Origin of the sequence: Arenibacter lacus (assembly GCF_008711145.1) — a bacterium.
GTDB lineage: Bacteria > Bacteroidota > Bacteroidia > Flavobacteriales > Flavobacteriaceae > Arenibacter > Arenibacter amylolyticus.
The window spans coordinates 1-115,343 of the sequence record NZ_VVIN01000001.1 but is presented as its reverse complement, the minus strand read 5'-3'; the positions used below and the strand labels follow the sequence as shown (position 1 = coordinate 115,343).

General features: G+C 40.0%; 99 protein-coding genes, 2 tRNA genes, 1 other RNA gene and 2 pseudogenes (1 of these 104 running past the window's edge). 50 read left to right on the top strand and 54 right to left on the bottom strand.

The genetic code is table 11. From position 1 onward, the window contains the following. The 5 genes from F1E73_RS00515 to yidC form a co-directional block, all read left to right on the top strand. Positions 1–658: the end of a LysM peptidoglycan-binding domain-containing protein gene (locus F1E73_RS00515; protein WP_223883315.1), read on the top strand. 1,523 nt of this gene lie to the left of the window's left edge; the window shows 658 of its 2,181 coding nt (coding positions 1,524–2,181); the start codon falls outside the window, past its left edge; its stop codon occupies positions 656–658. Positions 659–660: 2 nt separating this feature from the next. After that, a complete protein-coding gene (locus tag F1E73_RS00510; protein WP_086477219.1) occupies positions 661–1,065 on the top strand; it encodes an OsmC family protein in 405 nt (134 codons plus the stop codon). A gap of 64 nt (positions 1,066–1,129) precedes the next feature. Then, positions 1,130–1,366 (top strand): DUF3820 family protein, encoded by a 237-nt coding sequence (locus tag F1E73_RS00505; RefSeq protein ID WP_086477220.1) that lies wholly within the window; start codon positions 1,130–1,132, stop codon positions 1,364–1,366. Positions 1,367–1,426: 60 nt separating this feature from the next. Continuing rightward, positions 1,427–3,049: a CTP synthase gene (locus F1E73_RS00500; protein WP_086477221.1), complete on the top strand. Its 1,623-nt coding sequence runs from the start codon at positions 1,427–1,429 to the stop codon at positions 3,047–3,049. A 118-nt stretch (positions 3,050–3,167) separates the two neighbouring features. Further along, positions 3,168–5,024, top strand: a complete 1,857-nt coding sequence (gene yidC, locus F1E73_RS00495; protein ID WP_086477222.1) for a membrane protein insertase YidC — start codon at positions 3,168–3,170, stop codon at positions 5,022–5,024. Between the two features lie 167 nt (positions 5,025–5,191). On the opposite strand, the gene F1E73_RS00490 is transcribed toward yidC, so the two are convergent. Beyond that, positions 5,192–6,727, bottom strand: coding sequence for a fasciclin domain-containing protein (locus tag F1E73_RS00490; protein ID WP_150450830.1), 1,536 nt, complete (start codon positions 6,725–6,727; stop codon positions 5,192–5,194). A 287-nt stretch (positions 6,728–7,014) separates the two neighbouring features. Between F1E73_RS00490 and mnmA the strand changes: the two genes are divergently transcribed. Together mnmA and F1E73_RS00480 are read left to right on the top strand one after the other, a co-directional pair. Continuing rightward, entirely contained in the window at positions 7,015–8,205 is a 1,191-nt protein-coding gene (gene mnmA / locus F1E73_RS00485; RefSeq protein WP_086477224.1) for a tRNA 2-thiouridine(34) synthase MnmA, read from the top strand. A 112-nt stretch (positions 8,206–8,317) separates the two neighbouring features. Continuing rightward, complete coding sequence (locus F1E73_RS00480; protein ID WP_150450829.1) at positions 8,318–9,259, top strand: NAD(P)H-dependent flavin oxidoreductase; 942 nt, start codon at positions 8,318–8,320, stop codon at positions 9,257–9,259. Positions 9,260–9,282: 23 nt separating this feature from the next. Here F1E73_RS00480 and F1E73_RS00475 read toward each other — a convergent pair whose 3' ends face one another. The 10 genes from F1E73_RS00475 to F1E73_RS00430 form a co-directional block, all read right to left on the bottom strand. Then, complete coding sequence (locus F1E73_RS00475; protein WP_150450828.1) at positions 9,283–9,798, bottom strand: DinB family protein; 516 nt, start codon at positions 9,796–9,798, stop codon at positions 9,283–9,285. Positions 9,799–9,800: 2 nt separating this feature from the next. After that, positions 9,801–10,040 carry a hypothetical protein gene (locus F1E73_RS00470; protein WP_086477227.1) on the bottom strand — a complete coding sequence of 80 codons (240 nt, stop codon included), beginning with the start codon at positions 10,038–10,040 and terminating at the stop codon, positions 9,801–9,803. A gap of 194 nt (positions 10,041–10,234) precedes the next feature. Continuing rightward, a complete protein-coding gene (locus F1E73_RS00465; RefSeq protein WP_086477228.1) occupies positions 10,235–10,891 on the bottom strand; it encodes an SCO family protein in 657 nt (218 codons plus the stop codon). 50 nt (positions 10,892–10,941) lie between these two features. Next, positions 10,942–12,687, bottom strand: a complete 1,746-nt coding sequence (locus tag F1E73_RS00460) for a tetratricopeptide repeat protein (protein ID WP_150450827.1) — start codon at positions 12,685–12,687, stop codon at positions 10,942–10,944. Positions 12,688–13,207: 520 nt separating this feature from the next. Then, entirely contained in the window at positions 13,208–14,542 is a 1,335-nt protein-coding gene (locus F1E73_RS00455; RefSeq protein WP_150450826.1) for a DUF58 domain-containing protein, read from the bottom strand. Between the two features lie 35 nt (positions 14,543–14,577). Next, complete coding sequence (locus tag F1E73_RS00450) at positions 14,578–15,582, bottom strand: AAA family ATPase (RefSeq protein ID WP_086477231.1); 1,005 nt, start codon at positions 15,580–15,582, stop codon at positions 14,578–14,580. Between the two features lie 2 nt (positions 15,583–15,584). Further along, a complete protein-coding gene (locus F1E73_RS00445) occupies positions 15,585–16,796 on the bottom strand; it encodes a DUF4350 domain-containing protein (RefSeq protein ID WP_150450825.1) in 1,212 nt (403 codons plus the stop codon). Then, a complete protein-coding gene (locus F1E73_RS00440; protein ID WP_150450824.1) occupies positions 16,789–17,517 on the bottom strand; it encodes a DUF4129 domain-containing protein in 729 nt (242 codons plus the stop codon). Before F1E73_RS00440 ends, F1E73_RS00445 begins: the two co-directional genes overlap by 8 nt. Next, positions 17,514–18,455, bottom strand: coding sequence for an Asp23/Gls24 family envelope stress response protein (locus tag F1E73_RS00435; protein WP_150450823.1), 942 nt, complete (start codon positions 18,453–18,455; stop codon positions 17,514–17,516). The genes F1E73_RS00440 and F1E73_RS00435 overlap by 4 nt, the downstream gene beginning before the upstream one ends. After that, positions 18,421–19,404 carry a stage II sporulation protein M gene (locus F1E73_RS00430; RefSeq protein WP_086477235.1) on the bottom strand — a complete coding sequence of 328 codons (984 nt, stop codon included), beginning with the start codon at positions 19,402–19,404 and terminating at the stop codon, positions 18,421–18,423. Before F1E73_RS00430 ends, F1E73_RS00435 begins: the two co-directional genes overlap by 35 nt. Before the next feature lie 38 nt (positions 19,405–19,442). Between F1E73_RS00430 and F1E73_RS00425 the strand changes: the two genes are divergently transcribed. After that, the gene (locus F1E73_RS00425; protein WP_086477236.1) at positions 19,443–20,168 is read left to right on the top strand and encodes an RDD family protein; all 726 of its coding nucleotides are present in this window, start codon (positions 19,443–19,445) and stop codon (positions 20,166–20,168) included. A 2-nt stretch (positions 20,169–20,170) separates the two neighbouring features. After that, complete coding sequence (locus tag F1E73_RS00420) at positions 20,171–20,791, top strand: trimeric intracellular cation channel family protein (RefSeq protein ID WP_394334930.1); 621 nt, start codon at positions 20,171–20,173, stop codon at positions 20,789–20,791. Between the two features lie 46 nt (positions 20,792–20,837). Here the strand turns inward: F1E73_RS00420 and F1E73_RS00415 are convergent, their stop codons facing one another. Beyond that, positions 20,838–21,590: a peptidylprolyl isomerase gene (locus F1E73_RS00415; RefSeq protein ID WP_086477237.1), complete on the bottom strand. Its 753-nt coding sequence runs from the start codon at positions 21,588–21,590 to the stop codon at positions 20,838–20,840. A gap of 85 nt (positions 21,591–21,675) precedes the next feature. Between F1E73_RS00415 and F1E73_RS00410 the strand changes: the two genes are divergently transcribed. Next, positions 21,676–22,317, top strand: a complete 642-nt coding sequence (locus F1E73_RS00410; RefSeq protein WP_086477318.1) for an NUDIX hydrolase — start codon at positions 21,676–21,678, stop codon at positions 22,315–22,317. Positions 22,318–22,356: 39 nt separating this feature from the next. Further along, positions 22,357–23,160 (top strand): lysophospholipid acyltransferase family protein, encoded by an 804-nt coding sequence (locus F1E73_RS00405; protein WP_086477238.1) that lies wholly within the window; start codon positions 22,357–22,359, stop codon positions 23,158–23,160. Here F1E73_RS00405 and F1E73_RS00400 read toward each other — a convergent pair. Continuing rightward, complete coding sequence (locus F1E73_RS00400) at positions 23,157–23,801, bottom strand: hypothetical protein (RefSeq protein WP_086477319.1); 645 nt, start codon at positions 23,799–23,801, stop codon at positions 23,157–23,159. The two genes, F1E73_RS00405 and F1E73_RS00400, sit on opposite strands and share 4 nt — an antisense overlap. Before the next feature lie 5 nt (positions 23,802–23,806). Beyond that, positions 23,807–24,301 (bottom strand): RNA polymerase sigma factor, encoded by a 495-nt coding sequence (locus F1E73_RS00395; RefSeq protein ID WP_086477239.1) that lies wholly within the window; start codon positions 24,299–24,301, stop codon positions 23,807–23,809. 446 nt (positions 24,302–24,747) lie between these two features. On the opposite strand from F1E73_RS00395, the gene F1E73_RS00390 reads away from it, so the two are divergent. Then, on the top strand, positions 24,748–26,067 hold the full coding sequence (locus F1E73_RS00390; protein ID WP_150450822.1) for an NAD(P)/FAD-dependent oxidoreductase: 1,320 nt from the start codon (positions 24,748–24,750) through the stop codon (positions 26,065–26,067). A 41-nt stretch (positions 26,068–26,108) separates the two neighbouring features. On the opposite strand, the gene xerD is transcribed toward F1E73_RS00390, so the two are convergent. Next, on the bottom strand, positions 26,109–27,029 hold the full coding sequence (gene xerD, locus F1E73_RS00385; protein WP_086477242.1) for a site-specific tyrosine recombinase XerD: 921 nt from the start codon (positions 27,027–27,029) through the stop codon (positions 26,109–26,111). A 153-nt stretch (positions 27,030–27,182) separates the two neighbouring features. On the opposite strand from xerD, the gene F1E73_RS00380 reads away from it, so the two are divergent. Together F1E73_RS00380 and aroQ are read left to right on the top strand one after the other, a co-directional pair. Next, positions 27,183–27,689, top strand: coding sequence for a hypothetical protein (locus F1E73_RS00380; RefSeq protein WP_150450821.1), 507 nt, complete (start codon positions 27,183–27,185; stop codon positions 27,687–27,689). Positions 27,690–27,772: 83 nt separating this feature from the next. Continuing rightward, positions 27,773–28,195 carry a type II 3-dehydroquinate dehydratase gene (gene aroQ / locus F1E73_RS00375; protein WP_150450820.1) on the top strand — a complete coding sequence of 141 codons (423 nt, stop codon included), beginning with the start codon at positions 27,773–27,775 and terminating at the stop codon, positions 28,193–28,195. Between the two features lie 766 nt (positions 28,196–28,961). On the opposite strand, the gene F1E73_RS00370 is transcribed toward aroQ, so the two are convergent. The 4 genes from F1E73_RS00370 to F1E73_RS00355 form a co-directional block, all read right to left on the bottom strand. Beyond that, the gene (locus tag F1E73_RS00370) at positions 28,962–29,252 is read right to left on the bottom strand and encodes a DUF3817 domain-containing protein (RefSeq protein WP_086477245.1); all 291 of its coding nucleotides are present in this window, start codon (positions 29,250–29,252) and stop codon (positions 28,962–28,964) included. A 119-nt stretch (positions 29,253–29,371) separates the two neighbouring features. Continuing rightward, positions 29,372–30,763, bottom strand: a complete 1,392-nt coding sequence (gene lpdA / locus F1E73_RS00365) for a dihydrolipoyl dehydrogenase (RefSeq protein ID WP_086477246.1) — start codon at positions 30,761–30,763, stop codon at positions 29,372–29,374. 263 nt (positions 30,764–31,026) lie between these two features. After that, a complete protein-coding gene (gene msrB, locus F1E73_RS00360; RefSeq protein ID WP_086477247.1) occupies positions 31,027–31,524 on the bottom strand; it encodes a peptide-methionine (R)-S-oxide reductase MsrB in 498 nt (165 codons plus the stop codon). 158 nt (positions 31,525–31,682) lie between these two features. Then, positions 31,683–32,249 carry a collagen-like protein gene (locus tag F1E73_RS00355; RefSeq protein ID WP_086477248.1) on the bottom strand — a complete coding sequence of 189 codons (567 nt, stop codon included), beginning with the start codon at positions 32,247–32,249 and terminating at the stop codon, positions 31,683–31,685. 177 nt (positions 32,250–32,426) lie between these two features. Here F1E73_RS00355 and glgB point away from each other — a divergent pair, with 177 nt between their 5' ends. The 4 genes from glgB to F1E73_RS00335 all read left to right on the top strand — a co-directional run bounded on the left by glgB (position 32,427) and on the right by F1E73_RS00335 (position 39,069). Then, entirely contained in the window at positions 32,427–34,325 is a 1,899-nt protein-coding gene (gene glgB, locus F1E73_RS00350; RefSeq protein ID WP_086477249.1) for a 1,4-alpha-glucan branching protein GlgB, read from the top strand. Between the two features lie 95 nt (positions 34,326–34,420). Then, a complete protein-coding gene (locus F1E73_RS00345) occupies positions 34,421–36,820 on the top strand; it encodes a glycoside hydrolase family 31 protein (protein ID WP_150450819.1) in 2,400 nt (799 codons plus the stop codon). 38 nt (positions 36,821–36,858) lie between these two features. Beyond that, positions 36,859–37,665, top strand: a complete 807-nt coding sequence (locus tag F1E73_RS00340; protein WP_086477251.1) for a M48 family metallopeptidase — start codon at positions 36,859–36,861, stop codon at positions 37,663–37,665. 75 nt (positions 37,666–37,740) lie between these two features. Beyond that, positions 37,741–39,069 carry an MFS transporter gene (locus F1E73_RS00335; protein ID WP_086477320.1) on the top strand — a complete coding sequence of 443 codons (1,329 nt, stop codon included), beginning with the start codon at positions 37,741–37,743 and terminating at the stop codon, positions 39,067–39,069. A gap of 40 nt (positions 39,070–39,109) precedes the next feature. Here the strand turns inward: F1E73_RS00335 and F1E73_RS00330 are convergent, their stop codons facing one another. Genes F1E73_RS00330 through F1E73_RS00320 form a run of 3 tightly spaced genes read right to left on the bottom strand, consistent with a single transcriptional unit; the run spans position 39,110 to position 41,299 of the window. After that, positions 39,110–40,204 carry a DUF4097 family beta strand repeat-containing protein gene (locus tag F1E73_RS00330; protein ID WP_150450818.1) on the bottom strand — a complete coding sequence of 365 codons (1,095 nt, stop codon included), beginning with the start codon at positions 40,202–40,204 and terminating at the stop codon, positions 39,110–39,112. Further along, on the bottom strand, positions 40,185–40,748 hold the full coding sequence (locus tag F1E73_RS00325; protein ID WP_086477253.1) for a hypothetical protein: 564 nt from the start codon (positions 40,746–40,748) through the stop codon (positions 40,185–40,187). The genes F1E73_RS00330 and F1E73_RS00325 overlap by 20 nt, the downstream gene beginning before the upstream one ends. Beyond that, complete coding sequence (locus F1E73_RS00320; protein ID WP_150450817.1) at positions 40,745–41,299, bottom strand: RNA polymerase sigma factor; 555 nt, start codon at positions 41,297–41,299, stop codon at positions 40,745–40,747. The genes F1E73_RS00325 and F1E73_RS00320 overlap by 4 nt, the downstream gene beginning before the upstream one ends. 221 nt (positions 41,300–41,520) lie before the next feature. On the opposite strand from F1E73_RS00320, the gene lon reads away from it, so the two are divergent. Together lon and cmk are read left to right on the top strand one after the other, a co-directional pair. Beyond that, entirely contained in the window at positions 41,521–43,971 is a 2,451-nt protein-coding gene (gene lon, locus F1E73_RS00315) for an endopeptidase La (RefSeq protein WP_150450816.1), read from the top strand. Between the two features lie 189 nt (positions 43,972–44,160). Further along, positions 44,161–44,859, top strand: coding sequence for a (d)CMP kinase (gene cmk, locus F1E73_RS00310; protein ID WP_150450815.1), 699 nt, complete (start codon positions 44,161–44,163; stop codon positions 44,857–44,859). Between the two features lie 90 nt (positions 44,860–44,949). On the opposite strand, the gene F1E73_RS00305 is transcribed toward cmk, so the two are convergent. Further along, positions 44,950–45,327 carry a LysM peptidoglycan-binding domain-containing protein gene (locus F1E73_RS00305; protein WP_086477257.1) on the bottom strand — a complete coding sequence of 126 codons (378 nt, stop codon included), beginning with the start codon at positions 45,325–45,327 and terminating at the stop codon, positions 44,950–44,952. A 267-nt stretch (positions 45,328–45,594) separates the two neighbouring features. Here F1E73_RS00305 and rpsA point away from each other — a divergent pair, with 267 nt between their 5' ends. From rpsA to ppk1, 8 genes are all read left to right on the top strand, one after another. Then, the gene (rpsA, locus tag F1E73_RS00300) at positions 45,595–47,436 is read left to right on the top strand and encodes a 30S ribosomal protein S1 (RefSeq protein WP_086477258.1); all 1,842 of its coding nucleotides are present in this window, start codon (positions 45,595–45,597) and stop codon (positions 47,434–47,436) included. A 217-nt stretch (positions 47,437–47,653) separates the two neighbouring features. Then, positions 47,654–48,193 carry a bifunctional pyr operon transcriptional regulator/uracil phosphoribosyltransferase PyrR gene (gene pyrR, locus F1E73_RS00295; protein ID WP_086477259.1) on the top strand — a complete coding sequence of 180 codons (540 nt, stop codon included), beginning with the start codon at positions 47,654–47,656 and terminating at the stop codon, positions 48,191–48,193. A gap of 4 nt (positions 48,194–48,197) precedes the next feature. Continuing rightward, the gene (locus tag F1E73_RS00290) at positions 48,198–49,124 is read left to right on the top strand and encodes an aspartate carbamoyltransferase catalytic subunit (protein WP_086477260.1); all 927 of its coding nucleotides are present in this window, start codon (positions 48,198–48,200) and stop codon (positions 49,122–49,124) included. 7 nt (positions 49,125–49,131) lie between these two features. Next, positions 49,132–49,464: a ribonuclease Z gene (locus tag F1E73_RS00285; protein ID WP_086477261.1), complete on the top strand. Its 333-nt coding sequence runs from the start codon at positions 49,132–49,134 to the stop codon at positions 49,462–49,464. Between the two features lie 361 nt (positions 49,465–49,825). Beyond that, positions 49,826–50,731, top strand: a complete 906-nt coding sequence (locus F1E73_RS00280; RefSeq protein WP_150450814.1) for a ribonuclease Z — start codon at positions 49,826–49,828, stop codon at positions 50,729–50,731. Positions 50,732–50,984: 253 nt separating this feature from the next. Beyond that, on the top strand, positions 50,985–51,632 hold the full coding sequence (pdxH, locus tag F1E73_RS00275; RefSeq protein WP_086477263.1) for a pyridoxamine 5'-phosphate oxidase: 648 nt from the start codon (positions 50,985–50,987) through the stop codon (positions 51,630–51,632). Between the two features lie 63 nt (positions 51,633–51,695). Beyond that, positions 51,696–52,184 (top strand): SixA phosphatase family protein, encoded by a 489-nt coding sequence (locus F1E73_RS00270; RefSeq protein ID WP_150450813.1) that lies wholly within the window; start codon positions 51,696–51,698, stop codon positions 52,182–52,184. Next, positions 52,181–54,259, top strand: coding sequence for a polyphosphate kinase 1 (gene ppk1 / locus F1E73_RS00265; RefSeq protein WP_086477265.1), 2,079 nt, complete (start codon positions 52,181–52,183; stop codon positions 54,257–54,259). Before F1E73_RS00270 ends, ppk1 begins: the two co-directional genes overlap by 4 nt. Positions 54,260–54,369: 110 nt before the next feature. Here ppk1 and miaE read toward each other — a convergent pair whose 3' ends face one another. Next, positions 54,370–54,951, bottom strand: coding sequence for a tRNA-(ms[2]io[6]A)-hydroxylase (gene miaE / locus F1E73_RS00260; RefSeq protein ID WP_086477321.1), 582 nt, complete (start codon positions 54,949–54,951; stop codon positions 54,370–54,372). 175 nt (positions 54,952–55,126) lie between these two features. Between miaE and F1E73_RS00255 the strand changes: the two genes are divergently transcribed. After that, positions 55,127–55,984 (top strand): EboA domain-containing protein, encoded by an 858-nt coding sequence (locus tag F1E73_RS00255; RefSeq protein WP_086477266.1) that lies wholly within the window; start codon positions 55,127–55,129, stop codon positions 55,982–55,984. A gap of 47 nt (positions 55,985–56,031) precedes the next feature. On the opposite strand, the gene F1E73_RS00250 is transcribed toward F1E73_RS00255, so the two are convergent. Beyond that, positions 56,032–56,799 carry a 3-keto-disaccharide hydrolase gene (locus F1E73_RS00250; RefSeq protein WP_150450812.1) on the bottom strand — a complete coding sequence of 256 codons (768 nt, stop codon included), beginning with the start codon at positions 56,797–56,799 and terminating at the stop codon, positions 56,032–56,034. Between the two features lie 613 nt (positions 56,800–57,412). Here F1E73_RS00250 and F1E73_RS00245 point away from each other — a divergent pair. The 6 genes from F1E73_RS00245 to F1E73_RS00220 all read left to right on the top strand — a co-directional run bounded on the left by F1E73_RS00245 (position 57,413) and on the right by F1E73_RS00220 (position 63,457). Continuing rightward, on the top strand, positions 57,413–58,321 hold the full coding sequence (locus F1E73_RS00245; RefSeq protein ID WP_086477268.1) for a TatD family hydrolase: 909 nt from the start codon (positions 57,413–57,415) through the stop codon (positions 58,319–58,321). Then, a complete protein-coding gene (gene eboC, locus F1E73_RS00240) occupies positions 58,321–59,214 on the top strand; it encodes a UbiA-like protein EboC (protein ID WP_150450811.1) in 894 nt (297 codons plus the stop codon). Before F1E73_RS00245 ends, eboC begins: the two co-directional genes overlap by 1 nt. 11 nt (positions 59,215–59,225) lie before the next feature. Further along, complete coding sequence (locus tag F1E73_RS00235; RefSeq protein WP_086477270.1) at positions 59,226–60,401, top strand: 3-dehydroquinate synthase; 1,176 nt, start codon at positions 59,226–59,228, stop codon at positions 60,399–60,401. Beyond that, the gene (gene eboE, locus F1E73_RS00230; RefSeq protein WP_150450810.1) at positions 60,401–61,594 is read left to right on the top strand and encodes a metabolite traffic protein EboE; all 1,194 of its coding nucleotides are present in this window, start codon (positions 60,401–60,403) and stop codon (positions 61,592–61,594) included. Before F1E73_RS00235 ends, eboE begins: the two co-directional genes overlap by 1 nt. A gap of 2 nt (positions 61,595–61,596) precedes the next feature. Further along, positions 61,597–62,973, top strand: a complete 1,377-nt coding sequence (locus F1E73_RS00225) for an alkaline phosphatase family protein (RefSeq protein ID WP_150450809.1) — start codon at positions 61,597–61,599, stop codon at positions 62,971–62,973. A gap of 136 nt (positions 62,974–63,109) precedes the next feature. Continuing rightward, the gene (locus F1E73_RS00220; RefSeq protein WP_086477273.1) at positions 63,110–63,457 is read left to right on the top strand and encodes a transmembrane 220 family protein; all 348 of its coding nucleotides are present in this window, start codon (positions 63,110–63,112) and stop codon (positions 63,455–63,457) included. Positions 63,458–63,459: 2 nt separating this feature from the next. Here F1E73_RS00220 and F1E73_RS18100 read toward each other — a convergent pair. Next, positions 63,460–65,278 (bottom strand): annotated as a pseudogene (locus tag F1E73_RS18100) (DNA polymerase III subunit gamma/tau). Between the two features lie 134 nt (positions 65,279–65,412). Here F1E73_RS18100 and rnpB point away from each other — a divergent pair. Continuing rightward, positions 65,413–65,733: RNase P RNA component class A (gene rnpB, locus F1E73_RS00210), an RNA gene on the top strand. 61 nt (positions 65,734–65,794) lie between these two features. On the opposite strand, the gene F1E73_RS00205 is transcribed toward rnpB, so the two are convergent. The 3 genes from F1E73_RS00205 to F1E73_RS00195 are packed head-to-tail and all read right to left on the bottom strand — an operon-like array spanning position 65,795 to position 67,814. Further along, complete coding sequence (locus tag F1E73_RS00205) at positions 65,795–66,346, bottom strand: RsmD family RNA methyltransferase (protein WP_086477275.1); 552 nt, start codon at positions 66,344–66,346, stop codon at positions 65,795–65,797. Between the two features lie 3 nt (positions 66,347–66,349). Next, a complete protein-coding gene (locus tag F1E73_RS00200; RefSeq protein ID WP_150450808.1) occupies positions 66,350–67,186 on the bottom strand; it encodes a DUF3822 family protein in 837 nt (278 codons plus the stop codon). Then, the gene (locus F1E73_RS00195) at positions 67,164–67,814 is read right to left on the bottom strand and encodes a hypothetical protein (protein WP_086477277.1); all 651 of its coding nucleotides are present in this window, start codon (positions 67,812–67,814) and stop codon (positions 67,164–67,166) included. The genes F1E73_RS00200 and F1E73_RS00195 overlap by 23 nt, the downstream gene beginning before the upstream one ends. A 101-nt stretch (positions 67,815–67,915) precedes the next feature. Between F1E73_RS00195 and F1E73_RS00190 the strand changes: the two genes are divergently transcribed. Genes F1E73_RS00190 through F1E73_RS00165 form a run of 6 tightly spaced genes read left to right on the top strand, consistent with a single transcriptional unit; the run spans position 67,916 to position 73,097 of the window. Continuing rightward, the gene (locus F1E73_RS00190) at positions 67,916–69,352 is read left to right on the top strand and encodes an ATP-dependent DNA helicase (protein ID WP_086477278.1); all 1,437 of its coding nucleotides are present in this window, start codon (positions 67,916–67,918) and stop codon (positions 69,350–69,352) included. 29 nt (positions 69,353–69,381) lie between these two features. Next, a complete protein-coding gene (locus tag F1E73_RS00185) occupies positions 69,382–69,948 on the top strand; it encodes a DUF4126 domain-containing protein (RefSeq protein ID WP_086477279.1) in 567 nt (188 codons plus the stop codon). Positions 69,949–69,980: 32 nt separating this feature from the next. Continuing rightward, on the top strand, positions 69,981–70,694 hold the full coding sequence (kdsB, locus tag F1E73_RS00180) for a 3-deoxy-manno-octulosonate cytidylyltransferase (RefSeq protein ID WP_176328492.1): 714 nt from the start codon (positions 69,981–69,983) through the stop codon (positions 70,692–70,694). Continuing rightward, a complete protein-coding gene (locus F1E73_RS00175; RefSeq protein ID WP_150450807.1) occupies positions 70,685–71,407 on the top strand; it encodes an HAD family hydrolase in 723 nt (240 codons plus the stop codon). Before kdsB ends, F1E73_RS00175 begins: the two co-directional genes overlap by 10 nt. Then, positions 71,391–72,512 carry an iron-containing alcohol dehydrogenase family protein gene (locus tag F1E73_RS00170; RefSeq protein WP_086477282.1) on the top strand — a complete coding sequence of 374 codons (1,122 nt, stop codon included), beginning with the start codon at positions 71,391–71,393 and terminating at the stop codon, positions 72,510–72,512. Before F1E73_RS00175 ends, F1E73_RS00170 begins: the two co-directional genes overlap by 17 nt. Before the next feature lie 45 nt (positions 72,513–72,557). Then, a complete protein-coding gene (locus F1E73_RS00165; protein WP_150450806.1) occupies positions 72,558–73,097 on the top strand; it encodes a 1-acyl-sn-glycerol-3-phosphate acyltransferase in 540 nt (179 codons plus the stop codon). Between the two features lie 15 nt (positions 73,098–73,112). Here F1E73_RS00165 and F1E73_RS00160 read toward each other — a convergent pair whose 3' ends face one another. The 7 genes from F1E73_RS00160 to thrA all read right to left on the bottom strand — a co-directional run bounded on the left by F1E73_RS00160 (position 73,113) and on the right by thrA (position 81,146). Further along, positions 73,113–73,823, bottom strand: coding sequence for a YebC/PmpR family DNA-binding transcriptional regulator (locus F1E73_RS00160; RefSeq protein WP_086477284.1), 711 nt, complete (start codon positions 73,821–73,823; stop codon positions 73,113–73,115). Between the two features lie 67 nt (positions 73,824–73,890). Beyond that, positions 73,891–74,178: a 4a-hydroxytetrahydrobiopterin dehydratase gene (locus F1E73_RS00155; protein WP_086477285.1), complete on the bottom strand. Its 288-nt coding sequence runs from the start codon at positions 74,176–74,178 to the stop codon at positions 73,891–73,893. A gap of 48 nt (positions 74,179–74,226) precedes the next feature. Then, positions 74,227–75,045, bottom strand: a complete 819-nt coding sequence (locus tag F1E73_RS00150; protein ID WP_150450805.1) for a sugar nucleotide-binding protein — start codon at positions 75,043–75,045, stop codon at positions 74,227–74,229. Between the two features lie 42 nt (positions 75,046–75,087). Further along, positions 75,088–76,173, bottom strand: a complete 1,086-nt coding sequence (gcvT, locus tag F1E73_RS00145) for a glycine cleavage system aminomethyltransferase GcvT (protein WP_150450804.1) — start codon at positions 76,171–76,173, stop codon at positions 75,088–75,090. 174 nt (positions 76,174–76,347) lie between these two features. Next, positions 76,348–77,643, bottom strand: coding sequence for a threonine synthase (gene thrC, locus F1E73_RS00140; RefSeq protein ID WP_150450803.1), 1,296 nt, complete (start codon positions 77,641–77,643; stop codon positions 76,348–76,350). A gap of 51 nt (positions 77,644–77,694) precedes the next feature. Next, positions 77,695–78,621, bottom strand: coding sequence for a homoserine kinase (locus F1E73_RS00135; RefSeq protein ID WP_086477289.1), 927 nt, complete (start codon positions 78,619–78,621; stop codon positions 77,695–77,697). 80 nt (positions 78,622–78,701) lie between these two features. Further along, positions 78,702–81,146, bottom strand: coding sequence for a bifunctional aspartate kinase/homoserine dehydrogenase I (thrA, locus tag F1E73_RS00130; protein WP_150450802.1), 2,445 nt, complete (start codon positions 81,144–81,146; stop codon positions 78,702–78,704). Between the two features lie 32 nt (positions 81,147–81,178). Between thrA and F1E73_RS17530 the strand changes: the two genes are divergently transcribed. Next, complete coding sequence (locus tag F1E73_RS17530) at positions 81,179–81,337, top strand: hypothetical protein (protein ID WP_191088970.1); 159 nt, start codon at positions 81,179–81,181, stop codon at positions 81,335–81,337. 75 nt (positions 81,338–81,412) lie between these two features. Beyond that, positions 81,413–82,951, top strand: a complete 1,539-nt coding sequence (locus F1E73_RS00125; protein ID WP_150450801.1) for an NAD(P)H-hydrate dehydratase — start codon at positions 81,413–81,415, stop codon at positions 82,949–82,951. Positions 82,952–82,985: 34 nt separating this feature from the next. Here the strand turns inward: F1E73_RS00125 and F1E73_RS00120 are convergent, their stop codons facing one another. Further along, positions 82,986–83,384, bottom strand: a complete 399-nt coding sequence (locus F1E73_RS00120; protein WP_086477292.1) for an STAS/SEC14 domain-containing protein — start codon at positions 83,382–83,384, stop codon at positions 82,986–82,988. Positions 83,385–83,894: 510 nt separating this feature from the next. Next, positions 83,895–86,441 (bottom strand): ATP-dependent Clp protease ATP-binding subunit, encoded by a 2,547-nt coding sequence (locus F1E73_RS00115; protein ID WP_086477293.1) that lies wholly within the window; start codon positions 86,439–86,441, stop codon positions 83,895–83,897. A 254-nt stretch (positions 86,442–86,695) separates the two neighbouring features. Here F1E73_RS00115 and gyrA point away from each other — a divergent pair, with 254 nt between their 5' ends. Both gyrA and F1E73_RS00105 read left to right on the top strand, forming a co-directional pair. Then, positions 86,696–89,224 carry a DNA gyrase subunit A gene (gyrA, locus tag F1E73_RS00110; protein ID WP_086477294.1) on the top strand — a complete coding sequence of 843 codons (2,529 nt, stop codon included), beginning with the start codon at positions 86,696–86,698 and terminating at the stop codon, positions 89,222–89,224. 31 nt (positions 89,225–89,255) lie between these two features. Then, positions 89,256–90,518, top strand: coding sequence for a tetratricopeptide repeat protein (locus F1E73_RS00105; protein ID WP_086477295.1), 1,263 nt, complete (start codon positions 89,256–89,258; stop codon positions 90,516–90,518). Positions 90,519–90,585: 67 nt separating this feature from the next. On the opposite strand, the gene F1E73_RS00100 is transcribed toward F1E73_RS00105, so the two are convergent. Together F1E73_RS00100 and F1E73_RS00095 are read right to left on the bottom strand one after the other, a co-directional pair. After that, the gene (locus F1E73_RS00100; RefSeq protein ID WP_150450800.1) at positions 90,586–91,338 is read right to left on the bottom strand and encodes a C40 family peptidase; all 753 of its coding nucleotides are present in this window, start codon (positions 91,336–91,338) and stop codon (positions 90,586–90,588) included. 22 nt (positions 91,339–91,360) lie between these two features. Next, the gene (locus F1E73_RS00095) at positions 91,361–92,536 is read right to left on the bottom strand and encodes an acetyl-CoA C-acyltransferase (protein WP_150450799.1); all 1,176 of its coding nucleotides are present in this window, start codon (positions 92,534–92,536) and stop codon (positions 91,361–91,363) included. A gap of 328 nt (positions 92,537–92,864) precedes the next feature. Here F1E73_RS00095 and F1E73_RS00090 point away from each other — a divergent pair, with 328 nt between their 5' ends. The 3 genes from F1E73_RS00090 (at position 92,865) to F1E73_RS00080 (ending at position 95,210) form a co-directional block, all read left to right on the top strand. Beyond that, positions 92,865–94,925, top strand: coding sequence for an HD family phosphohydrolase (locus F1E73_RS00090; protein ID WP_150450798.1), 2,061 nt, complete (start codon positions 92,865–92,867; stop codon positions 94,923–94,925). A 95-nt stretch (positions 94,926–95,020) separates the two neighbouring features. Further along, positions 95,021–95,104: transfer RNA gene (locus F1E73_RS00085), tRNA-Ser, on the top strand. 31 nt (positions 95,105–95,135) lie between these two features. Further along, a tRNA-Pro gene (locus F1E73_RS00080) sits at positions 95,136–95,210 on the top strand. 216 nt (positions 95,211–95,426) lie between these two features. Here the strand turns inward: F1E73_RS00080 and F1E73_RS00075 are convergent. The 10 genes from F1E73_RS00075 to F1E73_RS00030 form a co-directional block, all read right to left on the bottom strand. After that, on the bottom strand, positions 95,427–98,561 hold the full coding sequence (locus F1E73_RS00075) for an efflux RND transporter permease subunit (protein WP_150450797.1): 3,135 nt from the start codon (positions 98,559–98,561) through the stop codon (positions 95,427–95,429). A 33-nt stretch (positions 98,562–98,594) separates the two neighbouring features. Beyond that, positions 98,595–100,109 (bottom strand): TolC family protein, encoded by a 1,515-nt coding sequence (locus F1E73_RS00070; protein ID WP_086477300.1) that lies wholly within the window; start codon positions 100,107–100,109, stop codon positions 98,595–98,597. Continuing rightward, positions 100,096–103,179 carry an efflux RND transporter permease subunit gene (locus F1E73_RS00065; protein ID WP_150450796.1) on the bottom strand — a complete coding sequence of 1,028 codons (3,084 nt, stop codon included), beginning with the start codon at positions 103,177–103,179 and terminating at the stop codon, positions 100,096–100,098. The genes F1E73_RS00070 and F1E73_RS00065 overlap by 14 nt, the downstream gene beginning before the upstream one ends. A 35-nt stretch (positions 103,180–103,214) precedes the next feature. After that, positions 103,215–104,336 (bottom strand): efflux RND transporter periplasmic adaptor subunit, encoded by a 1,122-nt coding sequence (locus F1E73_RS00060; RefSeq protein ID WP_150450795.1) that lies wholly within the window; start codon positions 104,334–104,336, stop codon positions 103,215–103,217. Between the two features lie 38 nt (positions 104,337–104,374). Continuing rightward, a complete protein-coding gene (gene lepB / locus F1E73_RS18095; protein ID WP_191088969.1) occupies positions 104,375–104,626 on the bottom strand; it encodes a signal peptidase I in 252 nt (83 codons plus the stop codon). After that, a complete protein-coding gene (gene lepB / locus F1E73_RS00050) occupies positions 104,613–105,533 on the bottom strand; it encodes a signal peptidase I (RefSeq protein WP_150450793.1) in 921 nt (306 codons plus the stop codon). The genes lepB (F1E73_RS18095) and lepB (F1E73_RS00050) overlap by 14 nt, the downstream gene beginning before the upstream one ends. Positions 105,534–105,682: 149 nt before the next feature. Beyond that, positions 105,683–106,324, bottom strand: a complete 642-nt coding sequence (locus tag F1E73_RS00045) for a hypothetical protein (protein ID WP_086477304.1) — start codon at positions 106,322–106,324, stop codon at positions 105,683–105,685. A gap of 11 nt (positions 106,325–106,335) precedes the next feature. Further along, positions 106,336–107,481 carry a 6-bladed beta-propeller gene (locus F1E73_RS00040; RefSeq protein WP_223883312.1) on the bottom strand — a complete coding sequence of 382 codons (1,146 nt, stop codon included), beginning with the start codon at positions 107,479–107,481 and terminating at the stop codon, positions 106,336–106,338. Positions 107,482–107,841: 360 nt separating this feature from the next. After that, positions 107,842–108,051 (bottom strand): hypothetical protein, encoded by a 210-nt coding sequence (locus F1E73_RS00035; protein ID WP_150450791.1) that lies wholly within the window; start codon positions 108,049–108,051, stop codon positions 107,842–107,844. Between the two features lie 162 nt (positions 108,052–108,213). Continuing rightward, a complete protein-coding gene (locus F1E73_RS00030) occupies positions 108,214–108,507 on the bottom strand; it encodes a hypothetical protein (RefSeq protein WP_086478557.1) in 294 nt (97 codons plus the stop codon). A 1,281-nt stretch (positions 108,508–109,788) separates the two neighbouring features. On the opposite strand from F1E73_RS00030, the pseudogene F1E73_RS00025 reads away from it, so the two are divergent. Further along, positions 109,789–110,951 (top strand): annotated as a pseudogene (locus F1E73_RS00025) (IS3 family transposase). Between the two features lie 462 nt (positions 110,952–111,413). Here F1E73_RS00025 and F1E73_RS00020 read toward each other — a convergent pair. The 4 genes from F1E73_RS00020 to F1E73_RS00005 all read right to left on the bottom strand — a co-directional run. Beyond that, positions 111,414–112,577 carry a 6-bladed beta-propeller gene (locus F1E73_RS00020; protein ID WP_086478559.1) on the bottom strand — a complete coding sequence of 388 codons (1,164 nt, stop codon included), beginning with the start codon at positions 112,575–112,577 and terminating at the stop codon, positions 111,414–111,416. Between the two features lie 104 nt (positions 112,578–112,681). Beyond that, positions 112,682–113,032, bottom strand: coding sequence for a hypothetical protein (locus tag F1E73_RS00015; RefSeq protein ID WP_150450790.1), 351 nt, complete (start codon positions 113,030–113,032; stop codon positions 112,682–112,684). A 167-nt stretch (positions 113,033–113,199) separates the two neighbouring features. After that, positions 113,200–114,183: a glycosyltransferase family 2 protein gene (locus F1E73_RS00010; protein ID WP_086478571.1), complete on the bottom strand. Its 984-nt coding sequence runs from the start codon at positions 114,181–114,183 to the stop codon at positions 113,200–113,202. Further along, a partial coding sequence (locus F1E73_RS00005; protein WP_223883311.1) for a hypothetical protein occupies positions 114,173–115,343 on the bottom strand: 1,171 nt, incomplete at its 5' end. The genes F1E73_RS00010 and F1E73_RS00005, both read right to left, overlap by 11 nt.

The window sequence follows — 115,343 nt, the reverse complement described above, 5'->3', positions numbered from 1 at the left end:
AATGCAGGATCAGCTATTGGATTATGTTTCCAATAATAGAACGGATCAAAAGATTATAGTTATCGCCGATTCACAAAATAAGAATACTGAGGCCACTTTACTTAGAAAGTTTCCTGGGGCTACTACGCTGACCTTAAAGGAAGATAGAACTTTAAATATCGATCAGATTTCCGCTTCCCTATCGGATAAAACCGAAAACTTTGTTTTCTTGGAAACAAATCAAGCCAATGTGGTGCACCATGTGGCATCCTTGCTGAATTCCTTTATAAGTGATAAGGTAACGATCAGGCTATTTACTACTAATAAAAATGTAGCATTCGACAATGAGGTAGTGTCCTACTCACATATGTCTAATTTAAGGTTTACCTATCCTTCCGCATCCCGGGAAGTGGGGAACAATTCATTTACTAGGGCCTACAGGGCTAAGTTTGGAGCAGAACCGGATATGTATGCGGTTAGAGGTTTTGATATTGCCTACGACCTTTTATTGAAATTAGCCTATAAAAACAATTTGATGGATGCCTCCAAACTTATAGGAGGTACGGAATATACGGGTAATAAGTTTGATTACGTTCAGAAAATCAACTCCGGGTATTTTAATAATGCCGCTTATATTATGGGATTCCAGGATATGAAAGTGGTAGAAATAACAGAATAAATATGACTTCCAAAGTAACCTATTTAGGAGATTTAAGAACAAATTGTGAGCACCTGCTATCGGGTAATAAATTTGTTACCGATGCGCCCTTGGATAACCATGGACTTGGGCAGGCTTTTTCGCCTACGGATACCATAGCTACCGGCTTGGCAAGTTGTATGTTTTCCGTAATGGGGATAAAAGCAAGAGACCTAGAGGTAAATCTTATAGATTCCGTTGCGGAAGTAACCAAATTTATGGAAGCAGACCCTAGGCGGATTGTAAGGATAGATGTGAACTTTAATTTGCCCAAAGATATTTCCGATAAAAACAGGAAAATATTGGAGCATACTGCCCGGACCTGCCCGGTTCACTATAGCCTTCATCCAGATATTGTTAGGAATATTTCCTTTAATTGGGTGCTCTAAATACTTATTTAATCACATTTTCTTTAAGGGGAAACCTCCATGCGCTTTAATTGCATTGCCAGTTATGAATCTAGTTCCAGATAAAAAACATTTAATAGAATTGGCGCATTACCGCATGCCTTTTGGGAAATTTAAAGGAAGGTATCTAGTAGACCTGCCAGAACCCTATTTGGTATGGTTTCAACAAAGTGGTTTTCCCGGGGGAAAGTTAGGAGATCTGCTAAAATCCATGCTGGAAATTAAAATAAACGGATTGGAAGGGTTAATTCGCAAAATTCAAAAAGATTTTCCACGGTATTAACTATAAATTGTGATTGCAATTCGTATTTTTGCTCGCGTTAAGAATTCAACCTAACGCTTCATGTCACAAACGAAATATATTTTTGTAACCGGTGGGGTTACTTCATCCCTAGGGAAAGGGATTATAGCGGCCTCTCTTGCCAAATTATTGCAGGCAAGAGGTTATAGAACAACGATCCAAAAACTAGATCCATATATTAATGTAGACCCTGGTACCTTAAACCCCTATGAGCATGGGGAGTGTTATGTGACCGATGATGGTGCAGAAACCGATTTGGATCTGGGGCATTATGAAAGATTCCTTAATGTACGTACTTCACAAGCAAACAACGTTACCACAGGAAGAATCTATCAAAGTGTGATAGAGAAAGAAAGAAGAGGTGAATTCCTTGGTAAAACCGTTCAGGTGGTGCCGCATATTACCAATGAAATTAAAGAAAGAATCCAACTATTAGGTAAAAACGGCGATTACGATATCGTGATTACCGAAATAGGGGGTACTGTAGGGGATATAGAATCCTTACCCTATATAGAATCTGTACGTCAGTTGCTATGGGAATTGGGGGATAATAACGCCATTGTGATCCATCTAACCTTAGTACCATATTTATCTGCGGCTGGCGAGTTAAAGACGAAGCCTACCCAGCACTCTGTTAAGACTTTAATGGAAAGTGGGATCAAGGCCGATATTTTGGTGTGTAGAACAGAGCACGAGATCTCCGACGATATCAAGGAGAAATTGGCGTTGTTCTGTAATGTAAAACCAGAAGCGGTAATACAATCCATAGACGCCTCTACCATCTACGATGTGCCCATTTTAATGCAGGAAGAAGGCTTGGATACGGTTACCCTTAAGAAGTTAAACCTAACGGATGATGTAGTTCCCGATCTTACCCATTGGAACCAATTCTTGGAATGGCATAAAAATCCAAAGAACGAGGTTACTGTAGGCTTGGTTGGTAAGTATGTAGAATTACAGGACTCTTATAAGTCCATCCTAGAATCCTTTACTCATGCGGGTTCTGTGAACCATGTGAAGGTAAAAGTGAAGTCTATCCATTCCGAGCATTTAAAAGGGAAGGCATTAGAGAAAAAGTTAACCGGATTGGATGCTATTTTGGTGGCACCTGGTTTTGGTGAACGCGGTATAGAAGGTAAAATAAAGGCCGTCCAATTTGCACGTGAAAACAAGATTCCATTTTTGGGCATTTGCCTAGGAATGCAAATGGCGGTGATAGAATACGCTAGAAACGTTCTTAAATTGGAACAAGCCAATTCTACTGAGATGGATGTCAATACCCCAGATCCAGTAATCAGTATTATGGAAGAGCAGAAGAACATAGAGAACAAGGGAGGAACCATGCGATTGGGATCTTGGGATTGTGAACTTGTGGATGGAAGCTTGGCACAAAATATTTACGGGGGGGCTAAGGTTATTTCCGAACGCCATAGACACCGCTACGAGTTTAATAACCAGTACAAGGAGGAGTTAGAGTCGGCAGGATTAGTAGCCAGCGGTATTAATAAGGAAACCGGATTGGTAGAAATTGTAGAGGCACCCTCCCATCCATGGTTTGTTGGTGTACAATACCATCCCGAGTACAAAAGTACAGTGGCAAATCCGCATCCTTTGTTTGTGGCCTTCATCAAGGCAGCACTAAAACATCAGGAAGAGCAAGCATAAGCAGCCGTCCAGTAAACTTGCAATTCGGAATTGGACTTTTATTACAAACTAAAAACCTCGCGCTAATTCGACACAGGTGTTCGGATTGGGCAAAAGATCAAGTAAAATAATACGTTAGATGGAAGAGAATAAATTGGATTTAAACACCATTATCGGCTTTGTGCTGATATTTGGAATCCTTGTTTTTATGTTTTGGCAAAACCAACCTACCCCAGAAGAGTTGGAAGCGCAAAAAGCCAAACAAGAACAAATAGAGGCTGCCAAAACGGTACCGGCCGAGGCTAATAATACGGTACCTGTAGAGGCAATTCCGGTAAATGCCAACGATTCAATTGCTGTTGCCAATTATAAAAATGCCATGGGTGCGTTTGGATATACCACCCCCAACGAGGGAACTACCGTTTTGGAAAACGACTTGCTTTATTTGGAAATAAGCAATAGAGGTGGACAGATCGTAGAGGCAAGAATGAAGGAATTTGTTACTTACGATTCTATTCCTGTTTATCTGATAAAGGATAATAATTCTAGTTTTGGACTTTCCTTTTCTACCTCAGATAATAGGGTGCTAAATTCTAAAGACCTCTATTTTGAACCATCCTTATCTACTTCCGGAGATTTACAGGTATTGTCCATGAAGGCCAAGGTATCTGCAGATAAGTACTTGGAGTATAGGTATGAGATGAAACCAGAAGAGTATTTAGTCGGATTCCAAGTGCGTTCACAAGGGCTTAACGGGATAATAAACAGTAATAATCCCATTAATTTAGATTGGAGATTAAAGGGGATACGACACTCTAAAAGTGTACAGTACGAGAATAGGTATACCAGACTTACCTACAACCATAGTAAAGGTAAAATAAGTAAACTCTCCGAAGGAAGTACGGACGAAGAATTGGAAAATGATGTGAAGTGGTTGTCGTACAGACAACATTTCTTTAGTTCCATTTTGGCTAATCCCAACAATTTTGAATCGGCTAAATTGCAGTCGGTTAATTTAGTGGAGGAAGAAAGTCCTAGCCAAGGTTTTACCAAGGAATTTGCAGCAGAAATACCCTTAAAATTAGAAGCTGGGGAGCTAGCCTATAATTTAAATTGGTATTACGGACCTACAGATGTAAAGGTTTTGGCACAGTACAAGGAGTTGGGCCTTGAAGATTCTATTCCCTTTGGATGGGGAATCTTTGGATGGATTAACCGATATATGTTTACCCCCATATATACTTTCTTAAGTTCGTTTTTACCTTATGGAATTGCGATTGTGGTTATGACCATTCTTGTGAGATTGGCCATGTCACCAGTAACCTATAAGTCCTATTTGTCCCAGGCTAAGATGAAGGTGTTAAAGCCAGAAATTACCGAGCTTAATGAGAAGCACAAGGACAATCCTATGAAGAAGCAGCAAGAAACCATGAAGCTTTACAGTAAAGCAGGGGTGAGTCCTATGAGTGGTTGTGTGCCTGCATTGTTGCAGATGCCTATATTTTACGCACTGTTTATGTTCTTCCCTACTTCCTTTGCCATGAGGCAAAAGTCTTTCTTGTGGGCAGAAGATCTTTCGTCCTATGATGCCATAGCTCAATTGCCATTCACTATACCGTTTTACGGGGATCACGTAAGTTTGTTCCCAATTTTGGCCTCCCTTGCGATCTTCTTTTATATGATGATGACTACTGGTCAGAACATGCAGACCCAGCCGGGAATGCCAAATATGAAGTTCATTCTTTATCTGTCGCCCTTAATGATGTTGTTCTTCTTTAACAACTATGCTAGTGGACTGAGTTTGTACTACTTTGTTTCTAACTTAATTACCATTTTGATCATGTTAGTAATTAGGAAGTTTATTTTGGATGAGGATAAGATCCATGCCCAGATTCAAGAGAACAAAAAGAAACCAAAAAAGGAAAGCAAGTTCCAACGAAAAATGAGGGAAATGATGGAGCAGGCCGAGGAACAGAAGAAATTAGGGAAGAAATAACAATTTCACCCTTATAAGAATAAGCTCCCAAGATTCGATATAAAATCGAGCCTTGGGAGCTTTTTGTTTGTTGAGCTTTGTGACTTAAAGTAGCTATCTCATGGAGGCGTTATGGACTATAGGCGTTAACATAATCGTTTGGTACTCCCTATGCATTATCACAGCTATTATAAGCTAGCCGCAAAATCTACTGCAGCTTGAGGTAGTAATACCTTATCAATTAAGTGTACTACGCCGTTAGAAGCTTTAATATCCACAGCAGTTATATTGGTATTGCTCTCCGAGGCATCTCCGATTACAAAAGTTTCTCCAGAGGCAATTACTTCAATACTATTTTCTGCATAGGCGGTAGCAACCATTCCCGCTGTTAAATCGGAAGCCATTATTTCACTAGGAATTACATGGAATAATAGGATGTCTCTTAATAAATCCTTTTCTGCCTGCGTATCAAAGTCGGCCAAACTGTTATAGTTGTCCCCAAGCGCTGCCAATAGGGCAACAAAGGCATCGTTGGAAGGAGCAAATACCGTGAAGGGACCATCTCCTTGCAATATAGCTACTAATCCAGCGTCTGCCTGTTGCAAGGCGCCAACCAAAAGACTTAGATCGTCTGTAGCTACAGCCAGCTCAACAATGTTCTTGGCCGTAAGGGAGGTAACAAAATCTATCGCTGCTTGTGGCAAAAGTACCTTATCTATTGTATGGGCTACCCCGTTGGATGCCATAATATCGGTTGTACCGATAGTAGCGTTCGTATCTGAGGCATCACCAATTACGAAGGCATCTCCAGAGGCGATAATTTCTATGTTATTATCTGGGTAGGCCGTAGCTACCATTCCAGCGGCTAAATCCGCTGCTAACACTTTTGCGGGAATGACATGGTATAAAAGAATGTTTTTCAATAACATAAGCTCTTCCTCTGTATCAAAATCGTCCAGGCTATTGTAGTTATCTCCTAGGGCATCCAAAAGAGCTGCGAAAGCATCATTAGTTGGTGCTAATACGGTAAAAGGACCTTCTGCGCCTAATGTTGCTTGTAAATCTACCTTAATTACAGCATCTTTTAAGACTGATAAGCTTTCTGTGGCAACAACAATATCTACCAGTGAGTTGCTTTTGTTAAGTTCGTCTAATACAGCCTGTGGTAGTAGTACTTTGTCTATGATATGAACGATACCGTTACTAGCCATAACGTTGGCTGAGGTAACATTTGCTTCTGTGTTAGTAGCATCCATTAGGGAAACTCCACTGTCTAAATTAACAGTGAGTGATTCATCCTGTACCGTTGTTAGCTCCTGACCATTAACTAAGTCTGTAGATTTAGCGCTAACTCCCGAAATAACGTGGTACGTTAAGATGGCGGCAAGCAGGTTCTTCTTTTCGTCCGTGTCAAAATCCTCTAGGGAATCGTAATTGTCCAAACTTGCAAACAAATCCGCAAATGCGGTATTGGTTGGGGCAAAGACTGTAAAAGACCCATCGCCACTTAAAGTAGCCACTAGATTATTATCAGCACTTTCATCTGCGGTCTGCAACGCGGCAACCAAATTGCTTAGAGCATCCGCACTTAGTGCAGTTTCAACAATGTTTTTACTGGGGATTTCTTCTTTCATATTGTCATCATCGTCATCGTTGCAGGATAAAATAAATAAAGATAATAGCATCAGGAAAGCCAATTTTTGAAAATTAATAAGTGTTTTCATAATAGTATGTTTAAAATGTTAAAAGCAAAACTGTTTAATGTTGGAACAATAAGTTTAAACAAAACTAGAAAAAAACAATGAATTTAGCACTATGCTTTTATTTTGTTTATACTTTTCATATAAAAGTTTAACATATTCAGGAGTTTTTCTATGCTTTAAATTGCAAAATCATAATTAAAAAGGAGTTTTAACAGCTGTTTTAGCAATACGGTTTTGGGAAATCATTAAAAAAATATTCTGGGCCACCCAATTTCCAATTTTGTATTTTTGCACTATAATTCGATGTAATGAAAAAGGTAGTTGTAGGACTTTCAGGTGGGGTAGATTCCAGTGTAACCGCATATCTATTAAAAGAGCAAGGGTATGAGGTGATTGGTCTTTTTATGAAAAACTGGCACGATGATTCAGTGACTATATCCAATGAATGTCCTTGGTTAGAGGATAGTAACGATGCCCTTATAGTGGCCGAAAAACTCGGAATTCCTTTCCAGACGGTAGATTTAAGTGCTGAGTACAAGGAGCGTATTGTGGACTATATGTTCCACGAATATAAAATGGGTAGAACCCCAAATCCCGACGTACTCTGCAATAGAGAGATAAAGTTTGATGTCTTTATGAAGATTGCTATGAAATTAGGAGCAGACTATGTGGCAACTGGGCATTACTGTAGAAAGGGAACCCTTACCAATCCAGACGGTACGGAAACCTATCAGTTATTGGCGGGGGTTGATGCCAACAAGGATCAATCTTATTTTCTGTGTCAATTATCCCAAGAACAACTATCAAAGACCTTATTTCCTATTGGGGAGTTATTAAAATCCGAGGTAAGGCAAATTGCGTCGGAGAATGAATTGATTACTGCCGATAAAAAAGATTCGCAAGGCCTTTGTTTTATTGGAAAAGTACGGTTGCCAGAATTTCTACAGCAAAAGTTAAGTCCCAAAAAAGGAGTAATTGTAGAGGTGCCTTCCGCATTGCCACAACTTCATAGCGAAATCCCAGAATTTGATTCTAAATTGGAGGAGCTTTCTTTCCATTCCCAAAAACCGGTCTATCAAATTACCGATGGTAAGGTGGTTGGGGAGCATCAAGGGGCGCACTATTTTACCAAGGGACAGCGAAAGGGACTGAATGTAGGAGGGACCAAGGAGCCCTTGTTTGTATTGGAGACCGATGTGGAGGAAAACGTGATCTATACCGGACAGGGGAAAAGTCATCCTGGCTTATATAGAAAGACCCTCTTTGTAAATTTAGATGAATTGCATTGGGTGCGCTCCGATATGGCATTGGAGGTAGATCAAACCATGGAAGTAATGGCAAGAATACGCTACCGCCAACCCTTGCAAAAAGCAACCTTGTACCGAGTTGATGCGGGCATGTATGTAGATTTCGAGGAAAAACAATCCGCTATGACAGAGGGCCAGTTTGTGGCTTGGTATATTGGAGAAGAATTAGTAGGTTCGGGGGTAATATCTTAATGAACCATAAGTTCTTCCTACAAAGAGGGGGAGAATAGTGGTTATCATTTAATAAGATCTGATTTTATAATTTAAATTCGGTACTATTTTCCTTCTAAAAGTAGGACAATCCATGCAGAACAGAATTACCTCACTTTTTAATATTACATACCCCATAATTCAGGCTGGAATGGTCTGGGCAAGTGGTTGGCGGTTGGCTTCAGCAGTTTCTAACGCTGGTGGTTTGGGAATCATAGGTGCCGGATCCATGTACCCGGAGGTGCTAAGGGAGCATATCATAAAATGCAAGGAGGCTACGGACAAACCCTTTGGGGTAAACATCCCAATGCTGTACCCGGATATCGATAAGCATATGGAAACGATTGTGGAATTAGGAGTTCAAATCGTTTTCACTTCTGCAGGAAATCCTAAAACCTGGACCTCCTTTTTAAAGGAAAAAGGGATTACCGTGGTGCATGTGGTGAGTAGTGTCAAATTTGCACTAAAAGCAGAGGAAGCGGGGGTAGATGCTATTGTGGCGGAAGGCTTTGAAGCAGGCGGACATAATGGAAGGGATGAAACCACTACCTTAACCCTAATACCTTCTGTGAAAGAAAAAACTCATATTCCACTTATCGCGGCTGGCGGAATTGCCACAGGGAGAGCTATGTTGGCTGCCATGATTTTAGGAGCCGATGGGGTACAGGTAGGGAGTAGGTTTGTAGCAAGTAATGAAGCGTCTTCGCACCCTGCGTTTAAACAAAAAGTGGTGGAAGCCGGGGAAGGGGCTACTAAATTGACTCTAAAGGAACTTGCCCCAGTTAGAATGATGAAGAATAAGTTTTTTCAGGATATTCAGGATGCCTATGCTAGGGGTGCCACCGTAGCGGAATTAAAGACGCTATTGGGACGCGCCCGAGCAAAACGTGGCATGTTTGAAGGGGATCTGGAAGAAGGTGAATTGGAAATTGGCCAAGTAGCTGCCCTTATCCACGATATACGTCCGGCTGCAACTATTGTTGAGGATATGATGGCGGAGTTTAAACTAGCGCAAAAAGAAGTGGCTACCTTATAAAAAACCATAAGTTCCCAGAAACTTTACTCCAATACCCGGATGGTCACAAGCATCTGCCCAATGTGACGCTGACTGTGTTCCGCTGCGTGCGTTAAAAGTCCAAGCACCGTAGAGGGTAACTTCTTTCTACCTACCTCACGGGCTTGGGTAAGTTCAGATTCTGGTAAGCTTTTAAACAAATCAATTGCTTCCTCTACCTTGTCATGGAAGTTCTTAACCAATATTGAAACAGTTAGGTCTGGGTTGGATTCCCCTTCCTGTTTTAGAAATTGAAACTGCTGTTCGGTGAGCGACTTGCCCCGGGCATACGTCATAATGCGGTCTAGAACTCCCGTTAAATGCTGAATGTGAAAGCCCACCGAGGCACATCCCGAAGGCCTTTCCCAAAGAAGATGATCTGGAAAATTGGCGGTATAGTGCTGTAATTCCATGTTTGATTGTAGTAAGGCATGGGCTGCAGGTTGTAAAAAGGGGGAAATACCCTCAATAGGACCTCTAAGCCAAAACTCTGGTTCAGTTAAAGTAGTTGATGTTGCCATGGTTATTGTTCAGAATCAATCGTTGAAGTAATCTGATCTACTACGATTTTGGCCTTGTCTACTTCCATATTTTGCACATAGATATCTTGAATTCCCTGCATAGAGGAAGGAAATCCTGCCAATCGCCCAGATTCGGATTCATCCTTTACTATGGGGGTTATACCAATTTCTATAAGTGCTTCCTTAATTCGTCCCGAAACCAGAAAATTTCCAGAAAATATTTTTGTATACTCGTTAACCATAGCTCAGGGTTTTAGTGTAAATCTAAAGTTAATAAAAATTAGGGAACAGTAAACTTATATGGGCCCTTAATATCAATGAGGTCTTTATTCCTTTCCAGAAGATAAACTAGCGGTTATTTTGGCAATCCTATATGCCCCTTGGAAGAATAGAAGCCAATAAAATACTTTTAGTACCTGCCAATGTAGTTGTTTATTTATTCCTTCTTAAGGAGGTAAATATCTCCTATCAATCTATTTAGCTCGTCGTCTAGAGTGCCGTTGTAGATGCCTCTAATCTGTTTAAGCTTATCTACAAGAACAAAGTTGGGTGTATGGATAAAATCTTGTAATCCTCCGTCCCCTTCATCAACGGCGGCAAAAAAGCTTCTTCTAGCCAAATCGTAAATGTGTTTTTTATCACCGGTAGTGATATTCCATTTGGAGGGGATTACCCCATTTTTGTCGGCATATTGGCGCAATACCGGGACACTATCTAAGTCTGGGGTCACGGAAAGTGAAAGTAGTTTTATCTCCGGGTCGTCCAAGAACTCATTTTGTAGTTTATTCATATTATTGGCCATTATGGGGCAAATGCTGGGACAACGGGTAAAAAAGAAATCGGCAACATAAATTTTGTTTCGATAGTCCTGTTCGGTGACTACCTTCCCCTCCTGGTTAATTAGGCTAAAACTGGTGATCGTATGGTTTGCCCCTTGTCCTTGTTTGATGGGATCTACCAATGCTGGATTAAAATCCTTAGGCTGGTAGACGGGTAGAGTTTTTTGTTCCCTAGCACCAAATCTATTAATAGAAACCAGGATAATGATGAATACTAAGATCATTACAACACTAATGTATTTTAGCTGTCCCATAGGCTATTTATTGGTAAGGCTATAGATTATTGGGTGTTTCCGTTAGCTATTTACAGAACGGGCCCATTAATAGCCAAATCGGCGTATTTCCAGGCGGTGTCAAACTCTTCTTTAATTTCCTGGGCTTCTTTCGTTTTATTTTGTGCCTCTAGGCTTTGGTGGAGTCCCATTAATGACCAACCGTTTTGTCTCAGTACTTCCAAATCTTCCTTAAAGCGCATTTCTGCCTCCCCGTATTTGCCCGCTTTTAAGAGTACTGCCCCCAAGGTTTGTCGTACCGGGATGTGCCATGCTGCCGGTTCGCTATAAATCAATTGGTCTTCAAAGCTAATGGCCTTATTGAGGTGTTCCACAGCTTTCTCAAGATCGCCTTCTGCGGCGGCAAGCTCCCCGGCCACCACTTGGTAGGCTACTTTCACGATGTTAGAGGACGGATTGGTATAATTGGCAATTACGCTTTCGAGGGCGGGATTTTCTTGCATCGCTTTTAAAGCATCCAATTCTTCCCTAGCTTCTATCAGATTGTTTTTTCGGATAAAAGCAATGCCCCTTGCATAATGCCATATAAGCTTTAGGTGTAGGTATTGATCCCCAGGATAGGGGGTAGTTAAGATTTCATTCCATTTTCCAAATCGGGAATAGGCTAAAAGAGGGGTAGCGGCAAAATCTTGTAAAAAGGGCAGATTTTCCAATTCCCCAATAGGGACCTTTTCAGCTGTTTTTTTGGCGGCCTCAATGGCGGTATGGCTATCCCCCAAAAGACTGGAGGCCGACCATAAAAAATGAAGGTTGTGTGGATAATACCCCAAAGGATACATGCCCTGTGCATAACACTGTGAAATATAATCCTCATCTGCTAAAATTGCAGCTTTATTGGATTCTACCGCGTCTTTATACCTGCCCACACGTATATAGATATGGGAAGGCATGTGTACTAGATGGCCCGCTGCCGGTATTAAAGATCCCAGTTTGTCTGCGCTGGTAACGGCTATGTCTGGATAGGGGAGCTCTACCATATGAATGTAGTAATGGTGCGCACCGGGATGGTTGGGGTTAATCGCTAAGGCACGTTCCAAGGCAGTCTTTCCTTTGGGGGTGTTCTTAGCCGGATTCCCTTCATTATCCCAATAGTTCCAAGGGGTGGTATTCATCACTGCTTCCGCATACAACGTCTGTAGGTCTGCATCCTCAGGGAATTTCGCTGCTACTGCTGCCATTGCCCCCATGTAGGCCTCATTAAGCTGTACTATGTCTGCAGACAAATCCTCGCTATACCGATGGGTCAATGCCGTTATCAGTGCCTGTTCCTTTGGGGAAGCATCTGCAGCTAACTTATTAGCTTTCATCAGGGCTTCGTATGCTTTGGTTTTGCGTTCGTCATCGGGGAGAGGATCGTTTATGTTGGGCCCCAGTACATAGGCCTGTCCCCAATAAGTGATGGCCGATTGGGGATCTAGTCTACTAGCTTCCATAAACGATCTGTGCGCCTCTGCATGATTAAAAGCGTAGGCGAGTTTTAATCCTTGATCAAAAAAAGACTGTGCCCTTTCATTCTTGGTACTTATCTTAAAATGATGGTTCCCCATATTCTCAAACAAAGGGGATATCTGCTGGGTAGTATCCACATTATTCAACATAAACTTGGCTACTGTACATTTCATGGAATACAGGGAAGCCTGCTGAGGCTTGGCAATGATGGTCCCCTCTTGGTTTTTTTCCGTTGGCACGGCAATTAAAATAAGAAGGACAAAACAGAGAATAATGGTAATTAATACTTGGGCTGACTTTGTTTTCATCGGACTGCGTTTTTGTAATTAATGAACCATAATCAAAATGGAAATGATGAAGGTTTTTAAGCAATTACTTGGCATAACTCAGGTCATTCTTACTATAATACCTGGTCGCTACGATATCATCCATTGTTATATCACAAGGGCTTCCGCACTTGTAGCGCCGTATAGGGCTAAAGCATTTGGTAATGAGAAGGGGCGTTAACTGTACAATGCGTCTTGAGGGGCGATTTTTTAAATTAACCTATGCCAATATAGACGCGCATAAACCAGCAATGGCTGTTCAAAAGAAATTTGTGGGGGATAAAATTCCTTGCTTTCGGGGAAATATTACAAAGTGGAATCAGTAAAACCTAGAGCCACTACCTCTAAAGTTAATTAATTTTTAGTTATGACGGAAGTGTTATGGAAATTATTAAAAATTGTTAGGGTTGGGATATAGGAGTCTGGCGGGTAATATTAATGTAAACCTCCCTATTCAATAGCCGGTATACGGTAATTGGTAGGATTGGTTGGGGCTATGTAATTACAACAGTCCCCTAGCTTTTATTTCCAAGTACTTGTTGATGGTGTTTACGGTTAGGTTTTCGGGTTTGCTAAGGATAGTCTGTATACCATGCTTTTGCAATTCGGTTACAATGAGTTTCTTTTCGTATATAAACTTTTCTGCGATGGTCTTCTCAAATATTTGTAGGGTGGTGGTTGCCTTTTTTTCTGAAAAATGATTTAGTTCTGTGTTCTCAAAGAAAATAACAACCAATAAGTGCTGTTTGGCAATAGCCTGTAAATAGGGGAGTTGTCTTTCTAGGGCATCCAAAGTTTCAAAATTGGTGTACAACAACAGTAGGCTCCTATGCGGTATATTTCTTTTGATATCGGCGTATAACATGCTAAAATCGCTTTCAACAAAATTGGTCTTAACATTATAGAGGGTTTCTAAGATGAGGTTCATCTGAGCGCTTCGCCTTTCTGCCACCACCCTGTTTTCTATCTTGTTGCTGAAGGTAAACATCCCCGCCTTATCCTGTTTTTTAAGAGCGATATTGGAAATTACCAAGGTGGAGTTCACAGCGTAATCCAATAAACTAAGACCATTAAAGGGCATTTTCATTACACGTCCCTTATCTATGATGGCGTAGATTGGCTGTGAGCGTTCGTCTTGATATTGATTAACCATCAATTGCCCTCTTTTGGCCGTGGCTTTCCAATTAATATCACGTACGTCGTCGCCTAACACATAGTCCTTTATCTGTTCAAACTCCATGGTATGCCCAATTCTGCGTATTTTTTTAAGGCCATATTCATGCAATCGGTTGGTAAAGGCCATAAGATTGTATTTGCGGAGCTGTAAGAAGGAAGGGTAAACGGGAACCTCCTGTTGATAGCCAAACGTATATCTTTTGGCAACGAATCCAATAGGGGAGCGGGCAAAAATATTTAGATTCCCAAAGACATAGACCCCCCGTTGGGTGGGGCGTAGCTGATAGGTGAAGCGCTTGGAATTTCCCTTGTTTAAGGTGGCTAAAATTTTAAAATCCCGCTTTTGGAATTGATGGGGTACCTCGTCCAACACCTTAATAGTTACACGGAATAAATAGGTGTTAATGATACGGACCTCTATGTTATTTGCATCTCCGTTAGATAACTTTTCGGGCACAGTACGCGCTCCTATAACTTTTCCTTTGGAAGCAAATAACAGCAATAAATCCGTTAAAACAACCAAGATAAATATATAGAATAGCCATTTAATCACCCCTAGGAGGTGGGGAAATGGGTGGGAGAGAATAAACCCTAGCACCAGTCCGGTGAGTACGATAAAAAATCGTTTCTCTAGATAGGTGTTTTTAAAAAATTGCTTCAAAATGCTGATTTATTAAGGAATAAAACTTCTTTGACCTACCTGGGGATTTCCATAGTTTCAATAATTTGTGTAATCACCTTGTCTGGTGTCAATCCCTCCATTTCACGTTCTGGTGTTAATATAATACGATGTCCCAAAACGGCGATGGCCACTTTTTTAATATCGTCCGGAGTAACAAAATCGCGCCCGTTTATTGCGGCCATGGCTTTGGAAGCGTCCATAATGGCGATGGAGGCCCTTGGTGAGGCCCCAAGGTAGAGATTGGCATTTATCCGGGTGTTGTTTACAATTCCCGCTATATACTTCATCAAATTCTGCTCTATAATGATTTCCTTGATGGTATCTTGGTAAGCGCTAATCTGGTCTGCGCTGAGCACTGGGGCTATTTCTTCTTCCACTGCTTTATTTTTTTGTTGGTGCTTGCTTTCCAAAATCATGATCTCTTCCTCTAGAGAGGGGTAGTTTACCTTAATTTTAAAAAGGAAGCGGTCTAATTGTGCCTCGGGCAGTCTATAGGTACCTTCCTGCTCAATGGGGTTTTGGGTGGCAAATACCAAAAATGGGGCTTGCATTTTGTGTTCCGTCCCATCCATGGTAATCTGTCTTTCTGCCATTGCCTCAAATAGGGCGGCCTGCGTTTTGGCCGGAGCTCTATTTATCTCATCGATTAAAATAATATTGGAAAATAACGGCCCTTTCTTAAATTCAAATTCCGAAGTCTTTACATTAAAAATGGCCGTCCCTAAAATATCACTGGGCATTAGGTCTGGCGTAAACTGAATTCTATTAAAATCTACACTCATAGTCCTAGCTAAGAGTTTAGCGGTCACGGTTTTTGCCACTCCGGGAACCCCTTCAATGAGAGAATGTCCATTGGCCAAAATGGAGATAATTAGAAGTTGAATCATATCCTGTTGTCCAATGATCACTTTCCCTAGTTCGGACTTTATCTGTGTCACGGAGGCCTGTAATTCACTAAGGTCTATTCGGTTCCTAAACTCCAATGGATTTTGGGCGTTTTCCTTTGATATTTCTTCCATGCTTATTTTTTAAATTGTTCTATTTTTTTATTCAGGTTGATGAGGTCTTGTTCGTTGTGTTGTTTGTTGGTTTTCAATAGGATTAGTAAATCGATCATCGCCTTGGTTTCTTCAAAGGATTTTCCTGATCTGGACGATAGCTCACTCACCGTTTTATCATTTATAGTGTGGGTGTTTATATAGTAACTACTCCTTAGAAACTCTAAAAAGTAATTTATTTTTTTGGAAATTAGATCGCTGTAATCCCGATGGTCATGGTAAATACCCCCAACGGTCTTGGCAAAATCTATGGAAGAGTTTTCCAAGGGAGGTATTACCGGGATGATGCGTTGTTCCCTTTTGCCTTTAAACAATACAAAAATTAAAATTCCGGTTACCCCTAAATAATAGGCCCATTTTAGAGCGGGTTGGTTAAGGACAAAGCGCATGGGAGAATCTATAATAACCCTCCCAGCTTTTTTGTAATTGTCCCAGTAAACCGGAGCTTGGTTTAAATACGAAAGCGCATTCCCAACATACTCCTGGTTGCCACCAAGCATATAATAGTTGGTAAAAGCTTGGGGTGTGGTATTCAAATAAAAATTCCCTTGCCCAAAGGATACTCGGATATAGTTGGGCCGTTTGGTATTTTTTAGGGAATCCATGGGCAGTGATCCAACCCGTTCAGGGAAGGTAATATGTCCCAAGACCGTGGTCTTTACCGTGTCTACGGAGGTAAAATGGGTATTGTAGAGGCCACGGGTCATGGCATAGTTCCTATTAGGGAATGTAGGGTGGGTAAGCTTAATTTGTACACTATCTTCCTTAAGGGTAGGGAAAGACGCTATGCTTAAATTTAAAGTGTCCATTAGAAAGTTACCAAAACTAGTGGCGGCCAGAAAGGCATCATTACCAGCATCCACGTAATTTAGCAATTGGTTCACCTCCTGTTTGTCTAGTTCCAAATAATTATTGATTAAAAGGTAATTGGATCTTTTATCGGATTGGTGCTTGGATAGGGGGTTGTATAGGCTTTGCTCTACCTTAACTATGTTTTGGGCCGGAAATATTTGTGGCAATTCTTCATATAGCACATAGCACCCAAAAGGAATTTTATCTCCAGCGGTGTAGGAAGGTTTCCAATTGATAGGCCTAGGACGCACAATTTCAGTGAAAATTATGCCTAGTAGCACGGTTAAAAATAACCCGATAATGATTTTAGACCGTTTATCCATGGCTGCTTGGATTATTTATAAGGTCAAACTTTGGTTTTGCAGCCCTATAGGCAGCTTCATCAATTTCTTGCTCCCCGTACCACACGTATTCATACAAATAGGAAATCTCCTTAAAGAGAATTTTAAGGGAGGGAGAAGTGATTTCTTGCTCGTAATCTTGATTGGTTTTTTTGTACTCCCAAGCAATAACATCATTGCTGGATAGGGTTTTTAAGGCTATCAAATATTGATACCGAATAGCAGATCGGTAGTTCTTTTGGTTAATCGCATTTGCTAACAAGGCCTCCAAATCAATTTGATCTATATGTTCTTCGGATAGATTGAGAGGATCTAAAGAAGAGGCTTTTTTATTGAAAATGTGTGAAACTTGCTGCCCCGTTAAAAATTTTATCAATAGATAAATAGCCAGTAGCCCCATAAGAAGGTAGATCACTACCTCTAATACTTTTGCAATGTCGGCAGGAATTTCTATTCCAAACAAACCGTGTAGCCCATCTGAAAGCCAGGTAATAGTTCGCAATACTAAATTTTGTGACTCTCCATCGGCAAGTTCGTAATTAAATTCCTTACCGTTATACTTATTGCTAAGGTCTTCCTTAAAGCTCCTAATCACCAAGGGGGTACTGTTATCTTCGGTCAGGACAAGGCTATCCTTAATCTCTTGGGAAAATCCCATGGAATAACTAAAAAATGCGAAAAGGGAATACAATCGTTTTCTCAAAGGTCTGGGCTTCCTATTTGGTCTATCTTGTTTCTAGTGTGAAGATTATATGTTTTTTCGTGCAGGGAGTAATATAAAATTCCGTTTACAAATTGTGATAAGCATTGCGAATATACCATAAGGATCAACAACAAGCAGGTACCCAAGGTGTAAACTATGGTGGGGACCAAGGAAGTGGTTAAATCTACATCGTTTTGCACCACGTGAAACGTATAGATGCCTACCAGGGTTCCGGGGATCATTAAAACCACTAAGAACAATAAGCCAATTAGAAACCCAAGGATAAAATTAACGCCTACTGCCCTCCAAAAGTTTTTGGAAACCAAATTCCAACCTTCTCCAAGAGCTTCCATGACCCCTCTTTTTTCTTTTAACATGGCAAAAAACGAGACCCCTACCCAGGCCATGAAAAAATATTGAACCACATATTGAGCAATCATTCCAACAAGTGGGATAATAGCCAAAATAACGGCTATGAGCATATATCCAAAAAATGCTAAGATCATCACTAAAATAAAGGCTAGAATATTTCCCATATTGCGCTTAACGGTTTCCCATACGGAGGACTTATTAATATTTTGCCCTTCTTGTTCTTCGTAATGAATCATATAGGAGGTGCTTAGACTATAATTGAGGATGGCGACCACAAGGAAAATAATAAAGAACAGGACACCGCCAATAATAAAGTAAGTCCATGGTTCCGAAGCGGTAATCATGCCTCCCAGAGGGTTTTGCTCATTGGCGATAAGGGCTAGCACCCCAGATACCATCAGGTAGCTAACTACCAGCAGACCAATAAGAAATACGCCGTTGTAGCTGATGAAAATATTGGTGAAGTTTTTGAGGTTCCTTTTTAGGAAATCAAAATACAAGGAAATGATATCACCAAAGTCCCTGTTTATTTTAAGTTCGATAAACTGCTGATCCTTTTCGTTCATTTTTTCGGTTTAGTAAGATGGGGTATAGAATATAATAGTATACAATAAGGGAAAATGAGGCTCCGATAATGGTTAACGCCAACCAGACCGACATATTGGAGTAGCGGGTTATAAATCCTTCTATAAATCCGGCAAGGATAAAAAAGGGAACGGTACTCACCACAACCTTTAGTCCGTCTTTAGCGCCCTTCATAAAGGAAACCCGCCTAGAGAATGTTTTTGGAAAAAGTATACTATTTCCCATGATGAGTCCGGCACAACCTGCCACTACAATTACCGATATTTCTATGGTGCCGTGTAGCCATATCTGTTTATTAGCTTCAAAAAAGACCTGTTGTGTATAAAAAAAGGTGATAAAAGCTCCTAGCATAACGCCATTGCTAAAAAGAATATAGGCGGTACCAATACTTGTAATTACCCCAAAAGCAAAAGCTAAAAATGCCACGCGTATATTATTGATGGTAATCCCTAGAAAGGACCCAATTTCACTGCCTCCCTTATAAATAGCGGTTGGGTCTCCCATGGCTATATTATTAAGGGTTTCGTTTATATAGGCATCTCCCAAAATTAGGCGTACAAAAGAATCGTCATAAAGTGAAGAGATACTCCCTATGGCTGCTGAGACGGCAAATAGTAAAAAAGCAAGGAGCAGGGTAGGGTGATATTGTTTAAAAAATAAAGGGAATTCGGTTTTCCAGAAATCTATGATCCTATTCCGACGCTCTTTTTTGTTCTTATATAGTTTTTGGTGGGCTTGTGAAGCCAAGGAGTTTAAATACAGTAAAGTCTTGCTGTCAGCATAATAGGTCTGTGCATAGGCAAGGTCATTGGTGAGTTTAATATAGGCATTGGCCAGTTGGTCTGGACTCATGTGAGCATTTAAGTTCATGGCCTTTTCAAATGCCACCCATTTTTCCTTATTTTGCCTCACGAAAGCAGCTTCACGCATAGTGGAATTGTTGTTGGAAAAATAAAAATAGCATTAATATGTCCAACCTTCAAATCAATACAACGCAAAATGTAATGCTCCACTATAAAATTGTTGGGGTTGGGGAGCGGATTATCGCTTTTCTAATAGATGGCTTTTTACTATACCTCTATGCGGTACTAGTACAATTCATAGGCACTGCTATTGGATATATTTGGGAGGATAGTTGGAGCCAGATAGGTTTGGTAAGCTTAATTTTTCTGCCTGCTATGTTCTATAGCTTGCTGATGCATAGCTTATTCAACGGGCGTACCGTAGGGAAGATGCTTATGCAGATAAGAGTGGTACGGGTAGATGGGACTCCAGTACATTGGTCTAACCTCTTGGTGCGGTGGATGCTTAGACTCGTAGATATTTGGCTATTCTTTGGTTCAGTGGGGATATTGGCTATTTTGTTCACGGATAAAAAACAACGATTGGGGGATGCAGCGGCAGGAACGGTAGTGGTTAGCACCAAAAAAAAGGTGAAGGTTTCACACACTATATTGGAGGAGGTAGAGGAAAATTATATCCCTACTTTTACAAATGTCACCTTGTTAACAGACAAGGATGTAAGGCTTATAAAGGAAACCTACCAAATAGCAAAAAGTAGCAGGGATTACAAAACATTAACTGTGCTGCGAAATAAGATAGAGCAGTTACTGAATACCCAATCCGATCTTTATGATATCCAATATTTGGATACAGTCCTTAAGGACTATAATTTTTATACCCAAAATATCTAGTTATGATGCACTTTGCTTTTGATGTAATAGGTACCGTTGCTTTTGCAATTTCGGGCGTAATGGTGGCTATGGATAAAAAACTAGATCTCTTCGGGGTTTTTATCATCGCTTTTGTTACCGCGGTAGGTGGAGGTACTTTAAGGGATGTATTAATAGGAAACACGCCAGTTTTATGGATGCAAGATCATATTTATATTTACATCATTACGGTTACAGTTATTCTATCCATCCTGCTGAGAAGTAAGATAAAGTATGTACGTACGTCTATCTTTTTGTTCGATAGTATTGGAATTGGCTTCTACACCCTGTTGGGAATTACCAAGGGACTTAGCGTGGGGCTGTCTCCAGTTATGTGTATTGCCCTAGGAACTATGACCGCTTGTTTTGGAGGAGTTATACGCGATATCCTCTGTAATGAGATTCCAGTTATCTTTAGGAAAGAAATTTATGCAACCGCTTGTATTTCGGGAGGTATAAGTTTTTTCTTGATACGGGAACTTCCGATAGATATACTCTATGCCGAAATTTTCACCATTCTTATAATCATTGGAATACGCTTATGGGCAGTTAAGTACCACATATCGCTACCCAACATTTATCGAAGTTTTAATACCATGGAATAAACTCAAAATCCCACCTGCACTTCTTTTGGGGCAATTGGTTTAGACCTTAATTAATTACTTCTGCTTTCTGAATGATGATGTTCTGAGAGGGCCAATCACCGTTGTCTACAGGTTGACGGTTTATTTCATCTACCACATCCATTCCCTCGATAACCCTACCAAAGGGGGTGTAATTGTTGTCTAGGTGGTAAGATCCCGGCTTGGTGACTACTATGAAAAATTCGTAGGGAGAGGCCAATTTATGGGGGTTATCCATATCACTGCTGGGCATAGATATGGTACCTCTGTGGTGTTTATGCCCTTTTCTTGTGTCCGGGGGCAAGAGGTATCTTCCTATTTCCCCACGTTTTTTGGCGGTCTCCATATTATCGGCGTTGCCTCCTTGGATGATAAAATCCTTTACCACCCTGTGAAAGTAGGTGTTGTTGAAATAGCCGTTTTTGGTTAGATAAATAAAGTTGGCCTTGTGGTAGGGGACGTTATCGTACAATTCTATGATGATATCCCCAAACCTAGTGGTTAGTTTAACGGTGTTTTCCGTTAGGGTCTTGTTGTATTCGTAGAAGAACTCAATGGCATTATCTTCGGTGAGTTTAAAGGGTTCTTCCTCTTTTTCCACCTCTTTCACTACTTCTACTTCCCCTGTCTTTTTTTCGGCTTCGGTTTTAAGGGAGTCCAAGGAATCCGATTTAGTCTGTACCTGAGGGACCTCCTTATTTTTAGTGGATGGTTGATCCTTACAACCGATGATTAGAAGGATAAGAAATACGCTAAATAAGTGAAACGTTTTAAAAGTCATAAACTTGGGTTATTTTTACTGGCTTCGCAAGAGGGAATACCTCATTTTAATTAATTTACGCGAAAAATACAAAAAAATAGAAATTGTGAATTTCAAGGATTTTGCCGAGCGCATGTCAAAAATAGAAAATCTAGATTTACCTGGAAGTGCGTCCCATCATAAAATGGTTCCTTTGTTCAGGCAAAAGGAATTGGCAGCTAGGGCTACGGAAAAAAGAAATCCGAAGAAAGCAGCGGTAATGGCCTTGTTTTATCCGGATATGGGTAACAATACCAACCTATTGCTAATTCTCAGAAACACCTATCCAGGGATTCATAGCAACCAGATAGGTCTTCCAGGGGGAAAGGTAGAAGTTGGAGATAAAAGCCTCTTAGATACGGCCTTGAGGGAAACCAGGGAAGAGGTAGGGGCAGATCCTGCCAATATTAGGGTCATCAGGCATTTGACAGATATTTTTATTCCCCCCAGTAATTTTGAGGTGACCCCTTATTTGGGACTATACCAAAAAGAACGCCCATTTTTGTTACAGGAGGAGGAAGTGGCCGAATTGGTTGAGGTTCCCTTGTACGAATTTATGGATGACAGAAAAATAATCTATCAAAAATTAACCACTTCCTACGCGAAAAATGTGGAAGTACCTGCCTTTAAATTAAAGGGTTACACGGTTTGGGGAGCCACTGCTATGATGTTAAGTGAAATTAAGGAACTATTTAAACAAGTGCTATAAAGCACTTATTTTGTAATTTTGAAAATTAACCAATAAAATATGGGCTTGTTTAAGAAAAATCCCTTTGGACATAATTTGTTTATTAAAAAATGGCTAATCCGCATCTTGGCGGTCATTACCCATAAACGATATAGAGGGTTTAACACCCTGGAAATAGAGGGATCCGAGATTATTCGTAATCTCCCCGATAGGAACGTTCTTTTTGTAAGTAATCACCAGACGTATTTTGCGGATGTGGTAGCTATGTTCCATGTTTTTAATGCCAGTTTAAGTGGTAGGGAAGATTCCATAAAAAATCTGGGGTACATTTGGCAGCCCAAACTAAATATGTATTACGTGGCTGCCGCAGAGACCATGAAAAAAAACCTGTTAACCAAGGTGATGGCCTATGCAGGCTCTGTTAGTGTAGAGCGTACTTGGAGGGCCGAAGGAAAAGAGGTAAAGCGCCAAGTGAAAATGAGCGATATTTCCAATATTGGAAAAGCCTTGGACGATGGTTGGGTAATTACTTTTCCCCAAGGAACCACTACGCCTTGGAAACCATTGCGTAAGGGTACCTCCCATATAATTAAAAAATATAAACCCGTTGTGGTACCGGTGGTAATAGACGGATTTAGGAGGTCTTTTGACAAAAAAGGACTTCGGGTAAAAAAGAAAGGGATTTTACAATCCATGGTTATTAAAGAACCCTTGGATATCGATTACGACAACGAATCCTTCGATTCCATCATAGAAAAATTGGAGTATGCCATAGAACAGCATCCTTCCTTTTTAAAGGTGCTCTCCAAAAAAGAATTAATGGCCATTGAAGAGGAGAATAAACAGCGAAAATTTAGAGTCTAAACTTCCATCTCTTTAAGCTCCTTATAGTTTTTGTTCAGTTTTTTTATCAATAGTCCGTAGAGTAAAAAATAGATACATCCCATAGCAGCGGTAACAATCACCCCTAATACTATTACCGTAGCCATCATGGTGATCTTTAGTTTGGCGGGATCTACTTGCTCCATAGAGTTGTCATAACCCATTGCTGCCATAGGGTCGTCGCTGAGGTATAAACCGGCGGCCATAACCAAAAATGAAATGAAAATTAAGGACAGGCAAAAAATGACATAGTATTTTACCGTCTTTCTTGTTTTTAAAATATTGGATAATAGTAGTTTGGCATTGTCCAAAGTAGATATTTCCTTATACCTTCTATAAAATTGATATATAAAAAAGAGGACTACGGAGTATTGAACGATACTGGATATCACCAAAAAGTTTCCTAATCCCAAATCCCGCCAAATTGCCAAGGTCTTGGACATGGACGGGGTTAGGTAAAGAAGGTGGGGAATTAGGAATTCCAATATGCTGATGATAAAGATCCACTTTACGATGGAGGAAGATTTTTTCCAGATCATCTTATAGATTTCATCGTAGCCTAATTGTGGCATTTGATCCCCTCTCTTTTTCCAATCTTTTTTTAATAGTTCTAGTTCGTCCATTATCATTAGGGGTTTAAGATTGTGCGTAATTTGTTTTTAATCCTATTCATTTTTACCCGTGCATTTACCTCGGTAATACCTAGCGTATCTGCAATTTCTGTGTAGTTCTTTTCTTCTAAATAGAGGAATACAAGGGCTTTGTCTATATCGCCCAATTGTTTTACCGCATTGTACATCAGTTTTAGTTGCTGTTCTTCCGTAGGATCGTACTCATCTGCACTAATTTTAAAGATTACCGATTCGTAGTCTTGAGTGCGTATGTTTTTCTTGGATTTCCTATATAGGGTAATTGCAGTATTCAGCGCTACCCTATACATCCATGTACTAAACTTGGAGTCGCCCCTAAACTTTGGATAGGCCTTCCATAATTGAATCGTTATCTCCTGAAAAAGGTCTTTATGGGAGTCACGATCATTGGTATACAAGGTACATACCTTATGTACTATGTTCTGATTTTTCTCTAATTCCGTTACAAACTGATGCTCCAGGTCTTTGGTCACTTCACATTTTTAGTTGGTAGTCTACTATTGGTAGTGCAAAATAGGTTTTTGTTACAACCAAGTACTACAATAATTTATACTGTTTTATAATTATGGGGATCTCTTTCCAAAGTTCGATTAATTATCGCTATCTTCTCCTAACATTGGCAAGGTGCATGCTATTAGGATATTTCCATAGCATCGGTTTTTCGGGGATTTTTCCGAAACTACTTGTATTACCCTAAGACAAAGGTAGAAAAGTCTTACGTTTTTTTCCATAAGCAGTACGTTTTCCCATTTTGTTTCCATAAGGGTGCTAAGGTGGATAAAAACCAAATGATGATAGAGAACTTCTAGCATCTCGCTTTTGGTAGGGTGGAGCGTGCTGGGGAATGGAAGGAATAATAATGGAAACTTGTTATTCTCAGCTATTTCAGAAACCTTTATTTTTTTGCATATTTGGTAATATGAATATTCCGAAATCAAATTTTCCTAGAATTATTATTATTGGTGGTGGTTTTGCAGGAATCTCCATTGCAAAAAAACTAAGCGGGAAAGAGGTGCAGGTAGTATTGTTAGACAAGCATAACTACCACTGTTTTCAACCCCTGTTGTACCAAGTATCCACAGGGGGATTAGAGCCCGATTCTATTGCCTACCCCATTCGGAAAATACTAAAGGACTTTCCCAATTTCTTTTTTAGACTCGCAAATGTAGAAGAGGTTCTTGCTGCTGATAATAAAGTTAGGACCAATATAGGGGAGCTGGAATACGATTATTTGGTGGTGGCCACTGGTTCCGAAACCAATTACTACGGAAACAAAGGGATAGAAACCAATAGTATGGCGATGAAAACCATACCTCAGTCCCTTAATTTACGAAGTTTGATATTGGAGAATTTTGAACAGGCACTGCTTACGGATGAGCTTCACGAAAGGGACGCCCTAATGAATTTTGTAATCGTAGGTGCCGGACCCACAGGGGTGGAACTAGCAGGAGCTTTGGCGGAGATTAAAAAGGGGATTCTTCCAAAGGACTATCCCGACTTGGATACCAGGAGGGTGCAAATTAACCTGATACAATCGGGAGATAGGATTCTAAAGGAGATGAGTGAGAAAGCCTCCGAGAAAGCCGAAGAGTTTCTGGAGTCACTTGGCGTTCAGATATGGAAAAATATGCGGGTCACCAGTTATGATGGAAAAACGGTTACCACTAATACTGATGAAACTTTTGACACCGCAGCTATGATCTGGGCAGCGGGAGTAAAGGGGGTACGTATAAAGGGTTTGGATGCCAAAAGGGTGCTTGCTCCTGGGGGTAGATTGGTAGTAAACCAGTACAATCAGGTGAAAGGATATGCCAATGTTTTTGCCATAGGGGATGTGGCCTGTATGCAAGAGGAGAATACCCCGTTTGGCCATCCAATGATGGCGCAGCCAGCTATACAACAGGGGAAAAATCTTGGAGATAACTTGGTGCGACTCCTAGAAAAGAAACCATTGCGTCCCTTTGTATATAAGGATAAGGGGAAAATGGCCACCATTGGTAGGAATAAGGCCGTGGTAGATTTGAAGAAGTTTAAGTTTCAGGGAGTTTTTGCTTGGTTCGTTTGGATGTATGTACATCTGTTTTTCCTAATTGGTTTTAGAAACAGAGCCGTGGTGTTTATAAATTGGGTGTATAATTATGTGCGTTTTGATAGGGAAGCGCGACTAATTATTAGGCCGTTCAATAGAAATTATGATGCCTTTAAAGAAGAGGGAGAGCACCGACTTCCCAAGGATTGAAATTGCCTTGTTTTGGGCAAGATCTCCTTATTGATACAAGTTTACAGGCTTTCTTCCTCCCTGGTTGTTTTCCGTGGATGGTACTTCTCCATTACATCTCCTAAATGCACCCTGTCTAAATGCATATAAACCTCAGTAGTAGTAATACTCTCGTGTCCCAACATTTGCTGTATGGCTCTTAGGTCGGCCCCATTTTTTAATAAATGCGTGGCAAAAGAGTGCCTAAAGGTATGCGGACTAATGGTTTTCTTTAAGCCAATGGCATGGGCAAGCTGTTTTACGATGGTGAATATCATGGCGCGGGTTAGTTGGTGCCCCCTTCTGTTTAAAAACAAAATGTCTTCAGAACCTTTTTGTATTGGCATGTGTACCCGTACTTCCTTTCGGTATATGTTGATGTATTTTTTGTTGATTTTACTGATAGGCACAAATCGTTCTTTGTCGCCTTTTCCCACCACCTTTATAAAGTCTTCCTCAAAATAAAGGTCAGACAATCGTAATTCCAATAATTCTGACACCCTTAGACCACATCCGTAAAGGGTTTCTAATATGGCCCTGTTGCGTTCACCTTCGGGTTTGGAAAGGTCAATGGCTGCAATTAAACTATTGATTTCCTCCTCGGATAGGGTATCTGGTAATTTGCGTCCTACTTTGGGCGACTCTATAAGTTCCATGGGATTGTCTTCCCTATAATCTTCAAAAACTAAATAGTTGAAGAAACTTTTTAGTCCAGAAATAGTCCTAGCCTGCGATCGGGGATTAACCTGCTGCGCCAATTCGTAAATAAAGCGTTGTAAGGTGGATTTTGAAATGTAGATGGGACTTTCATTTATATTTCTAGATTCTAAAAACTGCACCAATTTTTCTAAATCTAACGCATAACTGCTGATGGAGTTTTTAGATAGTCCTCGTTCTATATTTAGGTAATGCTGATAATCGTGTATGGCATGCTTCCAATTCATAGGTTAAAGATAAAACGGATTTTGAAACTCCTTGTCCTTACTGCTCCATTTGTTTAAAACGCAGGTTAAATCTTACTTTTCTTAAGTATTTTATTGATATTTATAATATACGCAGAATACTTCCGTTTTCTTAATTAACGAAAATTTATAATTATGAAAAGAATGTTTCTAGTGGCCGTTATGGCATTGTTTGGGTTTAGTGTACACGCCCAGGAAGGTTTTAAGGCAGGAGCACACCTTGGATTACCTGTAGGGGATGCAGCAGATTTCTCTAGCTTTAGTATCGGTTTAGATGTAGCCTACCATTGGGAAGTTGCAGATAGCTTTATGGCTGGTGTTGCAACAGGATTCACTAATTCATTTGGAAAAAGTGAAACTTTTACTTCTGGAGGAAGCTCTATGACCGTAGACTTTGATGATGTTCAATTTCTGCCTGTGGCGGCTTCAGGACGCTTTTTGGCTGGGGATAGTTTTTCCTTCGGTGCCGATCTTGGGTATGCCATAGGGATAAGTGATGGAAATGATGGTGGATTCTACTACCGTCCCTTGGTAGGTTATAGTGTTGGATCTGCTATGGAGTTGAATTTTTCCTATACTGGAATTAGCATGGATGGGATAAATTGGTCTACCCTTACGCTAGGGGTGTTGTTTACCCTTTAATTTAATATAACTTTCAAGAAAGAGGATTAAAGAATACTTTTAGTCCTCTTTTTTTATGCCCTACATTTACCTATTTTTATCCCATGAAGATAATTATTATAAACGGTCCCAATCTTAATCTTTTGGGGAAAAGGGAGCCTGAAGTCTATGGCAAAACCACTTTTGAGGAATATTTTTCTGAACTACAATTTAAGTTTAAAGATGTGCAATTGGAGTATTACCAGTCCAATATTGAAGGGGAGCTAATTTCCAAGCTGCACGAATGTGGTTTTGAGGGGTACAAAGGAATTATTCTAAATGCCGGGGCCTACACCCACACTTCCATTGGCATAGGAGATGCCATTAAGGGAATTGAAACCCCTGTGGTGGAGGTGCATATCAGCAATACCTTTGGTCGCGAAGACTTTAGGCATGTATCCTATATCTCTCCGGTTGCGGAAGGGGTAATCCTTGGATTTGGACTTAAAGGGTACGATTTGGCTATAGAGAGCTTTTTGGAGAAGTAAGGGTGCTAATTTGGAGATTTGCCAATGTGCCAATGTGCCAATGTGCTGATTTATCAATGTACCAGTGTACCAGTGTACCAATGTGAATATGCATTAGGTTGTTTATTGGGAAATTCCCTTGGCACCATATTATCAATAAGCATGATTTCTAGGTTGTATTGTTAACAGTAGATTCCGCCCAATCTCAATACTCAAATCTCAATACTCACTACTTTTACTATTGTACCAATGTACCGATTTACCAATGAGGAAATGTAGCAATGGGTTTCATTTGGAGATTTGCTAATGTGTTAATTTGGAAATGGGGGGGGAGGGAATAATGTAACAATTTACCAATGAACCAATGTAGCAATGGGTGGTTTGACCCTTATAAAACAAGCTTTTACGTTCTTGTAGGTATCTTGAAAACGCAACGAATAGAAGAAGGCAGCGTTTATAGGGTAGAAAGACTTCCCAAAAAAGACCTGCCGGCCGTCAGGAGGTATAATGGAAAGAGCGCCCCGCTAGGGGAATGCCCATCAATAGGTCAAGGTTCAAGGTGCAAAGTTTAAGTAGCTAGCTCGGCCGGACTAATCCGAATTTAAAGATTAGCTAATAGCTTATTGCCTATAGCCTAAAACGGCATTTGGTCCGCAGCAAAAATTGACGGTAATGGCGCTACACTGGATACTAAACAAAATCGCAAAATTGCCTAGGAATATAATGCCAGAGTTAAGTGGTCAACCTATATCAGGGACGTACAACACTGCCCACTTTTCACTGATTACTACCCAGCAGCCATCATTGGCTTTAGGTACTTCTTGTCTACGTAGAAGGTGCCAAAGGGAAGAAGGGAAGCAATAAAAAAGATAGAAAACATTTTAAAACCCCATTTTCGCTCCATGGTGAGCAATACGGCCAAGGCTACATAGGCAATAAAAAGAAAGCCATGCGCGTAGCCAATATAAATGTTTGGTTCTGGCATTTGCGCCAAATATTTCAATGGCATACCCAAACCAAAAAGCATTAAATAGGAAACTCCTTCAAGAATAGCGGTAATACTAAAAGCTTTTAACATCTCAATTTATTTTTATTGAACCCTGCTGGTCCATTGGTGTATTATAGATGGCCCTGACAAGCTTAGAAACCTGTCAGGGCCAAAATGGGCAAAGGAAATCAACTTCCTTCGCGTTAATTTTATAAATGGATTACTTCCCCATAAGCGTCTGCTACGGCTTCCATAACAGCTTCACTCATGGTTGGGTGTGGGTGTACGGCTTTAAGAACCTCATGACCGGTAGTTTCTAGCTTTCTGGCTACTACTGCTTCTGCGATCATATCGGTAACTCCGGCACCAATCATATGGCAACCTAACCACTCCCCGTATTTGGCATCGAATATCACTTTTACAAATCCGTCCTTCTCTCCAGATGCAGCAGCTTTTCCACTTGCAGAGAATGGGAATTTACCAACTTTAATATCGTAGCCTTTTTCAATTGCCTGTTTTTCCGTAAGTCCAACAGAAGCAATTTCTGGAGAACAGTAAGTACAACCAGGGATATTACCATAATCCAAAGGTTCTACATGCATGTCTGCCAACTTTTCCACGCAAAGGATCCCTTCTGCCGAAGCAACGTGAGCCAATGCCTGTCCTGGAACTACGTCCCCAATGGCGTAGTAACCTGGTATATTGGTCTGGTAATAATCGTTTACTAGGATTTTGTCCCTATCCGTTGCGATTCCTACTTCTTCTAAACCTATGTTTTCTATATTGGACTTGATACCAACTGCAGATAGTACCACATCGGCCTCCAAAACCTTATCTCCTTTGGCGGTTTTAACCGTAGCTTTTACTCCCTCACCGGAAGTGTCTACCTTGGTAACCTCGGAAGAAGTCATAATTTTAATTCCTGCTTTCTTAAGGCTACGCTCCAATTGCTTGGATACTTCTTCATCCTCTACAGGCACTACATTAGGGAGAAACTCTACCACAGTTACTTCTGTGCCCATAGCATTGTAGAAGTAGGCAAATTCTATGCCGATAGCACCACTACCAACTACCAACAACTTTTTGGGTTGTTTTTCCATCATCATTGCCTCGCGGTAGCCAATAATTTTCTTGCCGTCTTGTGGTAAGCTGGGAAGTTCCCTACTTCTTGCCCCAGTGGCAATAATAATATGTTTGGCGGAGTATTCGGTCTCCTTTCCATCAGCAGATTTTACGCTAACTTTTTTACCGGGCTTTAAGGTACCATATCCGTTAATGACTTCAATCTTGTTCTTTTTCATCAAAAATTGAACACCCTTGCTCATGCCGTCGGCTACGTTACGACTCCTTTTAACCACAGCACCAAAATCCTTATCCACTCCTTCGGCCATTAAGCCGTAGTCGCTAGCGTGCTGTAGGTATTCAAATACCTGAGCCGATTTCAATAGCGCTTTGGTAGGGATACAACCCCAATTTAAACATACACCACCTAGGTTTTCCTTTTCTACAATGGCAGTCTTAAATCCTAATTGGGAAGCTCTAATGGCGGTTACATAACCTCCTGGGCCACTACCTAACACAATAATATCGAAATTGCTCATCTATTTGTTTTTTTTGATAACTGTATAATAAAGTGGCAAAGTTACAAAACCATCCCGAATTCCCACAGATGCCATTTCAAATTAATGGTAAATTAAGTCGACCAACATTTTAAATCGTGTTTAAGTGTGCTATAGAGGATAGTTCCCCTGTAAAATAGTTGGGAGTATTATTAGACCTTGGTATAGGAATAGGCCCTAGTTTCTACCGTGCACCAAGGTTTTCTCTGGCAGAAATAGATTTTTTTAACGGACTCCAGACTTTACTATTGGGCAGGTTTAAACTTAAGGGCAATCCCATTAATGCAATGACGTTTCCCTGTAGTTTCCCTAGGGCCATCGTTAAATACATGACCTAAGTGCCCCCCGCAGGTGGCACAGAGCACCTCGGTACGTGCATAGCCTATAAGGTGGTCTACCCCAAAAGCCACATTTCCTTTTATTTCCCTATCAAAACTAGGCCATCCGGTTCCCGAATCAAATTTATGCTCGCTGCTATAGAGTTCCGTTCCACAGGCCTTACAGGTATAGACCCCTTCCTCTTTAAGGTGTAGCAAGGGGCTAGATCCCGGGCTCTCGGTGCCCGCTTTGCGCAGTACATAAAATTCCATGTCTGTAAGTTGTTCCCGCCATTCGGCCTCCGTCTTGTTGATGGTAAAACTTTCCTGCTGTGGAACAGCCGTTGTTTTGGAAGCTTCCTTTTCTTGGGAAGTTCCCTTACATCCTATAAAAACAATGCAAATTGCAAACAGTAGTCTTTTCATGGGGATTCTTTTTTAAGTTAGACGAGGTACGGGGCCTTTGCTTTCAAAGGTGTATTTAGCATATAGGGGACAGTAATCTTTTTAGCAACAAAAAAAGGCCCGAGTTTTTAAAAAAAAAATCAAGAGCCTGTTTCGAAATTCCATTCATTTAAGGACGGTTAATTTATTTTAACCCGTTGCACTTCTTTTTCGGTGACCCCTAGGAAATTCATCACTGCGTTAATATTCGATTTGTCTAGTTTTGCACCAGATAATTTGTCCGCAGGTAGGATGGCTATTCTAAACACCTGTCCTTGAGTATCTGCCGGGGAAAGGGTGGATAAGTCAAAATCTGCCTCCAAGAAAATATTCACGTCAAGAAAGGTGTGGTCATAGTTATATTGTAGTATGCCTTGATCCAAGAGTAGGGTCTGTGGCAATAATCGCCATACATCTATTGGTGGGTTGTTGCCATCTGGGAGCTGTTCCCATAGCAAGTACACCAATACTACATCGGTCTCAAAGACCTCCACGGTTTGTGGAAAGGTGTAGTCTATTAAGTAATCATTGCTAGCAGTAAAATCCCCTTCAATATCTATTACGGTACCCAATATATTCACACCATCTTTTCCATCTTCTCCATCTATCCCGTCGAAGCCATCGAAACCTGGAGGTCCTGCCGGTCCTTCACAGGCCATAAAAAATAATGCAACGAATGTTCCTAGTAGTAAGCCTAATTTTTTCATAATATTAAATTTAAGGTTTAGTATAAAGACTGTTTATCAATGTATGTTTCAAGTGAGTTTCAAAAATCGTTCCACATTTTATAATTATACTTGTAAGCTAGGTAAGTGGTAATAAAAAGGCTGCAATATAGAGGACACTTGCCGAAGTTACCTATATTTGAACTAAATAACACAATCATGACCAAGGTAGTAACCCATAGTTTATTTTCGGATTTTGATATAGACCTGTTTAAGGCGGGGAAACACTTTAAACTTTATGAGAAGTTAGGCTCCCATGTGCTGGAAGTAGATGGGGTAAAAGGAACCTATTTTGCGGTTTGGGCCCCTACGGCGAGATCGGTCTCTGTAGTAGGTGATTTTAATAGTTGGAATGATGCAGAACATCAACTTCACGTACGTTGGGATGGTAGTGGCATCTGGGAAGGTTTTATTCCAAAATTGGGAGCAGGTACCTTATATAAATATTGTATCCACTCTAATAACCACGGCGTGGTTACAGAAAAAGCAGATCCCTTTGCAAAAAGTAGTGAACACCCTCCAAGAACAGCTTCTATCGTTTGGGAGGCTAATCACGATTGGAAAGACGGGAACTGGATGGGAAGTAGAAAAGAAAAGAATTCCTTGGATAGTCCCTTTGCAGTCTATGAAGTGCATCTGGGGTCTTGGAAAAGGAAATCGGACAACAAGTTTATGTCCTACAGAGAATTGGCGGTCGATCTGGTAGAATATGTAAAGGAAATGAAGTTTACCCATGTAGAATTCATGCCTATCATGGAATATCCCTATGATCCCTCCTGGGGCTACCAATTAACCGGATATTTTGCTCCCACCTCTCGATTTGGAAAGGCGGAAGATTTTAAATTTTTGGTAGATACCTTACATCAAAATGATATAGGGGTAATCTTGGATTGGGTGCCCTCCCATTTTCCTGAAGATGCCCACGGACTTGGATTTTTTGACGGGTCCCATCTCTATGAGCACCCCGATAGGCGTAAGGGATATCATCCAGACTGGAAGAGTTTAATCTTTAATTATGGCCGGAATGAGGTGCGAGCCTTTCTCATTAGCAACGCCATGTATTGGTTAGATCATTATCATATTGATGGCCTACGAGTAGATGCCGTTGCTTCTATGTTGTACCTAGATTATTCTAGGGAAGAAGGGGAGTGGGAACCCAATATCTACGGGAATAATGAAAATTTGGAGGCCATATCCTTTATTCGAGAGTTAAATGAAACCGTGTATTCCAATTTTGAGGGCATTCAAATGATTGCCGAGGAGTCTACTTCCTTCCCCATGGTTTCCAAGCCAGTAAATATTGGCGGACTGGGCTTTGGGATGAAATGGATGATGGGATGGATGCACGATACCTTGGAATACTTTAAGAAAGATCCCTTATATCGAAAGTTCCATCAAAACGACCTAACCTTTAGCGCAACCTATGCCTTTACTGAAAATTTTATGCTGCCTTTCTCTCATGATGAGGTAGTCTATGGTAAGCAGTCACTTTTATATAGAATGCCAGGGGACGAATGGCAACGTTTTGCGAATTTAAGATTGCTATTTGGCTATATGTATACCCATCCAGGCGCCAATTTAATATTTATGGGAGGCGAATTTGGTCAATCTTCCGAATGGAATTTCCAAAATAGTTTGGACTGGCACCTGTTGCAATTCGATTTTCACAAGGGCATACAAAATCTAGTGAGGGACTTAAACGGGCTGTATCGCGATCGTCCGGCGCTCTATGAAAAGCAATTTAGTGCAGAAGGATTTCAATGGATCGATTATGGCGATCATGAAAATTCCGTCCTCACGTATATCAGAAAAGGACACGATTCGGAAAAAGATCTATATATAGCCTGTAATTTTACGCCTACTCCCCAACAGAAATATAGAATGGGGGTTCCAGTAACTGGATCCTTAAAGGAGGTGTTTAATAGCGATGGCAAGGAATACGGTGGGTCCGGGATTACGAACGGGAGTGTGAAAATCGCTAAGATTCCATGGCATGGTTATGAAAGATCTGTGGAAATTTCCATTCCGCCGCTGGGGATGGTGGTTTTTACCAAATAAAAGATGACCAATGCACTTCTGAAAAATACAGGGAAGAGTCATATCGTAAATAATACGGGAAATTCTTTTTTTGTACCTTCTTAAACTACAAGTTCATGATAACTAGTACCAAATTAGAATATAAAGGAAATCTATATCCCAATTCAATTGTCGATTTTAATAGGGATGCAGAAAAGCTATACTTCACCACCTTAAACGGAGTTATTCTGGAAATTACCGTTCTACGCGATAGTATCTGCAGGTTTAGGTATGCCACCGAAAATGTTTTTGAGCCCGATTTTTCCTATGCTATAAGCGAGAACGCTAGCTTGGGATATAATAAGTTGGAGATAGCAGAAACGGAAACGGAATACCTGGTGCACACTGCCAAGCTTACTATATTGGTAGATAAAAAGACCTTAAGGACACAAATATCGGACCTAGATGGCTTTATCCTCAATGAGGACGAACTGGGTTTTCATTGGGAAGAAAATTATGAATTCGGTGGGAATACCGTAAAAATGAGCAAAATCTGCCAACATGCGGAAAGCTTCTACGGGCTGGGAGATAAGGCAACCCACAGTAATCTAAAAGGCAAGCAACTTACTAATTGGGTAACGGACCAGTATGCCTATGGTAAAGATCAAGACCCGCTATATAAGGCAATTCCATTTTATATCGGCTTGCACAACGAAAAGGCCTATGGTATTTTCTTTGACAATACTTTTAAAACTGGGTTCGATTTTGCACATGAGCGGAGAAATGTAACTAGCTTTTGGGCAGATGGGGGGGAGATGAACTACTATTTTTTCTATGGTCCTACTTTTGCTCATGTTGTAAAAGGCTATACGAACCTTACCGGTACGCCAGAATTACCGCCCTTATGGGCACTGGGATTCCATCAATCCAAGTGGAGCTATTATCCAGAGAACAAAGTAAGGGAGTTGGCGGCAAAGTTTAGAAAGTTGAGAATTCCCTGTGACGGACTTTATTTGGATATAGATTATATGGACGGATTCCGCTGTTTTACTTGGGATAAAAAGTATTTTCCAAACCCCAAACAAATGGTCTCGGATTTGGAAAAAGACGGGTTTAAGACAGTGGTGATGATAGATCCAGGGATAAAAATAGACAAGGATTATTGGGTCTATCAAGAGGCGATAGCCAAGGATTATTTCTGTAAGCGTGCCGATGGGGCCCTTATGAAAGGAAAAGTATGGCCGGGGGAATGTAATTTTCCAGATTTCACCAATCCCGAGGTAAGGGAATGGTGGGGTGGTCTTTACAAGGAAATGTTCAAGGAAATTGGAGTACATGCGGTATGGAACGATATGAACGAACCTGCTGTCATGGATGTTCCTACTAAAACCGCTCCCTTGGATACAAGGCATAATTTTGATGGCCACCCTTGCTCGCATCGCAAAGCCCATAATATTTATGGGATGCAAATGGTAAGGGCTTCCTATGAGGGGATTAAGAAATATGTTTACCCCAAAAGGCCTTTTGTAATCACCAGAGCCGCTTATGCGGGTACACAACGTTATTCTTCTACGTGGACTGGGGATAATGTGGCTACCTGGGAACATTTATGGATAGCGAATGTGCAGGTGCAAAGGATGTGTATGAGCGGATATTCCTTTGTGGGATCGGATATTGGTGGTTTTGCGGAACACCCCACGGGAGAGCTGTTTGCAAGATGGGTGCAATTAGGCGTGTTTCACCCTTTTTGCAGAGTGCATAGTAGTGGAGACCATGGCGACCAAGAGCCTTGGTCCTTTAGCGATGAGGTTACTAAGATTGTGCGGAAATATATAGAACTTCGCTATCAACTTCTACCGTATTTGTATACCATGTTCCATAAATATGTTAAGGAAGGAACGCCCATGATTAAACCCTTGGTATATTTTGACCAAGAAGATCCCCAGACCCATTTCAGGATGGACGAGTTTATTTTTGGGGAGCAAATATTGGTGTGTCCCGTGCAAGAACCAAACGCCTTGGGACGCAGGATGTATTTTCCTAGGGGCACTTGGTATGATTATTGGACAGATGAGGTGATGGCCGGGGGAATGGAAAATTGGATTGATGCCAAATTGGAAAAAATACCGGTTTTTGTAAAGGAAGGTGCTATTATTCCAAAATATCCAGTTCAGCAATACGTAGGGGAACTGGAGATTGAAGAGCTTGTTTTAGAGGTCTATTATAAGAATGGGGTGGAAACCTCTACTGTATACGAGGATGCCCAGGATGGCTACGATTATAAAAAAGGAAGGTTTAGTCTACGGAATTTCCACTTTCGGGGTAAAGATCAAGAATTGATTATTCAGCAGTTTAAGGAAGGGACGTATATTACACCCTACGAAACCTTTAGACTTAATTTCCATGGCTTGCCTTTTAAAATTATGGAGGTTTGGGTAGATGGTGAGCAAATGGATACCGAAAACCTAGGGATAAACGATAATATGCATATTCATATAAGCAAAGATTTTACTGTTTTGCATCTTCTTGGAGCTTAATTTTTATGTAAATTTCGAAAAAAATAATACAGAATACCATGAGGAAGATTATACTTATAATAGCCGTGTTTTTTGGCGTCTTGGCCTGTAAAACAAATCCGTTTACAGGGCAGAAAGTGTTGAACTTTTATGGGAATAGTCAGATATTTCCAATGGCCTTTGCTCAATATGAGGAGTTTTTAAAAGAACATAAGGTGGTTACAGGAACCGCAGATGCCACTATGATCAAAAAAACAGGACAGCGAATAGCAGCTGCCGCGGAGCGCTGGCTAACCGCAAATGGATATCCAGGCTACCTGAAAGATTATAAATGGGAATACAAGTTGGTAGAGGACGAAACAGTAAACGCCTGGTGTATGCCAGGGGGGAAAATTGTTTTCTATACCGGTATTTTACCTATTTGTAAAGGGGAAACAGGAGTTGCCGTTGTAATGGGACACGAGGTGGCCCACGCCTTGGCCAATCATGGAGCACAGCGGATGAGTGCAGGTACCTTACAGCAATTGGGAGCTGTAGCGGGGAATGTGGCTATCCAAGATCCAGAAAAAAGACAATTGTTCAATCAGGCCTACGGTATTGGCTCGCAGGTAGGAGTAATGTTGCCTTTTAGTAGGAGTCATGAAACCGAGGCAGACCGTATAGGACTTCAAATTATGGCCATAGCGGGTTATAACCCAGATGAGGCAGCTGAGCTATGGAGGAGAATGAAGGAGCATGGCGGAGCAGCTCCTCCAGAATTTTTAAGTACCCACCCCTCCAATGAGACCAGAATTAGGAACCTTACGGAATGGGCGCCCCTAGCCAAGCAGGAAGCTGCTAAATTTGGGGTTACAAGCTTTCAATAATAGCATATAATGTAATATATTGCCCGTATAAAAATTGGGGAGCCGCTCCATAGAGCGGCTTTTTTTATGCCAAAAATGAAGAATAAACAGCTAGAAAAAGGCAGTAAAAAATTATTGAACGCCTGGGCATTTTACGACTGGGCAAACTCGGTCTATAGCCTGGTGATTACATCGGCTATATTTCCCATCTTCTATGGCATTCTTTTCCGGATGGCAGATGTGGAGAAAGTAGTGGTATTTGGAGGGGAAATAGCGCGTGCTCCCCTAATTAGTTACGTAACCTCCGCCGCCTTTTTATTTATAGCCTTAATTACCCCTTTTATTTCCGGGATTGCAGATTATTTGGGTAATAAGAAGCTGTTTATGAAGTTTTTCTGCTATCTGGGAGCGCTCTCCTGTATTGGACTGTATTGGTTTTCATTAGACCATATTTATATCAGTCTTAGTTGTTACTTTTTCGGTTTGGTAGGGTTTTGGGTCAGTATGGCTATTTATAATTCTTATTTACCCGATATTTCCTTCCCAGAGCAACAGGATGCTATAAGTGCCAAGGGGTTTTCGCTAGGATATGTGGGGAGCGTTCTACTCTTGCTCTTTAATTTGGCAATGGTAATGAAGCCCTCATGGTTTGGAATAACCTCTAACGAAGCGGGAATTGCAGAGGTGAAGGCGATGCGGTATTCTTTTCTTACTGTGGGGATTTGGTGGGTTGGCTTTGCCCAGTACACCTTTTATTATTTACCTAAGGGGTATCGGAAAGAAGGAAATCGACCTAATGTGGTGCTCAATGGTTTTAGGGAGCTAAAGGAGGTTTGGCGCCAAATGGGACATCGGATGCGGTTAAAAAGGTATTTGGCTGCCTTCTTTGTATATAGTATGGCCGTACAAACGGTAATGCTAATTGCTACTTATTTTGCGGAGGAAGAGATAGCATGGGGAGGAGATAAGGAGCGATCCATGGGGCTGATTATCAGTATTCTGGTAATTCAGTTGGTGGCCATCTTGGGTGCTACCGTTACGGCCAAGTTATCTGGGAGGCTGGGAAATATTAAGACCTTGATCATTGTTAACTTACTCTGGTTGGCCATTTGTTTTTATGCATATTTCGTAATTACCCCTACCGAATTTTATATAGCAGCTGGGTGTGTGGGCTTGGTAATGGGTGGGATACAGGCGCTGTCCCGTTCTACCTATTCCAAATTCCTTCCAGATACCACCGATACTGCCTCCTTCTTTAGTTTTTACGATGTGGCAGAGAAAATCGGTATTGTGATAGGTACTTTAATTTACGGATACATCGCCCAAGCTACCGGCAGTATGCGGAATGCTATTATGTTTTTAGGGGCATTATTTCTCCTAGGTGCCTTTCTATTGACCAGAGTAAATAAAGGGCGGAAATTTTAATCCCGCCCAATACTGCGTTAAGGGGTTTCATTCCAATTGGTTATTGGTTTTTCTTTAGGGAAATTCCACCATATTTACTGCTGATGAAAACAGATTTTCCGCTGCTTGGTTTCCCGTAATATCCCTTGTAGTATTTCTCGGTAGATTTTTCCGTGCTCACCTCCATCGTTAAATGATTCTGCCCACGTAGACCAGCATAGGAAGCTTCTATCTCAAAATTAAAATGATAATTTGCCGCATAGCCGATAGTAATGCCGGTATAGGAGGATTGCAATTGTAGGTTGCCTGCTTTAGGGGTTATTTCATCTATTTTTATAGCCCCGTAACTCGACTTTAGATCTAGGTTTCCATGGACTCTTCCCAACGCTATGGTGACGTAATCCCCATTACCTTCCACATTTCCTACCTCCCCAATTTCCAATTTGCCATAATCATTGTTAAAGGTGAGGTTTTCCATGATACCTACCTTGGTATTGGTGTAGTCTGCGGAAATGCGGAGATCGCCCGCTTTAGATATGGTGAAATCTGAATAATCTGCTTTAATGCTGCCACTTTTCATATATTCTATAGTAGAGCGGGAAGTATAGTCAAAGGATAATTCATTGTTTCTTCCATGTAATTCCCCAATCTCTAACCTGCCATAGTCACAGTTAATAGTAGCGTGCCCATCTATTCTGTCTAACAGAATGTTGCCATAGTCATTATTGAGATCAACGCTGTTTTTTATTGGGATTTTGATGGTGTAATTTACCTGCATATTTACATTGTTGTTGTTTCCCCAGCCCCAGCTCCATTTGCTTTTGGATTGATTGAATACCGTGGTTGCAGATATCCTTGATTTAGAATTTTCAAATTGGATATCGATATCGTCCAACTTGCGTTGCACCTTTTCCTCGTTGTCCCCTGTGGTCTTTATTTGAACTTGAATTAGAACCCGATTTTCGTTCCAAGAGGTGATGTTTAAATTTCCATAGCGATTTTTTACCTTCAGTAAGGCGTCGGAATTTACCGAATATTCTTTCTTGATGGTCTTTTCTTTGCTGTACTTACCTCCCTGAATTCCGTCAGTGGCGTAAGTGAAAATGGGGATAGCCAATAATATAGCTAGGATGTTTTTAGATAATACTGTTCTCATGTTGTTGGGTTTTTAATGATTTTATTTCTTCTAGTTGTTTTATTACCTCATTCAACAATCCAATCCTGGTTTGAAAATTTCCGATCATGGCACTTAATATCAACTTGGTGTTTCCTCCGTTTATAAGGTCTTGCTCCAATTTTTTATAATCATTTTCCAAGGTGTTAAGTTGGGACATTACATCGTTGATCATTTTATCGGTCTCCGGCCCGCGCTCATTTTGTAAAGTTTTTACTTGTTCCTCAATCAGGCTAGTAAAGTAATATTGGGAATTCACTGCCTCTGGGGAAATCTTGGAAAGCTGTTGCTCCATGGTGGTAGGGCGGTTATAAAAATTTAAGGCCAAGGAAAACAATAGCAACAGCGAGGCTGCAATGGCCAAGGGCTTCCACCAAGTGCTATCTTTTTTTATTCTGGACTGTTTCTTGGGGAGTGTCTCTAGCTTGGCCATAAAACGCTCCCGGTGCCCAATGGCGGGTTCCTGGGTGTCTAGCTTGCCTTTAAGTTGTTCAAATAATTGCTCTATGTTGTCCTTTTCTGTCATGTTACAGCTGTTAGTTTTTGTCTTAGGCTGCTCTTGGCCCTGGAAATAATAGTTCTGCAGTTGGCATAGCTTAGCTGCATAATGTCACTTATTTCCTCGTAATCGTAGCCTTCAATTAAATGCAGGGTTAGTGCAAGCTTATATTTTTCATTTAAGAGGTCCATTGTTTTTATAACGTGTTGTGCCTTTAAGTCTACATCCCCAGGGTCCGCTACATAACCCTCGTTGTCTTCTACCTTGTACAATACTGGGTCTAGGGCAACCTCTTGTTTTTTTATCATCTTTCGGTACTCCTGAATGCTGTTGTTGATGACTATTCGTTTTAACCATGCCCCAAAACTCACTTCGCCTTTAAAGCTTTCCAGTTTTGTAAAAGCGCTTAGGAAAGACTCTTGCATAACATCCTCTGCTAGGGCTGGTTGCTTAACTATTCTATAGGCAACGTTGTACATGCCTTGGTAATAGCGGTCGTAGACCTCCATTTGGGCAGACGTATCCCCGTTTAAACACTGTTGCAACAAGGTGTTAATATGTTTTCTTTCTAGGCTCAAAAAGTATTCAACTTTATTAAAAGATGTAGTAATTTAGGGATTGTTACAGTTTATTTGCAAAGTTTTTATTTATTGGCATAGGAATTGCCCAAATAAGGATGAGAATAATTTAAAGAAAATGCTAGACTCATAGGTTGTATAGGGGTTTGGCGGATAATTAACGTCTAATGTGAAATAGAATTCTGTTGAAAACTTAGTGACAGAATGACCGAAAATAAAATATGGGTAATTTGAAGAATATAAAATTTGACACTATGTCATTGCAAGGAATCGATGAAGGTGCAGAATTAATTCCGTTAATGACAGCGGAGGATGAGGAAGAAATAAACAATGAAAGTTTGCCTAACACCTTGCCCATTCTGCCATTGAGGAATACCGTTTTGTTTCCTGGGGTGGTTATACCCATTACGGCTGGGAGGGATAAGTCTATCAATCTTATAAAAGATGCCAATAACGGTTCAAAGGTAATTGGCGTAGTTTCTCAAAAGGACGAGGAAACAGAAAATCCTGGAGTAAAGGATATCAATACCTTGGGAACCGTAGCCAGAATTTTGAGGGTATTGCAAATGCCAGACGGTAATACCACGGTAATCATTCAGGGTAAAAAGCGATTTGAAGTGGCAGAGGTGCTTACGGAAGAGCCTTATATGACGGCTACGGTACGTGAGACCAAGGAAGTGAGACCAGATAGGGAGAATAAGGAGTTTAGGGCAATTATAGATTCTATTAAGGAGTTGTCCCTACAGATTATTCGGGATAATCCCAATATTCCCAGCGAGGCGTCCTTTGCGATTAAAAATATCCAGAGCGATTCATTTTTAATCAATTTCATCTCCTCCAATCTTAATTTAAGTGTACAGGAAAAGCAAGAGCTTTTGGAGATTGGCGACTTAAAGGAAAGGGCGTTGGCCACCTTGAAATATATGAATGTAGAGCTGCAGAAACTGGAATTGAAAATTGATATTCAGTCCAAAGTTCGTAGTGATATGGACCAACAGCAACGCGAATATTATCTGCATCAGCAAATGAAGACCATCCAGGAAGAGCTTGGGGGAATTTCCTATGAGCAGGAAGTGGACGAAATGCGGATCAAAGCAAAAACGAAAAAATGGAGTGAAGCGGTTGCAGAACATTTCGATAAGGAAGTATCTAAACTGCAGCGAATGAATCCGCAAGTAGCGGAATATTCCATCCAGCGAAATTATTTAGATCTCTTTCTAGACCTCCCGTGGAATGAATTCTCCAAGGATAAATTCGATCTTAAAAGGGCCCAGAGAATATTGGATAGGGACCATTACGGATTGGAGGACGTTAAGAGGCGAATCATAGAATATTTGGCGGTATTAAAACTGCGTAACGATATGAAATCGCCCATACTTTGTCTCTATGGACCTCCAGGGGTTGGTAAAACCTCTTTAGGGAAATCTGTAGCAGAGGCACTAGGTAGGGAATATGTGCGTATTTCCTTAGGTGGACTCAGGGATGAAGCTGAGATTCGTGGTCATAGAAAAACCTATATTGGTGCCATGCCTGGTAGGATTATTCAGAGTTTAAAAAAGGCCGGGAAATCTAACCCCGTGTTTATCTTGGACGAAATAGACAAATTGTCTAGCAGTAATCAAGGAGATCCTTCCTCTGCCATGTTGGAGGTGTTAGATCCGGAGCAGAACAACGAATTCCATGACAATTTCCTAGAGGTTGGATATGACCTTTCCAAGGTGATGTTTATTGCAACGGCTAATAATTTGTCTACTATCCAACCTGCGCTTAGAGATCGTATGGAAATAATAAATGTAACTGGGTATACCATTGAGGAAAAGGTGGAGATTGCCAAGAGACACTTATTGCCAAAACAATTAAAAGAACACGGTCTTAGTACAAAAGATCTTAAAATTGGGAAAGTCCAGTTAGAGAAAATTGTAGAGGGATACACGCGCGAATCTGGAGTGCGTTCCTTGGAAAAGATGGTGGCTAAGATGGTAAGAAATGCGGCCAAATCCATTGCCATGGAAGAGGAGTACAATGTGAAGGTGAGCAATGAGGATGTAGAAAAAATCTTAGGTCCTGCTAGGATGGAAAGAGATAAATATGAAAACAACGATGTAGCCGGAGTGGTTACAGGCTTAGCTTGGACCAGTGTAGGTGGAGATATTCTATTTATAGAATCTATCCTTTCTAAAGGGAAAGGGACCCTTAATATTACTGGAAATTTAGGAAAGGTAATGAAGGAGTCTGCTACAATTGCCATGGAGTTCATAAAGTCTAACAGTGAGCGGTATGGCATAGATCCAGAGGTTTTTGATCAGTACAATGTACATATTCACGTGCCAGAAGGAGCCACTCCTAAAGATGGACCCAGTGCGGGTATTACAATGCTAACCTCTTTGGTCTCTTTGTTTACCCAAAGAAAGATAAAGAAGAGCATTGCTATGACGGGAGAAATAACCCTAAGAGGCAAGGTATTGCCTGTAGGGGGGATTAAAGAGAAGATTTTGGCGGCCAAAAGAGCAAGGATCAAAGAAATCATCTTATGTGAAGACAATAGAAAAGATATCCTAGAGATTAAAGAAGAATATCTAAAAGGGTTAACCTTCCATTATGTGACCGATATGCAGGAAGTGCTGGATATTGCCATTACGGATGAGAAAGTTAAGAATGCTAAGGAACTATAATCCTATTGATAGTGTCAATTAAAAGACACCTGGTATAACAGTGCCCGTCTTGCGGAAAGACGGGCACTTTTACTTTAGAATTAAAAGGATTTTTAATTCTTTGGGCTATTTTTACTGCTAAATAATGATTTTAACCAGCGCCCTAGTTCGGTACTGGGGGGTGAACAATTACAATAATTTTTAAATCCCATGGGAAAAATAAACATAGCTATTGATGGCTATTCATCAACAGGTAAGAGTACAATTGCCAAGCAATTGGCAAAAGCACTGGGATACATCTATGTAGATACTGGGGCAATGTACAGGGCGGTTACCCTATATGCCATGCGCCACGGTTTAATAGGCGAAACAGAGGAGGAGTTGAAAAGGCTGGTAACCCACCTACCTAAAATAAATCTTCAGTTTGTGCACAATGCAGACCTGGGATTTTCGGAAATGTATCTAAATGGGGAGAATGTAGAAAAGGAGATTAGGGCATTGCCGGTATCCAAACAAGTAAGTAAGGTAGCTACCTTGGAAGCTGTACGAAAGAAATTAGTGGCTATGCAACAGGAGATGGGTAAGAGAAAAGGGGTAGTGATGGACGGTAGGGATATAGGTACCGTCGTTTTTCCGGATGCGGAATTTAAAATATTTATGACAGCCTCCCCCGAGACAAGAGCGTTTAGGCGGTATAAGGAACTGTTGGAAAAAGGTGAGAAAGTGACCTATGATGAGGTGTTGGTAAATGTGCGCTATAGGGATGCCATAGATTCCAATAGAAAATTCTCTCCATTAAAAAAGGCCGAGAATGCTATTGAGTTCGATAATAGTGATATGGGATTGGAAGAGCAATTAGACCGTATCTATAATTATGCATTGCGTAAAATTGAGGAGACAAACGCTTAATCCCCTTTGAAAATGGTAAAAGAAAAGGCGGATGTCCAAAAAAATAACTTTGGATATCCACCTTCTTAGTTAGTGGCAAAAATACCAGGCTTAGTTGGGAATGACCAATACTTGGTCTGGGTGGATTAAATCTGGATTTTTGAGAATGTCCTTGTTGGCCTCAAAAATTTTCTTGTACTTCATAGGGTCTCCGTAATATTTTTTGGCAATCTTACTTAAAGATTCCCCGCTTTTTACCGTGTGTCGGTGGTAAACGCTTTGATCGGCAACGGTAATATTGGCTTTTAGATCGGAAGGATTTTCCCCGCCTATCTCTTTAATTTTGTCCCAAAGAAGGTTTTTTTCATATTGGGTCTTAGTTTCCCCTTTAATTTTAAGAATGCCATTCTCCTCGGTAACATTACCGTTTTTTACTTCTAATTTTTCGCCAAGGTTTAATACCTCTTGATACTTTGATTTTACACTCATCTATCCGTTTTTTAATGGTTATTATTAGCTATTACAAGATAAGGGATTCTTGGATTAGTTACGGCTATAAATCAAGAAATAGTTAAGTTGTTGGAGGTCAAGTGGTTTTTGTGTTGGTGTTATGGAAAATTAATTGTACATTTGCACTCCTTTTTTAACAAACTATCGAGAGGAAAAAGGGAATATAAAAAAATAATAATCATAACATCTTCCTTGGATATTGTTTTACTCTTGTGACTCCATGGAATACAAATTAAAGATCAGCAAATGGCTGAAGACAAAACACCAGCAGAGGTAGAAGCTACTACCGAAGCTACTCAAGAACAAAAAGTAGAAACCCCAGCTCAAGATCCTCAAGAATTCTTGGAGAACTTTAACTGGGAAAAGTACGAGCAAGGTATCGAGCGCGTTGATGATTCCAAATTAAAGGAATTTGAAGAAATGGTTGCCGAGAACTTTGTGGATACTGCAGACGCAGAAGTGGTGGAAGGAACAGTAGTGTACCTTACGGAGCGTGAGGCGATCATTGATATCAACGCCAAGTCTGAAGGAGTAATTTCACTTAATGAATTCCGCTACAATCCCGATCTTAAAGTAGGGGATAAAGTAGAGGTGTTGATTGATATCCGTGAGGATAAAAGTGGACAATTAGTTCTTTCTCATAGAAAAGCCAGAACAATCATGGCATGGGATAGGGTTAATGCCGCTCATGACAACGAAGAAATTGTTAGTGGTTTTGTAAAATGCAGAACTAAAGGTGGTATGATCGTGGATGTATTTGGAATTGAAGCGTTCTTGCCAGGTTCTCAAATAGATGTTAAGCCGATCCGTGATTACGATCAGTATGTAAACAAGACTATGGAATTTAAAGTGGTTAAGATTAACCACGAATTTAAGAACGTAGTTGTTTCGCATAAAGCATTGATTGAAGCGGACATTGAAGAGCAGAAGAAAGAAATCATCAGCCAGTTGGAAAAAGGACAAGTATTAGAAGGTGTTGTTAAAAACATTACTTCTTACGGTGTGTTCATAGATCTTGGTGGTGTTGATGGATTGGTACATATTACTGATCTTTCTTGGAGCAGAATCAACCATCCGAACGAAGTGGTTGAACTTGACCAGAAATTAAACGTGGTAATCTTAGACTTCGACGAAAACAAGTCTAGAATCCAGTTAGGTCTTAAGCAATTGGAGAAACATCCATGGGATGCCTTGAGCGAAGACATTAAGATTGGTGATAAAGTTAAAGGTAAAGTAGTTGTTATTGCAGACTACGGTGCATTTATCGAAGTTGCCGAAGGTGTTGAAGGATTGATTCACGTTTCTGAAATGTCTTGGTCTACTCACTTGCGTTCCGCTCAGGATTTCGTAAAAGTTGGAGATGAGATTGAAGCAGTAGTATTAACCTTGGATAGAGAAGATCGTAAGATGTCTCTTGGTATCAAGCAATTGACTCCAGACCCATGGACTGATATTACAACTAAATACCCTGTTGGTTCTAAGCATAAAGGAATTGTACGTAACTTCACCAACTTTGGTGTATTCGTAGAATTGGAAGAAGGGATAGACGGATTAATCTATATCTCCGATCTTTCTTGGACCAAGAAAATTAAGCACCCATCAGAGTTTGTAACCGTTGGTGATACTTTGGAAGTGGAAGTATTGGAGTTGGATGTTGAGGGTCGTAAATTAAGTTTAGGACACAAGCAGACTACCGAGAACCCATGGGATAAGTACGAAACCGAGTTTGCCTTGGATACAGTTCATAAGGGCAGTATAGCAGAGATAGTAGACAAAGGTGCTACTATTGAGTTTAACGAGGATATCGTAGCCTTTGTACCAACCCGTCACCTGGAAAAAGAAGATGGTACCAAATTGGTAAAAGGTGAGGAAGCTGAATTTAAAGTGATTGAATTCAATAAAGAATTCAAGAGAGTGGTTGCAAGTCATACCGCAATATTCAGAGAAGAAGAGAAGCGTAATGTGAAGGCCGCCGTTAAGAAGGCTGCAGCTGCTGCAGACGAAGCGAAACCTACTTTAGGGGATGCTAACGAAGCTTTGCAAGCGCTTAAGGATAAAATGGAAGCGAACGACAAGAAAAAGAAGTAAGCCTCTATTTTAATAACTATAGAAAAGCCTCGACCTACGTCGGGGCTTTTTTTTTGGATTCTAGGTAAGGAAGGTGTAGGTTTATGGAATAAATATAATTTTAAAATATTGGGTATCAGTTCTTCCTGTTATTAATAAAACACTATTCCTAGAACAATCCTTTATATTAGATAGAAATCCCTACTTTTGTAAATCAAAGGCATTGGACAAAATAGCTATGAGTCAAAAAGTATTGCTTTCTTCCAAAGAAATAAATATTATCCTGCATCGCCTGGCTTGCCAATTGTTGGAGAATCACCTAGATTTTAAGGAAACCGTATTAGTTGGCCTGCAGCCAAGAGGAATTTTCTTGGCGGTTCGTTTGGCCAAGATCCTTAAAGAGGAATATGGCGTAGAAACTATAGATTTAGGATTCTTGGACATTACGTTTTATAGGGACGATTTTAGACGGGGCGATAAGACATTGGAGGCCAATAAGACCAAAATAGATTTTCTTGTAGAAGATAAAAAAGTGGTGTTTATAGATGATGTGCTTTATACAGGACGTAGTATAAATGCAGCTTTAACGGCCATACAATCTTTTGGAAGGCCTAGGGAAGTAGAATTGTTAACCCTTATCGACCGTCGCTTTAGCAGGCATTTGCCCATTCAACCTACTTATAGGGGGAGGCAGGTAGATGCTATCAATGAGGAAAAGGTAAAAGTGATGTGGGAAGAAAATGATGGGGAAGACGTTATATATTTAGTAAAGAAATAAACGCATGAGCGAACTGAGTGTAAATCACTTGCTGGGGATTAAGTACCTGAAAGAGTCGGATATTCAGCTCATTTTTGAAACTGCCGATCACTTCAAGGAAGTTTTAAATAGACCTATAAAAAAGGTTCCTTCGCTTCGCGATATTACCATAGCGAATATCTTTTTTGAAAATAGTACCCGTACGAGACTCTCCTTCGAATTGGCCGAAAAAAGACTCTCTGCCGATGTGGTGAATTTCTCAGCAGGACAGTCTTCAGTGAAAAAAGGGGAAACCTTGATAGATACGGTAAATAATATCCTATCTATGAAGGTAGATATGGTGGTAATGAGGCACCCCAATCCAGGAGCTGGTATATTCCTGTCTAAGCATGTTAAATCTTCCATTATAAACGCAGGGGACGGTGCACATGAGCACCCAACACAGGCGTTGTTAGATTCCTATTCTATTAGAGAGAAGCTGGGGGATGTAAGTGGTAAGAATGTTCTTATCGTTGGGGATATCCTTCATTCTAGAGTGGCACTTTCCAATATATTTGCCCTAAAATTACAGGGAGCCAACGTGAAGGTGTGTGGCCCCAAAACCTTAATGCCAAAGCATATCGAGTCACTTGGGGTAAGCGTGGAGAGCGATCTGCGAAAGGCTCTAAATTGGTGCGATGTCGCCAATATGCTACGAATACAGAACGAACGCTTAGATATTAGCTATTTCCCCACCACTAGGGAGTATACCCAACAATATGGCGTTAATAAAGCGCTATTGAACAGTTTGGATAAGGAAATTGTGATAATGCACCCGGGACCTATTAATCGCGGTGTGGAAATAACCAGTGATGTGGCCGATTCCAAACAATCCATTATTTTAAATCAGGTAGAGAATGGAGTGGCTATTAGAATGGCGGTAATTTATTTGTTGGCATCAAAAATAAAATAATAGACGTATGATTTTAGACAGAGAAGAAAACGTAACTATTGTGCTGCAGGAAGACACTTCCTTAAAGGCATTTATAAATAACCTGAAGGAGAGTTATCCCAAGATTAAGAACGATCACATCATCCTAAATCTCTTTTCTTTTTCCAAGCTTACATCAGGAGATGTCTTAGAGTTTTTAGATCTGTCCGAAACTCATAGGAATTCCAAAAAATCCTTTGTGCTGGTTACCGATAAGGTGGCTTACGATGAGGTTCCAGACAATATCTGCGTGGTACCTACTATTCAGGAGGCTAGGGATATTATAGAACTCGAGGAAATAGAGCGGGAGCTAGACCTGTAGTGTCACAGTAGTAGACGTGCTCACTGATGGGTCTGCAACACTATATAGGGCTTACCTAATCCTTAGCTGCGTATCGGTTTTTGTTTAATGGCTACTATATTCCTAGATTTAAAACAGTAAGTGCCCTAAATTGGGACGGCGGTTGTCTGGTTGCAGCCAGTTGCCAAGTTTGGTGGTCTTTTCCTATGTCTAGGATAAGGAGTATATTGGGAGAAACGTATGGGTTCCTATGCTATTTAGCAAAAGCTATAAGCAATAGGGTGTTGTGGGAAGCTATAGGGAAATGGAGGGGAGGATCTAATATTCCCACAAACCCAATACCTTGAACGAATGTCCCATTATTAATTTTTTTTTTTTTTCTATGAAACTAACCATTTTGGGATGTTATGCAGCTACCCCTAGATCTTTAAATAACCCAACCTCCCAGGTACTCGAGATAAAGAATCACTTGTTTTTAATTGATTGTGGAGAAGGTACCCAGGTACAATTGCGTAAGCATAAGATAAAATTCTCTAGAATCAACCATATTTTTATATCCCATTTACACGGGGATCATTTTTTTGGTTTACCTGGTTTAATTTCCACTTTCCGATTACTAGGTCGTAAAACGCCATTACATGTTTACGGGCCAAAAGGGATCAAGGAGGCGATTACCCTATTTTTAAAATTAGGGGATTCCTGGACCAATTATCCACTGTACTTTCACGAGCTTAGCGCTTTAGGATCCGAACTTATTTTTGAGGACAATAAGGTGGAAGTGAGTACTATTCCCCTTCAACATCGAATTTATACCAACGGCTTTTTGTTTAAGGAGAAAATTGGAGAGCGTATCTTAAATGTGGAAGCAGTATCAAAATACGGTGTGGATACATGTTATTTCCAGAATATTAAAAAGGGGAAGGATGTAATTTTGGACAATGGTGACAGAATAGACAATCACTTGTTGAGTTTTGATCCTCGTCCGCCTAAAAGCTATGCGTTTTGTAGCGATACCCAATATTCGGAGCAGGTGATTCCCATCATCAGTGGGGTGAGTGTTTTATATCATGAATCTACCTTTTTGGAGTCGGAAAAGGCCTTAGCGCCTAAAACTAAACACGCAACAGCCAAGGAAGCCGCAACCATCGCAAAAAAGGCCGAGGTGGGAAAGCTGATCCTAGGCCATTTCTCTACCCGTTACGCTTCTACTGAACTTTTTAAAGAGGAAGCAACCACAATTTTTCCTGAAGTGGAACTGGCCGAGGATGGAAAGTATTTTGAGCTTTAAGAAGATAGTTAAGGAGGTATTCTGTTGTTTATTTTGGTTAACGCCAGCTGTAGCAAAAGGGGAAGAGGTGTGGAGTTGGTTTTAAAAGTGAAAATAACCAAGTTTGGCTTTCTTTTTTTAATTTGTTTTGTGCAAATTTGTGGTTGGTGTTAGATTGCGCTAAAAGGTTATTCCAGGCTTACTGGATGTATAATTCCTGTGCTACTGGCCCTTAGTTATTTAGGATTCCCTTCTCCAATTTCAATTCGTTCTTATGCAAAAAGATTTAGGTGATTATAGAAGATCTTATGGTAAAAGTGAGCTTACCAAGGCCAATGTTCCCGAAAATCCCATGGAGCTTTTTCAAAAGTGGTTCTATGAGGTGGAGGCCAGTGAAGGGATAGATGAGCCCAATGCAATGAACATAGCTACCGTGGGCAAGGATGGATATCCAAAAAATAGGGTGGTCTTGTTAAAGAAATTCACCTATGAGGGATTTATTTTTTACACCAATTATGAGAGCGAGAAAGGCAAGGCCATAAGTAATAACCCTAAGGTATGTCTTTCCTTTTTTTGGCCCAATATGGAGCGGCAAATTATTATAAAAGGTGATGCCGAAAAAATTGCCCCTAATTTGTCCGATGGATATTTTGAGTCCAGACCGGATGGAAGCAAGTTGGGCGCTATTGTTTCTCCTCAAAGTGAGGTAATCCCTAACAGGGAATTTTTGGAATCCAAATTAAAGGATTTAGAAAAATCCTATGCAGACCGAGAGATTGAACGGCCCAGTTACTGGGGCGGGTTTATAGTAAAGCCGGTTTCCATCGAATTTTGGCAAGGGAGACCAAATAGGTTGCACGATAGGATACGCTATAGTCTGCAGCCAGATTATGACTGGAAGATAGAGCGGTTGGCACCCTAGGTGCAGCTAGTTTTATTTTACCTTTATGGGAGTAAAACAACGGGACCATTAAATTTTTAAGGAATGAAAACAATACTTTTAATGAGGCACGGAAAATCCTCTTGGGACTACCAAGTCTCGGACAGGGATAGACCGCTTTTGGAAAGAGGGATAAGAGATGCTGCCAGGGTTGGGAAGGAGTTTTTAAAAGACCGAATAATTATTGATGCGGCCTTCTCTAGCCCCGCTAACCGAGCAATGCATACGGCTATTATTTTCTTAAGGACCATTAGTTATCCCCTGGATAAATTTAAGCTATCCCCAAGCTTGTACGACTTTAGCGGAGATGATGTATATTCGTTCATTCGTTCCTTGGAAAACACCAAAAATACAGTAATGCTTTTTGGCCATAACGAGGCCTTTACACATATTGCCAACTCCTTGGGGGATGTATATATAAGCAATGTACCTACAAGTGGTTTTGTAGAGTTAAAATTTGATACGAATGATTGGGGTGCCGTGATTAAGGGAGTAACAGGGCGCACAATATTTCCAAAACATATTAGAGAATGATTAAACATAAGTACCAATATATAAACCGAGAAATTAGTTGGTTAAGCTTTAATGAGAGAGTTTTACAAGAGAGTGCCGATAAAAATGTTCCCCTTATAGAGCGATTGCGATTTTTAGGGATATTTTCTAACAATCTCGATGAGTTTTTTAAAGTGAGATATGCTACCGTAAAGCGAATAGTGAATGCAGGGAAAACCGGTAAAAGTGTGCTGGGTGGAGAGAGTGCCAAGGACCTTTTAGAAGAAATTACGGAAATAGTTATTAAGCAGCAGACTAAAAGCCTTAAGATCTTGGGCGATATAGAGAAGGAGCTAGAAACGGAGAATATCTTTCTGGTGAACGAAACTGAAATATCCGAGAGTCAGGCCTGCTTTATAAAAAATTATTTTATTGAAAAGGTAAGCCCTTTATTGATGACCATTATCTTAAATGATAAGGTGGGATTTCCTATGTTAAAAGATACGGCTGCGTATTTGGCAGTTAAGATGGTGCTTAAAAACCAACCAGGCTGTAAGACGCAGGCCAAGCAGAAGCGGTTTGCATTGATCGAAATTCCCAAGGGTATAGATAGATTTGTAGTGCTGCCAAAAGAAGGGGATAAGAACTATATTATTATTCTGGACGATCTTATTAGATACTGCTTGGACAGTGTGTTTAATATGTTCGATTACGAGACCATTTCTGCTCATATGATTAAAATTACCAGGGATGCAGAATTGGATATAGACAATGACCTAAGTAAGAGTTTTATAGAGAAAATCTCCACCAGTGTGGAGCACCGGAAAATAAGTGATCCCGTCCGTTTTGTGTATGACAAGAAAATTGCCGCAGATACCCTTAATTTTCTAAAGGAGAAAATGGATGTGGAGGATACGGATAGTGTAATTCCCGGAGGTAGGTATCACAATAGGCGAGACTATATGAGCTTCCCTAGCTTAGGGAGAAAAGACCTGATGTACGAACCGATCGTTCCCCTGCCTGTGAAAGGCTTATCTATGGAAGGGAGTCTTTTTGAGCGAATAGCAGAAAAGGACTTTTTGCAATATACTCCTTATCAAACCTTCTCCTATATCATTAAGTTTTTAAGGGAGGCTGCCTTAGATCCTAAGGTGAACAACATAAAGATTACCGTGTACAGATTGGCTAATAATTCGCAAGTCGCCGCTTCTTTAATCAATGCTGTGAAGAATGGGAAGCAGGTAACGGTGCAAATAGAATTGCAAGCAAGATTTGATGAGCAAGCCAATATAGAGTATGCCGAACAATTGCAGGCAGAAGGCGTACAGCTAATTTTTGGGGTACGGGGGTTAAAGGTGCATAGTAAAATATGCTTGGTAGAACGGGAGGAAGCAGGCCGAATAAAACGTTACGGATTTATCAGTACCGGGAATTTCAATGAGTCAACAGCCCGTATTTATACGGATTATACGTTGTTTACTACCCACGAGGGGATTTTAAAGGAGTTGAATAAGGTTTTCGATTTCTTTGATACCTCCTATAAGATTCAAAAGTATAAACACCTTATTGTTTCGCCCCACTATACGAGAAATGTTTTCAAAAAACTCATCGATAAAGAGATTGCAAATGCAAAGGCCGGCAAGGAGGCGTATATAAAAATTAAAATGAACAGTTTTACCTCCTATAAAATGGTAGATAAACTATACCAAGCCAGTAATGCGGGGGTTAAGATTCAACTGATTATCCGAGGAATTTGCTGTTTAATACCCGGGGTTAAGGGGATGAGTGAGAATATTGAAGCCATCAGCGTGGTAGATAAATTTCTAGAACACCCAAGAGTTTTCATTTTTGGGAATGATGGCGATCCCAAGGTGTATATTTCCTCTGCAGATTGGATGACCAGAAACTTGGATTACCGAGTGGAGGTTGGAGTGCCAATTTATGATAAGGAGGTTAGACAAGAGCTTTTGGATACCTTTAATATTTCTTGGCAAGACAATGTGAAAGCACGATTGTTTTCAGAAAAACAGGACAATGCCTATAGAAAGAACAAGAAAGCTAAGGTTAGGTCCCAGTTTGCAACCTATGAGTATTACCAAAAGAAGTTGGAAGAATAATCGGCCGATTTGGGCTGTTATTTAGCTCATTAATTAGTGGTAAAATAAATTAGTAAAGGCCCTCTGCAGATAGAGGGCCTTTGTTTTATGTCTTGCTGTTGGAAGGGTGATTAACCGTGAACGGTTTCTTTTTTACTCAAATCCTTCATTATTTCAGCCTCATAGGTAAGTAGTGCCTCCCACTTTTTATCTACCTCTTTACGGTCGCCATATTGCCTGGCAAATTTTAGGAACATGGTGTAATGCCCCGCTTCACTAACCATAAGTTTGTGATAGAATTCTGCTAACTCCTTATCTTCTAATTCTTCCGAAAGGAGTCGGAATCGTTCGCAGCTTCTGGCTTCAATTAGGGCGGCGTATAATAAACGGTGTACTAATTGGGTGGTTCTACTGCCTCCTTTGGGGAAGAATTTCATCAAGGCAATCACATACTCGTCCTTCCTGTCCCTGCCCAATGTCTTGCCGCGTTGTAAAATCCGGTCGTGCACCATTTTAAAATGCCCCATTTCTTCCCTGGCTAGGGCAACCATCTCTTCTACGAGCTCGGTATATTCCGGGAAGCTTACGATTAGGGAAATAGCCGTGCTTGCTGCTTTCTGTTCGCAATAGGCATGATCCGTTAATATTTCATCAATATTCTTTTCTACAATATTCACCCATCGTGGGTCTGTGGGTAATTTTAAACCTAACATATCTTTAAATTCTAATTCAAAAATAGAAAGAATAGGGCAATGTCCCATACTATATCCGGAGATAATTTTATCTTTAATCCTTGGAGGGGCCAGAATCCTGATAACTAGCTATAAAGTTGCTATAATCAGGTGTTTACGGGAGGTTCCCTTACATTAAATTATTATAAAGCATATTATGGCATTTAAAGAGGTGAGTGAGCAGTTGTTAACGCTGTTGGAAATAAATGTGCAACAGGAGGAAAGAACATGGTTGTTGTCTAAGCTAGATCAAATAATTAAAGAGAGGTCTACCAGAGATTTGTATTTGACCTATAGTTTGGTTCCCTCAAAAATTACGAAAGCTAGTTCTTTATCTTTGCAAATATCTGATGAAGATTTGAAGGCGTATTTAGAATTGCAACATGCCCATATTCATCAAATAGCAAGAATCTATCTTTTAGTGCGAGTGTTGGAGGAAAACGCAGAATTCTTCACCCCTAAAGTGGCAAATATCATCCAGGTGGCTGATACTGGTGAGCTGGAGACATTTTTAAAGTTTTTGGTGTTGCTGCCAAATCCAGAGGAATACCAGCATCAGGCAGTGGAAGCGCTAAGAACCAATATTGCAACGGTGTTTAATGCCATCGCTATGCACAATCCATATCCTGCCCTCTATTTTAATGACCAGCAGTGGAATCAAATGTATCTAAAGGCTGCATTTATGCAGCAAGACCTTAGGGGGATGCTATCGGTAGATAAAAGAGCTAATAAAGATCTTGCTAGGATTATCTCAGATTATGCCCACGAACGATGGGCAGCATCTAGAGCGGTAGACCCCTATTTTTGGCGACCAGTAGCTCCTTTTTTGGAGGAGGGACTGCTGCCCGATATGGAGCGATTAATGCAGAGCGATAATGTATTAGAAAGAAAAGTGGCCTCGCTATGCTGTGCAAGCTCTAACTGGGAACAAGCCAAGGAATTGCTTCAAAAATATCCAGAATTTGTGGCCCAAATCAATTCCGGGGAATTGGATTGGGACAATTTGGAAGAATAGATTTCATTGGGGTGTAATTAGCAGCTTGTTGTAAGGATTATTCGCTCTTAGGGCATCTCCAAAAATTGGAAGGATATATTTCTAAAGGCCATAGGGCCATGGTCTCCTTGAATCATTAAAGGACCGGTGGCACTTTCTTTTTTAGATATAGGGCCTCCAGTGGGTAAGGGAACTTCTACATTGTTATGAATCACCACCCCGTTTAATTTTACCTCAATGAATTTGGCGTTGGCAGTTTTCTCACCTTGTTCATTAAATCTAGGCGCTTGGAAATGAATCTTTAGAGTTTGCCATTCTCCAGGTGCCTTGTATGGTGCGGAGGTAGGTGCAATGCCCATAAAAACTTTGGAAGGGGTGGTTTCCCAGTTTCTGTGGATACCTCCAAAATCACTGGAGGTAGGTTGGCTAACACCATAGCTGTCCTTTATTTGCAATTCATACCTGCCTTGTAAAGAAAGGCCAGAATTGGATGCTTTGGGTATAAGCACCTCCAATTCCAAAATAATATCTCCGTGTTCCCATTGGGTTAGAAGGTGGTCTTTTTTTGTGAAACTATAGTTGTTGTACAAAACGCCAGTACCAGGGGTAACCGTTATAGGATTGGGATGTTTTTGTTTCTTTTTGTTGCTCAACTTGGTTGAAGCTTCGTCCTGATGGGTGTGTACGGCTATATTGGGATCTGCCACCACATTGCCCACAATTTCCCAATTCCCTGCCTGGTCCATAAAATCGTCTAAATTAGTAAGGGTGAAACGCTCTTGTGCAAGAGCAGCAGATCCACATAGCAATAGGGTGAGGAGGAGGTTTGCTTTCATTATGGTAGAGATATTAGGTTAACTTTTTAAAATTAAAACAGTGTAATATATATGTTTTGTAGGAAAATAAACTTATCAGTTTCTCATAAACGCTTCTCATCTCAAAAAACGTTTAGTCTATTACAATATTGTTAAATACAAATGCTTACTTTCAGAATTATTTTCATTGATGGTTGGTAAGGGTAAAATATAGGGCCGATTTCAAAAGAAAGAGTGGATCATTTTAGTAAGATAGGTGGTATTAAGCTAGAAATGGATATTCCAGTAGCTACTATGGGCAAGGGGAAAAAGTATTCGTTTAGTTTTCAAAAATGAAAATGAAAAGGAGGAAGTGATCACCAACTTGGATTGGATTTCCTTGTACTATTAAGGGTGTTTAAAAGTTGTAAGTTGCTTTCTATTGCTATAAATATGTCGTTCTTCCCCTACTTTTTGTTAAATCCAGTTTAAATCTGCGGAAAAGTATCGGGGAGGTGCTAATATTTCAGTAGTTTTATACGTTGTATAAGAACCGAAATCCTGAGGATTTACATCCCAAATTTTGATAGGATCGTGGTAGGGCAGTGAGGAGATGTGTTTTATTGTTAATTTATTAAAGTAGTAAAAGATTGTTATGGAAGAGAAAATGATGATTATAGATCCGCATGTGCATATGTCCGCTAGAACTACGGACGATTATGAAGCTATGGCGGAAGCGGGAGTAGTTGCTGTTATAGAGCCCTCCTTTTGGTTGGGGCAGCCACGTACTCAGGTGGGATCTTTTCAGGATTATTTTAGCAGCTTGGTAGGTTGGGAGCCGTTTAGAGCCAGTCAATTTGGTATTAAGCATTATTGCACCATTGGCTTAAACTCTAAAGAGGCCAACAATGAGGCCCTGGCAGAGCAGGTGATGGAATTATTGCCCCTCTATTTGCATAAAGAAAATGTAGTGGCCATTGGGGAGATTGGTTATGACGACCAAACGCCCGCCGAGGATAAGTATTTTCGTTTACAACTAGAACTAGCCAAAGAGCTAAATCTTCCCGTACAGGTACATACCCCACACCGAGATAAAAAAGCGGGAACGCTTAGAAGTATGGAAGTTTGTTTGGAACACGGCTTAGATCCTGCTATGGTGGTTATAGATCACAATAACGAGGAAACAGTAAAAGAGGTCTTGGATCGAGGCTTTTTAGCAGCATTTACCATTTATCCCAAAACGAAAATGGGGAACGAACGAATGGTGGAGGTGGTGAGAAAATTTGGAAGTGACGGAATTATCGTGGATAGTTCTGCAGACTGGGGGGTAAGTGATCCCTTGGCAGTTCCAAAAACAGCCTCCCTAATGCTTAAAAGAGGTATTCCAAAAGCCGATGTGGTGAAGACTTGTTATCAGAACGCCTTGGATATCTTTGGAATGAACGGAAAAATGAAGGAGTCCGATTGGTTAAACCCTGAGGGTGTTAACCAGACCCAACTTTATAATGATAATAGCGTCTTAAGAGGGCAGCAGCCCAGAGTAGATACCGATAAAATAGTATAATGAATCCTGTTTTAAAGGGATATTTACAGCTGACTAGGCCGGCCAATTTGCCTACAGCAGCTGCCGATATATTGGCAGGTATCGCTATATCCGGATTTTTCTTGGCCAGCACCCAGCATGCATCCCTAGCATGGATGGCTGTGGTGCTTTTAATTGCTGCCTCAGTCTTGCTTTATGCGGCTGGAGTGGTGCTCAATGATGTGTTTGATTATAAATTAGACCAGGTAGAGCGTCCGGAAAGACCCATTCCTTCTGGCGTAATTCCGTTAACCTCTGCTGCTGTTTTTGGAGGTGTTCTTATGGTGTTGGGAATAGGCGCTGCGTTCTGGGTAGGACTCAGCAGTGGGTTAGTAGCGCTTGGCCTAGCGCTTTCCATTCTTTTGTACGACGCCCTAGGGAAGCACCATCCTTTTTTTGGTCCTTTGAATATGGGGCTTTGCAGGGGGCTTAATTTATGGTTGGGGATGTCTATCCTAGGCCAACTTATCCATTGGCAATGCGCCCTAATTCCTATTCTTTATATTGCAGCAATTACCTTAATCAGTAGGGGCGAGGTGCATGGTGATAATAAAAGACATATCGTATTGGCAGGGCTGTTGTATGTGGTGGTGATTACAGCCATAGCAGGAATCCTTTTATACGCTGGTCAGAACATATGGGTGTCCTTGCCATTTGTACTGCTTTTTGCTATATTGATATTTAGGCCCTTGCTAAGAGCATACCGGGAGAACTCACCCCAAAATATAAAAATGGCCGTAAAGACCGGGGTAATTTCCATCATCGTTTTAGATGCAGCCTTGGCGGTGGGCTTCTCTTATTGGTGGGTAGGTGTGGTTACGCTCTTGCTATGGCCCTTATCCATCTATTTATCCAAACTGTTCGCAGTAACTTAATAGTTTAAAGAATGCAACATTACAAGACAATATCACAATCCTTTAAGGTGCCTTACGAATATAAGCTCCACTTTACGGAACATATTTTTGGGCAAGATAATGCTATGTTCAAGGATTTGATAAAAGATTATAATCCCAAAGGGAAGGTAAAGGTGCTTTTTGTAATCGATAGTGGGGTGTTGGAATGTCATCCCAAACTATCCGATGAAATTACCGCCTATTGCCAAAAATACCAAGCAGAAATCCATGGAACCGAACAAATAGTAATCCCCGGAGGGGAGCAATGTAAAAACGACTACGGAAATGTAGAGCGGATATTGCAGGGCATTAATGATAATCGAATCTGTAGGCACTCCTTTGTTGTAGCCATAGGAGGCGGAGCCATCATAGACATGGTGGGATACGCTGCGGCAATTGCACATAGAGGGGTTAAATTAATCCGTATTCCCACTACCGTATTATCGCAGAACGATTCTGCTGTGGGCGTAAAGAATAGTATTAATATTTTCGGGAAAAAGAATTTCTTGGGCACTTTTGCCCCGCCTTATGCAATCATTAATGATCCTCATTTCTTAACCACCTTGGAACAGCGCGATTGGATCTCTGGAATTTCGGAAGCTATAAAAGTAGCCCTTATTAAGGATGAGGTGTTTTTTAGTTTTCTGGAAGAAAATAGCGGTAAGCTAAGAGTTCGGGATATGGAGGCCATGCAATACCTGATCTATCGATGCGCAGAAATGCATATGGAACATATTGCGCAAGGGGGAGATCCCTTTGAAAGCGGTTCTTCCAGGCCGTTGGATTTTGGGCATTGGGCAGCCCATAAATTGGAGTTCATGACCAATTACCAATTGAGACACGGGGAGGCCGTTGCCATAGGGATGGCTTTAGACCTTACCTACGCCCACCTAAGTGGATTGATAACGATGGAAACCTTGGAGCGTATTTTGGCTGTAATGGAGACTATCGGGTTCGATCTACATATCCCCTTGTCGGAGCAGAATGAAATAGAGGAGCTATTAAACGGTATTGAGGAATTTAGGGAGCATTTGGGGGGAGAACTTACCATTACCCTCATCAATAAAATTGGCGTTAAACACGATGTCCACGTTATAGATAGGGATGTCATGAAAAATGCCATCATGTGGCAAAATAACAAGTTTCAACCAAAAATATCAATGCAATAGTGCTGATTAAAGATAAATTTCACCTTAGTTATTGTACTAATATACACCCAGGCGAAGATTGGAAGCAGACCTGGGAGAATTTGGAGGCAGCCCTTCCAAAGATAAAACAGCAGGTTTCACCAGAGCAGCCTTTTGGCGTGGGATTGCGACTTTCCAATGTGGCAAGTTTGGAACTTCAACAGGGAAAGAGACTACAGGAATTTAAAGATTGGTCAGATCGGAACAATTTGTACGTCTTTACCATGAACGGATTTCCTTATGGGAATTTTCACAACGAAAGGGTAAAGGATATGGTGCATGCCCCAGATTGGACCACGGATGAGCGCTTAACATATACCCAAAGACTTTTTGATCAACTCGCTTTCCTATTGCCCCAAGGCCTTGAAGGGGGAATATCTACCTCACCTATCAGTTATAAGTTTTGGCATAGTGGTAGTGAGGCTACAGATAAAGCTTTTAAACAGGGGGCAACTAATCTGGCCGAAGTGGCCTTGCAGTTGGTAGGTATTGAAGAGGGTACAGGAAAGTACCTGCATCTGGATATAGAACCGGAACCAGATGGAATGTTGGAGAATAGTAAGGAGGTTTTACAGTTTTATGATGCCTATCTCCTTCCTATTGGAGCTAGTATTTTGATGGAAAAACTAGGGTGTTCTAAGGCCAAAGCAAAGGAGTTATTGCTTAGGTACCTTACGATCTGTTATGATGTATGCCATTTTTCCCTTGCCTATGAGGAACCAAAAGATACTATTGGAAAATTTAGAGAAGCCGGTATTAAAGTAGGTAAGATACAAGTGAGTTCTGCTTTGAAAATTCTGTTTAATGAAGGGGATAGGGAAGCTATATGGCAGTCCTTGGAAAGGTTTAATGAACCCACTTACCTACATCAGGTTACCCAACAAAAAGGAGACCAGGTAATTACCTTTAGGGATTTACCGGAATTATTGGCTAATAAAGGAGATTATACCGAATTGAGGGCGCACTTTCATGTGCCTATTTTTATAGAGCAGTACGAATCCTTATTTTCTACCCAAGATCAGATTTTAAAAGTGTTGGAATTCCTAAAAGAGGACCCATTCTCTAATCATTTGGAAATAGAGACCTATACATGGGATGTATTGCCAAAAGAGTTGAAATTGGAACTAACGGCATCCATAGTTCGCGAAATTAATTGGTTAAAGAATAAGTTGTAATCATGAAGAAGACGGTTGTAATAAATGTGGTTGGATTGACCAGGGGGATTATTGGCGAGCACACTCCCTTTATAAAATCATTTTTGGAAAAAGGAAGCTGGGGAACCATTACTCCGCAGTTGCCTGCTGTTACCTGTTCTGCACAGGCTACGTATTTAACGGGGAAAACACCAGCAGACCATGGAATCGTGGCCAATGGTTGGTATTTTAAGGAAGAGCACGAAATTAAGTTTTGGAGACAATCTAATACCTTAATCCAAGCAGATAAGATATGGGACAAGATGAAAAAGGAAGATCCCAATTTTACCTGTGCCAACCTTTTCTGGTGGTATAATATGTATTCTAATGCCGATTTTAGTGCAACCCCAAGACCAAATTATTTGGCAGATGGGAGAAAAATTCCCGACTTTTACTCGCATCCAGCAGAACTGCGCGACAAGCTCAGGGCAGAATTGGGAGATTTTCCGCTGTTCCATTACTGGGGCCCAAAAACCTCTATAAAATCCAGTCAATGGATAGCCGATGCTGCCATTAGAACCGATGAGATGCATAACCCAACCCTTAGTTTGGTGTATTTGCCACATTTGGATTATAATATGCAGCGACATGGTATCGATTTTTCAAAAATAGGCAAGGACCTTCGTGAAATAGACGCGGTTGTTCAACAATTGGTAACTTATTATGAGAGTAAATCTGCCCATGTTATACTTCTTTCCGAATATGGGATTACCAATGTCAACAATCCCGTTCACTTGAATAGAATTTTGAGAAGAGAAGGCTATATAAATATCCGGGTAGAACGTGGCTTAGAATTGCTAGATGCAGGGGCAAGTGATGCTTTTGCAGTGGCAGACCATCAACTGGCCCATATATATGTAAAGGATAAGAAGAATATCGAGAAGATCAAAACCTTGCTACAAAAAGTGAAGGGGGTAGAAAAAGTGTTATCCGGGGAACAATTAAAAGAGGCGCAATTAGATCACGAACGAAGCGGAGACTTGGTGGTTGTTGCCGATAAGGATTCTTGGTTCACCTATTATTTTTGGTTAGATGATAAAAAAGCGCCAGATTATGCGAGAATGGTGGACATCCATAAAAAACCGGGTTATGATCCCGTGGAAATGTTGACCGATCCTAAGGATAAGCTGGTGATGCCTAAGGTGGCATGGAAATTACTGAAGAAGAAACTTGGATTTAGGACGGTATTAGATATTATTCCATTGGATGCTAGCCTGATAAAGGGTTCCCATGGTAGAATACCAGAGGATAGTAAGGATCTTCCCATCCTAATAAGCAACCGAGGTGGGATTGATGTCCCAGATTCATTATTGGCAACCGAGGTCTTTGGAGTTATAGAAAATCATATCTTGGGGAACTAATATGAAATAAGCGCGACCGAAAACTAGTCGTAAGTGTGATTGTAGTTATGCGAACGCTTCTGCCGTTGGGCAAGTTAATATTCCTGTGCTTGGTGCAGCAATAGTTTGATTTATAAAAATCAATAAAAATCTACATGTGAAAATTTTCGATAGGATAGTAGCTATAGTCTTAATTGTATTGTTTGTATGGGCAATGGCCTTGCAGTACAACGATCCGGATCCTTGGATGTGGTATGTTATCTATGGCAGTGCAACACTGGCGTCGGTATTCTTTATTTTTAATAAGTTACGATTATCCGTGTCGGTGCTATTCAGTTTTCTTTATTTGATGGGAGCTAGTGTCTTTTGGCCCGATACTTTTGAAGGAGTCGCTATTGGAGACGGTAATATAGATAATATAGAACGCGCTAGAGAGGGATTGGCTTTATTGATATTGGCATTGGTAATGCTATTTTACGCATGGCGAATTAAAAAAATGCGATAGCTTTAAAAATCTAGATCAAACTCCCTTCTTAGTAAGTCGATCGCAGGATTTTTTTCCCTTAATTTAAGGTACTTCTCCTCAGGAGTAAAGGCAAATTTTGTTTCGGTGGTTTCATTTACCGTAATCTCTAGGGTGATAAAATGGTTGTTAAGCTTTTCTTTTAAATACTCCATTAAATCGTACTTCTCCCGCTCCACCTCTTTTTTCATGGTGTCATTGGGAAGTTCAATCCATATTACGACCCTATCCTTAAGCTTGGGAACATCTGCATGTAGGTTAGATGCCAGGATTTTTCGGCCAGATTTATCTAAAATATCTACAAAATCTGCCCAATGTTTTTGCATTTCCTTTTCGGAGAAATCTGCGTTGGGCAGGTTGCTTTCATCAACAACATGTTCTTTCTTATTGAGCTGATGTTCTTTTTTAGCCTTTAAACTAGAAAGGCTTAGTCCGGAAACTCTCTTTTTCTTGGACTTTAGATCTATTTTGGTCCTTGGAGCAGCAGCTTGCCCAGTAGGAGTGGAGCTCACTGCATTGGTTGACGCTATGGATGCTGCGGTAGAACCGGCTTGGGGAGCAGTAGTGGTGTTGCCAGTTTTTGGCAGATCTTGTGGCTGTGCTTGCTGTCCTTGGCCAGTAATTCCTTCAGCTTTGGGTTCGGTAGCTTCGGAGACCGGTTTTTTAATCTTGTAGTAAGAGGCCGGAATGATAAAATCTGGCCGACTCCGACCAGTTCCTAATGGCTTAGGGTTTTTTTTTTTCTCCATCAAAGTCGATGGAGGCTAATTTCATTAGGGTGAGTTCTACTAAGAGTCGCTGGTGTTTGCTGCTCTTGTATTTAATGTCGCAATCATTGGCAAGGTCTATCGCTTGAACCAAAAAAGTCCCAGAGGCTTTTTGGGATTGCTCCATATATTGCTTTTTAGCTTCCTCACCAACCTCCAGAAGAGGGATAGTATTTTGGTGTTTGCAGACCATGAGGTCTCTAAAATGCGAAGCTAATCCGATAATAAAATGATGGCCGTCAAAACCTTGTGCCAATGTTTCGTTGAATAATACCAATAAGGAGGGGATATCCCTGGCTAATATTAAATCGGTGGCCTTAAAGTAGGTGTCGTAATCCAAGACATTTAAATTCTCGGTTACGGCCTTACGGGTTAGGTTTTTACCAGAAAAACTGACTACTCTATCAAATATGGAAAGTGCATCACGCATGGCACCGTCTGCCTTTTGGGCAATGATGTGCAGGGCGTCGTCTTCTGCTTCCACCTGTTGGTTCTCGGCTATGTATTTTAAATATTCCGCGGTATCCTTTACCGTAATTCGCTTAAAATCAAAAATTTGGCAGCGCGATAGAATAGTGGGAATAATTTTGTGCTTTTCGGTGGTGGCCAAAATAAAAATGGCATGTGCCGGTGGCTCTTCCAAGGTCTTTAAAAAGGCGTTGAAAGCCGCTTGAGACAACATGTGCACCTCATCAATAATATATACTTTGTACTTCCCTACCTGTGGAGGAATCCTAACTTGACTGGTAAGTTCTCGTATATCGTCTACCGAGTTGTTGGAGGCGGCATCGAGCTCAAAAATATTAAAGGCGAAATCCTCATCTTCGGGTGCTTCCCCCTGTTGGTTAATCTGTTTTGCGAGAATACGAGCGCAGGTGGTTTTCCCTACTCCCCTTGGACCTGTAAACAACAATGCCTGTGCTAAATGATTGTTTTCAATAGCATTGGTCAAGGTATTGGTAATAGCTTGCTGCCCCACCACATCCTTAAATGTTTTAGGTCTATATTTTCGAGCAGATACTATAAAAGGTTCCAACAGTTTACACTTATAAGGGACCCAATTTTCGGGGGTCGGTATATATACTGCAAATATAGAAATAGCATTGTATTAAAGTCCCTATTTAGGCGGGATTTGCACAATATTTATCAACAATTGAACTATCTTTGCCATAAGCAGGTCACCTTATCGCTGGTACCAATACTAATTGGAATCAGAGGAAAGTCTGGACACCATAGTGCAGTATAGCGGGTAACGCCCGTCCGTCGTGAGGCGAGGACAAGTGCAACAGAGAGAAGGTACAGGTAATGCTGTAGTGAAAGCAGGTAAACTCTATACGGTGCAACGCCATGTAAATCAGTGTTCGAGGGCTGCACGCTCAAGCTGAAGGGTAGGCGGTTAGAGTAATTGAGCAATCAATTGCCTAGATAAATGATAAGGGAGTCCGCAATTGCTTGTGGATTACAGAATCCGGCTTATGACCTGCTTATTTTTTTGTACTACCTATATTTTTAGTGGTATCCTTCGTATAGGTGTCGCACCCATCACCTTAGATTATTCTTGGTCTCCTACCCATTCAAAAAAGCTGAAAATACTACTTCCATATCTTCTTTGGTTGGTAAAGTTGGGAGTTTGGGATAGATCCGTGTGTTTTGGATGTTCCAAAATCAATACGCCATTCTCTAAAAGCAATTCTTTTTCGAATACTAAATGGGCAATTTGGGCGAAATCCTCCACGGGTAAATCGTACGGAGGGTCAGCAAAGATTAAATGCGCTTTCTCTGCCTGGTTCTCCAAATAATCATACACATCCCTTTTTATGGCCTGAATAGGGAAATCGTATTTTTCGGAAGTTTCGGCAATGTATTGTACACATCCCTGATGGGCATCTACAGCAATAATATTAGTGGTCCCTCTGGAGGCAAATTCATAACTTATGTTGCCAGTACCAGAAAACAGGTCCAACACCTTTAAGTCTTCAAAATAGTATTGGTTGTTAAGAATATTGAACAGCGCTTCCTTGGCCATATCCGTCGTTGGGCGAACAGGAAGCTTTTTGGGTGCCATTAGGCGTTGTCCCTTATTTTTACCAGATATGATACGCATTGATTAATGGGAATTTAATAGTGTAAAATCTATAGACTGTTCTTCCACATCCCCATAATGATAAAGGGTGTGGTGAGCGGGAATAAAAATGGATATATGGTTTATATAGGTGTGGCATAATTCGTAGAGGGGGTCCCCTTCCTCTATCGCTCCGAACAATTTAAGCATTGTAGTTTCTGTATCTAACTGCAATTGCTCTAGGGTAAATAGAAGGTAATAAATAAAATCCTCCTTAGACGTAAAACTGAAGTTGTTGTAAAGTAATAGCTTTTTGTTTTGAATAACGGCAATATCCATATGGCCATCCATTATATGTGCATAGCATATGGGCTCCTTGTTATTGCCGTGGCTGTTTATTAAATACTTTATTAAAACGGTCCCATGATGCATAAACTCAAAATCGCCGAAAAGATCGTAGATGTAGTTATTAATGTTTACATAGGGAACATAGACATTTGCCATCTCCATATTTTCAATCTCGTCGTATACCAAATGGTCGTTGGCCAATATTTTGGCATTGAACTTAAGGTAATTGGCTAGATCATCCTTATTGAAAAGGGCTTTGGGGACCAAACAGAATAGGTTGTTCCTATGAATGACTACAACCTCGGAAAATTGATTTTTACGAATCTTATGCGTCTCAAAGAGCTCTTTTAATTCCTTTTGTAAGGCATAGGGGGTCAGTTCGTTTTGGAAACTGATTTTTTCCGAAGCGAGAATGGTATTGGTAAGTGTGTCCAATACACAAAAAGAAAGTCCATTCAAGCTAACTTGAATGGACAATTTATGATATTCTGATTTGAAATCTTCTAAAATGCTATTGGTTGTTTCGTTTGTCATAGATAGATGGCCAATTTCCACTGGTGCTTACCTCAGTCATGGAACCAACTTTGATCACGTTACCATTAACTTCATCAACGTTTACTTGAGTGTTCTCCTTCGCCAATAAATCCTTGGGTTGGTCATGAAGCACAACATCTTTACTTACCTTAACTTCAAAAACGGGAGCTTTGTAATTTCCTTTTTCTATAATGCCAGCGCTCATTTCAAACTGTTCGTTATTTTTTGCATACGGAACATTCATCATAGTCTTGTAGCGCGTGTCATTTTTAAACAAAGAATCCTTTACAGATACGAAACCAAGGGTGTCTATAATCTTAACCTCCTTTAGCATATCGATACCAAAATTCCTGTCGTACTCCATATACGAGGAGTCTCTTTGCTGTGTAATAATGTATTTGCCAGTATCTACAAAGCTGACCAAGGCTTTAAAATCTTTGGCATACCTCCCATTTACGGTCTTATAAGCCTCTTGGGAATTTCTAATGTCCTTTAGGTTAGCTATCACCTGGGCAAAACGCTCTTGTTTAACCTTCTTAAACTCAATAGGCCCATTGACAGATTTATAGATCATAAATGCTAATCCAATACTTACCAGCCAAAGAAAAATTTGTAAAATGGTCTTCATTTCTTATGTGTTATTATATTTAGTGGTTATCACAAATCTACAATTTTTTTTTAATGCCAAAAGTATTTGACCTTAAAAATACTGATTATCTTTGAAGACCTATGAATTCTATAACTGACACTAATTTTTACAATCTTCTAATTGATAAATTTCCGCATGACGTAACCCCCAAGCAGTCAGTTGCATTACAGCAACTTTCTAGCTTTATTTTATCCAAGGAAAAAAATAAGGTATTTTTATTGAAGGGATTTGCAGGTACTGGAAAAACTACCATTATTGGTACCATGGTGACCAATTTGTGGAAAACTACCATGAAGGCGGTTTTAATGGCCCCTACCGGGAGAGCGGCGAAAGTGATGTCTAACTATTCCGGAACCCAAGCATTTACTATTCACAGAAAAATATACTTCCCTAAAAAACAAAGGGGAGGAGGGGTGCAATTTGTGTTATCGCCCAATAAACATACAAACACGCTGTTTATTGTAGATGAAGCTTCCATGATTTCGGATACGCCCACAGATTCCAAATTGTTGGAAAATGGCTCCTTATTAAACGATCTAATGACCTATGTATACGGAGGTCATAATTGTAAGTTGATACTTATTGGGGATACTGCCCAGTTGCCACCAGTGCATTTAAATCTTAGCCCTGCATTGGATGAAAGGCAATTATCCTTGAACTACGATAAGGAAGTGATAAAGTTAGAGTTAGACGAGGTGGTGCGCCAGGCGGTGGATTCTGGCATACTTGCCAATGCTACCAATTTAAGGGAGCAATTACAGAGCGAGTTTTATGACGACTTTAAATTCTCTGTTTCCCCATATGCGGATATTGTTCGATTGATTGATGGGCACGACATCCAGGAGGCGATAGATGAGTCCTATTCCCAAAATGGTAAAGAGGAAACTGCCATAATTGTACGATCTAACAAACGCGCCAACCTGTACAATGAAAATATAAGGAATAGGATTTTATATCTAGAAAATGAATTGGCCGTTGGGGATTATATGATGGTGGTTAAAAATAACTACTTTTGGTTGAAGCCAACCTCCGAGGCCGGATTTATTGCTAATGGTGACATTATTGAAGTGCTGGAGATTTTCTCTATAAAAGAATTATACGGATTTAAATTCGCAGAAGTAAAGGTTAAAATGGTAGATTACCCCAATCAGAAACCTTTCGAAACAGTTCTCTTATTGGACACCATAATGGCAGAGACCCCCTCCTTGTCCTATGAGGATGGCAACCGACTTTACCAGGAGGTAATGAAAGACTATGCAGAGGAAAGGTCCAAGTACAAAAAGTTTTTGGCCGTAAAGAACAATACTTTTTTTAATGCCCTTCAAGTGAAGTTTTCATATGCCATCACCTGTCATAAATCCCAGGGAGGGCAGTGGAACACCGTTTTTGTAGAACAGCCTTACCTGCCTAATGGAATGGATAAGGAATACCTAAGATGGTTGTATACTGCTATCACTAGGGCTAAGGATAAGTTATATCTGATTGGATTTAAGGACGATTTTTTTGTTGATCCTTAATAAGTTAAATTCGCATTAATTAATGGCAGATGGCTTTTGAAACTGTTTTAAGCATATTTTTAGGGATTGGGCTTGCCGCATCGGTGGGTTTTAGAATTTTTATGCCCTTGTTTGCTTTAAGTTTGGCTGCCTATTTTAATGTCTGGGAATTAAATGATCACTGGGAATGGATAGGGAGCATCCCGGCTTTGGTTACCTTAGGGGTAGCCACTGTAGTTGAAATTTTCGCTTATTTAATTCCATGGGTAGATAATTTGCTAGACGGTTTTGCAGTGCCTTTGGCCGCTATTGCCGGCACGGCAGTGATGGTATCTACTATGGCAGATCTAGATCCTGTTTTTACATGGAGCCTGGCCATTATTGCTGGAGGTGGTACCGCAACGGCCATTAAAAGTACTTCCGCTACCGGAAGGGTAGCCTCATCGGCTACAACAGGCGGATTAGCAAATCCTATCATCGGGTTGGTAGAAACGGTGGCTGCAGGAATAATGACTATTTTGGCCATTTTTGTACCCATACTAGCCGTGGGCCTTACGGTACTAATATTGTTTTTCCTTTTAAAAATATATAAAAGGCTAAAACCGAAATCTAATTAATATTTAAAATTTTTTTAGTGAAAATAATTGCAATGATACCCGCCCGTTATGCTGCTTCCAGATTCCCTGGGAAATTAATGCAGGACTTACAGGGAAAACCAGTTATCCAGAGAACTTATGAGGCAGCGGTTAATACTGGCTTGTTCGAGGAAGTGTACGTAGTAACGGATAGCCCCGTAATTTATGAATGTATTAGCAATATTGGTGGAAAGGCCATTATGAGCAAAAAGGAACACGAATGCGGGAGTGATCGTATCGCCGAGGCTGTAGAAGCCATGGATGTAGATATTATTGTGAACGTACAAGGGGATGAGCCTTTTACAGAACGCAAAAGCTTGGCCGATGTTATTGAGGTCTTTAAGGACGATCATGATAAGGAGATAGACCTAGCTTCCCTGATGACACGGATCACGGATTGGGTAGAGATCAACGATCCCAACACTGTAAAGGTTATAGTGGATAAGCAGCATTTTGCCCTATATTTTTCAAGAGCCCCTATTCCGTACCCTAGAGCTAGGGAGTTAGATATACCTTACTTTAAGCACAAAGGTATTTATGCCTTTAGAAAGCGTGCTTTAATGGATTTCCAGCGATTGCCCATGCAAATACTGGAAGCAACCGAAAAAATTGAGGCGATCCGATATTTGGAATATGGTAAAAAAATAAAAATGGTGGAAACCAATGTCTCGGGAATTGAAATAGATACTCCAGAAGACCTGGAAAAGGCTAAAAGTGTATGGAAGTAGATTATAGCAAAATTAAGGTAATTGGTTTTGATGCGGATGATACCTTATGGGTAAATGAGACCTATTTTAGGGAGACCGAGGAGAAGTTCGCCAACCTTTTGGAAAAATATGAAACCAAGAACAAAACGGATCAAGAGCTCTTTAGGACCGAAATGGAGAATTTGGGGCTTTATGGATACGGGATAAAGGGGTTTGTGCTATCTATGATAGAGACTGCTTTAGATCTTTCCAATAATAAGGTTTCTCAAGCAACAATTACAGAAATCCTAGACCTAGGGAAGCAAATGTTGTCTCACCCAGTGGAGTTGTTGGAGGGGGTAGAGGAAGTGCTGCAGCAATTAAAGGATAGGTACCGCTTAATAGTTTTAACCAAGGGAGATTTGTTGGACCAGGAGCGGAAATTAGAAAAATCTGGACTCTCCAAATACTTTCATCATGTGGAAGTGCTCAGTGATAAAAAAGAAGACAATTATAAAAAGCTCTTGGAACATCTTCAAATTCCCGTTTCGGAATTTTTGATGGTAGGAAACTCCTTAAAATCAGACATCTTGCCCATTGAAAACATTGGGGCAAAAGCGGTTCATATCCCATTTCATACCACCTGGCAGCACGAGGTAGTGGAGCTAGAGGAACATCAGAACGGCCATCTTACCCTTAACTCCCTTTCCGAGCTTTTAAAATATCTAAACTATAGTAATGGAAATACGGAATAAGGAGGTAGATACAAGTACTAAGGTAAATGCCAAATTTAGGAATTTCCCCATGGTGCCTAGGGTGATATTTGGCAAGGGTAGTTTTGATCAGTTAGGGGAGATTTTACTTCCAAAAAGGAAAAATTCCGAAGCCCCTATGATCTATTTGATCGATGATGTATTTGAAGGGGGATCACTAATTTCTCGGATTCCTAGGTTTCCCAATGACCAGATTATTTTTATATCGGCAGATGAGGAGCCAAAAACTGCACAGGTAGATTTTTTGACAGATGGGATACGTAGTCAATTTAGTCAACTTCCCTCCGGAATAGTTGGCATAGGGGGAGGCACCTTATTAGATTTGGCCAAAGCGGTGGCCATTATGCTGAATAACGAAGGAAGGTCCCAGGATTATCAAGGTTGGGACTTGGTGAAACAACCGGCTATCTATCACGTGGGGATACCCACCATCAGTGGTACTGGTGCCGAGGTGTCTAGGACTACGGTCTTATTGGGACCAGAGAAAAAATTGGGCATCAATTCCGATTTCACTCCTTTTGATCAGGTGGTGTTAGATCCAGACCTTACTAAGGGGGTTGCTAAAGACCAGTGGTTTTATACGGGAATGGACTGTTTTATCCATTGCGTGGAATCCCTAAATGGTACCTTTTTAAATGCCTTTAGCCAGAGTTATGGAGAAAAAGCGCTAGAACTCTGCAAGGAGGTCTATTTGGAAGATTTGGAAGATGCGGACGCTAGGGATAAATTAATGATGGCTTCGTGGCATGGGGGTATGAGTATTGCCTACTCGCAAGTGGGTGTTGCCCACGCTATGAGTTATGGACTGTCTTACTTGCTGGGAGTGCGACATGGGATAGGGAATTGTTTGGTTTTTCAGCATTTGGAAGAGTATTATCCAGAAGGGGTAGCCCTCTTTCATGCAATGAGGAAAAAACATCAAATAAACTTACCCAAAGGAATATGCAGCGACTTAACGGATAGTGATTATGATATAATGATTAGGGTGGCCCTAAGTTTGGAACCGCTTTGGGAAAATGCATTGGGCAAGGAATGGCGCTCAATCATAAGTCCTGAAAAGTTAAAAGCTATTTATCAAAAAATATAAGTTTTAATTGATCCTTCCCGTTTGGAGGGTACTAATTTAGCATGCATGCATACCCTCGCAAAATTCATATACTTTAAAATTATGGGGTGGAAACTAATCGGTTCCTTTCCTAAAGTGGATAAATGTGTAGTAATAGTAGTGCCACATACCAGTTGGGTCGATTTCTTTCTTGGGCTTCTGGTGCGCAGGGTGCTAAACGAGGAGATTAATTTTATTGCAAAGAAGAGCTTGTTTAAGCCCCCCTTTGGCTGGTATTTTCGTTGGATGGGCGGTACGCCTATAGATAGGAGTAAAAATATGGATACCGTAAGGGCAACGGTAAAAATCTTTCAACAGAAAAAACAGTTTAGACTTGCCCTTTCACCAGAGGGAACGCGGAAAAAGGTAAGTGAATGGAAAACGGGATTTTACTATATTGCAAAAGCCGCCGAAGTCCCAATTGTATTGGTTGCATTTGATTTTGGGGAGAAACAGGTAAAGATTTCAACACCCCATTATCCAACAGATGATAAGGAGTTGGATTTTAAAACCTATAAAGCTTTTTTCAAGGGGGTGATGGGAAAAATCCCTAAAAAAAGCTTTTAGTAGTTTTAATATCGGTTACTCTTCCATGGTGTGATATACATTCTGTACATCATCATCCTCTTCTATCTTTTCTAGAAGTTTTTCCACATCGGCAGCTTCCTCTTCGGATAGTTTTTTGGTAACCTGTGGAATACGGTCAAAGCCAGAGGAAAGGATCTCTATTTCTCTGCGCTCCAATTCCTTTTGTATGGCTCCGAAACTTTCAAAGGGGGCGTATATTAGAATACCGTCCTCATCAGCAAATACCTCTTCGGCACCAAAATCGATCATTTCCAGTTCCAGTTCCTCAGGATCGATGCCTTCTGTGGGAATCCTAAAATTACAGGTATGGTCAAACATAAATTCTACCGAACCGGAAGTTCCTAGGCTTCCGTTGCATTTATTGAAATAGCTTCTTATGTTGGCAACAGTCCTGGTATTGTTGTCCGTTGCGGTCTCTACTAAAATAGCGATACCATGAGGGGCGTAGCCTTCAAAAAGCACCTCCTTATAATCGCCCAAACTTTTGTCCGAAGCCCTTTTTATAGCCCTTTCCACATTGTCCTTGGGCATATTTACGGCCTTTGCATTTTGGATTACCGCTCGTAACCTCGCGTTGGATCCCGGGTCTGGACCCCCCTCTTTTACTGCAATTACAATATCCTTGCCTATTCTTGTAAAGGCTTTGGACATTGCCGACCATCTTTTCATCTTTCGTGCTTTTCTAAACTCAAAAGCTCTTCCCATTATTTGTTTTTGTTTAGATTAAGGAAACAAATTTAATAATTTTTAAGGCTGTAACAACAGTTCTAGTTTATTCACTGTCTATTATCTCCTCTATTTTTTTTGCCAATTTGAAGTCCTTTTCCGTTACACCGTTGGCATCATGGGTATTGAGGCGAATATGAAGGGAATTGTAAACGTTGCTCCAGTCGGGATGGTGGTTTTGTGCCTCACACTCGAAAGCAATTCTGGTCATTACCGAAAATGCTTCTTTAAAGTTCTTAAATTCGAAAGAGGTTTCTATGGCGCCTTCTACATATTCCCAGCCTTCCAATTGTTCCAATCTTTTTTCTATTTCTTCTTTGGATAATGTGCTCATGTCGTTAATTTTTATAAAGTTAATAAAATAAGCCTAGGATAGCGTGTGCTATTCTGTAAAGATATGCTGGTCTATGATGTCTTGATAGCTAAAGCGTAAATATTTGGGTAGTCTATTCATATTAGGCAATACGGCAAGATAGCGATCTTCATTGGAGGTGTATACCCTTTTATAAATGGGCCGAGATTTCCCCATACGTTTTACGATTTCCTCAATAAATTCGTCATGGTGAATTAGATCTTCGGAGCCTAGGTGGTAAATTCCAGATCTATTTCTATTGATGATATAGTGAGTTTGCTGGGTAAGCCTGTCCTCACTAGTGACGTTCATAATTAGATTGGGAAATACTTCTAAGGGTTGGTTCAGCGTCAAGGCGTCTTTCACCTCCCTTATTCTGGGGGAGTGGCTGCCAAAAACCATGGGAACTCGTATAATGGTCATTTGGGATTGTGGAATCCGCAACAGCATGTTTTCTATCTTTATTTTGAGTCGGCCATAAATGCTTTCCGAATAGGTTTTGTCGTACTCATAGGAAGGGTACTTGCTATAGGCATCAAAAACATTGGCAGAGGAAATAAAGTGTAGTTTGCAATTGTGCTCTAAGATATAGGCTATTAGGTGTTGATGAGCCACTATTTGCGCCGGAAAATTGCCCCTTAGGGCGGAGATGATGATGTTGGGTCTTACCTTTTCTAGGATTTGAACAAGGTCGTCCTCCTCTAGGTCATACCTATAGAAGTGATGGTTGTCCTCAAATCGTTTTCTTGCGGAATAATAAGTTCCGTAGGTATCAAAATAGGAGTTTAGTTCCCGGTAAATAGCATTTCCGATAAAACCACTGGCTCCTAAAATGAGTATTTTATTCATTCAATCATCTCCTTTTCCCTTACTCAGTTAATTAAAATGAGCTTATACTTTATAGAAAGGGGGTTTTACTATGGTTGCCGGAACCGCCTTTTTTCTAATTTGAATATAAATGTTATTGCCAATTCCTGAGACTTCTGTAGGAACAAATCCGAGACCTATTCCTTTGGAAAGTGAGGGCGACATGGTTCCGGAGGTTACCTTTCCCAGAGTATTACCATCTTGGTCTACAATGTCATATCCTTGTCTTGGAATACCTTTTTCGTTAAGTTCAAAAGCGATCAACTTTCTTTTAGGGCCGGCTTCCTTTTCTTTGGCCAACGCTTCGCTATTTACAAAATCTTTAGTGAATTTTGTAATCCACCCCAATCCGGTTTCCAGTGGAGAGGTAGTATCATCAATATCGTTGCCATACAGGCAGTACCCCATTTCCAATCTTAAGGTATCCCTAGCAGCAAGTCCGATAGGCTTTATTCCATAAGCTTCACCAGCCTCAAAAACCTTGTCCCAAATCTGTTGAACTTCCTCGTTTTTGCAATATATTTCAAATCCGCCCGATCCGGTGTATCCGGTGGCCGAAATTATGACGTTGGGGATGCCTGCAAAATCCGAAACTACAAAGGTGTAGAATTTTAAGGTAGATAAGTCAACCGATGTTAATTTCTGCATGGCTTCCACTGCCTTGGGACCCTGAATGGCCAGCAAGGAATATTCCGCGGAAATATTGCGCATGTCTGCCCCTATCTCCTTATTGTATTTACTGATATGCTCCCAGTCTTTATCTATATTGCTAGCATTTACAACCAATAAATATTGGTCCTCTTTCATTTTATAGATGATAAGGTCGTCTACAATGCCTCCCGTTTCATTGGGAAGGCAACTGTATTGCGCCTTTCCTACAGTTAGTTTGCTTGCATCATTGGAAGCTACTTTCTGGATAAGATCCAAGGCTTTTGGTCCGCTTATTAGAAATTCTCCCATATGAGAAACATCAAAAACACCCACCCCGTCTCTAACGGTTTGGTGTTCTGCGTTAACGCCTTCATAGGAAACGGGCATGTTGAATCCGGCAAAAGGAACCATTTTTGCACCCAATGCCTCATGGGTTTTTGTTAATGCTGTATTTTTCATGGTATTGGTTTAAAAGGTAAAAGTATCGAAAATTAATCGATAGGAAAATGCATGCGGAATTTTGTTTATAGAATTTTGGTCTAGGGTTAAAGGGGTTGCCCATCCGCAAGGCCTAACTGGTTCAGGGTAAATTAGGTGTTCGGATACTACTCTTAGTGATATTTCCCGTGCTAGTTAATTGTTCCTTAAAAATGTTTTTAAATCTTCGTACGCTGAAATGGTTGTGGATACTTTCTTCTTATCCATCAGCTGAGCAATTTTTTCAGGTAACTCAATTTTTTCTTTCAAGGTATCTTCTACCACATCCAAAAATTTCACTGGGTGGGCGGTTTCCAAAAATATTCCATAACTGTTAGGATGGTGCTCCTGATACTTTTTAAGGCCAAGGTAGCCAACCGCGCCATGGGGATCTGCAATATAATTGTGGTCCCTATATAGCATGCGCATTGCCTCTTTGGTCTCCTCATCTGTAAATGAGTACGAGCTTAAGTTTTTGGACAGTTCCTCAAAATTGTCCTTATATAAATGCCTTATCCGAATAAAATTACTAGGATCTCCTACATCCATGGCGTTGGATATGGTGGCAACGGAGGCTTTTGGATTATAAATACCGGTAGCCATAAAGTTGGGGACAATATCATTCACATTGGTGGCGGCTACAAAGTGCTTGCAGGGCATCCCCAATTTTTGGGCCATAATACCTGCGCAAATATTCCCGAAATTTCCGCTGGGTACGGAGAAAACGATCTCTTTACCCAAAGTTTTTGCGTGTTTATAGGCAAACAGAAAGTAGAACATCTGAGGGAGCCATCGCGCTACATTGATACTGTTAGCTGAGGTAAGTTGCATGTTTTGCGTTAGTTCCTTATCTAAAAAAGCCGATTTAACCATTTCCTGGCAATCGTCAAAGGTACCATCTACTTCCAATGCGGAAATGTTTTGTCCTAAGGTGGTCAATTGCTTTTCCTGAATATCACTCACCTTTCCGCTGGGGTATAAGATCACCACTTTAACCCCAGGGACGCCCAAGAATCCGTTGGCAACCGCACCTCCAGTATCCCCGGAAGTGGCTACTAGTACAGTAATATTATTCCTCTTTTCCTTAGAAAAATACCCTAGGCAACGGGCCATAAACCTAGCGCCTACATCTTTAAAAGCCATAGTGGGGCCATGGAAAAGTTCCAAGGAAGCAGTATTTTCAGTGATGGGAACCAAGGGGAAATCGAAGTCTAGTACTTCTTTCAAGATGGTCCTTAGGGCTTTTTCGGGAATGGTATCGCTTACAAATTGATTGATGGCCCTATAGGCAATCTCCTGATTGGATAAGGTTTCGATGTTGTCAAAAAAAGAAGCAGGTAAGGGGGTAATTTCATCTGGAAAGTACAAGCCCCTATCCGGAGCAATTCCTTTTATGACGGCCTCTTTAAAGGAGACCGAAGGAGCATTTTTATTTAGGCTGTAATAATTCATGGATTGCAGTGTTAAATTCTTCAATTGCTTTTTCAGGAGGCGCTAGTGCGACTATAATATTTTTATTCCCTCAGTATTTATTTTGGATACGTGTACATCATTGTCTACCCCAATCTTTTGATACACTTTTTTCATGGCCTCAGCAACGGATCGTGCAATATCCTCACCTTCGCTTAAAGCAAAAATAGAGGGGCCAGACCCGGAAATGCCACAGCCCAAGGCTCCTGCTTCCAAGGCGTCTTCTTTTACCTTATCAAATCCTGGGATTAGAATAGAGCGGATGGGCTCTACAATATGGTCTACTAGAGATCTCCCAATTAAGTCGTAGTCATTGGTAAATAGTCCAGCAATTAGTCCGCCTACATTCCCCCATTGTTTAATGCCATCCTCCAAGGATATGTTGGTTTTTAGAATACGTCTAGAATCGGAGGTTTTTACCTCAATTTGTGGATGTATTACGGTAGCATAGAGGGCGGGTGGGGTGGGGATATTAATAATATCTAAGGGCTGATAGCTTCGTACTAGGGTGAATCCGCCAAATAGGGCAGGGGCTACATTGTCTGCATGGGCTACCCCACTGGCCAATCGTTCTCCTTCCATGGCAAATTTCACCAATTCCAATTTGGAAAAAGGATTGCCAAGAAGTGCGTTCATTGCCCAAACGGCTCCAGCAGAACTGGCGGCACTACTCCCAATACCACTGCCTGCCTTGATTTTTTTGTAGATCTCAATTTCAAAACCTCCATCGTATTCACTGGCTGCTAAAAGGGCCAAACCAGCAACTCCCGCTACATTTTGTAGGGTCTCTGTGGGCAGGTCCTGTCCAGTTAGTTTGGTGATTTTAATTCCTTTTTCGGAAGTTTTCCTTACCACCATTTCGTCCCCAACGGCCTCCAAAGCCAAACCCAATACATCAAATCCGCAGGATATATTGGCAATGGTGGCTGGAGCGAATATTCTTATTTCGTTTTTGTTCATTTTTTATCAATTCAAAAAATTACAATCCTGCCCTTAGTGGTAAAAGTAAAGATTACTAAGGGCATTGTTTTGTTAATGGCCTAGAAATTCCCTATCCGGATAATATCGGCAAAAATACCAGAGGCCGTTACGTCTGCACCAGCGCCCGCACCCTTAATAATCATCGGCTGGTTGGGATATCGTTCTGTATAGAACAAAACAATATTGTCACTACCCTCCAGGTTGTAAAAGTCGTGCCCCTTGGGGATCCGTTGTAAGCCAACACTGGCTTTTCCATCCTCAAACTGTGCTACATATTTCAATTTACTGTCTTCTTCTACCGCCTGTTGGTAGAGGGCTTGGAAAGACTCCTCATGTTCCTTTAGCGTGCGGAAAAAATCCTCGTTATTGGTGGTTTCCAAACTTTCCTGGGGAAGGAAAGATTGATTTTCAATATCTTCTATCTCCAATATATTCCCGCTTTCTCGGGCTAGGATTAGTATTTTCCTCATGACATCTATTCCACTTAGGTCAATTTTAGGATCGGGTTCTGTATAGCCTTCCTCTTGAGCTTTTTTAACAATATCGTGAAAAGTGGTATGGTCGTTAAAATTATTAAAAACAAAATTTAAGCTACCAGAGAGTACTGCTTGTATCTTTAAAACCTTATCCCCAGAGGCAATTAAATGCTTTAGGGTGTCTATAATGGGGAGGCCAGCTCCTACATTGGTTTCAAATAGGAAGGGGGCATTGTATTTTCTGGCCAAATCCTTCAATTCCTGATAATGGCTAAATTGGGAGGAACAAGCTATTTTATTACAGGTGACCACAGAAATGCTGTTTTTTAAATAATTAGGGTAGGTGGAAGATACCTCTTCGCTGGCGGTATTGTCCACAAAAATACTGTTCCTGTAATTTAACTTCATGACTGTGTCATAGAAGCGGGCTTTGTCCGCTTTTGGACCAGAAGCCAATAGTGCCTCCCAATTTTTTAATGGGATGCCGTCCTCATCAAAATACATGGTTCTGGAATTAGACATTCCAATAACGCGGATATTGAGCATTAGTTTTTCTTTTAAATACTGCTTTTGTTGTTGTATTTGCGCTATAAACTTGGCTCCCACGTTCCCAACTCCCATTACAAAAAGGTTCAGTTGCCTTATATTTTCCTCGAAGAACACTTCGTGTAGGCTGTTCAAAGCCTTTTTTACATCAGACTTTAAGATAACCGCAGATATATTCCGTTCAGAAGCGCCCTGTGCAATGGCTCTAATATTTACGTTATTCTTGCCCAGCGTACTGAACATTTTTCCGCTAAGCCCTTGGTGACTCTTCATATTGTCTCCAACTAGAGCAATAATGGCTAGGTCTTTTTCGGCGATGACCGGTTTAATTCTACCCCTCGATATTTCAAAGTCGAAGGCTTCGTTTACAATGGCTACTGCCTTCTCGGTATCCTGATTGGAAATACCTACACAGATAGAATGTTCCGAGGAAGCCTGTGTAATAAGGACTACGCTGATACCCGCATTGGAAAGCACTTCAAAGAAGCGTTTCGATATTCCCGGGATTCCTACCATTCCAGAGCCCTCTAGGGAGAGCAAGGCTACTTCTTCTACATGGCTAATACCTCTAACCGTCTTCCCTGTGCCATTTTTATTTTTTGATATTAAGGTGCCAGGCTCTTCCGGTTTAAAAGTGTTTTTAATTTGAATAGGGATGCCTTTGCTTAACACGGGTTGAATGGTGGGTGGGTACAATACCTTTGCCCCAAAATGTGAAAGCTCCATGGCTTCTTCATAGGAAATATGCGGAATGGACCTTGCTTGTTTTACGATTTTTGGATTGGCGGTATACATGCCGCTTACATCCGTCCATACCTGTAATAGTTCCGCATCTAGGGCATTGGCCACAATGGCGGCGGTGTAATCCGAGCCTCCGCGTCCCAATGTAGTGGCGTCTCCGGAAACGGAAGAGGCAATAAATCCGCCCATAACGAGAACCTTATTGTCGTGGTTTTTTAGAACACTAACGCAGTTGCTGTTGGTAAGTTGAAAGTTTACCGTTGTTTTTCCATGCGCCAAATTTGTCTTTATCAGTTTTCTGCTATCGATATATGCAGCATCTATCCCCTCGGCTATAAAATGCTCACTTATAATATAAGAAGAGAGTAATTCGCCATAACTAACAATCTTATCCGATAGTTTGGGGGTGATCTCCCCTATCAAGAAAGCGCCTTCCAAAAGGGTTTCCAAGGTGTTTAATTCGGTTTTCACCTTACTGAGCATCTTGCTCTGAGAGTGGATCGGGATCAGCTCTTTTATGGTGCTTAAATGCCGGTCTTCAATTTCCTTTAAAGCGCTTTTATAAGCGTTGTCCTGAGTACAAGCTAATGCGGCCGATTTTAATAAAAGATCGGTGATGCCCCCAAGGGCCGAGACTACCACGATGGTGTTCTCTGATTGCTGATTGGCAATTATGTTTTTTACTAGATTGATATTGTTGGCATTGGCAACAGAAGTGCCCCCGAATTTTAGAACTTTCATGGTTCGATGGTATTAAGAGAATAAACTGAATTATGAGAAAAAAGAAAACGGACGTATATGTAGTAGCTTACCCCAATGGGGTGGTGGTACCGATAACGGTAATAGCCAAAGTACCATTGGTGAATGGTGATTTGCCTAAAATGATGTCCGATTTTATCAAGGTCATGATATATTTAAAGTATCAAATGTAGTATTTTTGATTGCTCTATCAAATCTTTAGGTGAATTTTTACGAGATTGATAATTTATAATAAATATTCTTGAAGAATGAAGATTTATAACGCCCAGGAAATATACGAAGCTGATAAAATCACATTGGAAAGACAGAGGATAACCGCTGAGGAGCTAATGGAAAGAGCTGCAATTCAGATTTTTAACTGGATGCACAACAACTTGCAGGCAGCCAAATCCCCTATACATATCTTTTGTGGTATCGGTAATAATGGGGGAGATGGACTGGTGGTGGCTAGGTATTTAATACAACATGGATATAGTGTATTTGTTTATATAATTAATTTCAGCGAACACCGGTCCAAGGAGTTTTTGGTGAATTTAGATCGATTAAAAGAGTTGAATGTTGCGCCGAAATATTTGGAGGAAAACTCCCCGCTGCCACGCTTGGAAAAGGATGCGATTGTTGTTGATGCTATTTTTGGAATTGGCCTGTCTAGGGAGGTAGCTCCGTGGATATTAAAAGTTTTTCAAGTAATAAATGAGTCCTCGGCCTTTGTGCTGTCGGTAGATATACCCTCGGGAGTTTTTATGGACCAAAAGGTGCCTAAAGCTGATGAAGCCATTAAAAGTGATTTGTTGCTTAGTTTTCAAGTGCCAAAACTTATTTTTTTCCTGCCAGATACGGGGGCCTTCATTAGCCGATGGGAACTGTTGGATATTGGTTTGGATCAGGAGTATTTAAAAGGGGTGGTTTCCAAGTATCAACTGGTGGATGCGTCGGAAGCTGTTAGCTTGTATCGTCCTAGGGAAAAGTTTTCGCACAAGGGAACCTATGGGCATTCGGTGATTGTTGGTGGTAGTTATGGGAAGATAGGTGCGGTCTTATTGGCTGCAAAGGGGTGTCTTAAATCGGGAAGCGGATTGGTTACTGCCTTTGTTCCTAAATGTGGTTATATCCCCCTGCAAAGTGGATTTCCGGAGTTAATGGTCCTTACCGATGACAATGAGGAGCAAATCACTGATATAAAGATCAATTTTAAGCCTAGCGTCATCGGGATTGGAGTAGGTCTGGGTACGGATGCACGAACATTGCGAGCATTTTCCCAGTTCTTGGCATCTAATACGGCTCCCTTGGTTATTGATGCGGATGGTTTAAACCTTATGGCTAAGGATCCATCACTGCTTGGTCTGCTTCCTTCACAAACCGTACTTACGCCTCATCCCAAGGAGTTAGAGCGGTTATTGGGTAAATGGAAGAACGACTTTGATAAGTTAAACAAAACCAAGGCGTTTTCTAAAAAGTACGATTGTATTGTAGTGATAAAAGGGGCGCATACCACCACGGTATACAAAGATAGGGGGTACGTTAACGCTACTGGAAACCCTGGAATGGCCACAGCAGGGAGTGGTGATGTGCTTACTGGCATAGTTACTGGATTAATCGCTCAGGGGTATCCTCCTTTAGAAGCAACAATTTTGGGGGTGTATTTGCATGGGAAGGCGGCTGATATAGCAGTAGCCCAATGTGGTTATCAAGCGATGGTGGCTACGGATATTTTTTCGAATTTAGGAAAGGCTTTTAAGTCGTTAGAGGAAGGGGTGGACTCGCCTATTGGGCCAAAAAAGGATTAGGGGAGATGTATGATGAACGAGTAGAGGGGATAAATTAGGCGCGAACCCGTCTTTTTACCCAGGCCAAGGCATTGTCCGTATCAATGAAAAATTTCATGTTTTTTTTGTAGAAGAGCTTTTCTATATTGAAATTGTGCATGTCTATCTCCTTAAGTGAGACTACAGCCAAGGCTTTTAAGTTATCTATTTCCCTAAGCTGGTTATAGATCATAGGATCTATGGCATACGAAAATTTGCGCAGGCTGATGAATCCAAAATTTCTTCCTCGAAAATGAATTTCTATAATACCGAGGATTTGGAAAAACCGCGCTACATCTATAGTGGTTCCTTCGTCAAATATTGCGATCATATAATCGTCAAATACTTGTACTTTTCCAATCTCCAGTTGGTATTCCCTAACGATGATGGTTTTTTTGGGTTTTCCCACTTTCATTATTAATAATTTACACAATGTCTCGGTGGCGAATGTATAATTATGGGCAGCTTTTTTGAAAATAATTAGATTAAAGACTTAATAATCGTTTATATGGAAATCTAGCTGGTGGATCTGTGATTGAATTCTTACACCTATTGATATAATCATGTTTTAATTATAGGAAAGGGCGGTAAGGCCTTGAGGGTGTTGTAGTCTGCGCGGGATTTTAAATTTACCTTTTATACTTTTTTTGATTTAGAGCTGTGGGCAGCTACTGTTGGCTGAGATTTAATTTAATGATGCAAAGCAGTAGTTGGGGTATAGGTTCATCTTTAAATTGGAATTGCTATTTAAAGGGCAGTGGTAGGGGTAGGCTGAGATTATAGGAAAGAGTATGGGGCGGAATAAAAAGGCAGATAGGAAATTGATTCCTATCTGCCTGTTCCTTGAGGTCTATTGGATAAACCTGTGTAACATTGATCTAACTATACTTTTTTATACAATTAGTCGCCTTTGTGTTATTAAAATTTAGGTCTTGGAAGATTCCTCGGCCTTGTTAATTTTAATGGTGAGTTTTTGTTTTTCCTCATCCAAATCCATGTGAATTGTATCGCCCTCTTGCAATTTTGAGTTTACAATCTCCTCCGCCAATGCATCTTCAATATATTTCTGAATGGCACGCTTAAGGGGTCTTGCTCCGTATTGCTTGTCGAAACCTTTTTCGGCAATATAATCCTTTGCTTTTTCAGAGAGGAAAAGGTTGTACCCTATATCCTTGATTCTGGCGTACAATTTCTTTAGCTCAATATCTATAATCTTATGGATATGCTCTCTCTCCAAGGCATTAAAGACAACTACATCGTCAATTCTGTTCAGGAACTCGGGGGCAAATGCTTTTTTCAGGGCATTTTCAATTACACTCTTCTGATGTGTATCTGCCTGCGCTTTTTTTGCGGATGTCCCGAAACCAACTCCTTGACCAAAATCCTTTAGTTGTCTAGCCCCAATGTTCGAGGTCATGATAACCACCGTATTTCTAAAGTCGATCTTCCTACCTAAACTATCGGTAAGGAATCCATCGTCTAATACTTGTAAAAGCATATTAAAGACATCTGGATGCGCTTTTTCAATCTCGTCCAGGAGAATCACGGAATATGGTTTGCGACGCACTTTTTCCGTAAGCTGTCCACCTTCCTCATAACCAACATATCCTGGAGGTGCACCTACCAATCTAGAGATAGCGAATTTCTCCATATACTCGCTCATATCAACGCGTATCAGGCCATCTTCGGAATCGAACAATTCCTTAGCGAGTACCTTGGCAAGTTGTGTTTTACCCACCCCGGTCTGTCCTAGGAAAATAAAGGAGCCAATCGGTTTATTGGGGTCTTTAAGTCCGGCACGGTTTCTTTGGATAGCTTTAGCCACTTTAGATACGGCATCGTCTTGTCCTATTACGTTGGCCTTAATTAATTCCGGTAATTTAGCAAGTTTATTGCTTTCTGTCTGTGCAATTCTATTTACTGGAATACCGCTCATCATGGATACTACATCTGCAACATTATCTTCCGTTACGGTTTCCTTGTGAAGCTTACTATCCTCTTCCCAGCGCTCTTGCGCAATGGCTAAATCCTTTTCAATTCGCTTTTCATCGTCCCTAAGCTTGGCAGCCTCTTCGTACTTCTGTTTTTTGACTACCGAATTTTTCAATTCACGTACTTCTTCCAGCTTTTTTTCTAATTCCAAAATCTGTTTGGGAACGTCCATATTAACAATGTGGACCCTAGAGCCAGCTTCGTCCAAGGCATCTATAGCCTTGTCTGGTAAGAATCTGTCTGTCATATAGCGACTGGTGAGTTTAACACAGGCAACGATGGCTTCATCCGTATAATGCACGTTGTGGTGTTCCTCGTACTTTCCTTTTATGTTTTTGAGTATTTCAATGGTTTCCTCAATAGTGGTAGGTTCTACCAATACCTTTTGGAATCGTCTTTCCAAGGCCCCATCTTTCTCAATGTATTGACGGAATTCATCCAAGGTAGTGGCACCAATACATTGTATTTCGCCTCTCGCCAAAGCAGGTTTAAACATATTGGAAGCATCCAAGCTTCCTGTTGCTCCACCAGCTCCAACTATAGTGTGGATCTCATCAATAAAGAGGATAACATCGTCATTCTTCTCCAATTCGTTCATCACCGCCTTCATGCGCTCTTCAAACTGGCCTCTGTATTTTGTGCCTGCCACCAGGGAGGCTAGGTCTAAGGTTACCACTCTTTTATTGTAAAGAATCCTAGATACCTTTTTATTGACAATTCTAAGGGCCAAGCCTTCGGCAATGGCGCTTTTCCCTACACCGGGTTCCCCTATCAATAAAGGGTTGTTCTTCTTTCTCCTACTGAGAATCTGGGATACCCTTTCTATTTCTTTTTCACGACCCACTACAGGGTCCAACTTGTTTTCCTCTGCCATTCTGGTGAGGTCTCGTCCAAAATTGTCCAAAACGGGTGTCTTGGATTTTTTGCTCCCCTTGGGAGTACCGGCACCAAAGGTGCTTTCCTTCTCCTCGTGGGAGTCGCCAGAATCGCTTGGAAAGGATTCCGAGGTTGGGGAGTCTATATAGTCGTCATCACTTGTAATCATAGATTTAAATTGGTCTTTTACCCCGTCATAGTCTACTTTTAATTTGTGAAGTAGCTTGGTGGTGGGGTCATTTTCATTGCGTAAAATACAGAGCAAAAGATGTGCTGTGTTAATGGAAGAGCTTTGAAAAAGCTTGGCCTCCAAAAACGTTGTTTTTAAAGCACGTTCTGCCTGCCTTGTAAGGTGAAGGTTTTTCTTGTCCTTCTGCACAGTGCCGGAGCTGAGGTTTGCCGGACTTAGAATTTCCACTTTTCTCCTCAGGTGGTCTAAGTCTACGTCCAAGGCATCTAAAATGCTAATGGCCTTCCCATTACCGTCCCTAAGCAGTCCTAGCATTAAATGCTCCGTTCCAATAAAGTCGTGCCCTAATCTAAGGGCCTCTTCCTTACTGTAAGCAATAACGTCTTTTACTCTAGGGGAAAAATTATCATCCATAAAATATCCTTTCAACTTTAAAAATAGTAAATCTATACTAAACTAGGGCAAATACTATACCTAATTATAAATATAATTGCTCAATTGACAAAAAAAGGTTTTCTGACGTAAAAAACAACTTGTAAATTGCGAATAAAAATTTTGGCTAGTTGTGTTGATAAAAACTTTACAAAAGTATAGCTTTATTGCCTTGGTAGTGCCGATTTTGTGTATATTGTCGTGCTTTTTTTAACTAATTTTAGAGAAGATTTTAAATGGCAGAAAGAGAAAGATTAATTCCGGTTAACATAGAAGAAGAAATGAAATCTGCGTACATTGATTATTCAATGTCCGTCATTGTGTCACGTGCCCTGCCAGATGTCAGGGATGGATTGAAGCCAGTGCACAGAAGGGTTTTGTTTGGGATGCACGAATTGGGGGTTAGATCCAATAGTGCCTATAAGAAATCGGCCCGTATTGTGGGTGAGGTATTAGGTAAGTACCACCCGCACGGAGATACCTCCGTATATGATTCCATGGTGCGTATGGCCCAGGACTGGAGTTTACGCTATATGTTGGTGGATGGCCAAGGTAACTTTGGCTCTATAGATGGAGACAGTCCGGCAGCGATGCGTTATACGGAAGCCCGTATGCGCAAAATAGCCGATGATATGTTGATTGATATAGAAAAGGATACGGTAGACCATCAACTGAATTTTGACGATTCATTGAAAGAGCCCACCGTATTGCCAACCAGAGTGCCTAACCTTTTGGTGAACGGTGCCTCCGGTATTGCAGTAGGGATGGCCACCAATATGCCTCCCCATAACCTTTCGGAGGTGGTAGATGGTACCATTGCCTATATAGACAATCACGATATTTCCGTGGACGAGATCATGACGCATATAAAAGCCCCCGATTTTCCAACCGGAGGTATTATTTATGGATATGATGGCGTAAAGGAAGCCTTCCATACCGGTAGAGGACGGGTAATGGTACGGGCGAAAGCCGAATTTGAGGAAGTGCAAGGCAGGGAGTGTATCGTGGTAACAGAGATTCCTTACTTGGTGAACAAGGCCGATATGATTAAAAAGACGGCAGACCTTGTAAATGAAAAGAAAATAGATGGAATTGCTTCTATTAGGGACGAGTCCGATAGGAACGGAATGCGTATTGTCTATGTTTTAAAAAGAGATGCTATTCCCAATATTGTTCTTAATACCTTATACAAGTATACCGCACTACAATCCTCGTTTAGTGTAAACAATATTGCCCTTGTTAACGGCAGGCCAAAATTGCTGAACGTAAAGGATATGATCCACTATTTTGTGGAGCATCGTCATGAGGTGGTCGTAAGGCGTACCGAGTTTGAACTTAAGAAAGCAGAAGATAGAGCTCACATACTAGAGGGGCTTATCATCGCTTCGGACAATATAGATGAGGTTATTGCTATCATCAGAGGCTCTTCCAATGCAGATGAGGCTAGGGAGAAATTGATGGAGCGCTTTAAGCTAAGTGAAGTTCAGGCAAAGGCAATCGTAGATATGAGATTGCGTCAGTTGACCGGACTGGAGCAGGATAAGCTAAGAACCGAATATGAGGAGGTAATAGCTCTTATTGCCGACTTAAAGGATATTTTGGCAAGGAAGGAGCGTAGAATGGAGATCATTAAGGAAGAACTCCAAGAGATCAAGGATAAATATGGAGATAGAAGACGTTCTGAAATAAATATCGCAGGTGGGGATTTAAGTATGGAAGATATGATACCCAATGAGCAAGTGGTTATCACCATCTCCCATGCAGGTTATATTAAGAGAACCCCATTGTCCGAATACAAAACCCAGCATAGGGGCGGGGTGGGCCAAAAAGCCTCTTCCACAAGGAACGAGGATTTCCTGGAGCATTTATTTGTGAGTACCAATCACCAGTATATGTTGTTCTTTACCAAAAAAGGAAAATGTTTCTGGATGAGAGTATATGAAATTCCAGAAGGTACCAGAACTTCTAAAGGAAGGGCAATTCAGAACCTTATTAATATAGAGAACGACGATACGGTAAAAGCCTTTATCTCTACGCAGGATTTAAAGGATGAGGAGTACGTTAACAGTCACTATGTAATTATGGCTACTAAAAAAGGAGTGGTTAAAAAGACCTCCTTGGAGCAGTATTCTAGACCGAGACAAAATGGAATTAACGCTATTGGAATCCGCGAAGGGGATGAGCTATTGGAGGCAAAACTTACCACCGGAGCCAGTCAGATATTCCTTGGTTTAAAATCTGGAAAAGCCATTAGATTCGAGGAAAGTAAGACTAGACCCATGGGACGAAATGCCTCTGGAGTAAGGGGAATTACCCTGGACAGTGAGCAGGATGAGGTGATAGGAATGGTAGCAGTTCATAATTTTGATGAGGAAATTCTGGTGGTTTCTGAAAACGGTTATGGAAAAAGATCCAGTATTGAGGATTATAGAATAACCAACCGAGGAGGAAAAGGAGTGAAAACCATTTCCGTTACCGAAAAAACAGGAGAATTGGTGGCCATTAAAAACGTATCCGATTCCGATGACCTTATGATTATCAATAAATCTGGTATCGCTATTAGAATGAGCGTAGAGGATTTAAGGGTAATGGGACGTGCTACCCAAGGAGTTCGACTTATAAATATTAAGGGGAAAGATTCCATTGCAGCAGTAGCAAAAGTGATGAAGGAAGAAGAGGATTTGGAAGATGTGGACAACTTGGATGTAGACGTTAATCCAGAAAATGGCACGGCTCTTGATAATGATGAAGGGCAAAAAGAATAAGTTTATACACTAATTTAAATATACAGTTGAAATGAAAAAAAATATCATAATACTTTCCGCCATGTTTTGCGGAGTAGTGGGATTCGCGCAAAAAAGCGAAATAAGGTCCGCAGACCGATCGCTAAGATCTGGAAATGCCTCTGCGGCGATAGCCTCATTGGAAAGTGCATCCTCTTTAATTGATGCGGCAGACGAAAGAATGCAAGCCCAGTATTATTTCTTAAAAGGAAAGGCGCATGCAGAATTAGCTAAAAAAGGAGAAGTAGACGCTTTTGACAAAGCCATCTCCTCCCTAAAAAAGGTTTCCAAAATAGAAGAAGCTAGTGGGAGGTCTAAATATAGCGCAGAAGCAAAAGAAATCCTTTCTTCTATGACCGTAGATTTAGTCAACTTGGCCGTAGAGGACAATAACAACAAGCGTTTTAAGGAAGGTGCTGAAAAACTTTATTTGGGGTACCAATTAAGTCCTAAGGATACAATCTACCTATATTATGCCGCTAGTAGTGCTGTTAATGGTGGGCATTTTGAGCAGGCGCTTTCCTATTATGAGGAGTTGAAAGACCTTAATTACGACGGAAGTGGAATTGTTTATAAGGCTACCAATGTAGAAACCGGAGAGGTAGAGGAAATGGATAAGACTCAAAGAGAGCTAATGGTTAAATCCGGAGCTTATAAAGATCCAATTGAAGAAAAAATTCCTTCTAAAACAACCGAGATTGTTAAAAATGTGGCCTTGATCTATACTCAATTAGGTAAGGATGATAAAGCATTGCAGGCCTACAAGGATGCAAGAGCAAAAGATCCTAAGGATGTAAACCTAATTTTGAATGAGGCCAATCTATATTACAAAATGGGGGACAAGGAAAAGTTTAAAGCTTTAATGGCAGAAGCTACTGAAGTTGCCCCAGATAATCCCGATCTTTTCTATAATATAGGGGTGATTAATATGGAGCAAGGAAATATTGAAGAAGCAAGAGCAGCCTATAGAAGAGCTATTGAAATAAACCCTGGATATGTAAATGCTCAATTAAATCTTTCCACTACTTATGTAAATGAGGGGAATGGATTGATTGATGAGATGAACTCTTTGGGTAACTCTAAAAAGGACATTGCTAGATACGATGAGCTAAAGGAGCAAAAAGATAGTTTGTTCCGTGATGGTGCCACTATTTTGGAGGATGCCGTTAGGGAAAATCCAGACAATCAGGCAATATTAACCCAGCTTAAGAATATTTATGGAGCCTTGGGTGATAATGAGAACTTTATGCGTGTTAAAAAGTTATTGGGAGAGTAATTACCGCCAATAGAAACCGTAAAAAGGAAAAGGGCCGTCAAGTTTAATTGACGGCCCTTTTTTATGCTTAAATAATCTTTTTGATGACTCGTAGGCTATGGGTGTAGGTATTGGTGTCCGTGCTAAAAATACCCGTATGGTCTAACCGGTCTAGCCTTACCTTTCCATACGAGTGGATGATGTAGTTGTTGTCCATTATTATTCCCACATGATCTATGACTCCTTCTTGGTTGTCGAAAAATGCCAAATCTCCAGGTTCGCTCTCCTCAATAAAACTTAGTGCCTCCCCTTGGGTAGACTGCTGTTGCGCTCCCCTTAGTAGGCGGTATCCATTTATTTTATACACCATTTGGGAAAGTCCCGCGCTGTCAATACCAAAAGCACTTTTGCCTCCCCAAAGGAAGGGAGCGTTAAGGTAGAGCAAGGCGGTTTCTACCAGTTGTGCCTTATTTAATGATCCATTGGAGTAGGGGCCATCAAAATAATGGTTTAAAACACTACTAGGAGGAATGGAAGAACCTAGGACAATGGGTAGTAAAACACTATTGTTGGTTTCAATAAAGGAAACAAGTTCCGTGGATATCTTAGTGGATTTAGAATTATCCAAATCTAAATACTGGACTTCATCGATAAAAGTAAATTGTTGATTGCTGATCCATCCTTCACACTGATCGTACGCTATTCGGATTCTGCTCCATTTTTTTCGTTGTTCTAAGACTTTAAAATGTTCTCCGTACAACAATTGGGTTATCATTTCTCCTGTGTCGTCGGGTATGGAACGTACCGGGACAAGGCTTAGGTGGCAAATACCGTACTGCATGGGCTTGCTTTACAAGAGCTAATTAATTTCTTTCTATGATTATTGCGGATGCACCGCCGCCACCATTACAAATGGCCGCTGCTCCTATTTTTCCATTGTTTTGTTTTAGCACGCTGAGGAGGGTGATGATGATACGGGCGCCAGAGCAGCCTAGGGGATGCCCCAAGGATACGGCACCACCGTTTACGTTCACCTTGTCGTCTCTTAGTCCTAAAATTTTCATATTGGCGAGGCCTACTACCGAAAATGCTTCATTAAACTCAAAGTAATCCACATCATCCAAGCTTATACCTGCTTTTGATAATGCATTAGGTAGCGCTTTTGCCGGTGCGGTGGTGAACCATTTAGGTTCTTGGGCAGCATCTGCATAGGCTTTAATAGTGGCTAGTGGCTTTAAATTTAGTTCTTTAGCCTTATCTGCACTCATTAATACCAAGGCGGCAGCACCGTCGTTGATTGTAGAGGCGTTGGCGGCAGTAACGGTACCATCTTTGGAGAAGGCAGGACGTAAGGTAGGAATCTTTTCCATTTTTACATTCTTGAATTCCTCATCCTCGGTCACCAAAACGGGTTCGCCCCTTCTTTGGGGAACCGAAACGGGAACCACCTCGTCATCAAATTTTCCTTTTTCCCACGCTTCCGAAGATCTTTGGTAAGATTGTATGGCAAAGTTATCTTGGTCTTCCCTGCTAAACTCATACTTGGTAGCGCAGGCGTCTGCACAGGTACCCATTGCCTGTTGGTCATAGGCATCTACCAGTCCATCTTTCTGCATTCCGTCTACCAAGCTGGCTGGACCAAATTTTTGGCCGCTTCTCAAATGAATATAATGTGGAATCAAGCTCATGTTTTCCATGCCCCCTGCTACCATAATGTCGTTGTCTCCCAACGCTATAGATTGGGCGGCCTGCATAACCGCTTTCATTCCAGACGCGCAAACCTTGTTTACCGTAGTACAAGGAACGGTATCTGGAATACCCGCTAAAAGTGCTGCTTGTCTGGCTGGAGCCTGCCCTACACCTGCCTGTACCACATTACCCATAAGTACTTCCTGTACTTTTGCAGGGTCTAAATTTATTTTTTCTAAGGCACCTTTAATGGCAATGGCCCCCAGGTTTTGGGCTGGTATGGTAGACAATGATCCCATAAAGCTTCCAATTGGGGTCCTGGCAACAGAAACAATTACAACATCTTTCATTTGAGTTCAGTTTTTGGTTCTTTGCGAAATTAATAAAATAATGCGCAATGAGATGGCCAACTTGCCAATAATCCGAATTTTTACTCACTTCGGAGTTTTAAAACCCCGAAGCCTAACGCCTTGTAATATCAGTAGTATTTTTCCAATGCCTTGTAGGCATGTCCTTAGAGTGGTGTCAATTACACTTGTGTTTGTTTTGGGGAACTAAATCGTCAATGAATTTTTCCTATGAAAATTAATGAGTTAAGTGGCTGCTTAGGGAGAGTAATCAGAGGAATTCCTAGTTTTAACTTAATATTCTCTATTTTTGACAATATACACTTTAAGTATGCGTAAGTTTTTAGACCGCCTTTATAAAAACCAATCTTTGGTTTATAAGTACTTTCTTTATTTTCTCGCTGTTTTTGTGATTGTATTCTTATTTCCTCGTGGGGGTAAGTTTAAATACGAATTTCAAAAGGGGAAACCATGGCAGTACGATAATTTCTATGCTCCCTTCGATTTTTCCATTAAAAAAAGCGAAGCGGAAATCAATAGCGAAAAAGAAAAGATCAGGGCTACTAGTGTTGATTATTACAACTATGATACAGAAATAGTTAAAGAGGTAGATAGTGTTATACAAGCCGAGATTGTTCAGGTCTTTGATGATACGAGTTATTCTAATTTAGATCGAGCCCATTTCCAGCAAGTAGCAAGGGAAATACTGGCGGAACTCTATACTAATGGAATTCTTTCCAAGGTAGGGCGTCCAGGGAATAAGAGCAGTTTGTATCTAGTAAAGAACAATGAGGCTAAAAAGCTTCAGTTTAAAAGCGTTTACACCCTGTCTGACGTAGGTAGGGTAGTGGAGAACATCTTGGTAAACCAGCAGCTGTCAGAGTTTGAACCTGCCTTTCAGCAGCTATTCTTCAATTCAGTAAAACCCAATCTAAGCTTTAATGAGGACCTTTCTAAAAAAGAGTTAGAGACAGAGTTTTCTAAGATTTCCTATACGCTGGGGAATGTGGACGAGGGGAAACTCATCATAGCCAAAGGGGAAGTGGTAGAAGAGGAAGACTTGCGGGTATTAGAGTCCTTAAAGAACGAATATGAATCTAAACTCTGGGGACAGAATAATCAGTACTTTGTAGTGATTGGATATGCTGTTCTGGTGGCAATGGTGCTTACCATGCTCTTTTTGTTTCTGAAGAAATACCGACGGGAGGTTTTTCTAGACAATACCAAGATTACTTTTATAGTGGTAAACATCCTTTTAATGGTTTTTGCGACTACGGTTATTGTGAAATACAATGAAGGGCTTGTTTTTGTAGTGCCCCTTTGTATTTTGCCGTTAATATTAAAAACCTTTTTCGATGCCAGATTAGGACTATTTGTGCATGTGCTTACCGTTTTAATATTGGGGTTTGTGGTGCCCAATAGTTTTGAATATATCTTTCTCCAGACTTTAGCAGGGATAGTGACCATATTATCCGTGTCTGAATTGTACAAAAGAGCCAATTTATTTATTTCGGTAGGACAGATTACCTTGGTTTACATTATAGGATATTTTGCCTTTCATATGATTCATGAAGGGAATTTGGATAACATACAATGGATCGTCTTTGGATTCTTTCTATTAAATGGAATGATTACCCTGTTTGTACAGCCCTTGATCTACATCTTCGAAAAAATATTCGGTTTGGTGTCGGATGTGTCCTTACTAGAGTTGTCGGATACCAATTCAAAATTACTAAAGGAGTTGTCGGACAGGGCGCCAGGTACTTTTCATCATTCCTTGCAGGTAGCTAATTTAGCGGAAGCGGCGGCCAATGAAATTGGTGCCAATGCCATGTTGGTGCGTGTTGGTGCCTTATACCACGATATCGGGAAGATGAATAATCCCACCTATTTTACGGAGAACCAAACTACCAATGTTAATCCGCACGACGATCTAGACCCTGTGGAGTCGGCCAGGATTATTATAGACCATGTTATACAGGGGATAGAGATTGCGCGTAAAAATAACGTTCCGGATAGGGTGATCGATTTCCTAAGGACGCATCACGGTACCTCTTTGGTGTATTATTTTTACCGTAAACAGGAAAAGCTGCATAAGGAAACCGGGGAAGCCTTGGATATTGAGGAATTTAGGTATCCAGGACCGCCTCCTTTTTCTAGGGAAACGGCAATTCTGATGATGGCCGACTCTGTGGAGGCAGCTTCCAAGAGTTTAAAGGACCCTACTTTCTCGGGAATTCACAATTTTGTGGAGAAAATAGTGGACGGACAGATTTCGGAGAATCAATTTTTAAATGCAAATATTACGTTTAAAGAGATAGAAACTATCAAGAAAGTGCTGAAACAGAAGCTGATAAACATTTATCATTTGAGGGTGGAATATCCCGAATAAATAATTAATAAAAAAAGTTGTCGAAATAGTTGGTTAATCCTAAATGAACTACTACATTTGCAACCGCATTTCGATGCACGATCTTGAAGATTATTGGAGAGGTGCCGGAGTGGTAACGGAGCAGATTGCTAATCTGTCGACGGGTAACTGTCGCCAGGGTTCGAGTCCCTGTCTCTCCGCTTTTTGAGAAGTCAAAATGGGAAACCATTTCGGGGTGTAGCGTAGCCCGGTTATCGCGCCTGCTTTGGGAGCAGGAGGTCGCAGGTTCGAATCCTGCCACCCCGACCTGAAAATCAGAGGTTTACAAGTTAATTTTTGTAAGCCTCTTTTTATTTGCACTCAATTTTCACTCAAAAATTGTCCTTTTTTGGTTCTATTTGGTGGTATAACAAAAAAAATGAGATGATTTTTCAACTTCTTAGATTAGATAATAAAATAATCTTATGTAAGATCCCTAGAAACACGCCAAAATCTTCATACACCGTTTAGGAAAGTATATGGTTATTTTTTAGCAATAAGTAGGGGTAAGTAAAAGTATATCCCGATCAAAGAAAAAAGTAGCCCTCCAATAGATCCCACGGCGAAAGAAAACCAAAATGCTTCGTTTTGCCCATGCCATACAAAAGGAACCAATCCGACGATAGTTGAAACGATGGTCAAAATCACTGGGATAATTTTATAGTTAAAGGCTTTATAGTATAGTGACCGGATATTCCGCTGTGGATATTGTTTTCTTAAATTATTAAAATCGTTTACAATAAATAAGGCGGAATTGACACTAATACCACTTAGCAAAATAAAGGAGGCGTATCCGCCTTGGTCAAAATTAAATCCGAACCAAAAAAACGTCAGGAACACGCCTATAAAGGAAAGGGGTATCATACTAATAATGGTCAAAGGCTGTGTTAAGGACTCCAATAGGATAGTGCAGATAAAGAAAATTATAAAGATTACTACAAAAAGGTAATAGTACTGTTTAGAATTGCTCTTATTCCAACCGCCATGGGACTGCTCTAAAACACGGTAGCCAATTGGGAGCTTCTCCTTTAATTGCGCTACGTTATCCTCCCTGATTTTATTAGCTAGAGGATAGGTTCCCAAAAAGTCATAAGCCACCGTTAAGCGGTATTGCTGGTTGTTTTTATTGATAATATTCCCCGTTTTTTGTTTTTCAATAGTAGCTAACTGCTGTAGCTTATATTGTTTGCCGCGAAGTGGAATTGGTGTATACTTTAAATCCCATACGTTGAATTTCTGATAAGTATCCGACACCAAATTCACTTGTTGCAGCTCATTATCATTTATTATGTGGGCAATATTACTGGAAAGAACCTGATTTTTTAAATACCCGTACAATTGATTTTGTGAGACATTCGCCATAGCCAATTGTTCCTGGTCAAAATCTAAGTAATATTCTTCTAGGCTATTGCTGTTCCAGCCTCCACTTGTTATTTCTACTTCCTTTACCCGGCCAGAAGAGTTTTCTTCCAATTGTTCTTTTAATAAAGTGGCGTAGCGGTAAAGGTCATCGTAGTTATAGCCTTCCAATTCTATCCTATGGGATTTATTCCCAGTCCCTAAAGCATTGGAAAATCCTCGACCCACCCCTGTTACGCTCCAATCCAAACCTCCCAAGCTGATCGCCTTGGATTCCAACAATGTTTTTAGGTGGTATGGAAATGAGCCAAATTCATGCTCTTCCTTAAAATAAATAGAAATATTGGAGCTCTTGGGACCGTTGATCTGGGTTTTATATAATGAAATCTCATCAAATTGCCCGATATAATTTTCCATTTTCAACACTACATCGTTCAATTGCTCAATGGTACAGCCATCGGGCATCCTACCGCTTACCCTAAGGGTAGTGCGCTCTGGTTCTGAATAATAAGAACTTTCAAAGACATCTTCGGTAAATAAGCGCAAAGTACCTCCAAGAACCTTGTCCAAGGTAGGACGTAGGTTAGTAGTGTACCACTCGGCCCCTAAAGTCGAATTATATAATGAGGCCCATTTTCCATTCCCGTTTAGTTGTTGTGGCAACATATATAAAGGAAGGCCAAAACCAAGAACGAACAACATTATAAACGCCCATTTGAACCTAGGTTTCCCCATCCAATGTATAGTATTGGTATACCTTCTTGTGAATTTATTGATCCGGCGTTTTCTCTTAATGGAAAATCGGCTTCGCTTTTTTTCTAGCCTCATCTTATCCATTAAAGCCGGTACGTAGAACAAGGAAACTAATAAGGAAACCCCAATATTAATAGCAATGACCAAGGCAAAATCCCACAGGTTCAAACGTTGGTTTTCCTCCAAGAAAAATATAATCATCAGTGCTCCAACGGTAGTCAAAGTTGCCGCTAATATTGCTAAAAAGGCCTTCCTATTGCCTTTATTGCGCAAGTGGTCGATCATTATTATACTATTATCTATGATGATCCCAAACGAAATGGTAATTCCGGCAAAGGAGTATAATTGCAATTGTACGTCTAGGGCATAGTAAAAAATAACAGCAATGAGAAGGTTGGTGACAATACTTAAAAATAATACCGTTAAATATTTAAAACTTCTGTTGATCAAGACAATGAGGACCAATAAAATTAAAAAAGAATACAAGGTTCTTTTCTGTATTTTCCGTAACTCATCTACAATAAATTCAGTGGTGTCATGAGTCAACTTTATAGAATATCCGGGGGGTTGTTCTTGGTTTAGCCCATTGACCGCCATTCTAACAGTTTTTGCCAAATCAATGTTATTTGCGCCCTTTTCTGCATACACTAGCATATTCACGGTATTAAGCCCATTCACACGATAGTAAGAGCTGACCCTTCCTTCATTAAATTTGACGGTGGCAACATTTTTTAAATAAATGATCCTATGGTTTATTTTTTTGATAGGGATGTTGTTCCAATCGATGGCATCCTCTAATGTATGCGATAGTACTACGGCTATTTGTTGGTCAGTATCATTATTTTCAGAACGGATCGTTGTATTTCCCAGCGCTCTTTGTTGTAGATAAGTTCTAATGGCATTTTGGATTTCCCCAGCCGAAACATCTAACTGTAGTAATTTTTTGGTGTCATATTCTATGACCCACTCAAAAGGTGTGGCTCCATGTACATCCACATTATTTACGCCTTTTATGGCCGTTAATGTAGGAAGGATGGTATTTTCCGTGTATTTCTTAATATAATGGGGGCTTTCATTGGCATTGACACTATAGGTTAAAATAGGAGCGCTATTTTCATTGGCGGTACTTCTGGATAAGGAGGGGTAGCTGACCCCCTGGGGGAGTTCTGAATGGCTTTGTCGGATGAGATTGGCAATCTCAAAACGAACGGCGTCCATGTCAACCCCTTTTTTGAAATTCATAGAAATTGAACCACTCCCTTTTCGCGAGGTCGAACTAATGTTTTCTATACCACTAACGGTATTGAAGTGTCCTTCTAGCCTTGAGGTTACTTCCTGCTCCATTACTTTTGCCGAAGCCTCTTGCCAAGAAACGAATACCCCTAACGAATTGTTGGGGCGTGTTGGAGTAAGCTGTACACTTAACAAAGGAATCAGGCTTGCCCCAATAATAGAAAGACAGATGAATATAGTGAGGACCGTAAAGGAAGAAGGTTTCTGATTCATTAATTTAACGCTTTGGCTTTATTCTATTTATTTTCAATCATTAAGAACGTTATCAAAATCCTGCCAAAGGGGGCGGTCATTTAAAAAGTCGTACAGCGTCAGTTCTTGCACCTTGTAATATAGTCTCCAGTAATTTAAAAGACTTTGTATATATTGTTCGGTTGCTGACTGCCAGGCTTTTCTGGCACTGGTCAGGTTCAGCAGCCCTACGCGTCCCGATAAAAAACGTTTTTCCGTAATGGTATAGGATTCCCTTGCAATTTCACTGGTTCTCAAGGCCCCTGTTACCAAATCTTTCTGTAGGTTAAAATCGATCACCTTCTGGGCAATTTCCTGCTGTAGCCTATCGGCATCCTGTTGCAATTCAATGTCGGCGATATCCTTGTTCATACGTGCCGTTTTGATATTGCCTCGGCGTTCGCCCCAATCCAAAATAGGAATACTAAAATTCACGGACACCATTTGCTGGTCCAAAAGATTGCCATAGGCATCCCTTAAGCTATTGGCCTGTTGATTTAAACCGTAACTGGCCGATACAGACAGATCGAAACGGTTATCCTTTACTGCCTTATCCAGATTCCGCAAGGCTTCAATCTTTCTAAGCCTTAGATCCAGAATATCCGGATTATTAGCCTTTGCCAATGCCATCGCTTTATCAATATTAATTTGAAGGTCGGAAATAATCTCGGGTAATTCCGGAAGGGCATCCGTGGGCATTGCTTCCCTTAAGTACAATCGCAGGTCGGCCTCGGCCTTTTGAAGGTTCTGAAGATTTTGGGTTAGGTTCGTATTGGCATTGTACACATCCATCTCCAGATTTAGAAGATCGTCCCGTTCTATAGAGCCCAGATCATAGCGTTTTTCCCCTATCCCAAAAAGTTTTTTAGCCGAGTCTTTATTCTCCTGGGCTATCGTCACTTTTTTATGGGCCATTGCCCAATGAAAAAAAAGATCAATCGTCCTAAGATTTATGGTCTGCTGCTCGTATATAAACTCCTGTTTGGCTTTTTGATATTTGAGAGGCTCGGTCTGTTTCTCCCATTTAAAACGGTTAAAGGCCATTATGGGTTGAACCATTCCAATTCGTATCGGAGTGGCACTATAATTTTCTATGGAAGTATTTCCCGAATTTACAATCCGGTCGAAGCTCGAATTTATAAACAAGTTCGTTCCGGTAGCCCTGATGTTTTGGGTCATTGAAATATTGGCGAAGGAACTTAAATTTTGTTGCTGACGAAAAACATCGATATTCTGTTCGGAATCATATCGTTGTACCAAGGCCCGGTTGAACGTAAACGGTCTAGTGTGAAAATCTATTTTTGGCAATAGGCTGGATCTGAACGATTTGAACTGCCAATAATTTACGCCGTATTTACGCTTTGACTTATAGGCATCTAGGGAGTTGTCCCGTGCCAATTCCAACACATTCTGAAGAGATACTTTTTCTTCCAAAGGTATTGGAGCACCTATATTTTGTGCAATTCCATGGTGCAGGCTCAACAGAAAGCACCCAAGTAGCAGTAATTGCAATAATTTATTTTTTAACATTGACTTTTAATTTTGCTAGATAATAGTAACATAAGGGAATAAAATACAGGCTTATTATGGTTCCGAGCAACATGCCACCAATCAGGGAAATCGCCAGTGGAGCCTGTAACTCTGCCCCCAAACCACTCGAAAATAATAAAGGCACCAAGGCTAATATAGTAGTCAAACTCGTCATTAAAATCGGCTTTAAACGTCTTTGGCCGGCAACCAACAAGGCTTTCATTAAAGGATACCCTTGACGGCGCAACTGTATGATGGTATCTACTTTTAAAATAGAATCGTTTATAATGATCCCGCTCATCACCACGATACCGATCATGGACATCAAATTTATGCTCATCCCTGTTAGCTTTAAGAATAGGAAGGCCCCGGCAAGATCTATTGGCACTTCAAATAAGATAATTAAAGGCAGGGTAAAGGATTCAAATTGAGAGGCCAGAATAAAATAAAGCAACAATAATGAGATCAGTAAAACTATAATGAGTTCGTTCATTAATGCCTGCTGGGTAAAATAACTCCCGGAAAAACTCACCTCGTACCAAGGATTTTTATGGATCAAGCTTTTTATCTCGGACATTACCTTGTGTAGCTGCCCGTCATTTACTTGTAGGTCCATGGGATAGTATTCCCCTTCGGTGCCCCCATATATGGTTTTCAAGTCGCTAGCCGATACCACCTTTACAAAGTCCTTTATTTGAAACTCGGTTTGGTCTTCGGACATCACGGTGGTTTCTTCTAAGATGTTGTGCATTTGTTTGGTTTCACCGCCCAAGATTACGGGAACAAAGTTTTGATTATCTACTATTGAGAGTATTTCGCGTTCGTTAAAGGCACTTTTTAAAGTTGAGTATAAGGTATTGGCATTCACCCCATAGGTCATGAGTTTCTCTTGATCGGCTACTAGGGTCATATAGTCTTGCCATACGATGGGTTTTAATTCTATATCTCCTAAAATTTCCGTCGTCTGCTGCCATATGGTTTGAAGGGCCTTATTTTGGCTACTGCCCAGGTTTTCTACATGCCGTAGTCGGGCCGTTAATGGGGCTTCATCCTCAGAAAATATCAGGTTAAAGATATTGTCCACTTCAGAATAGGCATACATCGCCTCAGGGTATGATCTTGTAATCTCTGTCTGCAATGTTTTTTTGATATAGGCCAGATCTTCCTGGGTTTTTGATTGTAGGTAAAGCGTGGTTTCCGAAGCTCTGGCCTCCGTGTTTTTGTCTAGTATAAATTGTTGGTTGCCTACCAAAGCGGTCTGGTTGACCAAATCTTTTTTTACCCCTTCCAACAGGATTAACACCCTGCGCTTATTTTCCTCCACATGGATCTGTTCGTTCCAATCAATTTTTAAAAGGGTTTCTGTTTTTGTAAACGCTGGTAATTGTGTCTTTGGTAAAAGCGTGTAAAGTATAAAAGTTGAAAGAAGCAATACGGCACATATAACCCAAGAGATTTTTTGCCTTCGCATTACCCATTTAAAACCTTTTTCGTACAGGGCCTCATAGTTTAAGGTATTGGTCTTACTAAGGAAGCGAGTAATACGCCCTTCCTTTTTAGAGTCCTTAATATGGAAGAGGCGGTACAGTACTGGCAATAAGGTTATCGACACCAAGAACGAAACAAACAGGCCTATACTGATGGCCATCGCCTGATCGAAAAACAGGGCTCCGCTGATCCCGCTTAAAAATACCAAGGGTAAAAAAACAGCACAGGTAGTCAGGGCCGAACTTAAAAGAGGCTTGATAACTTCATTAGTGCCCTTTATACAGGCCCGAGAAAGTGAATATCCTCTATCTCTGTATTGGGAGATATTATCGATGACAATAATAGAGTTGTCTATCATTAGTCCTATACCCAATACCAGCCCCGACAGTGAGATGATATTGATGGAAATTTCAAAGAGTTGGAAAAATATCAGGCAAACGATAATGGATGTGGGAATGGTGATGCCTATCAATAAAGGGGATTTTACATCCTTAAGGAACAGAAACATAAGGGCAAAGGCCAGAAGGATTCCCCACAGCAGACTCTGAAAAAGATTATTTATAGCAAAGTCCAGAAGCTTGGTCTGGTCTCTGGTTATGGTGAAATCGATATTAGGATAATCGGATTTAAAATATCCCAATTGCTCGTTCAGAGCGTCTTTTAAGTCGGCCATCCTTGCATCGCTCTGCTTGATAATGGCCATGGTCATGGCTTCTTTGCCATCTGACAGTACCAGTCCAGTTCTTTTTTGAGGATGTTCTATTACCTCCGCTAATTTTTTTAATTGAAAAACTCGGTTGTTTTTATGGATATAGATATCCTTTAATTCTTGAATGTTATTTAGGGTACTACCTAAACGTACATCGTACTGATATTGGCTGTCCTTAATAAGTAGGCTTCCTATTGTTAGATCGTATGACTTAATGGTGCTTTCCAAGGCATCCAGACCAATCCCTAGGGCTGTAAGTTTATTTTGGTCGGGAACAATTAATATTTCCGGGGAGACCAAGCCACTCACATCTACCATGGCAACTTCACTGATCTGTTCAATTCGTTTACGGATCACTTGGTTGGCAAAGCGGTTAAAATCTACGAAATCCTGCGATACGGGGTACAGGTCTCTATTGAAAATTGCTGGAGCCTTTTCCTCTTTTAAGGTCATACTTAAATAAAAGACCGGGATATCGGTTGCACTGGCCTTGATCACCTTGGGCCGTTTCATACTTTTTGGGAAACTACCCATGGCCCTATCTATCTTTTCATTGACCTCAATAAATGAATAGTCTATTTGGGTTCCGTGATTGAACCGTAACCGTATAAGACCTGTTTCATTATTGACCTCGCTGGAAATATCCTTTAAATGACTGAGCTGCATCAAGTTTCTCCGAAGGGGCTTTACCACAGCGTCTTCCAATTGCCTGGCAGACATGTTGTCCGCGGATACTTGCACCGTAATCTCAGGGATATCTACATTGGGCATTAAGGATACCGGGATAAAACCAAAAGCATATATACCTAAGATAAGTATCCCAAAAGCGGTCATTAGGACCGCAATGGGTTTATGAATCAAGAATTTAACCATCTGTTGTTTAATTTATTAGAAACTAGAAATTGATTTTATAATTCCATTGTTTTTAATGGTTTAACAACAACTTCGGTATCATGGGCCAAATTCAAATTTCCGGCCACCACTATGGTGTCCCCTGCTTTTAAAGTTGCGCTACTTTTATCGGGATGGGGAATTACGGCGTATTGTTTACTGTTTTCATTGGTGGTCTGAACATAGGTCCAATAGGTTTTTCCAGATTTTATGGTAAACAATACTTCTTGGTTTTGGCGTAATACCACGGAAGTTTTTGGTACAACAAACTGGTTGGGGATGTCTTTTTGAATAAAAACCTTTACGTTCATACCTTCCAGCAATTGCCCGTCGTTTTTTACTCTGGCCTTTACCAAAACGGTCCCATCCTTTTCAACTTGGGGATTAATGGTCTCTATTTGTCCCTGATAGGTTTTATCAATGGCAAAAGGCGTTAATTGTACCTGTCCGTTCACCGCTATTTCAGAAACTTCAGATTCAATCAGGTAAAATTCCACCTCAAAGATGTTGTCGTTAATTAGGGTCATCACTTCTGTTCCGGCATTGATTTTCTCAAACTGCTTACCTTGTACATTTGCTACTTTGCCACTAAAGGGAGCTATAAGTTGGGTAGCCTTTAAATTAAACTCGGCATTCTCTAAATCGTGTAGGGCATCTTTATAACCAGAACGGATGGCAAGCATTTCATATTCATCAACAGGTATATCCTCTTGGTTAAAGGTTTCGTAACCACGCCCCACCAATTTATCATGAAACTCCAACTCCGCTTTTTTCAGGTTTATCTTCGCTTTGGTATAGGCTTGTTTATAGGTAAAGTCCTTTAGAACAGCTAGCGTTTGCCCTTGTTTAACATTATCCCCGTTCTTAACCAACAAACGATCCAAATTTTCGCTGACGTCGAATCTTAAATTGTTTTTCTGAAAGGCAATTAGCTTCCCATTGCTTACAATTTCCTTACTAAAAACCCCTTCTTTGAGGACCATCGCATCAACCTCGTTCTTTTCGGGGAGGTATTGCTTTTTTTCTATAGTACCTTCTTCGGCTTTAGCCTGTTCTTGTTTACATGAAAATAGGGCTAGGGAAAGAGAGAGTATGACAACTGTTTGTATAGTATAAGAGGGAAAGCATGTTGGGTTCATTTATAGGGTTGTTTAATTTTTAGATCTATTTTTTAAATTTATGAGATTAACCTTAGAAACCTCTTCCATCTAAAACCATCTCCATGTAGTGAATATAATGTTAAAATGGCTTTTCCTACAATGTTCGGTTCTGGTACAAATCCCCAATATCGGGAATCTATTGAATTATGACGGTTATCTCCCAACATAAAATAGTAGTTGTTTTGAAAAGTGTAAGCAGTTATTTTTTCACCATCTAACCAAAATGTTCCTGCTTTGTATTTTATAGGTGCTTTTTCAAATTTCTCCAAAATGGTCCGATACAACTTGTAATTTTCTAGTGTTAATAAGATAGTTTCTCCTTTTTTTTGGCACCCATACTGCTCCCCAGTCGTTTGTTGTCCATTTAGGTGATTCCGTATCTGGAAGATCATTGGCAAAGGTCTTAATTGGAAAATTTGCAAGGTGTATAGAGTCTACACCTTTCTCGGTATTTAATTGTTTATACTGTTGCTGGGTTAGTCCCACTTTTAAATACAAAGAGTCTGTGATTGTGTGTTCTTTCAGTTCAAAAGACTTCATAATATTTTCCATGGAGTTTTTATTATTAAACCAAATATGGTAACCGTATTTTACTGTTTCGGGTGTTGCTAGAGCCCGATCATTGATATATATGTTCCCTTTTTTTAAAGCTATATCATCTCCGGGCAACCCCATACAGCGTTTTATATAAAAGGTTTTTGCGTCAGTTGTGTTATTAAACACTACTACATCATTTCGTTTTATTTTGGTATAGCCATTAAAGCGCTTATAATCCCACCAAACAGAATCCATATTGGCTCTAGCTTCCTTATTGATGTAAAACAATAGATTGACCCAAGGGATCTCGAAAGGCGACTTTGGTAGCCTTGGTCCATATTGGAGCTTGCTTACCACTATTTTATCGCCTACCAACAAACTCCCTTCCATAGAGCTACTGGGAATGTTATAAATATCTAGTACAAGAACACGAATTCCTATGGCAAGAACCAAAACACTTATAAGTACAGAAAATGAATATAACCAAGACCTTTTATGAAAGGCTTTAGCTAAACTTAGATTTGAGGTAACTAGAATATATAGACCAGAAACTATGAACACTGATACTGCTAACCAGTAAAGGCTTAATACTGTTAAGAATAAAGTGAATGATAATAAATATATTAGTTTATGCTTCATTTATTAGGAATGATAATTATCTATTATAAAATTATATCTTTCGGATGGTAGTGGTTGTCATTTAAATATTTCACATAAGCCGCAATGGCTATATCATTTCAGATGATCAGAAGCTTAATTTGATAGATCAAATACTAAATTAAAAAGAATTAATTGTCCACACTTAAAAGGTTAATGTAATCATAAAAATCTGCTTGAAATGAAATATTAGGTATAAAGATTGAGTGAACTGTTTTAATCTCGTCAACCACGAAAATATAGGAAGTCTCGTTCTTCATATATTTATCTAAGTTAAGAGGTGTTGTATCGTCAACCCATATAAACTGTTCACCAGGCGCTATTGTGCTTCTTTGCCATTTTTTGAAATCATCATATTCTTCGAAGTCAACAATAATGGCTAAATCATGTTTACTTTTAATTTGATTTAGCAAATCTTGGTTTCTAAAAAGCTGTTCAATACATTTATCACAACCTGCACGGGAGTATCGTATCAAGACCAATTTTTTATTTGAAAAAGGTATGGTTATTTGTTTTTTAGCACCATCTTCCTGTAGTTTATAAAATTTATTATTTTTAATAGAAAAACCATCTGCACTTTGGTGAACACGATTAAGTTCATCTATATACATATTACGCGCCATAAGAGCGTTAATACTGTCATTCAGAAAAAGAGATTCTTTAACGACTTTGTTATATTCTCTAATAATTTGACGACGGCTTACAGTAACTAAAGTTATAAATACAAGTAACAGGAAAAAAGCTAAGAAAATTAAAAATTGATTCTTCTTCATTTGGTTAAATATTATTTCAATGTATACTCAATAATAAAATTTTTGTTTTCGTTGTTTCGCACCATATCATAAAAGGGACTCTTGGAATCATGAACATACTCTTTTAATATAATTCCTGGCAAAAAAGACACAAATCGACCGTTATCATCAACAGTTGAAGGAAAAGGTAAATACATGTGGTAAGATTTTGATTCCTTAAATGTGAAACATTGGACAACTACTTCTTTATTGCTTTTATCATACAAAGTAACAAATCTGTTACCTTTGTCATCCTCTGATTCAAACATGGCATAGTTTTTTGTTTCAAGCCACGAACCAGCAAATTTAAAGTATCCATTAAACAAATTTCTAATTTTTGATCTATCACGATGTTCTTCTACTGCTTTTAAGATTTTAGCGTTGGGATGGAAAATAGAAGTTTCGTAGTCTTGGGGAAATCTCTTAGATCCATAGTCAAGGATATATCGTTTTGAGATGACCCCATCTGATGCAAGATCATATATATTTTGGTCGTAATAACGAAAGAATCGTAATGTATCATTAAATCTGGCAAATGGAGAAAGTGACGAATAAACCAAAGCATACCGTAACTCAGAGTCATATTCCAATGCATGTGCCCCGCCTGGTGCAAATGCTTGGGTGAGCCATGTCAGTTGATAGTTTTGATTATTATATTGGGGATTAGGAATATTATACCCTGCGTAGCCTACATAGGTCCTTGATCTAGGCAAAGGTGATATATTTGCAAACATGTATTTTCTTCCTGTAGATATGGCTTTTTTGAATGAGTAATCCTTGTTATAAGAAATAACCCGTCTAGATGCAAAGTCATAAATCTCTACCTCACCCTCATCATTTATCCATACATCATTTATTTGTGTAATCTCACTAGGGCCACGCCCAATATGTACAAGTTGATTCTTAAAATCTCCTCTGTCATCAAAAATAAAAACATTTCTTGCTACTCTTTTGTCTACTATAATATAGTTGTTATAATGAATGAGAATTTTATCAATACCGCCTATGTACTTTCCCTCTTCTTCATTTAGTGGGATTATATTAATCTCCTTAATTCTATCTGATATATCTATAAACTCAGTGATTCTGTTATCAGGTATTACAATGGTTTCGCTGTTGTGGCTAGGTATTTTATCCATACTTATTTCGTTGGAATTTTTACATCCAATAAAAAGAAGTATAATACAAGTTATAAAATATTTAATCATAATAATTTATTATTCAATGGATTTAAATAGATGTCTGCATACATCATCAACATATCAATAGTAAATTTCATGATTAAATTTGATATTAATAATTTATACAGACATCCAAAATTTATATTTGTATAGATGGAACGTGATTACCATGTTCCACCACCACTACTTGGAGGCATTTTATCTTTACAAGTATACTTGGTTACGCTGCACCATAGTGTATTCATATGTGTACACTCTTCGTTTGGATTGACATTTGTTTTTCCGTTGTAATCACATATAAGACCATCCTGATCCCACTCAAATGAACCTATTTTTCATTCTACAAGATACTTCAGTCCTAACCCAACATGACTCTAATTCCCCAGTAGTTCCTCCAGCTTGAGCTAAGGCCCTATCACTTACTAGCCTAAATGGTTCATCTAAGGTTACCTTCACATTGATAACCAGCGCCACTAAAAATAAGCCAGCTGCCGCTAGCTTTGCTAATTTTCTTAACTTTGTATTCATAATTAAATATTTAATTTATTAAATGTTTGGCACGGCTTGGTGTCTCTTACACTCCAGGTCGTGCTTTTTTTAAAGTTTATCGTGGACTATATTTACTATGGAACACGCCTTAAGTCTCCGTTAATAGTTTATACGCAAACCAAAGTATTTTTGAACTCTCCTTTATATTAGAACACTGCTGCCCTCCTTTCTTGTTTTATAAGAATCCAGCAATGAACTGGTTCCGTTCACATTTGTTTTGGAAATTAAATAATGGGGGCGTTGTTTGTTCTCTAGGTAAAGCTTCCCTATATACTCGCCCATGACCCCTAAAACCACAAGTTGTAAGCCCGACAAGAATACAATGGCTGCAATAATAGAGGCCCAACCAGAAACCGTTAAGCCTAAGACCATTACTATTATGGCATAAACCCCATAACCAAATGCCAGAAAGAACAAACTAATAGTTTGCTTCATTGAACTATTAGTTCTTAATGATAGAAATATCATGAGTAGAGCACAAACCAGAAAAATAACTTCTAAAAATCTAAATGCGGTATAATCGTCATCGTAAATGGTATAGATAGGTGTTAGTAGTAATGGAAATCCCCAAGGATAAAGAGTAGGGCTAAACGAATGAACTGACGAATTCTCTACGACATATTTATTAGCGATGGCTAATTGATGACTTCTATTTTCATTAATGCTTTTCGTCTGATGTATGTATAGTGAATAATCACCTCCCCAATTATGTCCTTTTTCACTATTCAAAATACAAAGTACAGTACAAGATAAAACTATAAGTCCTATCATAAGTATTGGATATATTGCTGATATAAGTTTCAATATTAATGTTTACTTCCTATTTTGAAGGTGATGGTTAATTATTTATAAATATGTTACTATGACTTATAGTTCAACTTTGGTTTGCATATCCAATTCGTATATTTAGAATGTTGATTATTCTAAATGATTGTAATCGAATTGATATTTTATAAAAAAAAATTGCCTACGTCTTGACAATTTTTCATAAAAATGTTAAGGCCAAGTTAAATATTAAAAGTGAGGTATTGACTACACAAAAGTGTAGTTTTGATTTGTAATGTTGTTTGTGTAAAATTTTATTGGTTAAATCCATGTATTAAGTGTGACTGGCATATTTCTGTAAATTAACATCTTGCGAGGTTAAGTTGTTGCTGTCTTCCCCTTTTGACATCCTTCCGTTAAAACCAGACTATTTAAAAGTAGAGGTGGATTTTAGACAAATAAATGATAAACTTAAAATAGATTATTTGCTTATGAAACGTTCAAAATATTCTGAATTGCAAATCGTATTTTCGATCAACGAGTTGGAAACAGGGCGCCGTTTTCGTGAGATATGCGCAAACTGGGCATCTGTGGGGCAAATTTTATCCTTGGCAGAATAAAATAAGGCGGGTTGGGGATCTCGATACTTATAAAACTAGAGAATTAAAAGGAAGAGAATTCGAAGATGAAGAAACTTGTTGTGGACTTCAGCCTTACAAACAGATTTCACAGGAGGTTCTAAAAACAAGTTCTAGGAACGTCTTAGAAGCTCGTGATGGTCAAGGATATTAGGATGGCGTATAGTATTTCCATTCAGCGTTGTTGCAAGGTATGCATCCCACCAAACACATATTGTTAACTTGATTGCTTGCATCTAGCTTTGCCCCAAAATTCGAGTGTCTACCTTTGATGGTACTAATTTATTAAGTCCGTAATAAGTATATTTGAACTATGGCAAAACAGTATGATAATGAATTCAAGATTATGATAGTTGATCTATTAAAATCTGGATTAAAGGCAAAACAGATTAGTGAGGACTATGGTCTGAACGATGGTATGATACGTCGATGGAAGAGGGAATATGAAGCTAAATCGGGGGATTTTGACAAGAAAAGAGAGGTTTCCCCGCAGGAGCAGGAACTCAAGGCCTTGCAGAAAGAGCTGAGAGAGGTTAAAATGGAGCGTGATATATTAAAAAAGGCGGTGAGCATCTTCTCCAAGAGCGACACGTAATATATCATTTTATTCTAAGGAATAAAGATTGCTACCCTGTCGGGAAGATGTGTAAATGCATGAGAGTCAGCAAGAATTCTTATTATCATTGGCTTAGAAACAAAGATGTGGAAAGGGTGGTAACAGCAACCATGACACTGAAAAAAAGGATTCGATTCCATTTTGGACAGAGCATGGAAATCTATGGTAGCTATCGTATCCAGCAAAAATTGGAACGGGAAGGACTATTTTATTCCCGTTCTTATATAGCATTACTGATGAGGGAAATGGGGCTGAGATCCGTGCTAAAAAGAAAATTCGTGGTGACAACGGACTCCAGGCATTCCTTCCCTGTCGCTGACAATAACCTTGACAGAAACTTTGCCACTATGGAACTAGGGAAGAAATGGGTCTCGGATATTACATATATTCGTGTTGGTGATCAATGGAACTACTTAACCACGATCATGGACCTTGCCGACAGAAAAATAGTGGGCTGGGCCTTGAGTGAGGATATGACCGTTCGAAACACCGTAATGAAAGCCTGGTTGGATGCATGTCGGACAAGGGCGATCAGCAATGACTTCATCTTTCATTCAGACAGAGGGGCGCAGTATGCCTCGAATAAAATGACCGATCTATTCACTTATAATAAAAAAATAACACGGTCAATGAGCAGAAAGGGAAATTGTTGGGACAATGCTGTTGCGGAGAGCTTTTTCAAAACGATTAAACATGAATGGCTGTATAGGTTTAAATACACCTCCCATGACCAATTGTTCGAATCAATAAAGTAATATATAACATGGTATAATAACGAAAGGCTACATTCTAGTTTAGGGTATCTCTCTCCTTTAGAAATGGAAATTAAACTAAGAGGGTTTTCTAAAAAAGTGGCTTGAAAAAATTAGTCCCAAATTTAGTAGGTAATCCAGATTGTATTGAACTCCTTTTGTGAACATGTTCCAAATAATTACGGAAAGTTTTCTTGCTGTGGCACTTATGGCCGTAGCCTTCCTTTTTTGTAATTGATTCTTCTGAAAAAATAGGTCAGCGGAAAGTCTAAATGCAATATTCAGACTATTGCTTCCTTTTAGAAGTTGGTGGCTCAGTACATTCCCCTACTAATTTTGTTGTTCGCGGCCAGCCTAAGCCAATAGGTGAATTGAATTTAAGCCGAAACCAGACCTATACCTTATATTACAAGAAATGAAAAAAACCAATAGTCGACCATTACGCTCCTTTGAAAAGTATTGCCTAAACCAGGAATTTTAGACATCAGTTCAAAAACTTTCCTTTAATTCAATAATCGTGTTCTAAATAATAAATCAGCGGTTAACTCCCATAAATAAGACTGACACACGTTAATTAAAATCTTCATTTTTAAAAGTGTATACAACTAGTAAAGGATTATCTGTCTCTGAAATCTGTTCTGCTATTTTTTTAATGTTATTCGGTACTTTTTTCCAAGGTTCTTTTTCCTCTTTATATGTACTCATTTGTCGTTTGAATGATGGTGCAGGATATATCGAAATGAGTTTGTTATTGCCTCCATCATGGGCAAAGTAATTATAAAAAGGAATTGAATCTTCGTCGTTAATCAACAGACTGATCCTTTCTGTTTTTTTAGTTTTTTTCGAGTAGATAACCAACATGGTATAATAAAAGTTAAACGTAATATAATCATCGTTCTCCCGGAAATTAGAGATTCCGAAACCATAATTGTTCTCTTTGGAATAGTCAATTATACTAGAATAATCTTTCCTTTTTTTGTATATTTCATTAGGCATTTTATACTTTCCAAAATCAATATAATACTTAGGATCAATAGCATCTTCACTATATTCATATACAATTTCCGAGTAAGGAAAACTAATATGAATATTATTGTTCTTTATGATATTCGGTGTACCCATACCTCCAAAGTCATTAAAAAACTTATCTTTGTCATTGGTGCGAATAAAGCCTTTTTCATCATCCGAATCAAGTTCTCTTTCAAATAGAAGATATTTTCTTTTTATATACTTGTTAAGTAATAGTATTTTACTATTTGCAAATCCAACGTTAAAATATAAATTATTTAATCTTTTTTCTTCGATAAATTTGCCGTCAAAATTGTAAATAAGTAACTTATAAGGTCTATCCGAGTACAGGATAATTTGCTCTTTTTCTTCATCAACGGCAAAGTCTGTTAAGCTATCGTACTCCTCAGGACCTTTGCCCAAACTTTGTATTTTGCTTATAAACTTACCATGGTTATTAAAAATTAACACACTATTTGATTGCTTATCCAGAATGAAAATTTTATCATTATATAGACTCATCCTATCTATATTGCCAATAATTGAACCATCTTTAGTTTCCAATGGGATAATTTTTGATGTAGAAAAATAGTCATCAAAATTACCTTTGGCCGCCTTTTCCTCAAGATTAACATATATGAACTCGGTATTTTCTAATCTTACTGATTCTTTGCATGAACTCAAACCTGTAAACACCATAAAGATATAAATTAGATTATATTTCATAGGAGTATTTTTATTAATATTAGTATTCCTTTATTTTCTGCAAATCGTTCCGTAAAATAATAAAATCCACGGAACGATTAATTTCACATCTTATGACCTATTTTCTAAGGACAGGAATATTCACTCCATGGTGTCGCCCCAACGTTAAACTCACATTGCAGGTTTCCCTCACCTAAGCATTTTACGGTAGTAACTGTTCGTGAACGGGCACAAGATTTACCATCGATTATTTTTGTCTCTGTGGTTTCAATGACAATAGTTTGTTTTGTTTCATATATACCTCCAGAACCAGATGCTGTGCCAGATCCCCCTCCAGAGCCTGTTCCCGTGGCTATAGCCTGTTCACTAAGCATCACAAAAGGGTCATCTAAGGTTACCTTCACATTGATAACTAGCGCCACTAAAAATAAGCCAGCTGCCGCTAGCTTTGCTAATTTTCTTAACTTTGTATTCATAATTAAATATTTAATTTATTAAATGTTTGGCACGGCTTGGTGTCTCTTACACTCCAGGTCGTGCTTTTTTTAAAGTTTATCGTGGACTATATTTACTATGGAACACGCCTTAAGTCTCCGTTAATAGTTTATACGCAAACTAAAGTGTTTTTGAACTCTCGATTACATTAGAACACTGCTGCCCTCCTTTCTTGTTTATAAGAATCCAGCTGCGGGCTAGTTCCGTTTATGTTTGTTTTGGAAATTAAATAATGGGGGCGTTTTTTGTTCTCTAAATACAACTTCCCTATATACTCGCCCATGACCCCTAAGACCATAAGCTGTAAGCCCGACAAGAATACAATGGCTGCTACAATAGAGGCCCAACCAGAAACCGTTAAGCCCAAGACCATTACTATTATGGCATAAACCCCATAACCAAATGCTAAAAAGGCAAACATTACACCAATGGCTAGTGCGATCCGTAAAGGTTTTATACTAAAGCTCGTAATGCCGTTACTTGCCAATTTCAACATTTTCTTGGTAGAATATTTGGTACTGCCAAAAAACCTTTTCTCTTCCTTATATTTCAATGTTGTTTGTTTATACCCTATCCAGGAAAACAACCCTCTTAGGTATATATTGTTTTCGGGCATATTCCTAATTACCGCTGCAATTTTTTTATCGAACAGCCGAAAATCGGCTCCTTGAGGAGTTACATTTTCGTCTGATATAAGGGACAATAACCAATAAAAACCTTTGGAACTCCATTTTTTAAACCATGGTAAATTAGCGTCATCTATACGTATAGCTGTAATGACCTCAAACCCTTGACCCCAAAATTCCAACATATTAATAATAGTTTCGGGAGGATGTTGTAAATCGGCATCCATGGTTACAATGCAGTCGCCTTTGGCATAATCTATTCCTGCCTTTATAGCGGTTTGATGTCCAAAATTTCTTGAAAAAGATAAGTAGCTAATGCTTTTATAGGTAGCTGCTACAGATTCAATAGCCTGTTGGGTAGCATCTTTACTGCCATCATTAACCAAAATAATTTCGTGTTGATATGGTGACAATACATCTTGTATTCTGTCAATTAACGGTTGAATGTTATCGGCCTCATCAAAACAGGGTACAACAATTGAAACTAAAAATGCATTATTTTCCATCTCTATCAATTAAAGGATTGTTAATAATAGGCTGCTTTAACACATTTCTTTTTTCAATCAGCTCCTGTACATTTTTTTTCATGGTCTCACTATCTTTCCATGCTCTGGTTCTATAATGGGATTGGACACCTAAAGCGAATAAATAAAGAATTCCTGCTGCGAAGAGCTGTTTTCTATACTTTAAGAATGTATTTAACGCTTCTTTAAAAAACCAGACGCCAATAATAGCCAATCCAATAATACTTACATACATATAACGATCTGCTGTAATCATTTTACGTGGCATTGGTAGAATATGCAACACCAATAGAATATTTATTATAAACAAAGCGAACCCAAATAATACTAGTTTGTTTTTCCGTTTATAGTATGACCAAATGAATCCTACAATAATAATAGTCAACACAAGGTATCCCCAGAAAAACCAAGGTAATTTTTCTCCTATTTCTATTGGGTAAAAGTAATGGTAATACAATTTTACCGGTGCTATGGATCTAAACACATATTCTACCATACTGTGCATCCCAAATAACAGACGTTGATGAATTGGATATGTTTCTTCTACGATAATGTTACCCAGATTAAACAATGATGAAAAGTACCAAAATCCGAAAGCCATTAGAAAGAAGGGGATTTTCTCAAGAAGAACTCTTTGCTTTAAAAGTGTTTTATTGAACTTTAAAGATGTAAGCCGCCCATAGATATAATCAAACACCAATAAATTTAATGGCAAGATTATAGCTTGTTCTTTAGAACCAAAACTCAATGCGTATAATAGAAGTACTGCAATCAGCCAAACTATTTTGGTGCTTTTTATGTAGTTAATATAGCACCAGATAGCTATGAACATAAAAAATGCATACAACACTATTTTTGAAGCACTTATCCATGCCACAGTCTCGACCTGTAATGGGTGAATAGCAAAAATTAGGGCAACACACCCTGAATATAACCTTATGGTCCCGTTTTCAAATTTCGGGTTTACTGTTTTTATAATTTCTTTTAAGATATAAAATAGAAATAGTACGTTAATAATATGAAACACAAGAAATGCAGTATGAAATACCATGGCATTAAATCCAAATAACTTATATAATACGATATATATTAAAGTGTTAACGGGAGAATATTGTCCGTAATAAAACTCCGTAAAATGATGC

Bases quoted from the DNA above. Each gene is read 5' to 3' on its own strand.
- F1E73_RS17530 (WP_191088970.1), top strand. From the start codon at position 81,179: ATGAGAAAAAAGAAAACGGACGTATATGTAGTAGCTTACCCCAATGGG.
- F1E73_RS00105 (WP_086477295.1), top strand. From the start codon at position 89,256: ATGAAAAAAAATATCATAATACTTTCCGCCATGTTTTGCGGAGTAGTG.
- F1E73_RS00030 (WP_086478557.1), bottom strand. From the start codon at position 108,507: ATGAAGCAAACTATTAGTTTGTTCTTTCTGGCATTTGGTTATGGGGTT.
- F1E73_RS00095 (WP_150450799.1), bottom strand. From the start codon at position 92,536: ATGAAAGATGTTGTAATTGTTTCTGTTGCCAGGACCCCAATTGGAAGC.
- F1E73_RS00280 (WP_150450814.1), top strand. From the start codon at position 49,826: ATGAAACTAACCATTTTGGGATGTTATGCAGCTACCCCTAGATCTTTA.
- F1E73_RS00490 (WP_150450830.1), bottom strand. From the start codon at position 6,727: ATGAAAACACTTATTAATTTTCAAAAATTGGCTTTCCTGATGCTATTA.
- F1E73_RS00435 (WP_150450823.1), bottom strand. From the start codon at position 18,455: ATGAACGAAAAGGATCAGCAGTTTATCGAACTTAAAATAAACAGGGAC.
- aroQ (WP_150450820.1), top strand. From the start codon at position 27,773: ATGAAGATAATTATTATAAACGGTCCCAATCTTAATCTTTTGGGGAAA.
- F1E73_RS00290 (WP_086477260.1), top strand. From the start codon at position 48,198: ATGAGCGAACTGAGTGTAAATCACTTGCTGGGGATTAAGTACCTGAAA.
- cmk (WP_150450815.1), top strand. From the start codon at position 44,161: ATGGGAAAAATAAACATAGCTATTGATGGCTATTCATCAACAGGTAAG.
- F1E73_RS00340 (WP_086477251.1), top strand. From the start codon at position 36,859: ATGAGGAAGATTATACTTATAATAGCCGTGTTTTTTGGCGTCTTGGCC.
- miaE (WP_086477321.1), bottom strand. From the start codon at position 54,951: ATGTTAGGTTTAAAATTACCCACAGACCCACGATGGGTGAATATTGTA.
- glgB (WP_086477249.1), top strand. From the start codon at position 32,427: ATGACCAAGGTAGTAACCCATAGTTTATTTTCGGATTTTGATATAGAC.
- F1E73_RS00380 (WP_150450821.1), top strand. From the start codon at position 27,183: ATGAAAAGAATGTTTCTAGTGGCCGTTATGGCATTGTTTGGGTTTAGT.
- F1E73_RS00475 (WP_150450828.1), bottom strand. From the start codon at position 9,798: ATGGCAACATCAACTACTTTAACTGAACCAGAGTTTTGGCTTAGAGGT.
- F1E73_RS00465 (WP_086477228.1), bottom strand. From the start codon at position 10,891: ATGGGACAGCTAAAATACATTAGTGTTGTAATGATCTTAGTATTCATC.
- yidC (WP_086477222.1), top strand. From the start codon at position 3,168: ATGGAAGAGAATAAATTGGATTTAAACACCATTATCGGCTTTGTGCTG.
- F1E73_RS00450 (WP_086477231.1), bottom strand. From the start codon at position 15,582: ATGGAAGAAATATCAAAGGAAAACGCCCAAAATCCATTGGAGTTTAGG.
- kdsB (WP_176328492.1), top strand. From the start codon at position 69,981: ATGATACCCGCCCGTTATGCTGCTTCCAGATTCCCTGGGAAATTAATG.
- thrA (WP_150450802.1), bottom strand. From the start codon at position 81,146: ATGAAAGTTCTAAAATTCGGGGGCACTTCTGTTGCCAATGCCAACAAT.
- pdxH (WP_086477263.1), top strand. From the start codon at position 50,985: ATGCAAAAAGATTTAGGTGATTATAGAAGATCTTATGGTAAAAGTGAG.
- F1E73_RS00200 (WP_150450808.1), bottom strand. From the start codon at position 67,186: ATGACAAACGAAACAACCAATAGCATTTTAGAAGATTTCAAATCAGAA.
- F1E73_RS00505 (WP_086477220.1), top strand. From the start codon at position 1,130: ATGAATCTAGTTCCAGATAAAAAACATTTAATAGAATTGGCGCATTAC.
- F1E73_RS00150 (WP_150450805.1), bottom strand. From the start codon at position 75,045: ATGAATAAAATACTCATTTTAGGAGCCAGTGGTTTTATCGGAAATGCT.
- F1E73_RS00020 (WP_086478559.1), bottom strand. From the start codon at position 112,577: ATGAAATATAATCTAATTTATATCTTTATGGTGTTTACAGGTTTGAGT.
- F1E73_RS00330 (WP_150450818.1), bottom strand. From the start codon at position 40,204: ATGAGAACAGTATTATCTAAAAACATCCTAGCTATATTATTGGCTATC.
- F1E73_RS00285 (WP_086477261.1), top strand. From the start codon at position 49,132: ATGATTTTAGACAGAGAAGAAAACGTAACTATTGTGCTGCAGGAAGAC.
- F1E73_RS00305 (WP_086477257.1), bottom strand. From the start codon at position 45,327: ATGAGTGTAAAATCAAAGTATCAAGAGGTATTAAACCTTGGCGAAAAA.
- F1E73_RS00120 (WP_086477292.1), bottom strand. From the start codon at position 83,384: ATGAAAGTGGGAAAACCCAAAAAAACCATCATCGTTAGGGAATACCAA.
- lepB (WP_150450793.1), bottom strand. From the start codon at position 105,533: ATGAAGCATAAACTAATATATTTATTATCATTCACTTTATTCTTAACA.
- F1E73_RS00075 (WP_150450797.1), bottom strand. From the start codon at position 98,561: ATGAATCAGAAACCTTCTTCCTTTACGGTCCTCACTATATTCATCTGT.
- F1E73_RS00185 (WP_086477279.1), top strand. From the start codon at position 69,382: ATGGCTTTTGAAACTGTTTTAAGCATATTTTTAGGGATTGGGCTTGCC.
- msrB (WP_086477247.1), bottom strand. From the start codon at position 31,524: ATGAAAAGACTACTGTTTGCAATTTGCATTGTTTTTATAGGATGTAAG.
- eboC (WP_150450811.1), top strand. From the start codon at position 58,321: ATGAATCCTGTTTTAAAGGGATATTTACAGCTGACTAGGCCGGCCAAT.
- F1E73_RS00470 (WP_086477227.1), bottom strand. From the start codon at position 10,040: ATGGTTAACGAGTATACAAAAATATTTTCTGGAAATTTTCTGGTTTCG.
- gcvT (WP_150450804.1), bottom strand. From the start codon at position 76,173: ATGAAAAATACAGCATTAACAAAAACCCATGAGGCATTGGGTGCAAAA.
- F1E73_RS00160 (WP_086477284.1), bottom strand. From the start codon at position 73,823: ATGGGAAGAGCTTTTGAGTTTAGAAAAGCACGAAAGATGAAAAGATGG.
- F1E73_RS00205 (WP_086477275.1), bottom strand. From the start codon at position 66,346: ATGCGTATCATATCTGGTAAAAATAAGGGACAACGCCTAATGGCACCC.
- F1E73_RS00415 (WP_086477237.1), bottom strand. From the start codon at position 21,590: ATGACTTTTAAAACGTTTCACTTATTTAGCGTATTTCTTATCCTTCTA.
- thrC (WP_150450803.1), bottom strand. From the start codon at position 77,643: ATGAATTATTACAGCCTAAATAAAAATGCTCCTTCGGTCTCCTTTAAA.
- F1E73_RS00390 (WP_150450822.1), top strand. From the start codon at position 24,748: ATGAATATTCCGAAATCAAATTTTCCTAGAATTATTATTATTGGTGGT.
- F1E73_RS00480 (WP_150450829.1), top strand. From the start codon at position 8,318: ATGCAGAACAGAATTACCTCACTTTTTAATATTACATACCCCATAATT.
- F1E73_RS00425 (WP_086477236.1), top strand. From the start codon at position 19,443: ATGTCCAACCTTCAAATCAATACAACGCAAAATGTAATGCTCCACTAT.
- F1E73_RS00175 (WP_150450807.1), top strand. From the start codon at position 70,685: ATGGAAGTAGATTATAGCAAAATTAAGGTAATTGGTTTTGATGCGGAT.
- F1E73_RS00070 (WP_086477300.1), bottom strand. From the start codon at position 100,109: ATGTTAAAAAATAAATTATTGCAATTACTGCTACTTGGGTGCTTTCTG.
- F1E73_RS00035 (WP_150450791.1), bottom strand. From the start codon at position 108,051: ATGAATACAAAGTTAAGAAAATTAGCAAAGCTAGCGGCAGCTGGCTTA.
- F1E73_RS00335 (WP_086477320.1), top strand. From the start codon at position 37,741: ATGAAGAATAAACAGCTAGAAAAAGGCAGTAAAAAATTATTGAACGCC.
- F1E73_RS00500 (WP_086477221.1), top strand. From the start codon at position 1,427: ATGTCACAAACGAAATATATTTTTGTAACCGGTGGGGTTACTTCATCC.
- F1E73_RS00250 (WP_150450812.1), bottom strand. From the start codon at position 56,799: ATGAAAGCAAACCTCCTCCTCACCCTATTGCTATGTGGATCTGCTGCT.
- F1E73_RS00040 (WP_223883312.1), bottom strand. From the start codon at position 107,481: ATGGATAAAATACCTAGCCACAACAGCGAAACCATTGTAATACCTGAT.
- F1E73_RS00045 (WP_086477304.1), bottom strand. From the start codon at position 106,324: ATGAAGAAGAATCAATTTTTAATTTTCTTAGCTTTTTTCCTGTTACTT.
- F1E73_RS00060 (WP_150450795.1), bottom strand. From the start codon at position 104,336: ATGAACCCAACATGCTTTCCCTCTTATACTATACAAACAGTTGTCATA.
- F1E73_RS00195 (WP_086477277.1), bottom strand. From the start codon at position 67,814: ATGAAGACCATTTTACAAATTTTTCTTTGGCTGGTAAGTATTGGATTA.
- xerD (WP_086477242.1), bottom strand. From the start codon at position 27,029: ATGAATTGGAAGCATGCCATACACGATTATCAGCATTACCTAAATATA.
- F1E73_RS00235 (WP_086477270.1), top strand. From the start codon at position 59,226: ATGCAACATTACAAGACAATATCACAATCCTTTAAGGTGCCTTACGAA.
- F1E73_RS00155 (WP_086477285.1), bottom strand. From the start codon at position 74,178: ATGAGCACATTATCCAAAGAAGAAATAGAAAAAAGATTGGAACAATTG.
- F1E73_RS00190 (WP_086477278.1), top strand. From the start codon at position 67,916: ATGAATTCTATAACTGACACTAATTTTTACAATCTTCTAATTGATAAA.
- F1E73_RS00510 (WP_086477219.1), top strand. From the start codon at position 661: ATGACTTCCAAAGTAACCTATTTAGGAGATTTAAGAACAAATTGTGAG.
- F1E73_RS00400 (WP_086477319.1), bottom strand. From the start codon at position 23,801: ATGGACGAACTAGAACTATTAAAAAAAGATTGGAAAAAGAGAGGGGAT.
- F1E73_RS00115 (WP_086477293.1), bottom strand. From the start codon at position 86,441: ATGGATGATAATTTTTCCCCTAGAGTAAAAGACGTTATTGCTTACAGT.
- F1E73_RS00270 (WP_150450813.1), top strand. From the start codon at position 51,696: ATGAAAACAATACTTTTAATGAGGCACGGAAAATCCTCTTGGGACTAC.
- F1E73_RS00135 (WP_086477289.1), bottom strand. From the start codon at position 78,621: ATGAACAAAAACGAAATAAGAATATTCGCTCCAGCCACCATTGCCAAT.
- F1E73_RS00225 (WP_150450809.1), top strand. From the start codon at position 61,597: ATGAAGAAGACGGTTGTAATAAATGTGGTTGGATTGACCAGGGGGATT.
- pyrR (WP_086477259.1), top strand. From the start codon at position 47,654: ATGAGTCAAAAAGTATTGCTTTCTTCCAAAGAAATAAATATTATCCTG.
- F1E73_RS00430 (WP_086477235.1), bottom strand. From the start codon at position 19,404: ATGCGTGAAGCTGCTTTCGTGAGGCAAAATAAGGAAAAATGGGTGGCA.
- F1E73_RS00345 (WP_150450819.1), top strand. From the start codon at position 34,421: ATGATAACTAGTACCAAATTAGAATATAAAGGAAATCTATATCCCAAT.
- F1E73_RS00100 (WP_150450800.1), bottom strand. From the start codon at position 91,338: ATGCAGTACGGTATTTGCCACCTAAGCCTTGTCCCGGTACGTTCCATA.
- F1E73_RS00255 (WP_086477266.1), top strand. From the start codon at position 55,127: ATGGCATTTAAAGAGGTGAGTGAGCAGTTGTTAACGCTGTTGGAAATA.
- rpsA (WP_086477258.1), top strand. From the start codon at position 45,595: ATGGCTGAAGACAAAACACCAGCAGAGGTAGAAGCTACTACCGAAGCT.
- F1E73_RS00165 (WP_150450806.1), top strand. From the start codon at position 72,558: ATGCATACCCTCGCAAAATTCATATACTTTAAAATTATGGGGTGGAAA.
- F1E73_RS00090 (WP_150450798.1), top strand. From the start codon at position 92,865: ATGCGTAAGTTTTTAGACCGCCTTTATAAAAACCAATCTTTGGTTTAT.
- F1E73_RS00445 (WP_150450825.1), bottom strand. From the start codon at position 16,796: ATGGATAAACGGTCTAAAATCATTATCGGGTTATTTTTAACCGTGCTA.
- F1E73_RS00065 (WP_150450796.1), bottom strand. From the start codon at position 103,179: ATGGTTAAATTCTTGATTCATAAACCCATTGCGGTCCTAATGACCGCT.
- F1E73_RS00420 (WP_394334930.1), top strand. From the start codon at position 20,171: ATGATGCACTTTGCTTTTGATGTAATAGGTACCGTTGCTTTTGCAATT.
- F1E73_RS00170 (WP_086477282.1), top strand. From the start codon at position 71,391: ATGGAAATACGGAATAAGGAGGTAGATACAAGTACTAAGGTAAATGCC.
- F1E73_RS00355 (WP_086477248.1), bottom strand. From the start codon at position 32,249: ATGAAAAAATTAGGCTTACTACTAGGAACATTCGTTGCATTATTTTTT.
- F1E73_RS00460 (WP_150450827.1), bottom strand. From the start codon at position 12,687: ATGAAAACAAAGTCAGCCCAAGTATTAATTACCATTATTCTCTGTTTT.
- gyrA (WP_086477294.1), top strand. From the start codon at position 86,696: ATGGCAGAAAGAGAAAGATTAATTCCGGTTAACATAGAAGAAGAAATG.
- ppk1 (WP_086477265.1), top strand. From the start codon at position 52,181: ATGATTAAACATAAGTACCAATATATAAACCGAGAAATTAGTTGGTTA.
- F1E73_RS00405 (WP_086477238.1), top strand. From the start codon at position 22,357: ATGGGCTTGTTTAAGAAAAATCCCTTTGGACATAATTTGTTTATTAAA.
- mnmA (WP_086477224.1), top strand. From the start codon at position 7,015: ATGAAAAAGGTAGTTGTAGGACTTTCAGGTGGGGTAGATTCCAGTGTA.
- F1E73_RS00015 (WP_150450790.1), bottom strand. From the start codon at position 113,032: ATGAATACAAAGTTAAGAAAATTAGCAAAGCTAGCGGCAGCTGGCTTA.
- lon (WP_150450816.1), top strand. From the start codon at position 41,521: ATGGGTAATTTGAAGAATATAAAATTTGACACTATGTCATTGCAAGGA.
- F1E73_RS00245 (WP_086477268.1), top strand. From the start codon at position 57,413: ATGGAAGAGAAAATGATGATTATAGATCCGCATGTGCATATGTCCGCT.
- F1E73_RS00370 (WP_086477245.1), bottom strand. From the start codon at position 29,252: ATGTTAAAAGCTTTTAGTATTACCGCTATTCTTGAAGGAGTTTCCTAT.
- lpdA (WP_086477246.1), bottom strand. From the start codon at position 30,763: ATGAGCAATTTCGATATTATTGTGTTAGGTAGTGGCCCAGGAGGTTAT.
- F1E73_RS00125 (WP_150450801.1), top strand. From the start codon at position 81,413: ATGAAGATTTATAACGCCCAGGAAATATACGAAGCTGATAAAATCACA.
- F1E73_RS00010 (WP_086478571.1), bottom strand. From the start codon at position 114,183: ATGGAAAATAATGCATTTTTAGTTTCAATTGTTGTACCCTGTTTTGAT.
- F1E73_RS00325 (WP_086477253.1), bottom strand. From the start codon at position 40,748: ATGACAGAAAAGGACAACATAGAGCAATTATTTGAACAACTTAAAGGC.